Here is a 115,343-nt window from a genome sequence, read left to right as displayed (position 1 = left end):
AAGACGCGCTTCGTGATTTGGATACTATGTACCAACTGCTTATGGATATGTTGAAGCGTTCAACGAAAATATTTGAACGTGAGGATTTATCAGGATTTGAATCTCTATGTCGTGATGAAGAGTATATGGATCTTATTGAAGAGAAATACCGCGAGAAGCACTTTCAACGCATGGCAGAAGGAATCTGCGATGCAAAGGTTACGAGCTCAATCTATATTGATATCTTAGGTATTCTTGAACGTATTGGAGATCATGGCGTTAATATTGCACGGAATATGTTCTCGGCTGTGAAGTTGCATACTTCTGACGAACACTAAAAGGGGGATATTATGAAGAAAATTTATTTTGCAAGTCCATTGTTTACGCATATGGAGTTTCGTTATAATGCGGAAGTTGTTGCGCAAATTCGATCGGTTTACCCAAATGTGGAGGTCTACCTTCCTCAGGAACAGATGGAAATTAACGATAAGAATAGTTATGCGAATTCCATGATGATTGCACAGGCAGACACGGATGCACTTTTGAAATCAGATCTTATTGTTGCGGTATTGGATGGGCAAACCATTGATGCCGGTGTCGCATCAGAGGTGGGTGTTGCCTATCAAGCAAATATTCCGATGATCGGACTCTATACGGATAGTCGTCAACAAGGGGCTGACAACGCAGAAAAAATCAATGCTTTGCGTGAAGTTGCGGAATCACAATTTTCTTATGTGAATTTGTACACTGTGGGTCTTATCAAACTTAAGGGAACAGTCGTAACGGATGAACAAACACTTATTGAACTTATTGGTGAAATATTAGGTCAATAATTGACCTGTTTGACACCACCTTTGTTTTTGGGTATAGTATCAATAACAAGGCGGTGGGAACATGGACAGAATTTCTTTCTAAATCATTAATAATAAAATAGGAGGAAGTTTTGTCATGTTTAATTTTAGTCTTAATATTAAGACGGAAGCTGGGCGCGAGCTTATCGCGCCTTTTTCTATGTCTTTAAATCAAAATGATCGCGTCGCATTAATTGGTGAGGAAGGGAATGGAAAAAGTCTAACCCTTAAGGCACTCGTCCAAGATAATTCTTTAGATGAGCTTCATGTTTCAAGAACGCTAAACAGTCGTCATGTGGTATTTGGCTATCTGAGTCAAGAAATGCCTCGAACGTTGCTTGAACAGGATGCGCTTTCGTATATCATTAAAGAACAATGGAATCGATATGGTGATGTGTCTCGGAAAATGAAGGAAGTCTTACCTCATTTTGAAATGGAGGATTTAAATCGTCCCATGCACTCATACAGTGGTGGGGAGCGCGTGCGCTTGCAGTTATTACAGTTGATGGTGCATCCATGTGACTGTTATCTTCTGGATGAGCCCAGCAATGACTTAGATTTAGAAACGTTAATGTGGCTCGAAGGGTGGATGCTTGCGCAAACCAAACCCATTATCTTTGTATCGCATGACGTCATGTTCTTGCAAACGTGTGCGAATCGTATTGTTCATCTTGAACAAACACATCGTAAAACACGCTCACATGTTACAGTCTATGAAGGTGATTATCAAGGATATTGTGATGCCTTTCTCAGTCAGATTCAAAAACATAATCATGATGTTAAGTTGCGTCAAAAAGAAAAACAAAAACAAGAAGCGCGATGGCATCAGTTATACCAAAAAGTAGAGCATCGTCAACGGACACAAACCCGTCAAGATCCAGCAAAAGGACGTCTTTTGAAGAAAAAAATGCATACGATAAAATCGATGGAGCGACGTTTTGAGCGGGAAGTCGTGCCGGAAAAACGCGATTTTGAAGGTGCGATCAAGCTATCGTTTGAGGAACAAGCGAAAATCCATCAAAAAAAGATCTTAGATTTTCATCTTGATGAATTGGTGCGAGAAGGACGTATTCTGGCTTGTGATCTCGATCTTGTGGTGTATAGCCGTGATCGCATTGCCATTGTTGGGTCCAATGGTGTAGGGAAGACAACGTTACTGCATGAAATAATAAAAGAAATTGATGCTGAAGATGTCGGTGTGATGCATCAGTCCTACGATCTTAACTTGGATTATGATTTGTCACCGATTGAAAACTGTGTTCTTGAAGGGTCCCGCGATGAACGTGGTCTGATCACAAATCATCTAGGGAGTTTGAAATTTACAGAGGATGAGATGAACACGCCGATGGAACGGCTATCGGGTGGTCAAAAAGCTAAGGTATCACTGCTGAAATTAGTTCTTAAGAATCCGAAAATAATCATTCTCGATGAGCCAACACGAAACTTGAGTCCGCTCAGTGTTGGTGTGATCTATCACTTACTTAGTAACTATCAAGGGGCGATTATTTCTGTAACGCATGATCGTGCACTGATTCAAGAAGTGATGGATGATGTTTATTCATTTGATGCATCTGGACTTAAGAAAATATCTTAATATTTCCCGGGTGAATTTTTTGTGAAGAAAATTGTTTTCGAATCAATTTGAGACTTTGCGTGAAAACGAGTAGAATAAAAGATAAGGATGGTGGAACTATGAAAGAACACGTAATTCGTTTAATGCCGGGTGATGATTTATTGCAAGGAATTGATGCTTACTGTAAGAAATTTCAAATTACATCAGGCTATATTGGAACCTGTGTTGGCAGTTTATCCAGTGTAGTGTTTCGAAAAGGACATAATAAAAAAGAGATACAACTCAAAGGGCCATATGAAATTGTTTCGTGTGTGGGAACCGTTTCTCAAGGAGGACACCATATTCACGCTTCCATCAGTGATTTGGAATTTAAAGTAATGGGTGGTCACGTAGCGCTGGGATGTACGGTAAAGTCAACGGCAGAGATTGTTATTATTGAGCTGGAACATCATCAATTAACACGAACTAAAGGTGAATTATCTGGATTTAAGGAGCTTGAAATCGAAGTTACCGGTAGTGTATGTAAAGAGCGTTAAAAAAAGAACGGAGGCCTCCGTTCTTTTTATGTATTTGAATTATTAACAGTTTGTTTAGATTTCGCAAGTTCTGCGTCGATGGCAATGGCGATACAAAGACATATTAATGCATTGCGATCGTCATTAATATCAAGTTCATAACTATCACCCCAACGCAGCCATTTTTTTGAAATCGTCATGATGGTATTATCGCGGGACGTAACTTTATAATGGTGATCAAGATAATCACCACTTAGTTTCCAATCAAGGTGTTTAAGTGAAAATTTCATTTTTAAAAATGTGAAGTTCTTTTTTAAGTTGATCTTGTGATCAGGGGTGATCAGGGTATATTCAGATAAAAATCGAAATGGTCTTTGTTTTACGGTTGCAACTGATTTTTGTGTTGCATCTTGAATTGTAAATTTTCGACCGATGGTTAAGACTGAGCCTTTGACTGTGTATACGGTAGTTCCGTTTTCGTCCTTGACCTCAAAGCGATCACGAATTGAGAAGACGTGTTGTTTTATATATAATTTCATATTTTTTCTCCTTAGGTCTTGATTTGAAAGTCAATGAGATGTACAATTTAATCACGCCGGCTTAGCTCAATTGGTAGAGCAACTGAATCGTAATCAGTAGGTTGGGGGTTCAAGTCCTCTAGCCGGCACCATAACATTTACACCAGATGGTGTTTTTTTTTACAGTCTCAGTTTATCACAATCAATTCATGTCGTCGATGGATGTGTTTTGAAATATATAGAAAAAACATTTCATATAAGTATTTGAGTGTAAGGGGTTTATGTCCTTTATTTAAAGGAAATCTATGAAATATTATTTCAATACATTAGGCTACCATTTTGAAAATGAATTTGATATAATGACACTGTACATAAAGGAGAATATCATGGAAGGTTTAGAATTACTTAGTTTTCAAATGATTTCATTTAACGGGTCGGCTCGTTCATGTTTTGTGGAAGCAATTCAGGCAGCGAAAGAGGGCGACTTCGAACGTGCAGAACAGCTTATGGCTGAAGGTGAAGAACAATTTGTTGAGGGACATCGTGTTCATGCACAATTAATTCAACAAGAAGCTCAAAATGGTGCTACTCAAGTCAATTTATTGTTGATTCACGCAGAAGACCAAATGATGAGCGCAGAAGTATTAAAAATTATGGCTACAGAGCTTATTGACATTCACAAGAAAATTCAATAAGAGCTGTGGCTCTTTTTTTATTATTTAGCACATGGTACAATGCAATTAGTTAGATAGAAACATAAAATGAGGAGATCATCATGTTAAAAGAAAATAAAATATGGATTGCACAGGGCGAAACCCCAGTGTATATTTTACCGCAGATGTTAAATCGTCATGGACTTATTACTGGTGCTACGGGTACCGGAAAGACGGTTACATTGAAAGTTTTAACGGAAGCATTAAGTGATTTAGGTGTTCCTACGTTTTTAGCGGATATTAAAGGTGATGTGTCCGGTCTTGCTTCCGCAGGGATTGAAAATCCAAATGTTTCCAGCCGTGTTGAAAAATTTGGCGTGGACGGTTTTGAGTACAAAGGGTTCCCGGTAACGTTTTGGGATATTTACGGTAAGGGTGGTATTCCAGTTCGTACTACTATTTCAGAAATGGGCCCCATTATGCTCTCAAAACTTATGGATCTTAATGAAACACAGGCAAGTGTACTCTCGTTAGTTTTCAAAATTGTGGATGCTCAAGGGCTGTTACTGCTTGATATTAAAGATCTCAAAGCCATGTTAGATTATGTTTATCAAAACAATAAAGAGCTCACTGCCGAATATGGATTGATGTCTACACAAACCATTGGTGCGGTTGTTCGCAAGGTTGTGTTTTTAGAGGAACAAGGTGCAGACATCTTTTTTGGTGAGCCAGCTTTAGATATTCAAGATTGGATTTGTACAGATTCGAATGGCCGAGGTATGGTTAATATTCTTCATAGTGTGGAATTGTTCCGCCAACCAACACTGTATGCGACGTTTTTACTTTGGATGTTATCGGAACTCTTTGAAACCTTACCTGAAGTGGGTGATGTCGAAAAACCGAAGATGGTTTTCTTCTTTGACGAAGCCCATCTACTCTTCAAAGATGTACCTAAAGCATTGGTGGACCGTATTGAACTTGTTGTTAAGTTGATTCGATCAAAAGGTGTGGGCGTTTATTTTATTTCTCAAAGCCCATCGGATATCCCCGACCGTGTTTTAAGTCAATTGGGAAATCGTATCCAACATGCCCTTCGTGCCTATACCCCTGGCGAACAAAAACAAGTACGAGCAGCAGCTCAAAGTTTTAGAGCGAATCCAAATTTTAATACTGAAACTGCAATAATGGAGTTGGGTACAGGTGAAGCTATTATCTCAACACTCGATGAGAAGGGGACGCCACAAATTGCGGAACGTGCTTTTGTCTTGCCTCCACAAAGTCTTATGGCTGAAATTGATGCAAGCTTACGTACATCGATGATTCAAAGCAGTAGTTTTTATCAAAAATATATAGAATCTATTGATCGCTTTTCGGCCTATGAATCGTTAGCTGAAAAAATGACACAAGCAGGAATTGAAGAGGAACAAGATAAAATGAATTTAGAACTTGAAAAAGAACGTCTCGCTCTTGAAAAAGAAAAGCAAAAATTAGAAAAAGAAAAAGAAAAATTACAAAATCGTAAGAAGACAACAACACGTCATCGTCAAACACCGATTGAAAAAGGCATGAACCGAACGATGAGTACCATTGGGAATGAACTCGGTAAAGCGATTACAAGAAATATTATGGGAATTCTTACTGGAAAGAAATGATTGGAAATGTTAACGCTTTCTTATAGACACTATTTGCCTTTGTTGTTATAATAGTTTCATATCGAGGAGGATATTATGAGAAAAATTATTTTATTATGTTCAGCAGGTATGTCAACAAGTATCCTTGTTACAAAGATGCAAGAAGCCGCTGCTGCACAAGGATATGATGTAGAAATATCAGCTCACGCTGTAAGTGAAGCCGCACGCGTTGGTGCTGATGCAGACATTATCCTATTAGGACCCCAAGTTCGATTCAATTTAAGTACAGTTCAAAAACAATTACCAGAAAAACCAATTGAAGTTATCGATATGCGTGCATACGGTACGATGAATGGTGAAGCCGTGATTGCGGAAGTTAAAAAAGTACTTGGAGATGCTTAAATCTAAAAATGTTAGTGAAAACTAACATTTTTTATTTTATAATAGAAAGTAATTACGATGGAGGTTGTTATGAAAATAAATATCGTGTATTATTCAGCTTCAGGAAATACGCAAATGATTGCGGATTCAATTTATGAAGCGGTGGAAGATTTGGGAATTAATGGGAGTAATGATTTTGTGACAGACGTAACAGCGGATGCTGTTATTGATGCAGATATCCTATTTCTAGGATCACCAGCAATGAATGATGAGAATGTTGAGGAGTATGAGTTTAGACCGTTCTTTGATGATTTGCTTCCCATGCTGTCAGGGAAACGTGTGGTGTTGTTTGGTTCTTATGATTGGGGCGAAGGTGTTTGGATCGAAAATTGGGAACGTGAGATTGTTGATGCGGGTGGAATTGTGGAACGAAAATTTGCATATCAATGGGAACCGACCGAAGCACAATTAAAAGAAGCATATGAGGAAACGAAAACACTTCTCACAATGTAAATTGTTTCAATGAATGTATAATTTACATATTCTTTGTAAAAAGTGTTGACATTTTTCATTGTGTCGGTATAATTAGTTTATAGATAGTTCATCTATCTAAAAAAACTTGTCCTTTAGACCATCGCTCATAGATAATCTATTTCCTCAAAATTATATAAATTAAGTATTCCTCCAATAATACTGACGATGGATCTTAAAAAACACACATCACTCCCAGATGTGTGTTTTTTTGTAATTCATCACAACTATTAACATTAAAACGACCGATTCGCTTAAACCATTCTTTTTAAATCATAAAAGTCATAAGTACATCAAATTATGACTTTTTTAAAAAACACAAATACGTTATAATAAGTTCAAGTGAGGTAAGTCTATGAAAGTAATGTATCCAGGATCTTTTGATCCAATCACAACAGGTCACATTGATTTAATCGAACGTTGTGCAAATATGTTTGATCATGTAGTTGTGGCAATTATGGTTAATGAAAAGAAATCAGGAACGTTTACAATGTCAGAACGTTTAGAAATGGCTTGTGACTGTTTATCTCATCTGTCCAATGTTGAGGTTGTTATTGGCGAAGGTCTCACCATTGATTTTGCGGAAAAGCAATCATGCCCAATTCTTGTCAGAGGGATTCGCGCAGTTATGGATTATGAAAATGAATTGCAGTTAGCGACTTCCAATCGTGTTCTAAATGAATCCATTGAGACGCTTTTTTTGGTCGCATCACCCAAGTATTCATACATTTCTTCCAGTGTAGCGCGTGAGATTGCTCGTTACGGAGGTGACCTTACTGGATTTGTTCCTCAAAGTGTTGCAGTGCGACTGTATCAAAAATATGATGTTGTGGTTTAGGTCTATAACGCGGCTTTAGCTCAGTGGATAGAGCAAGTGCCTCCTAAGCGCTGTGTCACAAGTTCGATTCTTGTAAGTCGCACCAAATATTTTTACTCTTGAAGTTGTATCAAGAGTTTTTTTATTGATATTGGCTCGTTTCGTGAGCACATTAGTTTTATAGAAATCTATGATATAATAACAAGTACACATATAAAAAATAAAAACAAAAGTCAAAGGTCTCATTCTATGAGTATAAGAGAGGAATACATTTTATGAAAAAGAACGCAATAGTTTTAATATTGCTGATGGTATTTAATAAATTCTTTGGAATTTTTAGAGAATTGTTACTGGCCAAGTATTTTGGTGCGACGGCGATTACTGATGCATACATCATCGCATCGTCCATTCCTAATTCATTATTTAGTTTTATTGCAACAGGGATTACGACGTCATTTATCCCGATTTTTAGTAAGATTCATAAGCGTGAGGGAAGTGACAAAGCTGAAGGATTTACAAGTAATATCATTAATATCTTACTTGTAGTTTTCGTGGGTGTTATTCTTTTAGCGGAAATCTTTACTGAGCCGCTTGTACGTCTATTTGCTTCTGGATTTAACGCAGAAACGATGGCTTTGGCAGTTTCCTTTACAAGAATTACATTACTTGCTGTGTTTTTCCAAACCATTCTCGCTGTATTACAAGGCTACTTACAAATTAAGGAACGCTTTGCAGCTCATGGTATAAGCTATGTAATTATGAATATCGTAATTGTTATAAGTATTATTTTATCAAAAGGAAATTCTATATATCTTCTAGCCTATGGGGTAACCCTTGCGATTGCCAGCCAATCACTCTTTATCTATTTGATTGCGAAACGCTCGGGTTATAAACATCAATTCAAATTAAAAGTTCGCGATGAACACATTAAAATTATGCTTGTTATGGCAGTTCCTGTAATTATTGGTTCGTCGATTGATCAAGTTAACGCTATTTTTGATAAGACAATTGCTTCAGGGGTTATTGAAGGTGGGATTTCAATTGTAAATTATTCAAATAAAATTAGTGATTCAATTATCGGTCTCTTTGTGAGTTCGATCATTACAGTTTTATTTCCGGCTATGGCGAAGTTTGCTGCCAATGGTGATCATGATGGACTTAAAAAATCAATTTCCAATACGCTGATAGCGGTCAATCTGATTGTTGTTCCAGCAACATTGGGGATGATGGTGTTATCACAACCTCTGGTTCAGTTGTTCTTTGGTCGTGGGGCTTTTACACCGGAAGCGGTTGTTTTAACGTCGAATGTGTTAATTGCCTCGTGTTTGGGTCTTATTGTTAATGCGAATGCAATGATTTTACTCCGTGTCTTTTACTCATTAGGGGATACCCGTCGTCCGGTGGTATACGGAGCAATTTCTGTTGGCGCAAACATCGTCGCGAGCTTATTCTTTGTTCAGTTTATGGGATTACCGGGTCTGACCCTTGGTACAAGTATCTCAAAACTGGTTTATTTTATCCTAATCTATTATTTCTTGTATAAAATGATCGGAGATTTCAACAATCAATATATTTTTAAAACCGTTCTTAAACTGATCGTGTCAGGATCAATCATGGCGGCTGCGGTCTTCTTTGCCTATCCATTTATCAGTGCGAAATTGAGTTTGGTAACGGGTCTTGTTCTTGTAGTTTTACTGGGAATCGTTGTCTACTTTGTTGCGGTTAAATTAATGCGAATCGAAGAATTTGATCAAGCAATCGATAGTGTGAAAGCAAAATTTATCAGTAAACTTAAACATTAAAGTTCTCATTTGAGAACTTTTTTACTTGTAAGGGATAAAAAGCCATGTTATATTATAAATAACTAGAAAGGTAGCAGATTGCTATCCGGTGAGACTTATGGGAAATGCGCCTCGACTTAAAACATAATAACTAAAAAGGAGGCGTTTTTTCTATGTTTAACATAAGTCTTGATGTTAAGACAGAACAAGGACGTGATCTTATCACGTCTTTTTCTATGTCCGTAAATAAAGGGGATCGTGTGGGCGTGATTGGAGAAGAGGGAAATGGTAAAAGTGTATTTCTTAAATCACTTGTCAATCGTCCCGAAATTCAAAAACTCAGAATCCACCGTTCCTTGCATCCAGAATCCATCGTTTTTGGATATCTAGGTCAGGAGTTGGAACCGCGGGAGCGCGCTCTAACGCTCTTGGAATTTGTGTTAGGGAGTGCTTGGGATCGTTTTGGGGAGTTTGTCCCCTTGTTTTTAACGATGGTACCAACATTGGATGAAAATGACTATAATCGCACCATGGACTCATTAAGTGGTGGTGAATGTGTTCGTATTCAATTACTAAAGCTTCAGATGCAAGATGTTGACTGTTATGTTTTGGATGAGCCCACCAATAATTTAGATATAGAAGGCTTAATCTGGTTTGAACACTGGATGGAAATGCAAACCAAACCCGTTATCTTTGTATCACACGATCTTAATACGTTAAAACACGGTGCAAATCGCATTCTACACTTTGAACAATTACATCGTAAATCAATTTCAAAATTAACACTGTTTGAAGGATCCTATGATGCATATATTGAAAATCGTGAACGAGCCAGAGCGCACCATAATCAACAAGTTCGTTTTCAGAAACGATTTGAAGCGAAACAAGAGGCAACATGGCAAAAGCAGTATCAAAAAGTGGGTCATCAACTTCGAAATGTGAACCGGGCAGACCCTGGTCTTCAAAAGAAAATGAAAAATTTAAAAGCACAAAAGAAGCGACGTTCTAAACAAGTGACCTTGGAACACCAAGATCAAGAAGAAGCAATTAGAATGGAATTCGGCAAACAAAAACCAGTCCATTCGAATGTTGTTTTATCCATTGATATTCCATTTTTAGAGACCGATTGGGGTGTCCGAGGCCGAAACTATTACTACCGTTTACATGCAGGTGAAAAAGTTGCGCTTGTAGGTCTAAATGGTAGTGGTAAAACGACTCTTTTTCATCGGATGATTCAGGGTCTTGAAGGGAATGTAGGTGTGATGCATCAGGATTATCATCAAAATCTTGATGTGAGAAAAAATGCAATTGAAAATTGTATGCGGCTTGGGGAAGCGGAAATGGAAGTTCGAATTGAACTTGGCAGACTTAACTTTACTTCTGATGAGATGGAACTTCCGATTATCCATTTATCCGGTGGACAAAAGGCAAAATTATCGCTGTTAAAGATATTACGGACAAAACCGGATGTGTTGTTATTGGATGAACCGACGCGTAATTTAAGTCCATTTTCATTAAAGGTGATCTATGAGATGTTAGCGGATTATCACGGTGCGATTTGGTGTATTACGCATGACCGCCAACTTATCCAACATGTATTTAAAGATGTTTTAGAAATGACACCCAATGGTTTTACGAAACGTTAAGAAATGCTTGACAGCAAGGATATTCGTGCTATTATTGCATTAATAACAAACTTTATGATTGAGAGGAGTAGCTTTCAAGAAGTAAGTTCAGAGAGTCTGTGGTTGGTGTGAACAGATCTTACCTCGAAGGTGAATGGGCTCATGAAAGGCGGAATGAACACTTCGGTAAGTAGTTTACGACGGTTGCCCCCGTTAAATGGGCAGGAATATGATAGTATTCCTATTGAGCTACGTAGATTACGTAGAGTTTCAGGTGGTACCGCGAAGACTTCGCCCTGTATGGGTGAAGTTTTTTTTGTTCTTAGGGAGGTGATGACCGTGGTATGAAGTGATTGGTGTTTGTTGAATCATTTTGATAAAGGAGCGAAACATATGAAAATCAAAAATTTAACCCTTTCGACCTTGTTTTTAACACTGGGTCTTGTATTACATATCACGGTCCCGGGTACCGTAGGTTTTATGAAACCCGATTTTATGCTTGCGATGTTTTTCTTTGCACTTTTTGGACTGCAATCGTTTCGAGAGGTTATCGTTGTAAGTATAGTTTGTGGCTTTTTGACTGCCATGACCACGGCAATGCCTGGTGGGGAAGTTGCTAATGTCATCGATAAACTCATTACCGGTCCACTTGTCTTCTATGGATACCAATTCTTAGTTAGAAAATTGGATTTAAAGGTTTCGTCGTGTTTGATTACGTGTCTTGGAACTTGTATATCCGGCTTGATTTTTTTAAGCATCGTTCAAGTTCTGGGTGGGATTTCCCTCCCGCTACAATTTTTCCTATTGGGTATCATTCTTCCGGCGATGGTTGTAAATAGCATCCTTGTTTTGCTAATTTCAAAGGTGATGGAACGCATTCAACCGAAAAAAGAGCCTAATCTTCATTATTAAATATGAGATGGTTTCGTATCAAAAAATAATGTTTTGGATCAGATTATTTTCTGTGTTTTTAAAGATAAGTTTGATTAAGAAGATTAGAGTGGGTATACGTCCATGGAACACGATTGTATCAGTGTGTGTTTTGAGATTAAAAAGTCTTATACGTTGATAGTGCGCTTTGATTATGTGTATAAATCCGATAATTTCACACTAGCATTCACATAGTTTTTCGTTATAATAGGAACGAGGGATAAAATATATGAAACTGATCGATTTAACACAAACATTTAATGAAGCAACTGGGGTCTTCCCAGGCGATACGAAAACAAAATTTGACTTGGATGCATGTTTTGAAGATGACGGCTACACAAACTATTCGGTGACGGCATCCTTGCACACAGGAACTCATGTGGAAGTTCCCATGCACTTATCAAGTGATGAGCGATTTATCAGTAATTTCCCCATTGACCGGTTTATTGGTCGTGGCGTTATGATTGATGTTCGCAATCAAAAAGAAATTGGTTATAAACCGGATTACGAGCTCTTGGTGAATCAAGGGGATGTCGTCGTGTTTTATACTGGATTTGATGAGCGCCGTGGTGAGAAAGCGTATTTCGAAGATCATCCAGTCTTTACTGAGGAACTTGCAATGTTTCTTGTGGAAAAACAAATTAAGATGGTAGGGATGGATATTCCATCACCTGATTTGGAACCTTATTATGTCCATAATATTCTTATGGATGCGGATATTATGATCTTGGAGAATCTCAACAACTTAGATTCATTACGCTATCATAAAGATTTTATTATTTCGGCAGTGCCGCTCAAAATCGAAGCAGAAGCAAGTCCTGTTCGTGCTTATGCTGTTTTAAAATAATGAGGCGTAACGTATCGTATGTGTGTATTGTGATGCTTTTTGGACTTACAGGCTGTCAAACACATCAAAACTTCGTCTGCGAAAAAGACTATGTTGTCGATGGAAGTCTAATCCATGAAACGTATCGTGATACAATCTCGGATAATTATACAATTGAGCGTCTCCATACTTTTCAAATCAGTGATTTAAAGGAAAATATCGATGACTGGTTTTTAACGCAATTACCCCAAAAGGAAATCGTGATGTTCAAGGAAATTTTGAATCAAGAATCGTTGCGGTTTACCATGTTAAGTACAGACCAAGATTTTAATCAAGGAACGTTTTTAATTTCTCATCGTTATGTTTTTGATATGATGAGTTCGGATGAATTGCATCTTGTTTCCACAACATTTAATCAGTCCGTTCTAACTTTTGAAGCGTTAAAGACTTATCGCACACAACAAAATTTTAAATGCACGTATTAACGTGCATTTTTTATTGCTTCGATAAATGCGTTGTGGTATTGTATTGGTATAACGATACAGAGGTGGAACTATGAAATTAGAGATTAATAATCTTTCAAAATCGTTTGATCAACAAGTAGTTTTGAAGGACATTAATTTAACGCTTGAAAAGGGAAAGATTTATGCGTTATTGGGGCGCAATGGAGCAGGGAAAACAACATTTTTTAACTGTATTAGTCAAGAAATTCCCTATGACCAAGGGACGGTTTGTTTTGAGGATGGATCACCCTTAACCCAACAAGATGTCGGGTTTGTTTATACAAATCCGATGTTGCCTGAGTTTTTGACAGGACTTGAATTTCTGACATTTTTTATTGATATTCATAAGGATCAAGGATTTAAACGAGAAGATGTTCATTCTTATTTTGATACAATACAATTCAATCAAGATGACCGTTATAAACTTATCAAAGACTATTCACATGGAATGCGTAATAAGCTTCAGATGCTCTGCATTATGATGTTGAAGCCAAAAGTTCTCTTTCTTGATGAACCATTAACTTCATTTGATGTGGTTGCATCCATTGAAATGAAACGTCAACTCGTAGCGCTTAAAGAAGACTGTATTATGGTTTTATCAACCCATATGATGCAGATCGCTAAGGATATTTGTGATGAGGTGATTATCTTACATCACGGTGAAGCATCCATCTTAGATTTTGGGCGATTGCATGATCCTTCGTTTGAGGAAGATATCATTCATATCTTAAGTGATAATCATGAATCATAATGTTTTAAAGGATATTACAAGGGTAAATCGAACAAATCAATTTATTTACTACCTTCGTTCGATTAAACCACTACGTAAAGTCATCTATGCCAATATTTATGAAAAAACGGATCAAAAAAAGAAACTGGGGCGCGTTGTATCGGTTTTTCATTTTATACGAATCGTCGTGAATCAATTTGTTTATCTATTTATTGTTTTTGGTCTGATTGCGAAAATATTTCCATCCGTTCCGATTGCGTTTATTTGGTTGCTCTTGGTGTTGCTTGGGTGCTGTATCAACACCATATCGACGGATGACTCTAAAGAGAAGTGGACCTTAATACGTTCCTTCAAAGTGGATTATCAATCTTACTACATGTTTCGTATGCGAAATGACTTCACTGAACGGATGCTTTACGCAATCGTGATGATGTCTACCGTTTTAATGTATAACCAAAGTTTTTGGATTGCATTGATGATGGGACTGTTTGTGATGGCGTCCAAAATTATCGCGGAAGGCATTGATTTAACCTATTTCGATCGATACCACGAGAAAATTAAAGGAAGTTATAAAATAGGATTTATGCTGGTGCTTACTTTGAGTGTAGGTGGTCTATATTTATTGAACCTCTTATCGGATCATTTGTTCTTGATTGTGACATGCATCACTGTCGTCGGTGCAATTGGATTTATAATTCGCAATCCATTTAATGCATCGGATATACATGAAGCATATGGACTCACGATGCTTCAACGTACACGTCCTGATGAAAGCCTTGCAGAGATAAATCTTAAAACAACACAGGAATCGTTACGCATTGATGATGATTACAATCTTGAACGATCGAATCGTGTTTTGAATCATCAAGAAGGATACAGTCTTTTGAATCGACTTTTTCTTGAACGTCACCGGCGCCTATGGTTTAAACCCTTGCGTTTCCGATTTGTAATTATTTTGGCGGCAATGCTCCTAAGTATCGTGGTGTTATGGGGAATGCGAATTCTTTTCCCTAATGAATTTATTGATGTCTCGAAAACACTTTCTACGGAGATTTTTAAATCGATAGGACCTTATATTTTTGTCGTCTATTTGCTGAATATTGGCGAATCGATGACCCGTGCTTATTATCTAAACTGTGATTCGAAATTATTGAATTACGCTTTCTATCGTCGTCCTGAAATTATTTGGAAACAATTTCTTGGGCGGCTTGGAACGCTTGTAACACTGAATTTGATTCCACTTTTACCAATCATCTTGGGTGTGGTTTTTATGGTTTCAGTTGAATTCATTGTACCAGTACGTGGTGAAGTCATGATGTTTATACTTACCCTAATACTTTTAAGCATCTTCTTCAGTGTTCATAATCTACTGATGTATTATACGTTGCAACCTTACAATGAATCGATGCAAGAGAAGGGAATACTCTACAACCTCATGAAGATTCTTGTGGTGATGGTTGCTTATAATGGTAATCGTCTAAGTTCAGTACCGAATCTAAATATATGGCTGTCTATTATTACAACCGTCTATTTTGTATTGGGTGTGTTTTGTGTACGAATGTTTTCAGGGAAAACCTTCAAAATCAGGAAATAGTTTTATTCGGACAAATTTCGATAAACGAGTAAGAGACTTGAACCCCGAGGATATCTTCTCTATAATTAAGAAAATGCAGGGGAGCTGGATTGATGAAAAGAAGAAAAGGGTATTTAATGGTCATGACAGGTGTGTTTTTTATCGCCGCGGTGTCTCATTTGATTTTCCCAAGTTATATGATTGAAAATTCAATTTGGGGTTTTGATTTTGGATGGCAGCGTGAATTGGGAGCAATGTATCTCGCGATAACCTTTGTGAACTGCTATGCACTCTATACACATAATGATGATCAACAACATATTTTGGTCATGCTGGCGATGACGATGTGTATTGGAGTGGGGTTTAATAATTTAGGTGCATGGCTTTCATCGCCTTTAGACCATAATTCTGTTCATATCGTAGGTGTGATTAATTTTTTAATAATTGGTGGATTTGGTGGGGTTTATCAAGGCTATCGAATTATGGCAAAGGCAGTGGAACAACGACAATAAAAACGAGGCTTAGATGTCCTCGTTTTTATCTTTTATCAAATCTCAACCGCACCACTTTTACTTTTATTAAAGTCTATCTCATAGGCCGTTTTGAAGTCAAATATTTTTCGCGGCATTGAGTTAATTTTGAAGCAAATATCATCAAGATATTGTTGCGCTATATCATACATTGATTTTCCTTTTGGTATAAACCTTCTCACGATTGCATTCGCTCTTTCATTGGTTCCACGTTGAAAAGAACAGTATGGATCACACTTATATAGTTTCACACCCAACCGCTTGGCTGTAATCCCTAATGTTTTAAATTCAAGTCCATTATCTACTGTTATCGATTTCGTTGTTATATTATTCTCTTCAATAAATTTTCGAATTAAGTTTGATGTGTAATAGTCATATCGATATTCTGCTTTAATAAGCCAGGTCATTCTTGAGCAGCGGTCTACAATGGATATAATCGCTGCAGATTCATGTTTCTTACCGATTATAGAATCGATTTCGAGATGGCCAATCTCGTTACGTTTCTCAATGTATTTAGGTCTAAGGCTAATTGGAAGTACTGTTTTCTCTTCCAAGTTCCATCTCAAGTGATTCATCATTCCACTAATTCTCTTTTTACGTTTTCGACGTTTATAGCACATTTTATTTGGTTTTATATCAAGTTTACCTTGATTAATCCAGTTATAGACTTGCTGCGATGAAACACACGGTTTATATGGATGATATCGTTTATAGTTACTCAAGCATACTTCTACCGAATGAACTTTAGGATCATAGTGAGAATGCAGATATTCGATTAGGTGGGAATATTTTTCTCGAATATCAATCGTTCGTTTCTTATAGACATTATTTTTATATCTAGAAATCGTAGAATGAGATATATTGAGTTTACGTGCTGCCTTGCGCATAGAGTAGCCGATGCTTAATAGAATATCAATTTGGTCTTTCATTTTTTTATCTAATTGTTTATACTTCATATGGGAGCTCCTTTTAGTCGGGTGGGCTCCTTTTATTATACAAAAACAACCGCACCTTGGGTGGTGCGGTTGAGATTTGAATTTAGGAAAACGAGGCTTAGATGTCCTCGTTTTTATTATGTCAATTCTTGACTAAAACATAAAAAACCAACCGAAGTTGGTTTGAAGATATATTTGGTGCACCAGATAAGATTTGAACTTACACGACTTGCGTCACACGCCCCTCAAGCGTGCGCGTCTACCGATTCCGCCACTGGTGCATTGCACTTAACTGCTTTTGTATTATAGCATTGGAATAAACAATGTGCAAGATTAAAAGTGGCTAATTTAATGATTTACGTAAAATATCGTGTATAATATTTATGGTTAAGAAGGAAGGTTATAATGAAAATTCATAAAAAGACGTCAATGACAGAGGGCGTCATTTGGAAAGAAATGCTCTTGTTTTCAATTCCGCTTTTGATTGGGAATCTATTCCAACAACTTTATAATACCGTGGACTCCTTTGTGGTTGGAAACTATGTGGGTGAAGAAGCGCTTGCGGCAGTTGGTGCAAGTACGCCTCTAAGTAACGTTATTATTGGTTTGTTTATGGGGATTTCGACTGGTGCGGGTATTCTTATTTCTCGATATTTTGGGGCGAAGAAAGATGAAGAATTGCATGATTCGATTCATACCTTTATGGCGTTTTCGTTGATTGTAAGTGTTTTTCTTACATTTTTCGGTTCCGTAATGTCCCCAATATTTCTGGGGTGGCTCAAGACACCCGCAAATATTATGGAACCTGCAACACTTTACTTAAGAGTTTATTTTTGGGGTGTAACCGGTCTTGTTATTTATAACTCCGGAGCAGGTATTTTACGTGCAATCGGGGATTCACGCAATCCCTTAATTTATCTATGCATCTCAAGTCTTATAAATGTTTCATTAGACTTATTGTTTGTTATTGTTTTTGATATGGGAATTTTAGGTGTTGCGGTTGCAACACTAATTGCTCAGCTTACATCTGCAATTTTAGTCTGGATGCATTTACTACGCGTTGATGATATTTATCAACTCAAGATGACAGATATTCGTATTCATCGAGATAAACTGTATGAAATTATTCGATTGGGAATTCCTACTGGAATTCAACAGACTGTAGTTTCATTTTCTAATGTCTTGGTACAATCGTATATCAATGCCTTTGGTTCTGCAGCCGTTGCCGGATTTAGTGCGGCGGATAAATTTAATGCGTTTTTATCCATGCCAACTCAAAGTTTTTCGTTAACAATAACGACTTTTACCGGTCAAAACCTTGGAGCTGGACGTAAAGAACGTATTATGGAGGGGGTTCGTACTGCTCTAGTTTTAGCGGTCGGGATCGTTATTATTATCGGGATTCCAACGTTTATCTATGCAGATCAACTCATTGGTTTCTTTTCACCTGAACCGATGGTTATTGTATATGGTGCACGGATGTTACGGATTATGGTGCCATTCTATTTTGCACTCAGCACAACAAGTATTTTGAGTGGTGCATTACGTGGTGCAGGCCTCACAATGGTTCCGATGATTATCATGATTTCGTGTTTCACCATCCTAAGACAAATATTCTTATTTATCATGATGCGAATCAATCATTCCATTGATTGGGTATATTGGAGTTATTCTGTTACCTGGATCAGTTCAATGATTCTTACGCTTCTTTATTCAAAAGCTTCAAAATGGCTTGAAAAAGCATAGTCCTCCAACGAGGACTTTTTTATGTTACAATAAAATAAAAAGGGTGGACAATATGAAAAAATTAAACATTATCGTTGATGTTCAAAATGACTTTGTATCGGGGACACTTGGTTTTGAAGGTGCAAACCAAGTGGTTATGAATATAATCCAAAAATTAGAAAATGAGCAAGATTGTGATGTTGTGTTCACACGTGATACGCATGGTTCAAACTATCTTGAGACGCAAGAAGGACGTCGATTACCAATTGAACATTGTATTTTGGGGTCTCATGGATGGGCGTTGGATGCGCGGTTAGAGCCATTTATTAAGCCGGATTCAATTATTTTTAATAAACCGACGTTTGCATCGTTGGAGTTGGGGAATTATTTAGATCAAAAAAATTATGATGAAATTGAAGTGATGGGTCTTGTTTCGAATATCTGTGTTATTAGCACGTGTGTGATGGTTAAGGCTGCGTGTCCCGAATCCCGCATTCTTGTAGATGCATCATGTACAGACAGTTACGATCCTCTTTTAAATCAAAAGACCTTTGATGTCCTTGAAGGTTTACATGTGGATGTGATTCGATGAGTCGGGCGAGTATTAAGCGCGGACTTTTAGCTGTATTAGCTTTGGTTCTTTTAATTGTAGGTGGCGTTGCTGTTTACTTTATTGTGGATCCATCTCCTTCAGCATATCTTATTCGAAAAGTGTTTGAAGGCGGGTTAGCGGTAAAACCACATGGTTATGAATTGATTGAATCTGAAGTTGATGCTTACACCGATTTAACGTATGAATCCACTGCTGGAAGAAATACCTTTGATTTGTTTGGACCGAAAAATTCCCAGAAGTTGCCGACGATTATTTGGGTTCACGGTGGTGCATTTGTGGGTGGTGATAAGCACGATAATTATGAGTATGCGGTTCAATTAGCGCATCAAGGCTATCGTGTTATTAATCTTAATTATGACCTCGCTCCAGAGGCGGTTTATCCGTCCCCAGTTCACCAAGTTGGTGAAGCCATAACATATCTTCAAACCCATGCGGATCTCTTTGGTTTAGATATCAATAATATTATTCTCGCGGGCGACTCTGCGGGGGCACACATAATCTCGCAATTCATGATGGTTCAGGTGGACCCGGCGTATGCCCAAAAATTGAATCAAAATGTAACTTTAAATCCAAGTTCTGTCAAAGGGATGGCATTGTTTTGTGGTCCCTATGATTTAAATGGTCTTTTAAATATGCAGTCTTCATCTGGTATTTTAGATTTCTTTGTGAGCCGTTTAGCGTGGGCTTATATGGGTGAAAAGGCATGGATGGATACCGATTATGTTGAATCATTGTCCATTCTTAATCATGTAACGAGCGATTTTCCACCGACATTTATTACTGACGGTAATCAAATGAGTTTCATGGAAGATGGCTTAAAAATGCAGGCAAAATTGGAATCGCTCGATGTTCCAGTCACTTCTGTCTTTTATGAAGGTGTGGCAGATGTTTTAGGTCATGAGTATCAATTTAAAATGGATAATCCGTATTCGGTTCATACATTTGAAGAATTTGTTGGATTTCTAAATAATTATACAAAGAAGGTGTGAAGGCTCACATCTTTTTTGATGGGGTTTTATATATGCAATGAATATGCGATAATGTTATAATAAACACATGAAATGAGGAAGTTATGAAGAAACGTTTAGGATTATTAAGTGTCGTAATTATCGTGATCGATTTGCTATCTAAGACATGGATCGACAAAACAATTCCATTATGGGAATCGTTACACGTTATACCCGGATTTTTCTCACTTCGGTATGTACGTAATACAGGAGCAGCATGGAGCTTGTTGGATGGTCAAAAATGGCTGTTTATCGTTCTTGCATCAGCAGTATGCATTGTGCTCGCCTATTATTATGTAAAAGAAGATAAACCTGTCATTTTGACAGCGATTGCCTTAATGTTTGCAGGTACTTTTGGGAATTTGTTTGACCGCGCAGTTTATGGCTATGTACGTGATATGTTTGCGTTCAATATCTTTGGATATCAGTTTCCTGTATTTAACGTAGCAGATATGAGTTTGGTTGTAGGGGTTTGCATTCTAGCAATCGTACTCTATCTCGATGAAAGAGGTCAAAAATATGAATAAATTAATTGTAGAAGAAATGTTTGATGGAATGCGTATTGATCAGTATATGGCACTTGCTGTAACAGATTATTCACGCAGTGTTTTACAAACATGGATTAAAGATGGAAAAATAACAGTGAATGGGAATGCGGTTAAACCGAACCTTCGCTTAAAAGAAGATGACGTTGTTGAGTATGAAATTACGGAAGAACAAATTTCGATTGTTCCCGTCGCGATGGATTTGGATATCGTCTATGAAGATGACGCAATCCTTGTTGTGAATAAACCAAAAGGGTTAATTGTGCACCCATCACCATCAACCTTAAATCAACCTACGTTGGTTCATGGCTTGTTAGCACACACAACGCAGTTAAGTAATCTTAATGGCGAACTTCGCCCAGGTATTGTTCACAGAATTGATAAAGATACAACGGGTTTGTTAGTTGTAGCAAAAACAAACGAAGCGCATGAAATTTTAGTTGAAGACTTAAAACAACGACTTATTTCAAGAGAATATGTTGCAATTGTTCATCATCAATTTAAACATCAAAGTGCAACGGTTGATGCGCCAATTGGTCGTGACCCCAAAAACCGTCAACGCATGGCTGTCACAGATCAAAACAGTAAGCATGCAGTAACGCATTTTTATTTGACAGAACGGTTTAACGATTATAGCGTCTTGCGTTGTAAGTTAGATACAGGGCGTACGCATCAAATTCGTGTTCATGCTCAGTATATTAAACATCCAATTGTAGGTGACCAAACGTATAGTTATAAAAATACATGGGATACAAACGGTCAATGTTTGCACGCTCAAAAATTATCGTTAACGCATCCCATTACAAAAGAGGTTATGACGTTTGAAGCTGAATTACCTCAAACAATGAAAGATGTAATCGAGGACATCAGGAGGTTAGATTAATGTATACAAAGTCTCAATATGATGCATGGGTAATTGAAGTCGCAAACTATTTTATGAAGCATTTTCAATATCAAATGGTTTCAATGACTCAAGACAGTTCACAGGTATGGCTTGTGAATCAAAATGTTGAGGACAATTCGATAGTCATGGTTACTTCGACATCCCTTTCAAATATTGATCGTGCAATGATTTCAAAGCACCGTGAAAGCCTTGCACTCGTGTTTAAGACGAAGGCAGAGGGTCTTAATATCAGTGTGAATCAAGAAGACAAAGTTGGGGATGATTTGAATGTGGTTGTTGGACCGAATTATATTTCATCGTCGCAAATCTTAGATTCTTATGGTGAATTGAAGGGGTTACTAAAAGTAAGCCAAAATCCGGATCGTTCTTTGTCAAAAGCGGTTCTTAGTCTGAAAAAAACAATCGGAAAAATGCAAAAACAAGCACGTTATCGCTCATTTCCTGTAACCAATGTTATCTCAATTATTTGTGTTGTGGTGTTCTTAATTGCACAATACTTAATCTTAGTGCCTGGGTTAAACATCAATACGGTTGCGGTTATGTTGGGGGCATTTTATAAACCATTTATTGTTCATGCTCATGAGTGGTTCCGTTTTTTAACTGCAGGATTTCTTCATATTTCGTTCCTTCACCTGATTATGAATCTGATGTCTCTAAGAAATTTAGGTGTGGTGATGGAAACGGTGATGGAAGGTAAAAAGTACTTATTTACCTTGATTGCTGGAATTTTGATGGGGAATGCATTTGTTTTTATTCTCGATGAGGGTGTTATTGGACTTGGTATCAGTGGTGGTTTATTTGCCTTGCTGGGTGCAATGTGCGTTTATTTGGTTGAAACAAAAGCAATGCGTAATCCAAAGGTTATGTCTCAAGTTTTCCAAGTGTTATTTATTAACTTAATTATTAGTACTTTACCTGGTGTGAGTGCAACGGCTCACTTAGGTGGTTTAATTGCTGGAGTGTTGTGTGGACTTATTTTTTCAAAACGAAAAGATTGGGACTATTTACGTAAAGGAACCATGGTATTATCGTCAGTATTTGTCGTTGGGATTGGAATTGTAATGACTCAGCATGCTGGAACCTTATCCAGTCCAAGATTGGATATGTCTGTGATTAATAGTTGGTATGAACTTGGATTTAAAAATTATGCAAACCGCTTAAGCGGTTTTATGAAGTAGGGGAATCGTATGAGTAAACGAGATAATGTCATTTCTTGGGATGAATATTTTATGGGCTTGGCTCATTTGTCGGCGTTACGGTCAAAAGACCCTTCAACTCAAGTTGGTGCCGCAATTGTGGATCAGCAAAAAAAAATCGTTGGAATTGGCTATAATGGCCTTCCAACGGGATTGAGTGATGATGCGTTTCCTTGGGAGCGTGAGGGAGATTTTCAAACAACGAAATATGCTTATGTCGTTCATGCAGAGTTGAATGCAATTCTCAATGCGACCCAATCGTTACAGGGGTGTACAATTTACGTTTCTTTATTCCCATGTAATGAGTGCTCAAAAGCAATTATTCAAAGCGGTATTAAAGAAATTGTTTATGAAGATGATAAGTATGCAGAAACAGATGCTGTTTTAGTGTCAAAACGCATGCTTGATGCAGCAGGGGTTTCCTATCGTAAGATTGATAAACCCATCGCGGTTTCGCTTACACATCGTTAAGAATGCGTTGTGTATTGGCGAAGTGAACCTTAGCAACATTTTCGAGTTCCTCTTTGCCATAACGCTTTACAAATTCTTTACCAAATGCATCAACGTGAGGACCGGCGCCTTTGGGGAATGTACAGTCGTATTTGCTGGATAGTTTATCAAGGTAATCTAAAAAACCAAATCGCGCAATGATTGCACCGCATGCGACGGCAATATATTTGTTTTCGGCTTTAGTTTCAAAGATTAATCCCCTGAAGATTTCCGGTTCGCCTTTAAGGGCATTGTAGTAAGGTTTTTCAGCCATGAACTGATCAATGATTGCATAGGGAGGCATTACATAGCGTTTTTTTAAATTTAAAAAAGCTTGATTATGGAGCTTTGCCTTAATAACATTCATGTTCATAGTTGGATGGACACGGTTGTATTTCTTATTATCGAGAATAAGAAGACTGTATTGAAGCTCACGTTTCAGAATCGGTGCGATGTTTCGAATTTTATCATCCGTCATTTGCTTCGAATCCACAATCTCCGAAACGGGAATGCGTGATAAGTCGGATTCATTCACAATACAAGCACACACCGTGATGGGGCCGAAGTAATCTCCGGTACCGACTTCATCACTTCCTGCCATAGAACCTTTGAGCTTCGATGTTGAAGCAACACTAGATTGTGGTTTTGCAGGCTGTTCTGAATAGGATGAAGCGTGAAAAGATGCGCCTTCCCCGCTGAAAACAACCTTACCACTGGTATAGGCTGTAATGGTTACATCACTTCCCTTAATTTGGAAGTGAGTGTACTGAATATCGTAACGAATCGGAGATTTTGAGTATCGTGATTTTAATTCGTTAATTTGGTTATCTGTTAATTTTAATGTAATAGTTGTCATACTAATAATATAGACTATTTTTTATGAAATGAACAGTTGAACCCTTAAAATAAAAATACAAAAGGAGTGATTTTATGGTGATGTTTCCTAATGATTGGATGGGCTACTTAAATGGGGTTATTATAATATGGTTTGCGGTGACCCTATACATTGGATACAAGAAAGGTTTGTTGTTGCAACTTGTTGATGTTGTTGGAACATTTGTATCTCTTTTTGCAGCATGGATTTTTGCACCGGTTTTTGTGCAAGTTTTCCAATTCTTCAAAGCATCGGGAACGGGGTTTTTAACCATTAATCAACTCGTTGTACATCAAATGAATCAGTTGATTTGGTTTGTAATTCTATTTATTGTGATTCGTATCGTTTTAATGCTTGTAACACCACTTGCAACGGTAATCTCAAAAGTCCCTTTAGTAAAGCAAGTAAACTCAGCAATTGGAGGGGTCTTTAGTGTCGTGTTTTTTGCACTTAAACTTGTTTTGATCTGCGTTATATTGACGACACCAATCATCAAAAATGGCCAGGAAGTGATCGATAACACGTGGCTCGTTTATGTTGAGAAGGCTTCAAAACCAGTTTTAGGAGCTTTTGATGATTTCATGAATCAAAATACTGCAATTCAAAGCATTATTACAGATCAACAATTATCGCCAAGTCAACAAGAAGCCATGGTCAAGTGGCTTGAAAAACATGGTTTTAATGAAATACAGATTAGGGAGTATCTAGAAAAATATGAATAATACATCGTCTCGATTAGAGTTCGATAAAGTGCTTGAGCGCATCGCTCATTTCGCATCTTTTTCCTTGGGAAAGGAAGCGGTTTTGAATACGGTTCCTTCATTTTCTTCATTAATCGTAAAACGTGATTTGGCTCGTGCTAAAGATGCGTTGCAATTAGTGGTTGTGAATGGCTCAATGTCCTTTGGAGGGATTACCGATGTGTCCTATGCCTTAACCCTTGCTGAAAAGGGTGGTACTTTATCCGTAGAAGATATCGTAGATGTCGGACGCTTTATGCAAGGTCTTGAACGTCTAAAAAAACAATTTAGAAATTTAGAAGGGTCTTATCCTGCACTTGAGGATTTATTTGAAAGTCTTGAAGTGAAAGCATCAACTTTGAAACATATTGAGCATTGTTTTGGAGAACAAGGTGAAGTTTTAGATCGTGCAAGTACTCATTTGGGCGAACTAAGACGCCAAAGCAAAGCACTGGAACAAAATATTGAGAATAAAACACAAGAGTTTTTAACAAAAAATCGGGCAATGCTGAGCGAAGCCGTCGTTTCACTCCAACATGGTCGTCGTACATTTTTAGTCAAACCTTCAGATAAGTATAAGCTTGAAGGAACAATTTATGGTGAATCCGCAAGTGGGCAGTCGGTTTATTTTGAGCCTGCCTTTTTAGCGCGAATGCAAAATGAATATCAAAGTCTCATCCATCAAGAACATGATGAAATTGAACGTATTTGTCGTGAAACATCAAACTTAATTGCGGAAGATGCTCAACAGTTAACCGCAGATCTTGATACGGTCGCAATCATCGATTGTCTTTTTGCGAAAGCAGAATGGGGATCACACAATGATGCTGTGGTAGCGACCTTGACCCAAGATCGTTTAAACTTAAAAAATGCACGTCATCCTCTTATTAATCCGAAAGAAGTTGTCGCGAATACATATACCTTAACACCACCTCATAAAATGATCTTAATTAGTGGTCCCAATACAGGGGGGAAAAGTGTGAGTTTGAAAACAATGGGGTTATCGATTCTCATGACTTTAGCGGGTTGTCCAATTTGTGCGGAATCAGCAGAAGTGATGTTAGTGGACCAAGTGTTTGTGGATATTGGTGATCAACAGTCAATTGAAAAATCATTATCTTCTTTTTCTGCTCATATGGAAACAATGACGCAAGTGAATGCTCAAGCAACATCCAAATCCATTGTATTGCTTGATGAATTGGGATCGCAAACGGATCCTCTTGAAGGGGAAAGTTTGTCAATGGCTATTTTGGATCACTTTAGATCGGTTGGTTGTTGGGTTATTGCGACGACACACTTTTCAAGACTTAAAAAATACGGAACGCAATATGACGATATTCTGATTGCAAGTGTTGAGTTTGATTTGCAAAATCTTAAACCAACATACCGTTATCGTGAAAATGTAATGGGTGAATCCAATGCTTTTGCGATTGCGAAGCGTCTAGGGTTACAAGCGGACATTATTGACCGTGCTTTTAAATACAAACAAGAAGGTCAATATGAAGCGGATCATTTATTAGAAATTCTTGAAGCGAAAATTAATGAACAAGATAAGCTTGAACAAGAGCTTCTAAAAGAAAAAGAAGCGATTGAAACACTTAAGCACGAAGCATTGATGAAACAAAAAGCACTTGAAGCTGAGTTTGTTCGTAAAGAACAAGCCTTGCGTGAAGAGAATGAAGCATTATTGGAACAGATGGTTGAAGAGGCGGAACGCCAATTGGATGTATTAAATAAAACGAATCGTCCTGACCTTCGAAAAAAAGCAGTTAAGCAAATTCAATCATTGCAAGCAGAAACAGCTGTTGATGAGACCATTGGTAAGGGTGATCGTGTACAGTTAAAATCCACCAACCAAGTTGGTATTGTGGATTCAATTGAAAAAAACACAGCCTTTGTCTCGATTGGTGGTTTAAAAGTAAATGTTGATTTAAGCAAGCTCACTCGTATTGCTGGACCTGCGAAAAAGGTGAAAGCAAAACCAACACGAAGTCATAGTGTTAATGCGAGATCTTCATTTAAAACAGAATTGAATATTATCGGTCTTCGTGTTGTGGAGGCTATACCTCAAGTTGAGAAATATATTGATGAGTGTGTACTTCATAAAGTACCAACGTTTAGAATTATTCATGGACATGGGACGGGACAACTTCGTACTGCAGTTCATCAAACACTACGTCGTAATAAACATGTAGGCTCCTTTGAATTAGGTGGTGTTGGTGACGGTGGTATGGGTGCGACGATTGTGAAATTAAAACAATGACCCATACAACAATTGAAGAAAAACTGAAACGACTACCGATGGAGCCGGGTTGTTATCTTATGAAAAATAAAAATGGGGAAATCATCTATGTGGGAAAAGCGAAAAAATTAAAAAATCGCGTAAGCTCCTACTTTACAGGTGCCCATGATCATAAGACAACGCGCATGGTACGTCAGATTGCTGATTTTGAATTTATCATAACCAGTACGGAGAAAGAGTCCTTAATTCTAGAGATTAATTTAATTAAAGAACACCGTCCTCAATTCAATATTATCTTTATGGATGATAAATCATATCCATATCTTAAAGTACCACGTGAGGGTAAACCCGAGGTTTTGGTCGCTCGCGATCGAAAGCAATCAAAGCAATTTCATTACTTTGGACCGTATCCAGATGCTACTGCAGCCCGTGATATGGCGCGGCTTCTAAACGATTCTGTGCCTACAGGAGATACCTTATTACCCAACACATTAGCCATTTACAGTGCATTTAATCGAACGGGAAAACGTTATTCAAAAGAAGAATTAGATGTTTGGCGTCAAAATGTTATGAGTATTTTGAATGGCAATATAAAACCCTTTAAAGAAGAATTAGAGCGAAAAATGTTAGAGGCGAGTGAATCTTTAAATTTTGAGTTGGCTCAAGTCTATAAAGAAAAATTGCACGCTCTTGATTATATTGGTGATAAACAACAAGTTCAGTTTTCTTTAAACGAACGATTTGATTTGTTCCACTACGCCTACTATCAAGGTTACATTGCAATTGTCGGATTGTTTGTTCGTGGTGGTCGTTTATTAGAGCGCAGTATGGCGGTTGAAGCATGCATGGAGGAGCCCCTCGATGCGTTTGTCTCTTTTATTGCGCAATTCTATGAAAATCAACCGTTACCGAAAACAATTTATGTTCCAAACGTTGTCGATGCGGAAGAGTTGGGGGATGTTTTAGAGGCTGAAGTCAAAATTCCGATTCGAGGTAAGAAGAAAACCTTGTTGGAGATTACCCAAAAAAATGCACAACAACAGCTCGATGATCAATTCTCATTACTTCGTGAACGTCAACAATTCAAAGATGAAGCGTTGAAGGATTTAAGTGATGCTTTAGGTATGGAGACTTTGATTCATCGTATTGAAGTTTTTGATAACTCACATATTTCGGGTTCATTCGCAGTATCAGCGTGTGTTGTTTATGATGATGGGGAGCCAAATAAAAACTTATATCGACGGTATAAGTTGCATCAAGGTAATGATGACGTTGCATCCATGAAGGAAGTTTTGTATCGACGTTATTTCCGTTTGTTACGTGAAGAGAAGCCAATGCCAGATTTAGTGTTGGTTGATGGTGGTAAACCACAGCTTAATGCGGCTTTGGAGGTTTTAAGGGATCTCGAATTGAATTTAAGGGTGTGTTCTCTTGTTAAAGATGATCGTCACCGTACATATGCTTTAATGCGTGAAGATGGCAGCATGATTTCAATCAATAAAACCAGCTCCCTTTTTAATTTCCTTATGCAAATGCAAGATGAGGTGCACCGCTTTGTGATTACATATCATCGTAACCTAAGGAAAAAAGCAATGACTCGATCAATTCTTGATGAAGTAAGTGGATTAGGGAAGGTTCGACAAAAAGAACTATATAAGAAATTTGGATCACTTAAAAATATTCGTGCAGCATCCTTAGAAACTTTGAAGACGGTTTTACCGGAGGATGTTGCGATTGATTTGTATGATATACTACATATAGATTGGAATGATTATCATGAAAAAAATTAGTACATTGGGAATTTTTGATTCGGGACTGGGTGGTTACAGTGTCTATCAATACTTAAAACAAAATCTTGATCCAGTCTCTTTGGTGCTCTATGCAGATCAAAAGCATGCACCTTATGGGAATCAATCGGATGATGCAATCATTGGGTACACCATCAATGCAATGCAATGGTTCCATGATCGAGAGATTTTAGATGTCGTCATTGCATGCAATACAGTTTCGGCGGTTGCTCTGACAACCGTACGTAAACATTTTCCCGATATGAATCTTATTGGTATCATTGAACTTACCGTTGGTCAAATTGATTTGACAGATGATGTTTGTGTGGGAATTGTATCGACACTTGCCACATTTAATGCCCATGCATATCGTAATTTGATTCATGAAAAAGGATCAGGATCGGTTAAAGAACTTGCGCTCCCTGAATTGGTTAATATTATTGAAGGTCTAAATCAAAATTTAGATTTAGAAACATACCTTCGGAATGAATTAACGCCAATTCTTGAGGCAACCGATTTGATTCTTGGATGTACGCATTTTCCACTAGTAGAAGATGTCTTTAGAAAAATATATAAGGGAAATATTCATGATTCCAAACGACCGATTCGTGAATTTATTGAAATGAATTATTCGTTTAACTCATCAGTGTGTCAAACCTATACAACGGGTGACGCTCATAAAATGGAACGTCAAATAGAACGTCTCTTTAAATCAATAGAAAAGGTGGAAACAATATGACAGAAATTATCGTTTGCAGTGATAACCATGGTAAGAAAAAAGTTCTCGATGCGATTTTACAGAATTATCCTCATGCAGATGCCTACATTCATTGTGGCGATAATGAACTTGATCTTGAATCCATGAAACCCTTCCATGCAGTGACCGGTAATAATGATACATTCTATAAGTACCCTGAATCGTTAGTTGTTGAGGTTAAGGGAACCCGTATTTTTGTAGCGCACGGTCATTTAATGCGTTACCGTCATATCGAAGAGGATATTATTGCCTTGGCCAAGGAACACCGTTGTACCATTGCGTGTTACGGTCATACGCATGTTCCGGTTGTGAAAGATGTCGATGGGATACTACTCATCAATCCCGGTTCACTCTATTATAATCGTGACGGATCGCCGACATGTTTCGCAAAAATCACGATTACAGATGATAAAGTGACCGTCGAAGAATTATTTGAAAGAGATTTATAAAAAGCATTGTATTCTATGCGTCTTAATGATATTATTGTAGACGCATAGAGCACAATTTGTCTCCGTAGCTCAGTGGATAGAGCACGCGCCTTCTAAGCGTGTGGTCGGGAGTTCGAATCTCTCCGGGGACGCCAATGTTAAACGATAACACCTAAATTAGGGTGTTTTTTTTATGTTTTCCAAAAAAGTTCACATATAATAAAATCTACACGATAAAATGAGTTTAACAATAGGATTTTATGTGAAAATTTAGTACAATTATACAAGAACTTTATATGGAGGGGCATATGAAAGTAGAAAAGAAACACATTATTGGATTTTTTGGATTATTAGTTTTTTGCTTAGGTTGTGGTGTTGGATATTTTCAAGGTGTATCCAAGAAACCAGTGGAACAAGAGCCCCCAAAGATTATAAAAAAGAAGCCGGATCAATTTAAGGTTTCAAAGTTTGTAAAGCGTGAAAAACAAGATGATGTAGAGATTGAGGAAGGCGATCATTTTGTGGAGAATGTTCGTAGTGAAGAAACACCGATTCCCTTTGATACGATAGAAAAAAATGATGATGGACTTAATAAAGGCGAAACGGTAATTGAACAAGAGGGAGAACTGGGTCTTAAGCGTACTGTTTACAAAGAACTCTATAAAAATAATGATTTAATTGACTCAACAATGGAATATACCGAAGTGGTTTACCAACCCGTAGATGAAATTACACGGGTTGGCATTAAAGAGGTTGTTGTGAATCATGAGTACATTAATAAAGAGGAATCGCTCTTAATGTTTCAACGTGTGAATCAGATTCGAAGTGAACATCAGTTAGAACCTTTAACGTGGTCGGAATCCTTATTTGAATACGCTGGGATTCGTGCAGTGGATTTAGAACAAAGTTTTGAACATCGACGACCTGATGGAAGCTCATGGGATAGTTTAAATCCACAGTTGATTTTTGCTGAAAACTTGGCAAAACGGGCATTTTCAGTTGATAGTGCCATCAGTGGATTTATGGAATCACCAAGTCATCGTGCAAACATTTTAGATGATTTTAAATCGGGTGCTTGTGCTCTTTATAAAGCATCTGATGGAAATTGGTATTGGGTGCAATTGTTTGGATATTGAAACGGTCTTGTTTGAAATGGAAACAAAGGTTATTATAGATGAGGTATGTGGAGGTAAAGCATGGGACGTATAAAATATTATTTTAGAAGGTTAAAAGCATTGGATTATAAAAACATGTGGCGAATTGCAGGTATAATTCACCAGGAAACAGGAAAATTTAGACTTGTGATTCTTCTTGATATGATTGGTTGTTCGTTTATCTATCAATCGGGTTATCTTGATTATTTTGAGTTTGAGTTTTATTTATTGAATCGTGCTGAACGAAAAACGTTTATCACAGGGGGAATCGCAAACTCAATTATAGTAAAGTATAATCAAAAAGAGTTTAGACATAAATTTGCGGATAAGTCAGAATTTAATAAAGTGTTCCGAGAATATATCGGGCGTGATTTTGTGGACTTACGAGAATCATCTGATGAATTAATTAAGGCTTTTTTAGAGGGGCATGATGTTGTGATGGCTAAGGTTACTGATAGTTTGATGGGATATGGTGTCGAACGATTTGTAACTTCTGAAATTCAGGATTTTGACTCCTTTAAAAAAGAACGTATGGAACGCCGTCAATTTTTAATTGAAGAGTATTTTGTTCAGCATGAAGCCATGTCATCCCTTTATCCAGAAAGTGTTAATACACTTCGCATGATTACGTTCTTTGACGGTAAAGATGTTCATGTGTTGGAAGGGGTCTTGAAAATTGGGAATGGTGGACATTTGGACAATTTTGGTGCGGGTGGTATGTATACCGTTTTGGATGATGGTGGTAAGGTGCTGTATCCAGCATTTGATAAAGATGCCGTTGCCTTTGATAAACATCCAATTACCGGTACTGATATTGTTGGTTTCCAAGTACCTCTTTACGACGAAATTGTTGAGATGCTAGATCGCGCAGCGCGTGAGGTTCCTCAGATTCAATATGTTGGTTGGGATGTTGCTGTGGGTCAAAAACGACCTTCACTCATTGAAGGAAATTACAATACCGGTGTATTCCAAATGAAACCAAGTTTAACGGGTTCAAAGGAAGGGCTGTTGCCAAAGTTCCGAAAAGTAATCGATATTTAAACCTCGACATTGTCGAGGTTTTTTTTGATTTTGTACCCTTTTAAAAGATAACGAAAACAAATGCGTTACTTTTGTTTTTTATCAAACAAAAGTGTGTTAAAATGAAACAGTATGAAAGGAAAAGTATGAACAACTATTATGAAACGTGCATGAACTCAATTCAAAGCCTTCTTGATGAAGGAAAAACACGTGAAGCACTTGTGCTTATCGATGAAGAATTGAGAATGCCTTATGTACCCGAACCATATTTTACGCAGTTTCAATCCATTCGTGATTCGATACGAATCGATACAAGCCCATCAAGTAAATACTATGAAGATATTGAGGACTTAGAGGAAGCATTACGTGGAAATGAACTTTTACAACAAAAGGCCATTATTTCTTTGGAACGTATGAACCTACGTAATGAACTCCCTCATATAAAAAAATGGCTTGCAGATGAGTACATCGAAGATTGGATCAAAAAACAAATATTATTTTTCTTGATTGATCAGTCGATTGATTTGAAATTGAATTTAAAGTTAAAAATGACGGAGCAGGTGGTTGATACATCTCAATTGGAAAATCCATTTGAATCAGAAGCGTATCAAGCATGTGTATTACAGTTGGGTGATATGCTTGAGTCTGAAAACCCGAGTTTATTAATTCTTTGTCTTGGTGCTTTGGAACAACGCGTCCTCGATGCATTCCCAGTGTCAATTGATGAATTAAAAGCAGAGGAAATATTGGATACAGTGAACACTTATTTGTATAAAGTATAAAGAATGCAATCCCCACTCATTTCGGTTAAAATAGAGTGGTGGTAAGTTTTTAGCACTCGTGTGTTGACTGTGCTAAAAGTTATGTTATAATAGTGAAGTACTAGGAGGACAAACATGAAATCTACATGGACATTAAATGAAAACTCAACAGGATTATTAACTGTTGAAGTTGAAGAAAAAGCTTGGAAAAAAGCACAAGATAAAACTTTAGAAAATGCAATTAAAAACGTTGAAATTCAAGGGTTCCGAAAAGGACAAGCACCTAAAGAATTAGCTCGTAAACAAGTAAACGAACAAATGATTATGATGGATGCAGTTAATGCCATCGCTAATGAAGCATTTGTTGCAGGTATGGTTGAACAAAAAATTGAACCTGTTGCAACACCTGAATTAGACATCGAAGCAATGACTGAAGATGCATTAACATTGAAATTTATCGTTACTGTTAAACCAGAAGTTGAATTAGGTGAGTATAAAGGTCTTGATATCAAACGTAAACGAATTACTGTTTCTGCAAAAGATATCGAAGCTGAGCTTGAAAAATTACAAGCAGAACAAGCAGAATTACAACTTAAAGACGGTGCAGTTGAAAACGGCGATACAGTTGTAATGGATTTTGAAGGATTTAAAGACGGCGTTGCATTTGAGGGTGGAAAAGGTGAGAACTATACATTAGAAATTGGTTCAAACTCATTTATTCCAGGTTTCGAAGAAGCAATGATCGGTATGGTTTCAGAAGATGAAAAAGATTTAGATATCACTTTCCCAGAAGAATACCATGTAGAAGAACTTGCTGGTCAACCAGTTGTCTTCAAAGTTAAATTACACGAAGTAAAAACTAAAGTGTTACCAGAATTAAACGATGAGTTTGTTGAATTGTTAGATGATGAAGAAATTACATCATTAGATGCACTTAAAGATTCAATTAAGAAAAATCTAAAAGCACAACGTGAACAAGCAGAAGAAGATCGCGTAAATGAAGAACTTGTGGAAACAATTTCAAATAATGCAAAAATTGATATTCCTGCAGCAATGATTGAAGAAGAGTTAAACCAAATGTTTAATGAATTCAACCAACGTCTTGCACAACAAGGTATGAACTTCGATCTTTACTCACAAATTCTAGGACAATCAGAAGAAGATGTTAAAGAACAAATGCGTGAAGATGCAGAAAAACGTGTACGTACTCGCTTAACACTTGAAAAAATTGCTGAAGTTGAAGGATTAAAAGTAGAAGACGAAGAAATTGAAAAAGAATTTACAACAATTTCTGAAGTATACGGTATGGAACTTGACCAAGTTAAAAACTTAGTTTCACCTGATGCTATCGGATACGATATCTTATTACGAAAAGCGATGGAGCTAGTACAAGAAACTCTTGCTTAATTAAAAGACGCTTAGCGTCTTTTTTATCCTTAAAGGAGGGATTGCTATGAGCGAAAAAAATATAACAATAAGCGTTCCTGTTGTTGCAACGCGCGGTGTTATTGTGTTTCCAGAACAAGAAATTATGATTGAAGTTGGCCGTCACAAGAGCATGAATGCTATTGACGAAGCAGAAAAGTTCTTTAATGGACAAGTCGTGCTTGTAAGTCAAAAAGACATTCTTGTGGACGATCCGCGTCAAGACGAACTTTTTGAGTATGGTTCACTTGTTAATATTAAAGCCGTAAAACGTAAACAAGGATTTTTACGTGTTACATTTACAGGATTAAAACGTGTTAAAATCGACACATTAAACGATGATGGACGCATGCTTTTCGGTGCAGTAACATCTTTAGATGATATTATTGGCGAAGAAAACGAAGAAATGGCATTAGTTCGTCGTATTACGAATGAAATTGAACAGGTTTCTGTTCAAAATATAACAATCCCTACTGAGATTGTTAATCAATTAACGATGGGCGTGTCTGCCTCACAATTGAGTGATCAATTTGCTCAATACTTCCCACTTCAACTTGAACGCAAGCAGGAATTGCTGGAAGAATTAAGTGTAAACGAACGTCTTCTAATGATTATCGAAGAGATTCAACGCGAGCATACGCTTGCTCAGATTGAAAACACGATTAACGAAAAGGTTAAAGATCGTGTTGAAGAAAACCAACGTGAATATTACTTACGTGAAAAAATGCGCGCAATTCGTGAAGAATTGGGTGATGTCAGTGATATTGGCGAGGATAGCGATGAATTCCGTGAAATGATCGAGAACAATCCTTATCCAGAATATGTTAAAGAAAAAGCGATGGAGGAATTGCGTCGTTATGAAATGTTACCACAAGCCTCAGGTGAGTCGGGTGTTGTTCGTTCATATCTAGAATGGCTATTAAAAACACCATGGTGGCAACAAACGGAAGATATTAAAGATTTAAATCTTGTGCGTGAAAAACTTGATGATGACCACTTCGGTTTGGATAAAGTTAAAGATCGTATTATGGAGTATCTTGCGGTTAAAGAAATGACCGGGAATTTAGAAGCTCCAATCATCTGTTTAGTGGGGCCTCCAGGGGTTGGTAAAACGTCACTTGCGAAATCAATTGCGGATTCACTTGGTCGTGAATTTGTAAAAGCATCTGTAGGTGGTGTGCGTGATGAAGCGGAAATTCGTGGTCACCGTCGTACTTATCTTGGATCATTACCAGGACGTATTATTCAGGGAATGAAAAAAGCGGGTGTTGTGAATCCAGTGTTCTTAATTGATGAGATTGATAAAATGGCGTCAGATTATAAGGGCGATCCTTCAAGTGCGATGCTTGAAGTGTTGGATCCTGAACAAAACAAAATGTTTAGCGATAACTACTTAGAAGAACCTTATGATTTATCAAATGTTATGTTCGTAGCGACTGCAAACTACTTAGGGGATATTCCTGAAGCGTTACGCGATCGTTTAGAAATTATTCAACTTAGTTCATACACTGAAGAAGAAAAACTTAATATAGCGAAAGAACATTTAATACCAAAACAATTGGAATCAAACGGACTTAAAAAATCTCAATTCCGTATGAGTGATGCACAATTACGATATGTAATTCGTCACTACACACGCGAAGCAGGGGTTCGCCAATTAGAGCGTGTCATTGCGTCGTTATGTAGAAAAACGGTTCTTGCAATCCTCAAAGATGGTAAGAAAACAATCACAATCAATAAAGACCTAATTACAGAGTGGTTAGGACAAATTATTTTCGAATATGGCCAAAAAGAGAAGAAAGATCAAGTTGGTGTTGTAACAGGTCTTGCTTATACTCAATTTGGTGGTGATGTACTTCCAATTGAAGTAACAACGTACGAAGGTAAGGGTCGACTTGTGGTTACGGGACAATTGGGTGATGTAATGAAGGAGTCGGCAGAAATTGCAATGGGATATGTTAAGAGTCATGCTCGCAGTTTGAATATTGCTCCGGATTTCTTTGAAAAACATGATGTCCAAGTTCACGTACCAGAAGGTGCTGTTCCAAAAGATGGTCCTTCGGCAGGTGTAACCTTTACGACGGCATTAATCAGTGCTTTAACTGAAAATAAAGTGCGTGCAAACCTTGCGATGACTGGTGAAATTACATTGCGCGGTAATGTCTTGCCAATTGGTGGTTTAAAAGAGAAATCCCTAGCGGCACATCGTGTAGGCATTAACCGAATTGTCATTCCAAAACTCAATGAAAAAGACTTAGCGGAAGTTCCAGATGTTGTTAAGGAAAGTGTAACATTTATTCCATGCGAAACCATTGATGAAGTGTTGAAAGAAGCGCTTATTTAATGGCGTGGAAGACAAATGATGCGCAGTTGATTATCTCAGCTGCGCATTCGTCTCAATTTCCTGAGACGGGACAAAAAGAAATTGTTATGGTAGGTAAATCAAATGTAGGGAAATCTTCGTTGATAAATGCGATAACAAACCGTAAGAAGTTAGCTTATGTTGGACAAACACCTGGGAAAACCCGTTTAATAAACTTCTATCATATTAACGATGAAGTTATTTTAACGGACGTACCAGGTTATGGTTTCGCAAATCGTTCCAAACAAGAGCAAATCCATTATGGGACGTTGATGGATAGTTACTTTGAATTACGTCATCCATCCGTCATGCTTGTCCTTGTGGATGTTCGTCGTGGTGTAAGCCAAGATGACCTAATGATGATTGAGTTTGCGATTCATTACGGAATTCGTTATGCTCTTGTTTTATCAAAAGTCGATAAATTATCAAGGAACAAGATCAATAACATAAAGCGTGATGTCTTTAAGGAATTCCCGGATGTTACGGTACTTGAGTTTTCATCATTAAAAAATGAAACGCGTGAACCGATCATTAAATTTATTGAACAAAATATTTAACAATATTAACTGCAATGCGATGTCAATGACATCGCGATGGAACACATGAGAGGGACGAAAATGAAAAAACTATTTTGGAAAATTAAGTATTATTTTAAACGTCTTTTTAGTATGGATTTTTCTGGATTTAAAAATGCTATCCAATATGCACATGAAAAGAGTGGGCGTTCTCGTATCGTGTTATTTTTTGATATGGTTTGGTGTTCATTTAAATATACTGCGGGCTATGTTGATTACAATGAGTTTGAATTCTATGATTTGAACAGTAAGCAACGGGAAACCTTTATTACACTCGGTCATTCTGCAAGGATTGCTAAGTACTATAATGATCCTGAATATCTCGATATTTTTGATGATAAATCAATTTTTGTGAAGCGTTTTAGTGATTTTGTTCACCGTGATACCTTTGATATTCGTGAAAGCGACGCAAAAGGGCTTGAAGCCTTTGTTCGTAAACACGGAAAAGTCATGGCAAAACGTACAACGGATTACGTTGGTCGTGGTATTGAGGTTGTTGATGTGAATGAAAATCCGGATCTTGATTTTGAAGAACTTTATGTAGCATTGATGGATAACCGTCAATATCTTATTGAAGAGTTCTTTAAACAACATCCTAAAATGAATGAATTATCACCTACGAGTGTTAATACGCTGCGCGTCATTACATTTTTAGATGATGAGAATGTTCCTCGAATTTTAGTATCGGTATTAAAATCGGGATTAGGAAGCCACGTTGATAATATCGGTCAGGGCGGTATGTATACCATTCTTGATGATACGGGAACCGTTGTTTACCCATTTATCGACAAAAACTGTAATCAACATACAAAGCATCCAATTACTGGAACTGATTTGATTGGTTTTCAAGTGCCCCATTATGAACAACTGATTTCGAGCATTAAAGAAGCGTGTCTTGTGATTCCACAAGTTCGCTATATGGGTTGGGATGTTGCGGTTGGTGTTGATGGTCCTGAAATTATTGAAGGCAATTCATCGACTGGTCCATTCCAAGTGATTCCAAGTATGTCTGATGAAAAAGTCGGTGTTAAGCCGATCTATGATCAATACATTAAAACGTATTAAAGAGCGAAAGCTCTTTTTTTTATCTGCTCAGGTCTAATTGACGGGTAAGTTTCTATGTGATAAAATAAGATAAATCGTTGAACAAGAAGAGTAACTTATGGATTGAGCTAAGAGAGTTGTTGGTTGGTGCGAAACAATCTGATGCATGAGTGAAGGTAGCTTGGGAGATTAATGTCTGAACGTTAAGTAAGATGTTACGTAGCCCGCGTTAACGGCAAGAAGGCATACGCATGTATGTAAATTAAGGTGGTACCACGATTCATCGTCCTTTGGATGGTGTTTTTTTTATTTTTTAAGGAGGAATTATGAAGGCTAAGACAGATTTAGTACTTGAAACGGAGCGGTTAATTCTTCGTTCGGTCGTTCTTGAAGATGCCGATGATATGTATCTCTATGCACGGACGTATCAAGTAACACGTATGACACGATTTAAGCCTCATCAAAATGTCGAGGATACGAAGCAGGTAATTAAGAATGTCTTTTTATCCAGACCTCAAAAGGGTTGGCCGGAAGCGTTTGCGATTACTTTAAAAAATAATGGCCGAATGATTGGTACGTGTGATTTTTGGCCAATCAGTGAATCGGAAGGTGTGTACGAGATGGGTTATGCATTAAATCCGCGTTTTTGGGGATTAGGTCTGATCACTGAAGCGGCAACTGCGGTTTTAGATTTCGCATTTAACACATATGATGTACGTCGTATGGAATTGAAACATTTAAAGTGTAATCCCGCGTCGGGTGCTGTCGCACGAAAAATAGGTTTTATTGAAGAAGGAATCAAACGTCAAGCGGCGAAGTTCGAAGACGGCTATGATGATATTGTATGTTATGGACTACTCAAGGAGGAATATGATGACCGAGAAACTGGCGAAGAAGTATGCTCACAACGAAGTTGAATTAAATAAATACAATGAATGGATTGAAAAGGGTTATTTTACCGCAGGAGATACCTCAAAGGCGCCTTATTCATTGGTAATTCCACCCCCAAATGTTACAGGTAAATTACATTTAGGGCACGCATGGGATAATACATTACAAGATATTATTATTCGTTATCAGCGATTGCTGGGTAAGGACACACTTTATTTACCTGGTATGGATCATGCAGGGATTGCGACTCAGGCTAAAGTTGAGCAAAAAATGCGTGAACAAGGCATTTCACGATATGATCTTGGGCGCGAGGCTTTTTTAGATAAATCGTGGGAATGGAAAGAAGAATATGCGGGTCATATTCGCGAACAATGGTCTAAACTGGGGATTTCAGTTGATTATTCGCGTGAACGATTTACACTTGATGAAGGTTTAAACCAAGCAGTTAATAAAGTTTTTGTGGATTTATATCGTGATGGTCTAATTTTTCAAGGTTATCGCATTATAAACTGGGATGTTGAAGCACAAACTGCGCTTTCAAATATTGAAGTGATTCATAAAGAAGTCGAAGGGAATTTCTACACATTTGACTATACTGTTGTTGAAACAGGGGAACAATTGAAAGTTTCCACAACACGTCCTGAGACGATGTTTGGGGATGTTTGTATTGTTGTCCATCCGGATGATTCTCGTTACACTCATGTTGTCGGTATGCATGCGATTAACCCTGCCAATGGGGAATCTTTACCGATTATTACCGATGATTACATCGATATCGAATTTGGTACGGGTGTCATGAAATGTACACCTGCTCATGATCCTAATGACTTTGTTATTGGTGAAAAATATGGTCTTGAAATGCCAATTTGTATGAATCCTGATGGCACGATGAATGATCTTGCAGGGAAATACCAAGGTATGGAACGTTTTGAATGTCGTAAGGCTTTAGTAGCGGATATTGAAGCAGCTGGTAAACTTGTTTCAATCGAGAAGCATGTACACCAAGTTGGGCACTCAGAACGTACGGATGTTATTGTGGAACCATATCTTTCAAAACAATGGTTTGTTAAGATGAAGCCCTTAGCGGATGAAGTTCTTGCACACCAACAAAGTGATGATAAAATTAATTTTTACCCGGAACGCTTTGAAAATACGTTCACACGCTGGTTGGATAATATTGAAGATTGGTGTATATCGCGTCAATTATGGTGGGGTCACCGTATACCCGCATGGTTCCACAATGAAACTGAAGAGATTTATGTAGGACTTGAAGCACCGGAAGATATTGAAAATTGGCATCAAGATGAAGATGTTTTAGATACATGGTTCTCGAGTGCATTATGGCCGTTTTCAACGCTTGGATGGCCAGAGAACACAGAAGATTTGGAACGTTATTATCCAACGAATGTCTTAGTAACCGGATATGATATTATCTTCTTCTGGGTCGCACGTATGGCTTTCCAAGCCCGTTATTTTACAAATTCAAGACCATTCGAAGATGTCTTAATTCATGGTTTAATTCGTGATCAAGATGGCCGTAAGATGAGTAAGTCATTGGGTAATGGTGTTGATCCAATGGACGTGATTGAAACGTATGGTGTTGATGCCTTGCGTTATTTCCTCACGACAAATTCAACACCGGGTCAAGATATGCGCTATATGCCAGAAAAAGTAGAATCTTCTTGGAATTTTATTAATAAAATTTGGAATGCATCCCGTTTTGTATTAATGCATATAGAAGACGGCGTTTATGAACTCGAGAAAGCTACATTATCACAAGTTGATCGTCATATTATCGATAAGTTTAATCAAACACTTGAAGAAGTATCACGAAATATGGATAAATATGAATTTGCGCTCGTAGGAAATACTTTAACACGTTTTGTTTGGGATGATTTCTGCAGCTGGTATATTGAATTGAGTAAGAGCGGATTACAAAGTGATGTGGCTGATGTTGTGTACGCAACCAAGGCAACGCTCTCACACATGCTTAAAAACATTGTCATCCTCTTACATCCTTTTATGCCATTTGTTACTGAAGAAATATATTGTGCATTACCGAATCATCTAGATTCGATTAACTTGGAATCATGGCCAGTTGCACTGGACATTGAATCAACAGATCTTGAAGAAGTTGACTTTATGATTGAAGCAATTCAAGCAGTTCGTGAGGTTCGTGTAAGCTATGATGTGAAACCTTCGAAACCACTAAACGTTGCGGTTCTCGATGCAAATAATGGCGTGTACGCTTTTAATCCAGTACTTACACGTATGTTTGAATCGATGGCTAAGGTTACTATAACCTCATTACCTGAAGGCAGTATTACCCAACCAATTCATGGTGGTGCAATCTGTTTCGTACAAGAAGAGCTTGTTGATCGTGAAGCGTTGGTTGCGAAACTTCAAAAAGAGCAACAAAAACTTGAAAGTGAAATTACTCGTGCAGAGAAAATGCTTTCAAATGAAAAATTTATTGCGAAAGCGCCAGAATCAAAAGTATTAGAAGAACGCGCTAAACTTGATGAATATCGTCGTCAACTATCATTGGTTTTAGAACAATTACAATAATTAAAAGGACCCTCGAGGTCCTTTTAATTTGCTTAAATTACGAATGTACGTGTATAATCGAACTTAGAAGGATAGGTTATGAATATGAAATTAGATAAAACAACATTCTCAATTATTGAATTTAACGAAGAGGTGGGCTACCTTGAAACGAAAGCTGAAGAAGGATTGATGCTTGAAAGCTATGATGGAATTGGCTACCATTTCAAGGAAAGTGAGCCAGCCAAATTAAACTTCGAAGTGGCGTATACAATAGAACCGATGCACGACAACCTTATGGACTTGTATCTGAATCAAGGATTTATTTTAATTTGCGATTACAGGAGTGAAAAAGGAGGAACTTATTATTATTTCGCAAGACCACGTTCAAACCAACCCATAGAATCGTTTAATGAGGACCGCGTTGAGGTCATAAAAATGATGATCCACCGCATTGAACGGTTTACAGGGATTGTAATTGGGGCGTTGCTTGTATTTTTCATCTATTTGTATTTAAATTATCGCAATAATCTTTATTTCATTATTATTGGTGCTGGTGGCGTTTTGGGTATCTATACGTACCAACTTCGTCGTAAAGCGAAAGCGGTACTTGAAGAAATTAGTAAATAATACTGGTAAATCAAGTAAAAATTTACTAAAATCTAGATAGAGGTACAAACTAAAAAAAAGGAGGAAATTATGGCTACCATTAAAGATATCGCATTGAAGGCACACGTCAGTCAGGCAACCGTTTCTCGGATCTTAAATGAGGATCCAACATTAAGTGTCAAAGATGAAACCCGTGACGAAGTGTTTCGTGTTGCGAAAGAATTGAATTACCGGATTAAGAAAAAGAATAAAAAAGCAGATGTATTGATGGTTGGTATTGTTCAATGGATTTCAAGTAATGAAGAGGAAGAGGATCCCTACTACTACTCACTCCGTATGAGTGTTGAGAATTTCTGTATAAGTCATAAAATTCAAATAAAGCGTTATTATAAAGAGAATATGGTTGATGTGTTTTTGGAAGATGATCTGGATGGATTAGTCTGTGTTGGTAAGTTCTCACACCAACAGGCAAATGATTTGGAACGGCATTGTCCTGCGATTGTATTTGTGGATTCAAATCCTGATTCGCACAAATATTCTGCTGTTGTACATGATCTTGAAGGGGCTACTGCAGCTGCAATCAACCATCTTAAAGCGATGGGACACACACGTATTGGCTATATTGGAGGTCGTGAGTATTTAGGGGCTACGAAGATTGAATATGTTGATCGACGCGAAAGTACATTTAATGAGTTGATGCAAAAGGATCCTGAATTGGATTTTAATAAAGCGAATGTTTACTTGGGGAAATATACAGCTCAAACGGGATATGCAAGTGTGATTGAAGCATTAAAGCATGAAGTTGTACCTACAGCTTTTGTTTGTGCAAGCGACACGATTGCAATGGGTGCATTACGAGCTTTAGGGGAAATGAAAGAATCAATCCCGCACCAAATATCCATCGTCGGGTATAACGATATTGCCAGTGCTAAGTTCTTTAATCCGCCCCTTACAACGGTTGCGTTGGATACAAAATACATGGGTGAGTTGGCAGCGCAATTGTTGACATTGATGATTAGCTCTAAGAGTTTTATCCCGGTTAAGGTTGTCTGTTCCACGAAGCTGGTGGTTAGAGAAACTGTATTTTCAGTAAAAACTTTACTGTAAGCGTTGACATAAGCGCTTACATGGGTTATTATGACCTTGCTAGTGGTAAAACATTTACTAGAATTTAGTACAGGAGGAAGTACAGATGAAGAAATTGAGTAAATTGATTTTAGTATCATTGTTAGCACTTACTTTATTCGGATGCTCATCCAAGGGTGGAGCAGAAGGAAATGCTAATGAAGGTGGAAAGACTTACAACATCGGAGTTGCAATCTATAAATTCGATGATAACTTCATGACACTATATCGTGAAGAACTTGCATCATACTTTAAAGAAGTAGGGGAAAAAGACGGAAACACTTACAAACTTGACATTCAAGATGGTAAGCAAGACCAAGCAAACCAAACAGAGCAAATTAATAACTTTATTGCTCAAGGTAAAGATTTAATCATCGCAAACATGGTTGACCCTACAGCAGCAGGATCAATTATCAATTCGGCAAAAGCAAAAGACATTCCAGTTGTATTCATTAACCGTGAACCAGAAACACAAGAATTAGAAATCTGGCCAGGAAAAACAACATATGTTGGTGCTGATGCAACACAATCCGGAACAATCCAAGGATATATGATCGCAAACCTTGAAAATAAAGGTGATATCGATGGTGATGGCGTTGTAAGTTACATTACTTTAATGGGTGACCCTGCAAACGTTGATGCAAAACAACGTACTGAGTTCTCAGTTAAAGGTCTTGAAGAAAAAGGCGTTAAAACAAGTGCTTTAGCTCAACCTTACCAAGCGAACTGGGATACAGCTAAAGGTCAAGAATTTACAGCAAACGCATTAGAACAATTTGGAAATAAATTAGAAGTTGTATTTGCAAATAATGACGGTATGGCAGTTGGTGCTGTTACAGCAATCGAAGCAGCTGGACGTAAAGTTGGTGAAGATATCTTCGTAGTTGGAGTTGATGCAATTCCAGATGCGATCGAACTTCTAAAAGGTGGTAAGTTAACAGGTACAGTTCTTAATGACCACTTTAACCAATCACACACAGCAGTTGATGTAGCACTTGAATTATTGCAAGGAAAAGATGTTTCAGCTTACTACTGGCATGATTATGTTGGAGTAACAAAACCTGAAGAAGCAGAACTTAAACGTGCAGAAGCTCGTAAAGAAACTGTAGAAGAAGCAGTAAAACGTTACGCAGAACGTGACGCTCAATAATTTAAAAATACGTTAATGTTTAATCTCAAGTGTGCTTAACGGCACACTTGAATATTTATAAGGATAGGAAGGTGACCGACATGAGCGAATACATCCTAGAAATGAAAGATATTAATAAAACATTCCCTGGGGTTAAAGCATTAGACCATGTCAATTTACGATTAAAACCGGGTACAGTTCATGCACTTATGGGTGAAAATGGAGCTGGGAAATCAACGTTGATGAAATGTTTATATGGAATCTATCATAGAGATTCAGGGTCCGTAATCTTTAATGGTAATGAGGTTGAATTTAAAGATGCAAAGGAAGCCATTGATTCAGGAATTTCAATGATTCATCAAGAATTACAACCAATTCGTATGATGACTGTTGGGGAAAATATTTTCTTAGGAAATTACCCAATGACCAAATTTAATACGGTCGATCATAAGAAAATGTATCATGAAACGAAACGTTTATTAGAAGAAGTTGGATTGGATGTGGAGCCAACAACGTTACTTAATGAATTAACCGTTTCACAAATGCAGTCAATTGAAATTGCAAAGGCAATTTCGCATAACGCTAAGGTTGTAATTATGGATGAGCCAACATCATCACTAACTGCTACAGAAGTGGAGAAACTGTTTGCAATTATTGATAAACTCACCAAAAAAGGCATCGCAATTGTTTATATTTCCCACAAAATGGATGAAATATTAAGAATTTCGGATGAAATAACAATCATGCGGGATGGTTGTTATGTTGGCACATGGCCAGCAAGTGAAATGACGAATGATTCAATTATTAAAAATATGGTTGGTCGTGAGTTGAAAAGTTTATTCCCTCCAAAGACAAACAAACCGACTGATGAAGTTGTCTTACGTGTTGAGAATTTAACGTCACCAAATCCATTGTCATTTAAAGAGTGTTATTTTGAATTAAAACGTGGTGAAATCTTGGGGGTAGGGGGCCTTGTAGGCGCTCAACGTACCGAACTTATGGAAGCGATCTATGGTATGCGCGCAATTGATCATGGGATTGTAAAATTAGGGGATAAACAACTTGTTGTGAATCGTCCTCAAGATGCAATCCGTAATGGAATCGCGCTGGTTACGGAAGACCGACGCGGGAATGGTATCTTTGGTGTTTTATCCGTATCGGATAACGTTGCCATCGCATCGATTGATCAGTATATTCATAAAGGTCTTTTGGATGATAAAAAAATAAGCGAAGTTGTTGATCGCAGTATTGATCGCCTAAACATTAAAACTGCAAGCAAGAAAACGCATATTGAAAATCTATCTGGAGGAAACCAACAAAAAGTAATTCTATCGCGTTGGTTAGCCAATAATCCTGACATTCTAATTTTAGATGAACCAACACGTGGTATTGATGTTGGTGCGAAGTTTGAGATTTACCAAATCATTAATGAGTTAGCTGCTGAAGGTAAGAGCATCATCATGATTTCTTCAGAGATGGCGGAACTTTTAGGGGTCTCAGATCGTATTATGGTAATGTGTGAGGGTCGTGTTTCAGGCTTTTTAGATAAAGAAGAAGCAACACAAGAAAGTGTTATGACGCTTGCAACGAAGTTTATGGAATAAGGGAGAAAAATTATGACAACGCATTTATTTGAAAAAAAAGATAAAAAATTCGATCTTAAAGATTTTTTAACAAATTACTCTATGTATATCGTGGTTGCGGTTATGATTCTATTTACAGGTATTACACAAGATAACTTCTTTACCGTCGGAAACGTTTCCAACATTCTTGCGAATACATCAGTACGCTTTATTATCGCTTTAGGGGTTTCAGGTACATTAATTATTCGAGGAACTGATTTATCGGCAGGACGTATCGTGGGATTATCCGCATTGATTACCGGAACACTTGTTCAAAAGCCGGACTTTATCGGTAAATTCTTTCCAAATGTTCCAGATATGCCTTTAATTGTACCATTACTGATTGTATTGGTTGTATGTACGGTATTTGGGATTATCAATGGTCTCATTGTTGCTTATCTTAATGTTCCACCGTTCCTAGCAACATTGGGTACACAAATTATGATTTATGGGATCAATATGCTTTACGGTCAAAATAAACCGATTGGTACGTTTAAAGATGAGTTTATCCAAATTGGTCAAGGTAAAATTTTTGGTGCCATTCCATACTTAACGATTATCGCAATTTTTGTTGGAATCTTAATGTGGATCTTATTTAATAAGACAAAACATGGTAAATATATGTATGCGATCGGTGGTAATGAAAATGCAGCTGAAGTATCAGGTGTGAACGTTCGCCGTTCTAAAGTACGTATCTTTGCACTCGCAGGGTTCTTATATGGATTAGCTGGCTACTTACTCTCTGCTAAAACTGGATCTGTTGGACCATCAGCAGGACAAGGTTATGAACTTGAAGCGATTGCATCAGCAACAATCGGGGGTGTTTCAACAGCTGGGGGACAAGGTACAGTACCGGGAATCTTACTTGGGGTATTTGTATTTGAACTCTTAAAAGTTTGTCTTTCATACTTAGGTGTATCACCTGATATGACAAACGTAATTCAAGGTATTGTTATTATTATTGCCGTTGCACTTGATATCCGTAAAACGACACGTAAAAAATAATTATGGAAAAACAACTTGCACAACAATTTGAGACCGTATTTGGTGTAAATCATGAATTTGAATTTTTTGCACCAGGTCGTATTAATTTAATTGGGGAACATATTGACTACAGCGGCGGTTCAGTATTTCCTTGCGCGATTACATACGGTACTTATGCGCTTGTTCGTAAGCGCAACGATAAACAACTCAATCTTTATTCAGCCAATTTTGAGAATTTAGGCATTATCACTTCGGAAGTCGATCAACTTGTTTATGATGAAAAAGATGATTGGGCCAACTATCCCAAAGGTGTGATCAAAATGTTTGAGTTGGAAGGTCATGTATGTGACTTTGGCCTCGATATTCTCTATTATGGAAATATTCCAAATGGAGCGGGTCTTTCAAGCTCAGCTTCGATTGAAGTTCTAACAGCTTGGATTGTCAATAAACTGTTTCATTTCAATGAAGATATGATTACATGTGTTAAATTATCGCAGAAAGCAGAAAATCAATTTATTGGTGTAAACTGCGGTATTATGGATCAATTTGCTGTGGGGATGGGCCAGAAAGATCATGCAATTTTATTAAATACGAATACGCTTGCTTATGAATATGTTCCTGTTGAACTGGGGAATGCATCCATCGTCATTGCGAATACAAATAAACGTCGTGGATTAGCGGATTCTGCTTATAATGAACGCAGAGCTCAATGCGAAAAAGCGCTTGCTATTCTTAAAGAGGAATATAATATTGAACACCTCTGTGATCTCTCCTTGGATCAATTGATAGCAAAAGAATCTCTATTTGAAGACAAACTTGTATATCGTCGTGCTTATCATGCTGTAAGTGAAAATGAACGAACTCAGCGTGCTTCAGAAGTTCTTAAATCAGGGGATATTCATGCTTTCGGAATGCTCATGAACGAAAGTCATCAATCGCTTCGTGATGATTATGAGGTTACTGGAATTGAACTTGATACCCTTGTGGAAAGTGCATGGGGTCAAACAGGTACCATTGGTGCACGCGTCACAGGAGCTGGTTTTGGAGGCTGTGCGATTGCGATTGTTGAGAATCAACACGTTGATGCATTCATTCAAAATGTCGGCACAGAATATGCTGAAAAAATTGGTTATGACGCAACATTCTACGTTGCGTCCGTTGGTGAAGGCACACATCAAATTAAATAATTGAAAAGGATGTGGCCTCACATCCTTTTCAACATTCATAAAGGGGAAACAGTATGTTAAGTGTGAAACAGGTGATGACACACCAAGAAAACGTCAAAGAAATTACATTAAAAACTGAAGAAGCCGAGGTAAAAATTTTAACTTTGGGTGGAACCATTACATCATTTAAATTGACGGATGATCTTAATGTAGTAACGTCATTTATGAATTATGAAGATTATCTCAATAATTCTGTTTACTTAGGGTCGTGTATTGGTCCTTTAGCAGGAAGAACACGTGATGGAGTGATTCATTCAGATGAAACCACTTTGAATCTAAGTCAAAATAATGGTAAAGCGCATTTACATGGTGGTTATGAAGGCTTATCTACTCGTAATTTAACCATTAAAAGTCTTTATGATGATGACGAACCGATTGTAGTACTTGAAGGGGATTTTAATCATGAACGTGATGGTTATCCAGGTAATGTACGTTATGAGATTATTTATCGTTTAGATGGTTCATCATTGTCGGTCAGCTATACTGCAACGCCTTCATGTTCAATGCCTTTAAATCTTACGAATCATATGTATTTTGATTTATTGGGCCATGGTGATTTATCACAGCATCATCTTCTTGTTGACGCGGATTGCGTTGCTTATCTTGATGAGGATTTATGTACGGATGGTACATTGATTGATGTAACGGATACAGTCTTTGATTTACGAGATAACCCATCGCTTGAATCTGTTTTACAAGGCTACCATCCACAATTTCAAAATACACGACATCTAGACCACAATTATCAATTAATCGGTGATAAACGCGTTATATTGTCCGCTATGAACAAATCATTACTTATTGAAACATCGTGCCCGGCGGTTCAAATTTATTTTGCGAATTATTTCGATGAAAGTTTTAAGAACGGTCACGGTCAATTTGCCTTGAATCACTCAGCCATCGCCATTGAACCGGAATATTTACCAGGAAGTTGTGTTCCTTGGTTTTCAGAAGAAAATCCATATCAAGAAATCACGACGTATACCCTTAAGAAATAAGAGAAGACGAAAGTCTTCTCTTTTCATTGATGGGTGACATTTACATAAAGGAATTACCCTTACATTTGTAGATGTAAAAATTGTCATCAAAAGGTGTTCCATTATTAATCATGGAGATACAATCATACACTAGATTCTAAGCGAGATATGATAAGATAAAGGAAGAAAAGAGTGATAGTGTGAAAATAGTTCATTTAGCAGATTTACATATTGGAAGAAGGCTTAATGATTTGAGTCTTCTTGATGATCAACGGTATGTTTTAAATCAAATTATTGAGGCATTCGATACCATCAAACCGCATGTTTTGATTATTGCGGGGGATGTTTACGATAAAGCAAATCCTAGTTCAGAAGCATTTGAAGTTTGGAATGATTTTTTGACGCAGTTAGCGCAACAAAGTATTCATGTTTTAATTATTTCAGGGAATCATGATTCTCAAGAACGGCTGGGTGTGGGGCGTGCTCTTTTTGAAGAACACGATATTTATTTAGCGTCTCATTATACAGGTGCGATTTCGTCGGTAACACTCCACGACGATTTCGGACCCGTTCATTTTTATCTGTTTCCTTATATAAAACCGTCCATGGTGCGCAATTACCATCCGGAGTTTACGGGGAATACATTCCAGGAGGCATTTGAATTTATTTTCCAAGATTTAAAGATAAATCAAGATGAGCGAAACGTCGCGATTGCGCATCAATTTGTAATTGGAAATGGTATGACGCCAATCTTATCCGACTCTGAAATTGGACCCTCTGTAGGCGGGTTGGATGCAATAGATGCATCTTTATTTAAAGCATTTGATTATGTAGCGTTAGGTCATATTCATCGACCTCAGGCAATTGGTCGTGAAACCATTCGATACGCCGGCTCACCGCTAAAGTATTCATTCTCAGAATGCATGCATTCGAAACAATTACCCATCATTGACCTTAATAACGATGTATCCCTTTCGTTTATAGATATTAAACCCCTTCGGGATGTACGTTTGATAAAGGGGCCTTTAGAAAAACTTTATGAAATCGGAAAGGTTGAAGGAAGTGAAGATTATATTCATGCGGTGTTGACGGATGATATTATTCAAGGTGATGCGCTTCATAAATTAAGAAGTGTTTATCCAAACCTTGTGAGTTTGGATTTTGATAATACACGTACATCGACGGAAACTTCACTAGAACGTGCGACAACAATCTTAGAACAAAAACCTTTTGATCTTTTTAATACCTTTTTCACTGCACTCAATGGTCGTGATTTTAATCAGGAAGAATCAGATCTTGTGAAAGCAGTTATCGATGAAATTCAGGAGGAAATCTTATGAAACCGATACTTCTTTCGATGCGAGCATTCGGTCCGTATTTTGAAGAAACGACCGTAGACTTTACACAGTTTCACGAAGGTTTATTTTTAGTGACTGGCGATACAGGTGCAGGAAAAACCACTATTTTTGATGCCATATCTTTCGCGCTTTATGATGTAGCCAGTGGGAGCCAACGTCAATCAGAATCACTTCGAAGTGATTTCGCGGATCCCTCTGTTGAAACGTACGTTTCGTTAACCTTTAGTCATAGAAATGAGACTTATCGCATTATTCGAAAACCTCGCTATGAGCGTTTAAAAGCGCGTGGAGAAGGCACAACCGTGCAGAAAGCAACGGTACAACTTTATCTTCCAAATGGTCAAGAAATGGACGACATGAAAGCGGTGAATGCGAAGATTGTTGAAATTATTGGTTTGGATGCACAACAATTCAAACAAGTAGTCATGATTGCGCAAGGAGAGTTTTTAGAACTTCTAAATGCATCAAGTACGAAACGTTCCGAAATTTTTCGGACACTTTTTGATACGGAATTCTATCTTAAACTTCAAGAAAAATTAAAACAGAAAAATCTCAATCTTAAACGGGAATTGGAACATACAAAACATGAAGTGCAAAGTGTGTTAGATGGACTTCCAGATTCCATCGAAACGATTGAATATACCGGATTTAATCTTGACGATGTTAAGGATGATTTGGAACACAAACAGGCGATAATGATAAAGCGACGCGCATCACAACTTGAAACACAACAAAATTTCTCGATTAAACGGGATGTCCTTCTGGAATCAATTAAATCGTGGCAGTCGCATCAGCAAATCTTGAATTCTATTAAAGATAAAGAAATCGAAGCAGCTCAGTTGTATAAGCAAAAATCGGACTTTGAGGTCTTACGAAAAAATTTTGAAACTGAAACACTCATTGTGAACCACTTGATGCCGGTACATCACGCGCTTAAAGCTAATGAGGCAAAAATAGCGGCGCTAAATCTTCGTTACCAAGAAATTTGTGCCAAACTAAATACAGTTCAAAAAGAGTTCCAAGAAATTGAAGAACGTTATCTTCAACGAAATATACGTTTGGAACAGCTCGAACTCTTAAAACAACAAAAAACGATGTACACGAAAATGCTACCTCAATATAAGGCCTTGCAGACAGCTAACGATGCATACAAACAGGTAACAAGTGACCTTGATGCATTGAGTCAAAAAGAAAAGACGATGCTTAAACAGATTGAAAATAAAGAAACGTTGAACTCATCGATTTCATTGCTTATTGAACAAAAAAATGAACTTGAAAAACTCATTTTAATCCGATTGCATGAACTTGATACAGATTGCCAGCAATTAGAACTTAAACAAAAACACATTCATGACTTTGATCAAAAAAATATTCTTACAAGTCAATGGGAAAAGGCGTCTGCTGAATACCGTGAAAAAGAACATGTTTATTTGCAAGCAAGAGATCAACTTGTGAAACAAGAACTGCGCTATTACCAGGAACAAGCGGGTATGCTAGCACAAAATCTTGAAGAAGGATCCCCTTGTCCGGTCTGTGGTTCCTATGATCATCCAAACCCAGCCCAGGTTGTGGAATCGGTTCTAACTTATGATGAACTTCAAGTATTAAAAAACGAGGTTCAAAAGAAGCAAGAAGGGTGCCAAAAGCAGGCGTTGGTTTGTAATAATCTCAAATCAAAAATTGAAAACATATCAAAAGAAATTGGACCTATTGATGAGATAGCGCTACGCGAGGATTATCAATTGCATCGAGAACGGATTGATGCGAAGCGAGCCCTAATTGATGAACACAAACGTAACCTTGAAACCCAAACTTCACAACTAAATGCACTCCAACAACAACATCAAAATTTAGATAGTCTCAACAATGACTTAGAGAAACTGAAAGAGACCCAACATCAAATTCAAATGCGTAAAGTTTCGCTTGAAGCACAAATAAATATGATTCAAGCTGAATTAGAGTTCGAAAGTATCACGATATTGTCAGAGAAAATCGATCATTTAGATGTGCAAATTATAAGCGCGGAAGCCAAGGAACGTCACGAGTTGGAACGATATCAAGCGACCGCTCGTCTTCTTGAACAGATCGGAACTCAACGAATTGAGACGTCAAATCAACTTGAAACAGAACGTGATGAATGTTCGGAAAAACAACATCAGTTAGAAAAACTCAGTAAAAAATATGCCATTAACCTTGAAGCGGTTGACTGGAGTACGCTCAACGAAACACGTCTTAATGAGCAGGCGCAACAACTGAAAGATTATGACCATCGAATCATTCAGCTGAGTTCTGAGATTAATCAGTTAAAAGCTCAATCGAAGGAAACACCGAAACAGAGCTTGGAACACTTAAGCGAAGAAAAGGATGACGTTGAGAAAACATTGGCCAATCTTAATACATCGATACAAGAGGTTTCAACCCATACTGCGAGCTTGGCAATGGTATTGAAGCGATTGGAAGTCATTCAAAAAAACAGTGCAACGCTGGAACGACAAGGTGCATTATTGGATGGCCTTTCGAAAACTGCGAACGGTGATTTAAGTGGTAAACAAAAAATCGCACTTGAACATTATGTTCAATCAGCATATTTTGATTACATTGTGGAAGAAGCAAACAAACGGTTTACACCAATGACTTCAAATCGATATGTTCTTTTAAGACAAGAAAAAGCTGAAAGACTTAACACAAAGTCGGGCTTAGATTTGGATGTTTATGATCAATACACGGGTAAGATACGCTCGGTTAAGTCTTTATCGGGAGGAGAGTCCTTTAAAGCATCGTTATCACTTGCTTTAGGATTATCAGATGTAGTACAACGGTTTTCAGGTTCAGTTCGTGTCGATGCTCTCTTTATTGATGAAGGGTTTGGAACATTGGATGATACCTCACTCCAACAAGCCATGAAATCATTAACGGACCTTGCAGGCACTGCGGAATATGTCGGTATCATTTCTCATGTACCGGAGTTGAAAACACTAATAGAACAACAAATTATGATCACGAAGACAGAAAAAGGCAGCACAATTAAGACACGTGTGCTTTAAGCCACCTGTCTTTTTTATTGACAAAGTCTAGAGATTAGGATAATATCTAAATGCGAAACATTTGCAACAACAGGAGGTAAACCATGAAACAAGATCGGTCAACTGCGCATCGGAATTTAAAATCACCCAACATTAAAACACGAAAACGCGCACTAAAAATAATCAAACAATTACGTAAAAAGGGGAAATAAACATGAAAAAGGAAATTCATCCAGAATATCGAAAAGTTGTCTTTATGGATATCAATACACAAGCTCAATTTATCATTGGTTCTACGATTCAAACAGATAAAACGATAACACTTGAAGATGGGCGTGTGATGCCACTTGTAAATCTTGATATATCGTCAACATCGCATCCATTTTATACCGGAAAACAACGAGAAACGCGTGTTGAAGGTCAAATTGCGAAATTTAATCGTAAGTTTAAATCACAACAATAAAAAAAGCCCTTTATCTAGATAAAGGGCTTTTCGTTTAATCTAAAGGTGTCCAAACAAATTTCTTAACAATTGCTGTTGTTACAAGATAGAGACCGACGATTCCAAGAACGTATGCTAGATGATTTAAACTTAAAACTTGAAGTTCAATTGACTGAGCAAGCGGAGTTAGAACGAAGATTAATGTAATAAGTACAGCAAGTGCTGAGACGCCTACTAAGATCGAAGCAGGTTTGTTCTTGAATGAGAACGGTTTTTTAGCACGAATTACAAAGATAATGAGTGCTTGCGATAAGATTCCAAATGTAAACCAGAATGTTTGGAATAAGGTCGCTTGTTCGGCAGTATTTACGCCGAGCACATACCATAGTGTGATAAAGCACAGGATATCAAATACTGAACTTAAAGGTCCAAATACGGACATAAAGTGTACCAATCGATCCGATTCAAGTTTGCGTGGTTTATCGAGATCTGATTCGTCGCAATTATCAAATGGAATCCCTGTTTGAGCAAGATCACTGAGTAAGTTTTGAACAAGAATATGAACGGGTAACAGCGGTAAGAAAGGCAAGAAGATACTTGCAACGATTACGGAAATCATATTTCCGACATTACCACTAACAGCCATTTCTAAGTACTTAATCATATTAACAATTGTCTTTCGGCCTTCCATGATTCCCTTTTCTAAAACCGTTAGGTCTTTTTTAAGAAGAATAATGTCGGCACTTTCTTTGGCAATGTCAACCGCAGTATCAACTGAGATTCCAACATCAGCTTGTTTTAATGCAAGGGCATCGTTGATACCGTCGCCTAAGAAACCAACTGTATGATTGTTTGCCTGGAATGCTTCCACAATACGTTGTTTTTGAACGGGTGATATTTTAGCGAAGAGATGACATGTACCTACAACGGCTTGAAGTTGTTCATCACTCATTTCTTCAATATCTTTACCCATATATGTTACTTCTGTATCAATCCCAACTTTACTACATACTTTCTTAGCTACACCTAAACTATCTCCGGTGATAACAACAACATCGACACCATGACGATTTAAACTCTCGATCGTTGGTTTTGCGCTTTCTTTAGGTGGATCAAGGAATCCAATAAAACCAATGAGTACGAGATCTTTTTCATCTTCGACACTGAATTCATGATCTGTTGGTAGTTCATTTTTTTGTGCAACGGCAATCATACGCAAACCATCATTATTATGTTGCATATAGACATCCATTGCTTCTTCACGTGTTTCATCATCGAGTGGGTATACTTTTCCATCACGATCGATATAGGAACACAATTTCATGATTTCTTCAACAGCACCCTTTGTAATAAGTTGTTTTTTATCGTTACTGTCTTCCAAAATAACACTCATTCGACGACGTGCAAAATCAAATGGAATTTCATCAACAATTGTATAATAGTTAACTAAGTCATCCATGTTGTAACTTGTTGCACGTTCAATAATTGCAAGGTCAATTAAGTTTTTTAGTCCACTTTGGAAATACGAGTTAAGATAAGCATGTCGCAATACACGCATGTCATCTTCACCGGTTGTATCCATATATCGTTCTAAAATAATATCATCCTGAGTAATCGTACCGGTTTTATCGGTACACAAGACATCCATTTCACCAAATGATGAAATTGAACTTTGTGATTTCACAATGGTTTGATGTTTAGACATGTTTATCGCACCACGTGCCAAGCCACTGCTAAGGACTACAGGGAGCATTTCAGGTGTTAATCCGACTGCTACGGTGAGGGCAAAAACAAATGATTCAATAGGATTTGCCTTAAAGATCCAATTTAGGATGAAAATTGCGGGTAGCATAATGAGCATTAATTTCATAAGCAAGCGACTTACTGTTGAAATACTGCTTTCGAAACTATTTGGACGTTTTGAATTTTTTAATGATCGGTTCATTTGTCCAAGATAAGTATCGCTACCTGTTCGAATTACAACCGCACGAGCGGAACCGGAAACAACGTTTGTTCCCATTAAACATAAATTCGTAAAGTCACTGTCTGCATCCATTTGGGATTCGTCAAATTTAACAAATTTCTCAATAGGTTGAGATTCACCGGTTAGTGTGGCTTGTGAAATAAATAAATCTTTTGCGGAAATTACTCGCATATCTGCAGGAATAATATCTCCAGCAGATAGACGGACAACATCCCCTAAGACAAGATCATCAATTGGAATTTCTATAAATTGACCATCGCGAAGCGCTGCCGTTGTATTAGAAACCATATTTAAAAGTTTCTCGCTGGCTGCACTGGATCGCTCATCTTGAATAAATGAAATCAGTGTAGAAATAATAATAATAATTGCTAAAATTGAAATGGTTAAATAATCTTTTTCCTGTGTTAATAAAATATCCGTAATAAATGTAATTACGATAACGACCATTAAGACTAAATTAAATGGATTAATTAAAACGTTAACAAATCCAATAAGAGGGTTTTTCTTTTTTTGAGGCTTGATCTCATTAGGACCATATTCTTCGAGCTTTTCCTCTGCTCGATTGGATGTATAACCCTCTGGAGATGCATCCAATTGTTCAAACAATTCCTCTTGGTTAAGTTGGAGTGTTTGAATTAGCTCTTTGTTTGTTACTGACATAGTTATAAACTCCCTTCATACTGTCATGTATGAACAAAATTTATCGATGACTTTCTTGAGGTGTACCCAAGGGGTCATCATCCAAAGATCGTTCACTAATACTGTCGTTCATGCAACTCTGACCTTCCATTGGTTTTCACCTCCTCGCTTTAAAACTATAACAAATTGAGGTTCATTAAGCAATAAAATCGAGGAGACATTGAAACTTAATGGTAAGAATATTTAACAGTTATGATATAATTCAAAAAAGTGTGAGGTAACATATGAAAAATGTAAACTTGAGCAATGAACTCGGAATTGATACAGTACTCTTTGATTTGGACGGTACAATTCTACCGCTTGATGGGGATGACTTTGAACGAACATATTTAACATCGATTACACAAAAAGTCGCGCATATTATTGAACCGGAAGCAATGGCAAAAGCGTTGTGGAAATCAAGTGCGGCAATGATTCAAAATACTGATATTTTTAAAACGAACGAACAGGTGTTTTATGATTGTTTTGAAACACTGGTTGGTACAGAAATTAAAACTCAAATTGATGCGATATTAGATGATTATTACGAACATGAATATGACATCGTGGAGACGGTTACATCGATTTCAAAACCGATGGTTGATGCGGTTTATTATTTAAGAGAAAAAGGATACAAAGTAATTCTAGCAACCAATCCGCTTTTCCCAAAACTTGCCACGGATAAACGAATTTGGTGGTCGGGTCTCGAATTAGATGATTTTGATGATATTACTCGATTTGAGAAAAATCATCATTGTAAACCCAACCCAATGTACTATGAAGAAATAATAAGTGATAATAAGTTGGATCCGAATGCGTGTCTAATGATTGGGAATGATGTTGAAGAAGACATGATGGCATCACAATTTGGGATGAAGACGTGGTTATTAACGGATAATTTAATTCATCGTGGCTCAGATTATCATTGTGACTGGATGGGTTCACGAGAGGAATTAATTAAGAAAATAAAGGAGTTGTTTTAATGCGTATAGGATCAGTAAAAGAACGAAAAGATTTTGAACAACGTGTAGGGATTATGCCTTCTCATGTTATTGAATATATTAAAAACGGTCATGAAGTCTATGTGGAGTCTGGGTTAGGCCTTGGGAGTGGCTTTACCGATGAAGAATACCAACATAACGGTGCCATTCTTTGTGATGATGCTGCTTCTGTTTGGAAACAATCAGAAATGATCATTAAAGTAAAAGAACCCATCGCAGAAGAATATGATTTAATGCAACCCAATCAAATTCTTTTCACTTACTTGCATCTAGCCGATAATTTACCCTTAGCTAAAGCATTAATGGAACGGAATGTAATTGCCGTGGCCTATGAGACTGTGACAGATGAATTAGGGCGCTTACCGCTATTAAAACCAATGTCTGAAGTAGCAGGGCGACTCTCGATTCAAGAGGGTGCGAAATATTTAGAAAAAACCTATGGTGGAAAGGGAATTTTATTATCTGGGGTTCCTGGTGTCCGTGGGGGTCATGTTGTCATTATTGGTGGTGGTGTTGTTGGTATGAGTGCATGTAAAACGGCGTTAGGAACGGGAGCAACCGTGAGTGTAATGGATCGGAATTTAGATCGATTGGCTTATATTGAAGATGTTTTCGGAACTGCTGTCAATACAATATATAGTGACTCAAAAAATATTGAAGATGAGCTCCGCCGTGCTGATGTTGTGATTGGAAGTGTCTTACTTCCTGGTGCTCGTGCCCCAAAATTGGTAACGCGTGACCATTTAAAAATTATGGAACCTGGAACCGTGTTAGTTGATGTAGCGATTGATCAAGGAGGATGCTTTGAGTCCAGTCACCCAACAACTCACAGCAATCCGGTATTTGTTGACCAGGGAATTGTTCATTACTGTGTTACCAACATGCCAGGGGCGGTTCCAAAAACTTCAACCTATGCGTTGGGGAATGCGACTTTACCATATGGTTTAAAGATTGCTAACAGTGGTATTCATGAAGCGGTAACCAATGATCCAGGGATTAAAAATGGTTTAAATATTTATCACGGACAGGTTGTGAATGACGCGGTTGCGGCTGCACTTGATTTAGAATATATTGAATATGAAAACTGTGTTAAAGTGGTGCAACTTTAGTGGTTATTTGTTAGAATGTAGTAAAGGAGGTGGCCGTCATACCAAATGTTATTACACATGGGCTGATGGCACTCGATGTTTATAATGAACTTGACGTGTCTACAGTCCAAAAAGCGATAAAAAAACATCCGCGAGCATATTTGCTTGGGAGCAATGGACCCGATATTTTGTTTTATTACAAAGTATTTCCATGGCAAGATCAAGAACTGAATAAAATTGTCGCTGATTATGGTGGGATTGTGCACCGAACTCATGTTAATGATTTTTATAATCAAGCGGTGAGTTTTATAAAGGAAATGAAAGATGAACGAAGAAAAACCATTCTAATTGCGTTTATTGCCGGACATTTTCAACATTGGTCTTTGGATACCTTAGCGCATCCATTTGTATTTTATCGCGGAGGCGAAATTGCTGGATCAACACGTTACTGGCATTTTCGATATGAGTCAATGCTAGACTCACTCATGGTTACATATGTAAAACGACGGGATATGGCATCGTTAAAACCAAAACGATTTGTCGATGTCAATGAAGAAGAACGACGTGTTATTGCTTCGTTTTATCAAACAATGCTCGTTCAAGTTTTTGGAATCTATTTGGAACCCTTAGTAATTGAAGAAGCAATTAGTTCCTTTAAAAAGATTTTGAATTATTTATACGATCCGCACAATATTATGACTCCAGTGATTCAAAAACTGGAACGTAAAATGGCTTATCCGTGGGCGTTTTCAAGTCATATCGTAAATTCGAATATCGATGCGCGATACGACGTTCTTAACTTAAAGCGTGAAACATGGTCAAACCCAACAAATATCGATGATACATCGAACGAGACATTTATGGAACTCTATGAGTCATCCATTGTGCTAGGAAATGAATGCATCGGGGCTTTAAACGATGCATTAGAACACAATGAACCTGTAAATTTTGACGCACTTCTAGGAGATCGTCGCTATGATACAGGGCGTCCACCCGGACGTGAGATGAAATACTATGATAGTATTTATCAAAAGTAAAAAACAATAACAATAATAGGGAGGGTTTTATATGTTAGTTTATATTCATGGAAAAAATGTGGAAATCACAGATGCAATGCAAGAAAAGGTGGAAGAAAAATTAGAATTCTTACACAAATATTTCGAGGTAGATGACTCATGGCGTGCAAATGTGGTTGTGAATGTTTATCCTCAAGGTTCAAAAGTTGAAGTGACGATTACATCAAAAATTGGACCACTACGTGCCGAAGTTTTACATGAAGATTTCTATGCAGCACTCGATCGAGTTGTTGATAAATTAGAAGATCAAATTCGCCGTCATAAAACAAAAATTTCACGTAAAAACCGTGAGGGCTTATCACAAGCATTCTTAAATATGATTGCGGAATCTGAGGCAAAAGAAGAATCTAAACTTGTTAAGACAAAATCCATTGTGGCTGAAAAAATGAATCTTAATGATGCGATTGTAGATATGGAAATGTTGGGTCACTCATTCTTTATTTATACGGATGATGAAACATCAGATGTTGCAGTTGTCTATAAACGTCTTGATGGCGATTATGGTTTACTCGAAGTCGATCGCGATAACGATTAATTTTCAACGATTAATATGATATGATATACTTATCAAAACGGAGGTTTGAACAATGAGCTTTAAAGATAAACTTAAAAATATTCTTACACCGGTTGAAGATGAATATCTTGAACTAACTGACGAGGAGGCTGAGAGCTTGAGCGAATATGAAACACCACGCGCATCTTCGGAAGCGCCTAAACTACCATCAGATACAAAAATGGTTTTATTTGAACCGCGATCTTTTGAAGAATCTGAGGAGGTTGCGCGTTATCTAAAAGAGAAACGTGCAGCAGTTGTAAACTTACATCGATTACAACGTGACTATGCACAACGTACGATTGATTTCTTAACCGGAGTTGTGTTTGCACTTGATGGATCAATTCAAAAAATTGGCCACAATGTAATTCTTTGTACACCACGTACAATAGGAGTTCAAGGGGAAATTAGTATGAACCTTGAAGATTTAGATCAATAGTAATTGAGTATGTCTCATAAACCCAAATTTAGAGTGATGCGCCAAGGGTATGATCGCTTTGAAGTTGATCAAATGATTGCGAATTTGGAACATGATAAAACGATATTAACAAAACAAATTGAACTTTATCAAAAACAAGTGGAGTCATTACAGGAACAACGTGATATAATCAAAAAGCGATATCAACAATTGGTAAGCGAAAGTGGTGTTCGTGAGAAAGCTGCAGAAGAAATGTCGCGGCTTGCCTTACGGGAAGCAAATTCAATTATCGATACAGCCTATATGAATGCGGACATGATTGTTCGTGAGGCGATGTCTACATCGCGTCAAGTACTCGTTGAAATAGCTCGTATTTCAAATGAATCAAACGAACTCCGTGACGAATTAAAAGAAAAATTAATGGAATTAGAGGTGGCAATTGACGATTTAACCTTGCCAGATGCGCCCAATTCCAAACTTATTGGTGAAGATCAAGACACATTAAAACGATAAATTGTTTCAGAGAGCTTGTGGCTGGTGAAAACAAGTAACAATCCGTTTTAGTATCACTTGTGAACCTTACTTTTGAAATTATAGTAGGAAGTACGTACTACGGCGTTAACGTATTGAGATTACAGATTACTCTGTAAATTAAGGTGGTACCGCGTTGAAGACGCCCTTATGAGGGCGTCTTTTTTATATGTTAGGAGCAAAAATATGAACTACAAAGACACACTGTTATTACCCAAAACAGATTTTGAAATGAGAGGAAATCTTAATAAAAAAGAACCTGGAATTCAAGCAGATTGGGATAAAATGAACTTGTATGAACGAATGCAAGAAGTGCGCGAGGGCGCACCACTTTTTACCGTGCATGATGGTCCTCCTTATGCAAATGGAAACATCCATATTGGTCATGCTTTGAATGGTATTCAAAAAGATTTAATTATTCGTACCAAATTTATGGCAGGTTATCAAACACCATTTAGACCAGGTTGGGATACACACGGGTTGCCTATTGAAAACGCAATTCAAAAATTAGGTGTCAATCGCAAAGAAATGCCGATTTATGAATTCAGAGCACTTTGTGAGAAGTATGCTCATGAGCAAGTGGCGATTCAAATGGCTGATTTTAAATCGTTGGGTAAAATTGGTGATTATAAGAACCCTTATTTGACCCTTAATAAGGATTTCGAAGCAACACAAATTCGTGTATTTGCGGAAATGGCGATGAAAGGGATGATTTATAAAGGATTAAAACCGGTATATTGGTCACCATCCAGTGAATCAGCACTCGCTGAAGCGGAAATTGAATACCGTGAACGTCGTGACCCTGCAATTTTTGTCGCATTTGACGTTGTTGATGGTAAAGGCGTATTGGACGCAGGCGATAAGATGGTTATTTGGACAACGACGCCTTGGACCATTCCAGCAAACCTTGCAATCTCTGTTAATGCAAACATGGATTATGTTCTAGTTAAAACTGAGAAGGGTAATATGGTGTTTATGGAAACACTTATGGAATCCGCACTTAAAGAATTAGAACTTGAACAGGGCGAAATTTTAAAACGTTTTAAAGGACGCGATATTGAAGGTGTAACAACACAGCATCCGCTTTATGACCGTTTGTCACCTGTATTAAATGGTGATCATGTAACGGATGAAGCGGGTACCGGTTGTGTTCATACAGCGCCTGACCATGGGGTTGATGACTTTAATGTTTGTGCACTTTACGGTATTAAACCAATCAGTCCTGTCAACGAACAAGGTGTTTTAACTGAAGTTACTGGTGAATTTGCGGGATTGTTCTTTGAAGATGCAAATAAAGCCGTAACCATGAAACTTGAATCCTTGGGTGCTTTATTAAAAATGGGATGGATTAAACATAGTTATGCACATGATTGGAGAACAAAAAAACCAATTATCTATCGTGCAACAACACAATGGTTTGCATCCATTGACTCCGTACGTCAAAATGTATTGGATGAAATTGAAAAGGTGGAATGGACACCTAAATGGGGTCAAAAACGCATGCATAATATGATTGCAGACCGTGGTGACTGGTGTATTTCACGTCAACGTGTTTGGGGCGTTCCAATTCCAATTTTCTACGCTGAAGATGGAACACCAATTATTGAACAAGATGTTTTTGATCATGTAGCAGACTTAGTTGAACAATTTGGTACCAATGTATGGTTTGAGCGTGAAGCAATTGATTTACTGCCAGAAGGTTATACTCATCCAAATTCACCTAATGGTACATTTAAGAAAGAAACGGATATCATGGATGTTTGGTTTGATTCTGGATCTTCACATACGGCAGCACTAAATCACTGTAAAACACCACTTCCTGTTGATGTTTATGCAGAAGGTTCTGATCAATACCGAGGTTGGTTTAATTCATCACTTATTATTTCAGTGGCCCTCTATGGTTTTGCCCCATACAAACAAGTTGTAAGTCATGGATTTATTATGCATGATGACGGTGAAAAAATGAGTAAATCAAAAGGGAATGCTTTAAGTCCTCAAGCAATTACAGAGACTTTAGGAGCAGATATTTTACGCCTTTGGGTTGCAAGTGTAGATTACCATTCTGATATCAAAATGTCCCAAGACTTATTGAAACAAGTATCTGAATCTTACCGTAAGATTCGAAATACATTTAGATTTATGCACGGAAACCTTGCGAACTTTGATATTGAGACAGATGGTATTGCCATCGAAGAATTGTCATTGTTAAACCGTTATGTTCTAAACGAAGTAATTCGTGTTAATAAAGAAGCACAAGAGGCATATAAAGCCTTTGACTATCAAAAAGTTACAACAGCAGTTGTTAGTTCATTAACAAATATGATGTCATCCTATTATCTAGACTATACCAAAGATATTCTTTATATTGAAAAAGAAGACGACCGTGCTCGCCGTGAAATCCAAACTGTTATTTACCACGCATTGATGATTTATTCACGAATTATGGCACCGATTCTTGTTCATACAACTGAAGAATTGAATCGTGTCTTTAGACCTGAGGATGAGAGTATTCACCTTCAAGCGTTTAGTCAATTGGTTGATCCAGTTCTTTCAAGTGAAGAGGTTGTGGAAATGGATTCGCTCTTAAAATTACGTGAAGCTGTTTTCAAAGCACTTGAAGAAAAACGGGCAGAGAAGATTATTGGTAAATCCTTGGAAGCCCATGTGCGTCTTCATCTTGATGATGAAAACGCAGGTCGTGTGCGAGATATTCTCGGCAAACATGATGCACAATGGTTTATCGTGTCAAAACTAGAACTTGTAGAAGATGCATTAACAGACGTTATGGGATTTGAAATCGCTGTTGATAAAGTGGAAGGTCATACATGTCCACGCTGTTGGAATATTGTTGATGTTGTGGGTGAAGATGAACTTTGTCTTCGTTGTCATAATGTTGTCAAGGCGTAGATATGATCATTACATCACTTCAAAATGATTTCATCAAACACTGTGCTAAATTGAATAAGAAGAAGTATCGGGATGAATATAATGAAGTATTGATCGAGGGAGAGCATCTTATACAAGAGGCTGAAACGGCTGGAATTGTAAAGAAAACAGTAGGATTATCTGAAAATAATGATATTCAAATTACGGAACACATCGCTCATAAGCTCTCCAATACGGTATCGGGATCTTCGCAATTTGCGGTGATTTCGAAACCTCATTATGAATTAAAAAAATCTGAACGCTATTTAATTTGTGATGGCATTCAAGATCCGGGGAATCTTGGTACGATTATTCGCACAGCGCACAGTTTTGGGTTCGACGCAGTTATTGTGTCTGAAACCTGCGTCGATGAATTTAATCATAAAGTGATTCGTTCAACTCAAGGATCGATATTTCATATTCCAGTCATTCGAATGTCCTTGGCAATGGCAATCACTCAAATAAAATCGTGGGAGGTACCTGTATTTGCAAGTTATCTCGGCGAGAATACGCACAATTTACAAGATATCCAAACCCATCCAATTGCGGTTGTGATGGGTTCCGAAGGAAGCGGTGTATCTGATTCAATCGTGGACTTGTGTGATGGTACGGTTAAGATTGAAACATCACAGTTTGAATCACTAAACGTTGCGATTGCAACAGCAATAATCTGTTACACGCTTCGAAAATAGGGAGGAACCATGGAATTAAGATCGTTTACGGATTCTGATTTACCATTATATGTAGAACTTGCAACCAAATTTCTTACAAGTCCCGCATGTTTTGGAGAACCAGATTTTGAATTGTTTACGCGAAACTTTAAGCACATCATTAAAGAAAACGACTGCTTTGGCTGGTTTTTAGTCGAAGATGGTAAAGTCTGTGGATACCTCTTAAGCTCAATTATGTTCTCAACTGAAGTTGGGGGCTTGCAGTTGTGGGTGGAAGAGTTGTCTGTTGAAGATGCATATCGGGGTCAAGGTCTTGGAACTGAGGCGTTATCCATTTTGATGGATGCGTTTCCCGATGTAGTGCGCTTTAGACTTGAGGTAACGCCAAGCAATAAAGGCGCGAAAAAATTATATGAACGTTTAGGATTTGAGTTTTTGGGATACGAACAAATGATTCTAGACCGATAAAAAAAACTGCAGGAACGGAGATCTTATTGATTCTCTCAATTCCTGCAGTTTTTTATAAAAGCACCACACATTGAGTCGTTTGTGTGGTGCTTTTAGTAAGCTTATTTATTGTCTGTGTACAATTGATTTACTTTTTCCCAATTAATAATTTCAAAGAAACTATTGATATAATCAGGACGACGGTTTTGATAATTAAGATAATATGCATGTTCCCAAACATCAAGACCTAAAATAGGTGTTAACCCTTCTGAAATAGGGTTATCTTGATTTGCCGTTGAAACGACTTTAAGTGATTTGGTTTCATCCAACACTAACCAAGCCCATCCACTACCGAAGCGTGTTTTTGCCGCATTTGAAAATGATTCTTTAAATGCTTCAAACGAACCAAAATCTTTATTAATTGCATTCATGAGCGCTTCACCAGGTTCTTGACCTTTTTGAGGGGATAAGAATTCCCAAAACATTGTATGGTTTAAATGACCACCACCATTGTTTTGAACCGCTGTACGAATGTCTGCTGGGACATTGTTTAAGTTCTCAATTAGGTTTGTTAATGATTCTTGCTCCAATTCTGGGTGCTTCTCAAGTGCTGTATTTAAGTTTGTAATATATGTTTGATGATGCTTTGTGTAATGAATTTCCATTGTTTTTGCATCGATTTGTGGTTCTAATGCATTAAATTCATATGAAAGTTCGGGTAATTTATAAGTCATCGTAAGTCCTCCTCTATTTATAAGTAAATTGTAACAAAGATGAAGGGGATGGTCTAACTAAATGCCTAGAAGTGCAGAATACTTTTCGATGAGATAATCAATGTAGTAATCAGGGTTGAAGGGTTCGTTGGTTACGTTCTTGATTATTGTTTGTGTATCGTACATACCGCCGTATTGATGAATGTGGTCACGTAGCCATTGGAATATAAGGTCCATTCTACCGTCTAACAGTGCCTCATCAACATTTACGTCCTCTTGCATTTTCTTCATGAATTGAGCAGCGTATGCTGTACCAAGTGCGTAGGTTGGGAAATACCCAAATGAGGCATCGCTCCAATGTACATCTTGAAGAATTCCATTGCTTGGATTTTCAGGGGTAATTCCAAGTAATTGTGTCATTTGATCTGCGAAATATTGATCAAGTCCCTCAGCGCTGTGATTATGATTGAAAATCTCTTTTTCGGTATTATAGCGAACCATGATGTGAAGCGGGTAAGTGAGTTCATCAGCTTCTACTCGGATAAAGCCTTTTTCTACATAATTAATTCCTTTTATAAATGTATCGAGGTCCACATCATTTAATATATGGGGAATAATTGCTTGAAGCTTTGGATACAGTGGTGTCCAAAACGATTTGCTTCTTCCAATCATATTTTCCATTAAACGTGATTGTGATTCGTGAAGACTCATACTCATACTATCCGCAATCGGATAGCCTTCAAATTCAATATTGACTTGGTGATTATACATTGAATGACCGATTTCATGGATGATTGAAAAAATATTTGAGGTGAAATCATTTTCGTAATAATGTGTTGTGATACGAGAGTCGTTAATTGAGAACGTACTGCTGAAGGGATGCGCAGCATGTCCCATGTAACCAAAGGATGCATCATATCCCATATGATCTTTGATTAGATTTGAAATGAGATCTTGCTCATGGGTTGTTACCGTTGCGGTTAAAAACGCAGGTTTTGGACCTTGGGCTTTAATGACTCTATCGATAAATGGGACAAGTTTTTGCTCTAGTTTATTGAAAAAACCTTCAACATGCGCTTCACGCAACCCGTCTTCATAATCATCTAAGCATGATTCATAGATGCTTAAACTTGATTCGCGATGACGAATGGCGCTTTTTTGACCGGCAATGAGTGCATCAAGATCGTTTTTAAAAAGACTGTAGTCGCCTTTTTCACGAGCATCTTGCCATGATTGTTGTGAGTCATATTTTAATTTATCAAATGCAATATACTCAGCAGATGGAATGTTTTTAATTTTATCGAGCTGACGTAATTGTGTTTTTGCACTTTCAGCGATAATTGGGTTATCATGATTTTCATTTTCCTTCAAAATCTGATAGGTTGTTGGATCGGTAAGTAGCTCAAAATATTCGCCTGAGAGAATCGATAGGGCCTTATTTCGAAAAGCTGCACCATTTCTTGGAGCAATGGTGAGTGCGTCAAAACTCATTGTTGTTATTGCAAGGTTTAAACTATTCAATTTATCGAGTAATACTTCATATGTCATATAGTGACCTCCTAATTATTCCTTATATTGTACCGCAAGCAGTGATAAAATGAAATAAATAACAAAGCTTGCATCCATTTCTGTTTTTTTATGACAAAAGTCATGTATAATAAATCTATATATGGGAGGGTTCATTATGTATGATAAATGCGTTGAAATGTTAAACAGTCGTGGCGTTGAAATTTCAGATATTATCGAATGTGTTGTTTTTCTCCAAAAGGACTATTTCGAAGATATCGATTCGGTTGACATCCACTCGATAGTGAACAGTGTTTTGAATAAGCGAGAAGTTCAGCATGCGTTAATAACAGGTATTAATATTGATATTTCCGTCGAAAATAAAAACTTCGGTGGTGAAACGATTGAGGACATCATACATCGTGATGAAGGTCTCTACGGCATCGATGAAGTACTCGCCTATGGAATTTGTAACCTTTATGGATCAATTGCACTCACGAATTATGGCTATATTGATAAAGTAAAACCTGGAATAATTGGTGCACTCAATGATCATAACAATGGGCAGTGTAATACATTTTTAGATGATATTGTAGGAGCAATTGCTGCATCAGCTGCGAGCAAATTAGCTCACAGTCAACATCAAGAAAGTAATACAAAGCAATAACGTAATAACTCATAAAAGAAAAGGTGGTGTTATCTGTGTATTCTTCAAATGACGTTGCTCTAACTGTAGAAAAACTTTTAAAACGCTTGGAAGTAGAGAAAGATGGGCTGGTTCTTGTTCATGAAAGCGATGGATTTGACCCGTTTTACTCAAAAATTATTCTGGATAGAATCCAAAGTCATATGAAAGATGGAACTGTTTGTGTATTTGGTGATTGCGAGTTCAATTCGGATGTACTTGTTAAGGATATGGTTCCCTACATCTCAAATCAAGAACGTCTTGTTCTCTCAAGTGGTAAAATGATGCAACTCATGACACTTCAACAAGAATGCATTTATGCAACACACCCGAGTTTGATGATAGCGACTGCCGGTAAATTTAGTCGTTATTTCGGAAGACCGACGGATTTAGATTTTCCTTATGGAACCCATTCTGTATTCACCGATTTTTATGATCTAAATGCTACCTTAATTTTAGTCGGCGATGTCTTAGAATTATTTGAGGCCAAGTTTGCGTATGCTACACTTGACCATCATGTTATTCGAAAGACTGCCTGTCTAAAGGATAAGTCGGTGATGACGTATCTGGATATTGTCCCCAATTATACTCGTATTTATGATTTGGTATTTAATTCTAAACTGCTTCTTTATGAGCAATTGGATGGGCAGACACTTTACGGGGTCAAATACCGAGATTTTATTGATTATTTAAGAGAGGTACTTTAACCTCTTTTTTATTTTGCTTGTAAAATATATAATAAGAAAGGATGTTTTAATTCAACGATTCTAAAGTATTGAGGTGACTTAAATGAAAACTAAAGATCTTGTAACAATATCAATGTATGCAGCACTTTTCTCAGTTTTGGAGTATATTACGGTTACGTTTGATGTTTTGAAATTGCCACAAGGTGGCTCTATTTCTCTAAGTATCATTGTTTTAATAATCGCAAGTTATCAATTAGGGTTTAAAAAATCGCTCTGTGTAGCAATTTTATCCTTTGTCGTAAAATTTATGATCAAAACGCCCATGGTGGTTCACTGGATTCAATTTCTATTTGATTACATTTTTGCGTATTCTGCCTACTCAATCGCCGGTCTCATTCCGAATCTCAAAGTCCACGATCTATCCCTACCGTTTGGTGTCATCGTTTCAAATATATTAAGATTCATAATCCATACAATTTCAGGGCTTTTATTCTATGCTGAGTTTTATCGTGGGAATGTCCTACTCGGAGTTGTTTCATATAACGCAACTTATATGGTTCCAACTACAATCATATCATTCGCATTCATTTTAGCGATTCTACCTAAAATGAATGCTTTGTTAACGCCACGAACTTCAATTAAGAATAGAAATTAGGATAATATTGTGTATAATGTTAAAGGATGGGAAGTGTAGTTATGTTACCAAAAATTGGAGAAGTAATTTATATTCAAAGTTATAAACACGATGGATCACTCCATCGAACATGGTCAAGTGGAACGGTGCTCGATGTCGATTCAGAAAAAATTGTGCTAATAACATACAAAACCTGGGTTGTTGAGTCTGATGGAAGAAGATGGTTTACCCGTGAACCAGCAATTTGTTTCTATTACTTAAATCGTTGGTATAATGTTATTTCGATGATTCGTAATAAGGGTGTATATTATTATTGTAATCTTGCTTCACCAAGTGTGTTCGATGAAGAGGGTCTTAAGAATATAGACTACGATCTGGATGTTAAGGTTTTTCCAGATGGAAAATATATTGTTCTAGATGAAGATGAGTTTGAAGAGCATCAAGTATTAATGAATTATTCGCAAGAAATTATTGATGTTGTAGTCGAAGAGAAAGACCGTTTGGTCGAACAGGTAAAGAACAAAAGTTATCCATTTAACGAAGAAGAAATCTATAGATATTTCGATAAATATTTAACGGTAAAAGAATTTAAATAAAAATCCATAAAACATTTGACAAATCTATAGATGTGGGATATTATATACAAGCGCTAAGGGAAACCGAGTGCAGAAAATGGTCTTTGAAAACTAAACAGGAAACGTCAATTTCAAAAAGAAATACGGATAAATAAATAAACAAAACTCGTCAGAGTTAAAAAGAGAAAGAATCAAATGGAGAGTTTGATCCTGGCTCAGGATGAACGCTGGCGGCGTGCCTAATACATGCAAGTCGAACGAAGTGAAGAGGAGCTTGCTCCTTGGAACTTAGTGGCGAACGGGTGAGTAATACATAAGCAACCTGCCTCGATGCCTGGGATAACAGAGGGAAACTTCTGCTAATACCGGATACGTTAATCTAAGACATCTTAGATTAATTAAAGATGGGATACATCACAACGAGATGGGCTTATGGCGCATTAGTTAGTTGGTAAGGTAACGGCTTACCAAGACGATGATGCGTAGCCGACCTGAGAGGGTGACCGGCCACACTGGGACTGAGACACGGCCCAGACTCCTACGGGAGGCAGCAGTAGGGAATTTTCGGCAATGGGGGAAACCCTGACCGAGCAACGCCGCGTGAGTGAAGACGGCCTTCGGGTTGTAAAGCTCTGTTGTAAGGGAAGAACGATAGGAAGAGGGAATGCTTCTTATATGACGGTACCTTACCAGAAAGCCACGGCTAACTACGTGCCAGCAGCCGCGGTAATACGTAGGTGGCAAGCGTTATCCGGAATTATTGGGCGTAAAGGGAGCGCAGGCGGTTTATCAAGTTTATGGTTAAAGTTCGGGGCTTAACCCCGTGATGCCATAGAAACTGGTAGACTAGAGTGCAGGAGAGGTTAGTGGAATTCCATGTGTAGCGGTAAAATGCGTAGATATATGGAGGAACACCAGTGGCGAAGGCGGCTAACTGGCCTGTAACTGACGCTGAGGCTCGAAAGCGTGGGGAGCAAATAGGATTAGATACCCTAGTAGTCCACGCCGTAAACGATGGATACTAAGTGTTGGAGAAATTCAGTGCTGTAGTTAACGCAATAAGTATCCCGCCTGGGGAGTATGCGCGCAAGCGTAAAACTCAAAGGAATTGACGGGGGCCCGCACAAGCGGTGGAGTATGTGGTTTAATTCGAAGCAACGCGAAGAACCTTACCAGGTCTTGACATACCGCGCAAAAGCACAGAGATGTGTAATAGTTATGGCGGATACAGGTGGTGCATGGTTGTCGTCAGCTCGTGTCGTGAGATGTTGGGTTAAGTCCCGCAACGAGCGCAACCCTTGTCTTTAGTTACCAGCATTAAGTTGGGGACTCTAAAGAGACTGCCGGTGATAAACCGGAGGAAGGTGGGGATGACGTCAAATCATCATGCCCCTTATGATCTGGGCTACACACGTACTACAATGGCGTATACAGAGGGCAGCGAAGCAGCGATGCGGAGCGAATCTCAGAAAGTACGTCTCAGTTCGGATTGGAGTCTGCAACTCGACTCCATGAAGTCGGAATCGCTAGTAATCGCGGATCAGAATGCCGCGGTGAATACGTTCTCGGGCCTTGTACACACCGCCCGTCAAACCATGAGAGTTGGTAATACCCGAAGCCGGTGGCCTAACCTAGTTTACTAGGAGGGAGCCGTCGAAGGTAGGATCGATGATTGGGGTTAAGTCGTAACAAGGTATCCCTACCGGAAGGTGGGGATGGATCACCTCCTTTCTAAGGAGTAATTAGAAAGACGTGAAGTTGACACCTAAAGTTTCCTGTTTAGTTTTGAGAGTCCGTTGGAATCTCAAGAAAAATGATCTTTGAAAACTGAATAACAGAAAAGAAAAAGAGATAGACAAAGAAATAAATGTTATCAACATGATCTTTTCGAATAGTTGTATAAAACTAGATTTACATCAAGTTAAACAAAAACAGTAACTTAAGCAATTAAGTAAGCAATCAAAGCAAACACACAGCTTATCAAGCGATAAGCGTAAAAAAAACCTGATTTTAAGAATTAGGGCGCGAAATTACATGTGATTAAATATGTAAGGGCGTACGGTGGATGCCTAGGCACTAAGAGCTGATGAAGGACGCGACTAACAGCGAAATGCCTCGGGGAGTGGTACGTACACAACGATCCGGGGGTATCCGAATGGGGAAACCCAATACTGGTTATGCAGTATTACACATAAATGAATACATAGTTTATGATGAGGCAACCTTGCGAACTGAAACATCTTAGTAGCAAGAGGAAAAGAAAACAAAAGTGATTCCCTGAGTAGTGGCGAGCGAAACGGGAAAAGCCCAAACCATCTTCGTGATGGGGTAGTAGGACCACAACGTGGGATATCGAAGCTAGTCGAATGGCATTGAAAGGCCAGTCAAAGAAGGTGCAAACCCTGTAGACGAAAGCGTAAGATACTCTAGTGGTATCCTGAGTACGGCGAGGCACGTGAAACCTTGTCGGAATCAACCGGGACCACCCGGTAAGGCTAAATACTCCTTAGTGACCGATAGTGAACCAGTACCGTGAGGGAAAGGTGAAAAGAACCGCGGAAGCGGAGTGAAATAGATCCTGAAACCGTATGCTTACAAGAAGTCAGAGCCCGTTAATGGGTGATGGCGTGCCTTTTGTAGAATGAACCGGCGAGTTACTCATAATGTGCGAGGTTAAGTTGAAGAGACGGAGCCGAAGCGAAAGCGAGTCTTAATAGGGCGATATAGTACATTGTGGTAGACCCGAAACTGAGTGATCTAGCCATGACCAGGTTGAAGTTTGGGTGAAACCAAATGGAGGACCGAACCGACCATCGTTGAAAAGCTGGCGGATGAGTTGTGGCTAGCGGAGAAATTCCAATCGAACTCAGATATAGCTGGTTCTCCCCGAAATAGCTTTAGGGCTAGCGTCAATGTAAGGCCACTGGAGGTAGAGCACTGAATGTATGATGGCCCCATCTCGGGGTACTGAATATAATCAAACTCCGAATGCCAGTGGATAGTAGTTGGCAGTCAGACTATGGGTGATAAGGTCCGTAGTCGAAAGGGAAACAGCCCAGACCATCAGTTAAGGTCCCAAAATTCATGCTAAGTGGAAAAGGATGTGGGGATGCACAGACAACTAGGAGGTTGGCTCAGAAGCAGCCATCCTTTAAAGAGTGCGTAACAGCTCACTAGTCGAGTGACCCTGCGCCGAAAATGTACCGGGGCTAAGTATGATACCGAAACTATGGATTTATTGTTTCAATAAATGGTAGGGGAGCGTTCTATACTGCGTTGAAGCTGTACCGTAAGGAGCAGTGGAGTGTATAGAAGTGAGAATGCCGGTGTGAGTAGCGAGATGTCAGTGAGAATCTGACACACCGATTGCCTAAGGTTTCCAGGGGAAGGCTCGTCCTCCCTGGGTAAGTCGGGACCTAAGATGAGGCTGAAAAGCGTAGTCGATGGACAACAGGTTGATATTCCTGTACCCGATACATAAGTGAAGGAATGACAGAGAAGGCTAGGTTAAGCCAGCGACTGGAAGTGCTGGTTTAAGCGAAGGAGCTGTATGGTAGGCAAATCCGCCATGCAAAGCAAAGGCGTTATGAGGAGTGAACCCGTGAGGAAGTAGCGAAGTAACTGATGCCAGCTCTCAAGAAAAGTTTCTAGCGTTAATTATGTATTGGCCCGTACCAAAACCGACACAGGTAGGCAAGGAGAGAATCCTAAGGTGAGCGAGAGAACTGTTGCCAAGGAACTCGGCAAAATGACCCCGTAACTTCGGGAGAAGGGGTGCTCGTAAGAGCCGCAGTGAAGAGGCCCAAGCGACTGTTTAACTAAAACACAGCTCTCTGCAAAGTCGCAAGACGAAGTATAGGGGGTGACACCTGCCCGGTGCTGGAAGGTTAAGGGAATATGTTAGAATTCGTTCGAAGCATTGAACTGAAGCCCCAGTGAACGGCGGCCGTAACTATAACGGTCCTAAGGTAGCGAAATTCCTTGTCGGGTAAGTTCCGACCCGCACGAAAGGTGTAACGATTTGGGCGCTGTCTCGGCAGCAGACTCGGTGAAATCTTAGTACCGGTAAAGATGCCGGTTACCCGCAACTAGACGGAAAGACCCCATGGAGCTTTACTGTAGCTTGATATTGAACTTTGAGCCTACATGTACAGGATAGGTGGGAGACTATGAAGCATGTACGCTAGTATATGTGGAGTCGCCATTGGGATACCACTCTTGTATGTTTGAAGTTCTAACCGCGTACCGTGATCCGGTACCGGGAGAGTGTCAGGTGGGCAGTTTGACTGGGGCGGTCGCCTCCTAAAGAGTAACGGAGGCGCCCAAAGGTACCCTCAGATTGGTTGGAAATCAATCGACGAGCGTAAAGGCAGAAGGGTGCTTGACTGCGAGACCTACAAGTCGAGCAGGGACGAAAGTCGGGCTTAGTGATCCGGCGGTTCCGCGTGGAAGGGCCGTCGCTTAACGGATAAAAGCTACCCTGGGGATAACAGGCTAATCTCGCCCAAGAGTTCACATCGACGGCGAGGTTTGGCACCTCGATGTCGGCTCATCGCATCCTGGAGCTGAATTAGGTTCCAAGGGTTGGGCTGTCCGCCCATTAAAGCGGTACGCGAGCTGGGTTCAGAACGTCGTGAGACAGTTCGGTCCCTATCTGTTGTGGGCGTAGGAAATTTGAGGAGCGCTGTCCCTAGTACGAGAGGACCGGGATGGACATACCGCTGGTGTACCAGTTGTTCTGCCAAGGGCATCGCTGGGTAGCTAAGTATGGACTGGATAAGCGCTGAAAGCATCTAAGCACGAAGCCAACTCCAAGATGAGATTTCCCATACGTAAGTAGTAAGACCCCTGAGAGACGATCAGGTTGATAGGTCAGAGGTGGAAGCATAGTGATATGTGGAGCTGACTGATACTAATAGGTCGAGGTTTTAATCACAAAAGATACAACGATTCGAAAAAGATCAAATTTCTGTTATTCAGTTTTGAGAGTTCATCTCTCTAAAGCACTAAGATCTGGTGGTTTTAGCGAAGTGGTCACACCTGTTCCCATCTCGAACACAGAAGTTAAGCACTTTAGCGGCGACAATATCTAGCCAAGCGCTAGTGAAGATAGTTCATCGCCAGGTAATTTGACACTCTATTTAGAGTGTCTTTTTTTTATATATCTCCATGCAACACGCGATGCATTTACGATGAAATCTATTAAACGTTGCTTCTTTAAAATAAGGATGAAAATAAATGCGTAGAAAGTCGGTCTGTTTTCGATGAACTAAAGCCTCGAAAGTATGGATCCACGAAAGAAACATCACGAAATTATCGATTAAAATGCAGATAAAAGGGCTGAGGAATGAATCAAAAACGGGGTAAAAACGGGTGGAATGAACCGTGAAAATCACGAAAAGGCGGAAAAGACCTAAAAAAAGAAGAAATGTCAAAATAAAGTGAAAATAGTGTTGACGGTGGATAAAGAGGGTGGTATTATATACAAGCGCTAAGGGAAACCGAGTGCAGAAAATGGTCTTTGAAAACTAAACAGGAAACGTCAATTTCAAAAAGAAATACGGATAAATAAATAAACAAAACTCGTCAGAGTTAAAAAGAGAAAGAATCAAATGGAGAGTTTGATCCTGGCTCAGGATGAACGCTGGCGGCGTGCCTAATACATGCAAGTCGAACGAAGTGAAGAGGAGCTTGCTCCTTGGAACTTAGTGGCGAACGGGTGAGTAATACATAAGCAACCTGCCTCGATGCCTGGGATAACAGAGGGAAACTTCTGCTAATACCGGATACGTTAATCTAAGACATCTTAGATTAATTAAAGATGGGATACATCACAACGAGATGGGCTTATGGCGCATTAGTTAGTTGGTAAGGTAACGGCTTACCAAGACGATGATGCGTAGCCGACCTGAGAGGGTGACCGGCCACACTGGGACTGAGACACGGCCCAGACTCCTACGGGAGGCAGCAGTAGGGAATTTTCGGCAATGGGGGAAACCCTGACCGAGCAACGCCGCGTGAGTGAAGACGGCCTTCGGGTTGTAAAGCTCTGTTGTAAGGGAAGAACGATAGGAAGAGGGAATGCTTCTTATATGACGGTACCTTACCAGAAAGCCACGGCTAACTACGTGCCAGCAGCCGCGGTAATACGTAGGTGGCAAGCGTTATCCGGAATTATTGGGCGTAAAGGGAGCGCAGGCGGTTTATCAAGTTTATGGTTAAAGTTCGGGGCTTAACCCCGTGATGCCATAGAAACTGGTAGACTAGAGTGCAGGAGAGGTTAGTGGAATTCCATGTGTAGCGGTAAAATGCGTAGATATATGGAGGAACACCAGTGGCGAAGGCGGCTAACTGGCCTGTAACTGACGCTGAGGCTCGAAAGCGTGGGGAGCAAATAGGATTAGATACCCTAGTAGTCCACGCCGTAAACGATGGATACTAAGTGTTGGAGAAATTCAGTGCTGTAGTTAACGCAATAAGTATCCCGCCTGGGGAGTATGCGCGCAAGCGTAAAACTCAAAGGAATTGACGGGGGCCCGCACAAGCGGTGGAGTATGTGGTTTAATTCGAAGCAACGCGAAGAACCTTACCAGGTCTTGACATACCGCGCAAAAGCACAGAGATGTGTAATAGTTATGGCGGATACAGGTGGTGCATGGTTGTCGTCAGCTCGTGTCGTGAGATGTTGGGTTAAGTCCCGCAACGAGCGCAACCCTTGTCTTTAGTTACCAGCATTAAGTTGGGGACTCTAAAGAGACTGCCGGTGATAAACCGGAGGAAGGTGGGGATGACGTCAAATCATCATGCCCCTTATGATCTGGGCTACACACGTACTACAATGGCGTATACAGAGGGCAGCGAAGCAGCGATGCGGAGCGAATCTCAGAAAGTACGTCTCAGTTCGGATTGGAGTCTGCAACTCGACTCCATGAAGTCGGAATCGCTAGTAATCGCGGATCAGAATGCCGCGGTGAATACGTTCTCGGGCCTTGTACACACCGCCCGTCAAACCATGAGAGTTGGTAATACCCGAAGCCGGTGGCCTAACCTAGTTTACTAGGAGGGAGCCGTCGAAGGTAGGATCGATGATTGGGGTTAAGTCGTAACAAGGTATCCCTACCGGAAGGTGGGGATGGATCACCTCCTTTCTAAGGAGTAATTAGAAAGACGTGAAGTTGACACCTAAAGTTTCCTGTTTAGTTTTGAGAGTCCGTTGGAATCTCAAGAAAAATGATCTTTGAAAACTGAATAACAGAAAAGAAAAAGAGATAGACAAAGAAATAAATGTTATCAACATGATCTTTTCGAATAGTTGTATAAAACTAGATTTACATCAAGTTAAACAAAAACAGTAACTTAAGCAATTAAGTAAGCAATCAAAGCAAACACACAGCTTATCAAGCGATAAGCGTAAAAAAACCTGATTTTAAGAATTAGGGCGCGAAATTACATGTGATTAAATATGTAAGGGCGTACGGTGGATGCCTAGGCACTAAGAGCTGATGAAGGACGCGACTAACAGCGAAATGCCTCGGGGAGTGGTACGTACACAACGATCCGGGGGTATCCGAATGGGGAAACCCAATACTGGTTATGCAGTATTACACATAAATGAATACATAGTTTATGATGAGGCAACCTTGCGAACTGAAACATCTTAGTAGCAAGAGGAAAAGAAAACAAAAGTGATTCCCTGAGTAGTGGCGAGCGAAACGGGAAAAGCCCAAACCATCTTCGTGATGGGGTAGTAGGACCACAACGTGGGATATCGAAGCTAGTCGAATGGCATTGAAAGGCCAGTCAAAGAAGGTGCAAACCCTGTAGACGAAAGCGTAAGATACTCTAGTGGTATCCTGAGTACGGCGAGGCACGTGAAACCTTGTCGGAATCAACCGGGACCACCCGGTAAGGCTAAATACTCCTTAGTGACCGATAGTGAACCAGTACCGTGAGGGAAAGGTGAAAAGAACCGCGGAAGCGGAGTGAAATAGATCCTGAAACCGTATGCTTACAAGAAGTCAGAGCCCGTTAATGGGTGATGGCGTGCCTTTTGTAGAATGAACCGGCGAGTTACTCATAATGTGCGAGGTTAAGTTGAAGAGACGGAGCCGAAGCGAAAGCGAGTCTTAATAGGGCGATATAGTACATTGTGGTAGACCCGAAACTGAGTGATCTAGCCATGACCAGGTTGAAGTTTGGGTGAAACCAAATGGAGGACCGAACCGACCATCGTTGAAAAGCTGGCGGATGAGTTGTGGCTAGCGGAGAAATTCCAATCGAACTCAGATATAGCTGGTTCTCCCCGAAATAGCTTTAGGGCTAGCGTCAATGTAAGGCCACTGGAGGTAGAGCACTGAATGTATGATGGCCCCATCTCGGGGTACTGAATATAATCAAACTCCGAATGCCAGTGGATAGTAGTTGGCAGTCAGACTATGGGTGATAAGGTCCGTAGTCGAAAGGGAAACAGCCCAGACCATCAGTTAAGGTCCCAAAATTCATGCTAAGTGGAAAAGGATGTGGGGATGCACAGACAACTAGGAGGTTGGCTCAGAAGCAGCCATCCTTTAAAGAGTGCGTAACAGCTCACTAGTCGAGTGACCCTGCGCCGAAAATGTACCGGGGCTAAGTATGATACCGAAACTATGGATTTATTGTTTCAATAAATGGTAGGGGAGCGTTCTATACTGCGTTGAAGCTGTACCGTAAGGAGCAGTGGAGTGTATAGAAGTGAGAATGCCGGTGTGAGTAGCGAGATGTCAGTGAGAATCTGACACACCGATTGCCTAAGGTTTCCAGGGGAAGGCTCGTCCTCCCTGGGTAAGTCGGGACCTAAGATGAGGCTGAAAAGCGTAGTCGATGGACAACAGGTTGATATTCCTGTACCCGATACATAAGTGAAGGAATGACAGAGAAGGCTAGGTTAAGCCAGCGACTGGAAGTGCTGGTTTAAGCGAAGGAGCTGTATGGTAGGCAAATCCGCCATGCAAAGCAAAGGCGTTATGAGGAGTGAACCCGTGAGGAAGTAGCGAAGTAACTGATGCCAGCTCTCAAGAAAAGTTTCTAGCGTTAATTATGTATTGGCCCGTACCAAAACCGACACAGGTAGGCAAGGAGAGAATCCTAAGGTGAGCGAGAGAACTGTTGCCAAGGAACTCGGCAAAATGACCCCGTAACTTCGGGAGAAGGGGTGCTCGTAAGAGCCGCAGTGAAGAGGCCCAAGCGACTGTTTAACTAAAACACAGCTCTCTGCAAAGTCGCAAGACGAAGTATAGGGGGTGACACCTGCCCGGTGCTGGAAGGTTAAGGGAATATGTTAGAATTCGTTCGAAGCATTGAACTGAAGCCCCAGTGAACGGCGGCCGTAACTATAACGGTCCTAAGGTAGCGAAATTCCTTGTCGGGTAAGTTCCGACCCGCACGAAAGGTGTAACGATTTGGGCGCTGTCTCGGCAGCAGACTCGGTGAAATCTTAGTACCGGTAAAGATGCCGGTTACCCGCAACTAGACGGAAAGACCCCATGGAGCTTTACTGTAGCTTGATATTGAACTTTGAGCCTACATGTACAGGATAGGTGGGAGACTATGAAGCATGTACGCTAGTATATGTGGAGTCGCCATTGGGATACCACTCTTGTATGTTTGAAGTTCTAACCGCGTACCGTGATCCGGTACCGGGAGAGTGTCAGGTGGGCAGTTTGACTGGGGCGGTCGCCTCCTAAAGAGTAACGGAGGCGCCCAAAGGTACCCTCAGATTGGTTGGAAATCAATCGACGAGCGTAAAGGCAGAAGGGTGCTTGACTGCGAGACCTACAAGTCGAGCAGGGACGAAAGTCGGGCTTAGTGATCCGGCGGTTCCGCGTGGAAGGGCCGTCGCTTAACGGATAAAAGCTACCCTGGGGATAACAGGCTAATCTCGCCCAAGAGTTCACATCGACGGCGAGGTTTGGCACCTCGATGTCGGCTCATCGCATCCTGGAGCTGAATTAGGTTCCAAGGGTTGGGCTGTCCGCCCATTAAAGCGGTACGCGAGCTGGGTTCAGAACGTCGTGAGACAGTTCGGTCCCTATCTGTTGTGGGCGTAGGAAATTTGAGGAGCGCTGTCCCTAGTACGAGAGGACCGGGATGGACATACCGCTGGTGTACCAGTTGTTCTGCCAAGGGCATCGCTGGGTAGCTAAGTATGGACTGGATAAGCGCTGAAAGCATCTAAGCACGAAGCCAACTCCAAGATGAGATTTCCCATACGTAAGTAGTAAGACCCCTGAGAGACGATCAGGTTGATAGGTCAGAGGTGGAAGCATAGTGATATGTGGAGCTGACTGATACTAATAGGTCGAGGTTTTAATCACAAAAGATACAACGATTCGAAAAAGATCAAATTTCTGTTATTCAGTTTTGAGAGTTCATCTCTCTAAAGCACTAAGATCTGGTGGTTTTAGCGAAGTGGTCACACCTGTTCCCATCTCGAACACAGAAGTTAAGCACTTTAGCGGCGACAATATCTAGCCAAGCGCTAGTGAAGATAGTTCATCGCCAGGTAATTTGACACTCTATTTAGAGTGTCTTTTTTTTATGCATCTCCATGCAACACGCGATGCATTTACGATGAAATCTATTAAACGTTGCTTCTTTAAAATAAGGATGAAAATAAATGCGTAGAAAGTCGGTCTGTTTTCGATGAACTAAAGCCTCGAAAGTATGGATCCACGAAAGAAACATCACGAAATTATCGATTAAAATGCAGATAAAAGGGCTGAGGAATGAATCAAAAACGGGGTAAAAACGGGTGGAATGAACCGTGAAAATCACGAAAAGGCGGAAAAGACCTAAAAAAAGAAGAAATGTCAAAATAAAGTGAAAATAGTGTTGACGGTGGATAAAGAGGGTGGTATTATATACAAGCGCTAAGGGAAACCGAGTGCAGAAAATGGTCTTTGAAAACTAAACAGGAAACGTCAATTTCAAAAAGAAATACGGATAAATAAATAAACAAAACTCGTCAGAGTTAAAAAGAGAAAGAATCAAATGGAGAGTTTGATCCTGGCTCAGGATGAACGCTGGCGGCGTGCCTAATACATGCAAGTCGAACGAAGTGAAGAGGAGCTTGCTCCTTGGAACTTAGTGGCGAACGGGTGAGTAATACATAAGCAACCTGCCTCGATGCCTGGGATAACAGAGGGAAACTTCTGCTAATACCGGATACGTTAATCTAAGACATCTTAGATTAATTAAAGATGGGATACATCACAACGAGATGGGCTTATGGCGCATTAGTTAGTTGGTAAGGTAACGGCTTACCAAGACGATGATGCGTAGCCGACCTGAGAGGGTGACCGGCCACACTGGGACTGAGACACGGCCCAGACTCCTACGGGAGGCAGCAGTAGGGAATTTTCGGCAATGGGGGAAACCCTGACCGAGCAACGCCGCGTGAGTGAAGACGGCCTTCGGGTTGTAAAGCTCTGTTGTAAGGGAAGAACGATAGGAAGAGGGAATGCTTCTTATATGACGGTACCTTACCAGAAAGCCACGGCTAACTACGTGCCAGCAGCCGCGGTAATACGTAGGTGGCAAGCGTTATCCGGAATTATTGGGCGTAAAGGGAGCGCAGGCGGTTTATCAAGTTTATGGTTAAAGTTCGGGGCTTAACCCCGTGATGCCATAGAAACTGGTAGACTAGAGTGCAGGAGAGGTTAGTGGAATTCCATGTGTAGCGGTAAAATGCGTAGATATATGGAGGAACACCAGTGGCGAAGGCGGCTAACTGGCCTGTAACTGACGCTGAGGCTCGAAAGCGTGGGGAGCAAATAGGATTAGATACCCTAGTAGTCCACGCCGTAAACGATGGATACTAAGTGTTGGAGAAATTCAGTGCTGTAGTTAACGCAATAAGTATCCCGCCTGGGGAGTATGCGCGCAAGCGTAAAACTCAAAGGAATTGACGGGGGCCCGCACAAGCGGTGGAGTATGTGGTTTAATTCGAAGCAACGCGAAGAACCTTACCAGGTCTTGACATACCGCGCAAAAGCACAGAGATGTGTAATAGTTATGGCGGATACAGGTGGTGCATGGTTGTCGTCAGCTCGTGTCGTGAGATGTTGGGTTAAGTCCCGCAACGAGCGCAACCCTTGTCTTTAGTTACCAGCATTAAGTTGGGGACTCTAAAGAGACTGCCGGTGATAAACCGGAGGAAGGTGGGGATGACGTCAAATCATCATGCCCCTTATGATCTGGGCTACACACGTACTACAATGGCGTATACAGAGGGCAGCGAAGCAGCGATGCGGAGCGAATCTCAGAAAGTACGTCTCAGTTCGGATTGGAGTCTGCAACTCGACTCCATGAAGTCGGAATCGCTAGTAATCGCGGATCAGAATGCCGCGGTGAATACGTTCTCGGGCCTTGTACACACCGCCCGTCAAACCATGAGAGTTGGTAATACCCGAAGCCGGTGGCCTAACCTAGTTTACTAGGAGGGAGCCGTCGAAGGTAGGATCGATGATTGGGGTTAAGTCGTAACAAGGTATCCCTACCGGAAGGTGGGGATGGATCACCTCCTTTCTAAGGAGTAATTAGAAAGACGTGAAGTTGACACCTAAAGTTTCCTGTTTAGTTTTGAGAGTCCGTTGGAATCTCAAGAAAAATGATCTTTGAAAACTGAATAACAGAAAAGAAAAAGAGATAGACAAAGAAATAAATGTTATCAACATGATCTTTTCGAATAGTTGTATAAAACTAGATTTACATCAAGTTAAACAAAAACAGTAACTTAAGCAATTAAGTAAGCAATCAAAGCAAACACACAGCTTATCAAGCGATAAGCGTAAAAAAAACCTGATTTTAAGAATTAGGGCGCGAAATTACATGTGATTAAATATGTAAGGGCGTACGGTGGATGCCTAGGCACTAAGAGCTGATGAAGGACGCGACTAACAGCGAAATGCCTCGGGGAGTGGTACGTACACAACGATCCGGGGGTATCCGAATGGGGAAACCCAATACTGGTTATGCAGTATTACACATAAATGAATACATAGTTTATGATGAGGCAACCTTGCGAACTGAAACATCTTAGTAGCAAGAGGAAAAGAAAACAAAAGTGATTCCCTGAGTAGTGGCGAGCGAAACGGGAAAAGCCCAAACCATCTTCGTGATGGGGTAGTAGGACCACAACGTGGGATATCGAAGCTAGTCGAATGGCATTGAAAGGCCAGTCAAAGAAGGTGCAAACCCTGTAGACGAAAGCGTAAGATACTCTAGTGGTATCCTGAGTACGGCGAGGCACGTGAAACCTTGTCGGAATCAACCGGGACCACCCGGTAAGGCTAAATACTCCTTAGTGACCGATAGTGAACCAGTACCGTGAGGGAAAGGTGAAAAGAACCGCGGAAGCGGAGTGAAATAGATCCTGAAACCGTATGCTTACAAGAAGTCAGAGCCCGTTAATGGGTGATGGCGTGCCTTTTGTAGAATGAACCGGCGAGTTACTCATAATGTGCGAGGTTAAGTTGAAGAGACGGAGCCGAAGCGAAAGCGAGTCTTAATAGGGCGATATAGTACATTGTGGTAGACCCGAAACTGAGTGATCTAGCCATGACCAGGTTGAAGTTTGGGTGAAACCAAATGGAGGACCGAACCGACCATCGTTGAAAAGCTGGCGGATGAGTTGTGGCTAGCGGAGAAATTCCAATCGAACTCAGATATAGCTGGTTCTCCCCGAAATAGCTTTAGGGCTAGCGTCAATGTAAGGCCACTGGAGGTAGAGCACTGAATGTATGATGGCCCCATCTCGGGGTACTGAATATAATCAAACTCCGAATGCCAGTGGATAGTAGTTGGCAGTCAGACTATGGGTGATAAGGTCCGTAGTCGAAAGGGAAACAGCCCAGACCATCAGTTAAGGTCCCAAAATTTATGCTAAGTGGAAAAGGATGTGGGGATGCACAGACAACTAGGAGGTTGGCTCAGAAGCAGCCATCCTTTAAAGAGTGCGTAACAGCTCACTAGTCGAGTGACCCTGCGCCGAAAATGTACCGGGGCTAAGTATGATACCGAAACTATGGATTTATTGTTTCAATAAATGGTAGGGGAGCGTTCTATACTGCGTTGAAGCTGTACCGTAAGGAGCAGTGGAGTGTATAGAAGTGAGAATGCCGGTGTGAGTAGCGAGATGTCAGTGAGAATCTGACACACCGATTGCCTAAGGTTTCCAGGGGAAGGCTCGTCCTCCCTGGGTAAGTCGGGACCTAAGATGAGGCTGAAAAGCGTAGTCGATGGACAACAGGTTGATATTCCTGTACCCGATACATAAGTGAAGGAATGACAGAGAAGGCTAGGTTAAGCCAGCGACTGGAAGTGCTGGTTTAAGCGAAGGAGCTGTATGGTAGGCAAATCCGCCATGCAAAGCAAAGGCGTTATGAGGAGTGAACCCGTGAGGAAGTAGCGAAGTAACTGATGCCAGCTCTCAAGAAAAGTTTCTAGCGTTAATTATGTATTGGCCCGTACCAAAACCGACACAGGTAGGCAAGGAGAGAATCCTAAGGTGAGCGAGAGAACTGTTGCCAAGGAACTCGGCAAAATGACCCCGTAACTTCGGGAGAAGGGGTGCTCGTAAGAGCCGCAGTGAAGAGGCCCAAGCGACTGTTTAACTAAAACACAGCTCTCTGCAAAGTCGCAAGACGAAGTATAGGGGGTGACACCTGCCCGGTGCTGGAAGGTTAAGGGAATATGTTAGAATTCGTTCGAAGCATTGAACTGAAGCCCCAGTGAACGGCGGCCGTAACTATAACGGTCCTAAGGTAGCGAAATTCCTTGTCGGGTAAGTTCCGACCCGCACGAAAGGTGTAACGATTTGGGCGCTGTCTCGGCAGCAGACTCGGTGAAATCTTAGTACCGGTAAAGATGCCGGTTACCCGCAACTAGACGGAAAGACCCCATGGAGCTTTACTGTAGCTTGATATTGAACTTTGAGCCTACATGTACAGGATAGGTGGGAGACTATGAAGCATGTACGCTAGTATATGTGGAGTCGCCATTGGGATACCACTCTTGTATGTTTGAAGTTCTAACCGCGTACCGTGATCCGGTACCGGGAGAGTGTCAGGTGGGCAGTTTGACTGGGGCGGTCGCCTCCTAAAGAGTAACGGAGGCGCCCAAAGGTACCCTCAGATTGGTTGGAAATCAATCGACGAGCGTAAAGGCAGAAGGGTGCTTGACTGCGAGACCTACAAGTCGAGCAGGGACGAAAGTCGGGCTTAGTGATCCGGCGGTTCCGCGTGGAAGGGCCGTCGCTTAACGGATAAAAGCTACCCTGGGGATAACAGGCTAATCTCGCCCAAGAGTTCACATCGACGGCGAGGTTTGGCACCTCGATGTCGGCTCATCGCATCCTGGAGCTGAATTAGGTTCCAAGGGTTGGGCTGTCCGCCCATTAAAGCGGTACGCGAGCTGGGTTCAGAACGTCGTGAGACAGTTCGGTCCCTATCTGTTGTGGGCGTAGGAAATTTGAGGAGCGCTGTCCCTAGTACGAGAGGACCGGGATGGACATACCGCTGGTGTACCAGTTGTTCTGCCAAGGGCATCGCTGGGTAGCTAAGTATGGACTGGATAAGCGCTGAAAGCATCTAAGCACGAAGCCAACTCCAAGATGAGATTTCCCATACGTAAGTAGTAAGACCCCTGAGAGACGATCAGGTTGATAGGTCAGAGGTGGAAGCATAGTGATATGTGGAGCTGACTGATACTAATAGGTCGAGGTTTTAATCACAAAAGATACAACGATTCGAAAAAGATCAAATTTCTGTTATTCAGTTTTGAGAGTTCATCTCTCTAAAGCACTAAGATCTGGTGGTTTTAGCGAAGTGGTCACACCTGTTCCCATCTCGAACACAGAAGTTAAGCACTTTAGCGGCGACAATATCTAGCCAAGCGCTAGTGAAGATAGTTCATCGCCAGGTAATTTGACACTCTATTTAGAGTGTCTTTTTTTTATATTTGTGTAAGAAGTGTGATATAATTATTCGGATGGTGATGAAAATGAAAAAACAAATAAAAACATACTCAGTAACTGAGACAATGCAATTAGGAGAGCAATTTGGACAAAGTCTGTCAAAGGGTTGCCTTATATCTTTAGCAGGTGATCTAGGCGTTGGAAAAACTGCGTTTACAAAAGGCCTTGCGAAGGGTTTAAATATTTCTGAGACAATTAGTAGTCCGACATTTACGATTCTAAAGGAATACGACGGTCGACTGAATTTAAAACATATTGATGCATATCGATTAGAAGGTGTTTCTTCGGATGCGATTGGTTTATTTGATTTGTTAGACGATGAAAATGTTGTCGTACTCGAATGGGGAAAATATCTGGATGACTTGGATTTCAAAATAGACTATCTAATAACTCTTGATTATGATGATGAAAATGAGAGAACAATTACAATTGAGGAGCTGAATTAATGAATACACTAATTATTGATACATCGCATAAATTTCTTGCTGTTGGCTTGGAGGTTGATGGGACCTTGAAAGTAAATAAACAATCTCTTATGGATAAAAAGCAATCTGAATTTTTATTAACTTATGTGGATGAAGCAATTCGAGAAGCTAAATTGGTTCCTATGGATATCGACCAAGTCGTAATTACAAGTGGACCAGGAAGTTACACTGGTTTAAGAATTGGGATGACTTTCGCTAAAACATTTGCACTGACTAATCATAAACTAAAGGTTTATAAAGTTAATACATTGCTTTCTTTATCTGGAAATAATAATGGTTTCTCATTCATTGATGCGCGATCAGGTCGTGTGTTCGGTGCTTATGTATCAAATGGTATAGTTAATGATGAGCGTATATATATGATGGATGAATTAAAGGATATTGATCTTGATTTATTTGGTGATCTGGATTTGTTGGATCAAAAATCAGAAAACCCACGCATTATACAGAATATTCTTGATGTAAAGGACTCTTGGGAAGTAGAAACAAATATTGATTTACTTGTTCCGAATTACATCAAATAATGATTCGTAACGCAACAATTGATGATGTTCAAGCAATTATTCAAATTGATCAACTTACACTTGCTTCGCATTGGACTGAAAAACAATATTTGGATGAACTATCAAACATAAATTCCGTGGTGGATGTCATTGAAACGAATCATAGCGTGATTGGTTTTTATAGTCTTAGGTTGATTGGAGATACATGTGATATACTCCAAATTGCAATTCATCCAGATTATCAATCCCAAGGTTATGGAAAGAAACTTATGAATCATCTATGTAGTATTTCCATAAATTACAAGGTAAAAGAAATCTTCTTAGAAGTTGAAGAAAATAATACAAATGCACTCCAATTCTATCTAAAATTTAATTTTGAAATGATATCAATTCGTCAAAATTATTATGGTACAAACAGAAATGCAGTTGTGATGAGAAAGGTGTTATAAATGTTAATATTAGCTATAGAGTCAAGTTGTGATGAAACATCTTGCGCAATAATTAAAGACGGTATTGAGGTTTTAAGTAACTCGGTATCAACTCAAATTGAAATTCATAAACAATATGGTGGTGTTTTTCCAGAAGTCGCTTCAAGACTTCATGTAGAGAACATCAACATCGTAATTAAGGATGCTTTAAACAAAGCAGATATAAAAATTGAAGACGTGGATGCGATTGCTGTTACACAAGGACCCGGTTTAATTGGGTCTTTACACGTAGGTGTTATGGCAGCCAAAACAATTGCCTGGAGTTTAGGAAAACCTTTGGTACCAGTACACCATATTGCGGGTCATATTTATGCCAATAAATTGGTTGGAGATTTGAAATTTCCATTACTTGCTCTTGTTATTTCGGGAGGTCATACTGAGCTCGTCTCAATGATCGATGAATATCAATTCGAAGTAATTGGTAAGACTCAGGATGATGCGGTAGGAGAGGCATTTGATAAGGTTTCGCGTCTACTTGGATTAGGCTATCCCGGTGGACCGGTAATTGACAAACTCGCACAGACAGGAAAAACGAATTATCAATTACCAAAAGTAAAAACAGAAAATCCACTGGATTTCTCTTTTAGCGGACTAAAATCTGCAGTGAGACAATTAACGCTTCGTGAGGAGCGCAATGGTCGTGAGGTTATTGTAGAAGATGTTGCATATGCATTCCAGCATGCAGCGGTTAGAGAGCTCATGTCACGTGTTGAATACGCTCTTGAGAACTCAACAATTCAATATAAATCGCTTGTGTTGGCAGGCGGGGTCGCTGCTAACTCAGAGGTTCGTAAACAAATTGTAGATTTAAATATAAAATATCCAAACTTAAATATTTTAGTTCCGCCACTTTGGGCATGTATGGATCAAGCGGCCATGATCGGATTAGCTGGTCAAATCGCTTATGATAAAGGTGTGCGCGGAGATTGTGAAATATCGGCTCTTTCTAACAAACAACTAATTTCTTATTAAAGTTTTCACATTTAATATAGGAAGACTTTGTGATATGATTTACACGGTGGTGATATCATGAGTAATATATCTAATGTACCAAAGGCAACTATGCAAAGGTACCCTATATATTTAAAGGCATTAAGAAAACTCTATAATATGGGAGTTGAACGTATTTTATCGCGAGAATTATCTTTATTTGTAGATATTGAATCTACTACAATTCGTCGTGATTTTTCGTTTATTGGTTCTCTCGGTAAGCAAGGATATGGTTATGATGTGAAAACGTTAATTGAAACGTTTGATAATCTTTTAGGTGTGAGTTTTGAAGAAGAGTTGATTTTAGTGGGTGCCGGTAATTTAGGGCGTGCTATTCTAAATTATAATCGTTGGAATCACGTAGTTGGAGAAATTGCGTGTGCATTTGATATTGATCCTAATAAATTAGGGGAGGCATCGGACATTCCGATTTACCATATGAGTGAGTTGGAAGAGCGAATGCCTAAAGGATGTCGCATTGCTATCGTAACGGTTTCAAAAAATGTGCAAGAAACAATCGATAAACTTGTGGATTTAGGAATTGTAGGAATTGTTGACTTTTCGAGTGAACATATTCAAGTTCCAAAACATGTAATCGTAAAAACTGTAGATGTCGTATCTACGGTTCAGGAATTAATTTTCCAAACTAATAATATTCGTTAAAAATAGTTGAGGTGTAAAGATGATTTCATATTTAACAATACGAGAGTGCTATGACTTATTAGCATATGGATCGGAAATTGAAGTAGATGCAATTGAGTTTGTTCAATTGCAAGGTTGGGTTCGAACCAACCGCAAAGGGAAAAATGTTGGGTTTATAGAACTGAACGACGGAACCTATTTTAGAAGTGCTCAATGTGTATATGCAGCAAATCTTGAAAATTATGATGAAATTGGTAAATATAATACAGGAACAGCCATTACCGTAACAGGTTTGTTTAAAGTAACACCTGATGGTAAACAACCTTTTGAAATTGAAGTTAAAGAAGTCAAGTTGGAAGGTGAATGCAGTTCAGACTATCCGTTACAGAAAAAACGCCATAGCTACGAGTATTTACGTGAGATTGCTCATTTACGCGTTCGTACCAACTCATTCATGGCAGTTTTCCGTGTTCGATCGGTGCTTTCAATGGCAATTCATGAATTTTTCCAAAACCAAGGATTTGTTTACGTTCATACCCCAGTTATTACTGGAAATGATGCTGAAGGCGCAGGAGAAGCGTTTGTTGTTACAACACGTGATGATGCAAAATATGAAAAGGATTTCTTCGGAAAAAAGGCAAGCCTTACGGTATCTGGACAATTGCATGCAGAAGCTTTCGCACTTGCATTTAGGGATGTGTATACATTTGGTCCAACTTTCCGTGCAGAAAACTCAAATACAGCCCGCCATGCAAGTGAATTTTGGATGGTTGAGCCAGAGATTGCGTTTGCAGATCTCGAAGACAATATGAATTTAATCGAAGACCTTGTAAAATATTGTATTGAATATGTCCTTGAAAATGCACCTGAGGAAATGAAATTCTTCAATGAACGTATTGATACATCATTGTTAGAGCGACTCAATCAATTACTCTCAAGTGAATTCAAGCGAATGACTTATACTGAAGCAGTCGAGTTACTTCAAAAAGAGAATGACCGCTTTGAATATAAAGTTGAATGGGGAACGGACTTGCAGTCAGAACACGAACGTTTTATTAGTGAAGAAGTTGTTAAAGGACCTGTATTCATTACGGACTACCCTAAAGAAATTAAGTCATTCTATATGCGTCTCAACGATGATGGTAAAACCGTAGCAGCTTGTGATTTACTCGTTCCGCACGTTGGTGAACTCGTAGGTGGATCACAGCGTGAAGAGCGTCTTGATGTCCTTGAAAAACGTATGGAAGAACTTGATATACCAAAAGAGAGTCTTGAATGGTATCTTGATTTAAGACGTTATGGCGGTGTCAAGCATGCAGGATTTGGAATTGGATTCGAGCGTTTCTTAATGTATATTACTTCAATGACTAATATTCGTGATGTGCTTCCATTTGCACGTACACCACGTCATTTAGATTACTAGGAGTAGGACATGGATTTTAAATCAAATTATGTTCCAAAAGAAAGAAAAAGAGCGAACTACAAAATTGTAGTTCCTTTTATTCTATTAGTAGGGCTGCTAGTTTATGCTGTTTATGACCTTTATAAGCCTGCAAATCAAGAAATGGATTCTCATTTTTCGATATGTAAGACGGATTTTGTTCAAACACAAGAAATCCTTGCACATTTAGAACATCAACCGCCCATTGATTTGAATGATTATGGTATCTATGGACAAACGTTAGGATTGTATAATAAATCATACACAGTTCATGAACAAGATCCTTTTGATGGCAAAACTGTGTTTTTGAATAACCTTTGTAAAAATGAAGAAAGTGTCTATATGATGAACGTTGATTTGGACAATAAAATTCCAATGGAGATGCTTGAAGATGGTTTTTATCAAATTAAAATACTAGAAGGGCTCAAGCAGTTGTCACTTCGATCAGACAATAAAATTGATGACGTCTTTTATTCCGTATCCAAGGATGGCTATTCTAAAAAAATTCGAATTATCGCGGATAAGGATTTGTTTAATGACGATCAAGAAGTTATGAATGATAATTATGTATTTTTAGAGGTTTCATCAGTAGAAACACCGAAAGAAAATATTGATATCGTTATTGATCCAGCAGCATTTATTGAAGATGAGAATGGAAATATTGATTATGGTGGTCAACGCTCGGATCTAATCGAAAGTCAAGAAATGTATCGTACCGCTGAAGGAATCAAAACTCAGTTAGAGGCTAAGGGACTGACGGTAATGATTGCACGTGATGATAAGCTTCCGAAGTCATTAAATGGTCCGGATGGACGTCTAAAGACTGCTTACGATGTTGGTGCGAAGTATTATATTCAATTGCGTTTTCCGAACAGTCCATATGAAGGTGATAAGGGTGCAACGATTATGTACTCTAACTTTACCTCTAATAAGCTCGCTACAAATATTATGAAAAACATTATGAATACAACGTCCTTAAAACCATCGATCTGGTCTTCAGGTAGAAGTATGGATGGTGTGTATCATCCAGAACAAGTTGATGGGTATGATTCCATTGATTCTATACGTGAAGCAGGTGGTCGTTTTACTGGGGCGGGAAGTATGAATGAAACATATCTCGAATTAAATCAATTTGCGTCGTCAAGTAACAAGGGTATGCAATCGATTGTAATTGAATATGGGTTCATGAATGATGATGAAACATTTAAGACATGGAAACAAGAACATTCGAAAATTGTTGATGCAACGGTAGCAGGAATTCTTGCAGAATTAGGGTACTCAAAATAATTAGGTGAAAGTATATGTTAGTTCAAGTTAAAAGTGCATTTAAATCTTTTGGAAGTCAGGAGCTTTTTAGAGATTTAAATTTAATTATACAAGAGAATGAAAAAGTTGCGCTTATTGGAGCCAACGGTGTTGGGAAAACAACATTATTAAATGTTCTCTCAGGTAATGAAATTTTAGATAAAGGGAATGTGTTTTGGAAGTCAGGTATCCGGACTGGATTTCTAGAGCAAATCCATATAACGCAAGATCAAGTGATCCTCAAAGATTTTTTCGCAGAGGCATACAGTGACATAACTCAACTTCAGACTCAACTTCATGATTTAGAGCAAATTATGAAGACGGATCATAGTGAAAAGGTTCTAAAATCATATGACCGTATTCAAACTGAATTTTTAAGACGTGGTGGATACTCGATTGAGACAGAAGTTCATACGCTTCTTACAAAATTTAATTTTTCTGTAGAAGATTTGAATCGACCATTGAATACATTTTCCGGAGGTCAAATCACACGTTTAGCGTTCGTAAGACTCTTATTAAGCAAGCCAGATATTCTATTTCTTGATGAACCGACAAACCACCTCGATATTTCTACGATTGAATGGCTTGAAGGGTATCTTAATGCATACGATGGTTCTGTCGTTGTGGTATCGCACGACCGATTATTTTTAGATCGTGTATGTAATGTTGTTGTGGAGATTGAAGATTACATTGCGACACGATATTCGAGTAATTACTCAGGATATCAAGTTCTAAAAGAAAAAGATATTGAGCGTCATAATATTAAAGTTCGAAATCAACAAAAAGAAATTGAACGTATTGAAGGTCTAATTGAAAAATTTAGATATAAAAAAAATAAAGCAGCTTTTGCTCAATCAAAGATTAAGTATCTCGAGCGTATTGATCGACTTGAGACAAAGGATTCGAAAACAAAAGAGTTTAAAGCAGAATTTAAATCCCAAGTAAGAGGTGGAAAGGATGTTTTAACCTTAAGTGATTTTGTTATTGGTTATGATAAACCTTTAACAACCGTGACACAAACCTTTACGAGGGGGCGTCGTTATGCAATTGTCGGTGATAATGGTACGGGAAAATCAACGCTTCTAAAATCTTTAGCGGGACGTTTAGAACCGCTCAGTGGTGAGATTTTACTCGGACATCAAATTGAAATGGGATATTTTGACCAAAATCTACTAGACTTTTCTATGGAAAAAACTGTTTTAGAAGAAGTATGGGATGACTTCCCTCAGTTAGATCATACAGAAATTAGAACTGCTTTAGGCCAATTTCTTTTTAAGGGTGAAGAGGTTTTTAAATCTGTTTCGGTTCTTTCTGGGGGTGAACGTGTTCGTTTGTCTTTAATTAAATTAATGCTCAGTCACGATAATCTTCTAGTTCTTGATGAACCAACCAATCATCTTGATATCCAAGGTAAAGAAGCACTGGAAAAATCATTAAGTCATTATGATGGTACTATGATTTTTGTTTCGCATGATCGGTATTTTATTGAAAAACTTGCGACGGATATATTGCTCTTAAAAGATGGTGTTCTTGAACACACAGAAAAGAGTATGAATGAGATTGTAAGTGAAAACAAACAAAAGTCCATGGAGCAAAAGGAATCGAACAAAAAAGAATATGTTAATCTAAAAAAATATAAAAATAGACAAAAGAAACTTGAAGAAGAACTGATTGAGTATTATGAAGATTTAGAAATCCATCGTGAACTTCGGTTCAATCCCGATTATTATCATGATTATGAAAAGATGAATGAATTAAATCAAACGATAGATGAAATTCATAATGAAATTAAGAACCGAGAAAATGAATGGGCTGAGGTTTCTGAAATCTTAGAAGAAAACGCTTAGAAATTGCTTTCTTATTTGGCTATTTTGATATTATTGTGTATAATAGGAATTGGTAAAAAATAAAGGAGTAGATTACTATATGGCTAAATGTTTAGTGGCTCAATCAGGTGGGCCAACATCAGTAATTAACGCTACTGTTGCAGGTATCGTTAAAGCAAACCAACTGAACCCAATTTATGATGTGGTTTTAGGTGGTCTTCACGGAATTGAGGGAATTCTTGAAGAAAAATTTGTGGATTTAACACACATGAGTGAAGACGAAAACAATGTTTTACGTCAAACACCTTCAAGTGCTTTAGGTTCATGTCGTTATAAGTTAAAACGCGAGAACGTTGCAGATTTCGAAAAATTGTTTACAATTTTAGAAAAACATGATATCCGTACAATGTTCTACGTTGGTGGAAACGACTCCATGGATACAGTGTATGCATTGTCACAATATGCAGAAGCAAATGGACATACAGAATTCCAGTTTGTTGGTTGTCCAAAAACTGTTGATAATGACCTTATGGTTATCGATCACTGTCCAGGATTTGCAAGTGCAGCGAAATTTATTGCTACAACTGCTTACCAAACATGGTTGGATAGTACAGTTTATACACGTCAAGATGTATTCATTCTTGAAACAATGGGACGCGATGCTGGTTGGTTAGCAGCAAGTGCATGTGTTTCAGGTGTTGTTGATATGGTAGTTCTTCCTGAACTAGCGTTCGATAAAGAAGCATTCTTGAAAACAGTTCAAAAACACATTGATGAAAAAAATAAATGCTATATCGTTGTAAGTGAAGGTGTTCGTTATGAAGATGGAACTTACTTAGCTGCTGGTGAATCAAAAAATGATACATTTGGCCATGCAGTTCTTGGTGGAGCAGGAAATGCTTTACGTGAAATGATTCTTGAAGCAGGTATTTCAGAACGAGCTAAAGTTCAAGATTTAAGTAACGCTCAACGTTCACACGCTACAGAACAATCAAAAGTAGATGTTGATGAGTCATTCAAACTTGGTATGTCAGCACACATGCGTTCAATGGAACCATCATTTACAGGTAAAATGGTAGCTCTTAAACGTGTTGAAGGTGTAGAAGAATACGATGTTGAATTCTTTGCAACAGATGCAAGCAATGTCGCAAACCATGTTAAGAACTTCCCAGTTGAGTGGATCTTACCAGAATTTGCAGGTATCACTCAAGAAGCACATGACTACATCGCACCTCTATTAGTAGGACGTCCAGTAGTTATGTTTGACGAAAAAGGTTTACCTCGTCAAGTAAAACCATTCTACATGCGTTAATTCAAAAGACTCCAAACGGAGTCTTTTTTCTTTATAATCAAGAACACATCGCGTAAGTTGTTGATTTAAAATCAATAAAGTGGTTAAATGTGGATATACATGCTAATAAAAAAAACAATCACTACAAAGTGATTGTTGAAATTTTATTATGGCGGAGAAAGAGGGATTTGAACCCTCGCGAGCTTTCACTCCTATCGGTTTTCGAGACCGACCCCTTCAGCCTCTTGGGTATTTCTCCAACAATGTGTATTATACCAAGTTTTAATAAAAAAAGGAATATTTTATTGAAATTTATTTTTGATAGGAGTATTATAGGTTTTGTCTTTTTAAGGAGGGCAAATTATGGATGAACATATTCTTCGAATATTGAAAGCAAATCAAAGTGCAAAGCAGTTGGTTCATGAACATGAGTTGACGAATGAATTTGATCAAGAACACTTTGAAGAATTAAAAAAATCGATAGATAATGCGTTATCAGAAGTATTTGAACACGAATCTGCAAAGATTCGAGAAGAGTCTAATGCACGCTACGAACGCCTTAAGCCTATGTCAGATCATGAATATAACGAACGTGTCAAGGACTTGGACGAGCGGTTTAATGTAGCCAAAAAAGAATGGGAGCAAATTCTTTTTAAAAGAATTACTACATTAGATGGCAAGTGATTATGCAATGTCTACAAAGGCACGTTCGTTTTATAGTCAACATTTGACGGCTGCACACTATCGATCGATGCTAGAAATGCCTGATATTCCGGGAATTGCAAGTTTCTTGAAGAATGAAACACGATACGAGGATGTATTAGAAGGCATTAATGAAAAAGGGATTCACCGTGGTTTTTTTGAACAGCGTATTCGTTTAAAATCACATTTAGAGTTCTTAAGTCTTATGCGGTTTATTCAAACTAGTAAGCATCATTTTTATGAGTTCTATGTTCGCGAAGTCGAAATCTCGCAAATAATATTTATCCTGCATGCGATTGATGCAGGAACAAGTCATTTTGTGGAGGACTTTGTTGAAGATCTTAATCATCTTATGTCATTTGATGTATATGGTTTAGCGCAATGCACAACATTTGAAGCGGTTTATAAGTATTTAGAACATACGTCTTATAATAAACCACTCGCGTTCCTTACAGATAGTGTTGTTGATATTTCAAAGTGCGAAGATAGCTTAAAAATATTCTATAACCAACGTATGTTGGATCTAATTCGCCATGAACCAAACAACAAAGAATTACTCGAAGTTTTTCGAATTAATATTGAACTTGAAAATATTTCGAACGTTTACCGAATGAAAAAGTATTTTAATATGACATCGAATGAGATTCTAAAACGCGTTCATTATGAACCATACTATATCTCAGAAAATAGACTTCAAGATTGGATTTTTAACTGCGACGCAGACAGTTTTTTAGAAGCATTTAAAGAGACACCTTATGGTAAGTATGAGGATTTTGAAGGAGACCGTCACATCGAATATTACTTTGATATGATTCGATATAGTATCATGAAACGAAAAATTCGTTTTTCAACAAATTCAGATGTGATTTTGTTCTCTTATATGTTTCTACTGAAAATAGAAATCGAGAATATTATTGATGTTGTTGAGGGAGTTCGATACCAGATGAGCCCCGAAGAAATTGTTAAGTTGCTGATTATTTAGGAGGTGGTTTAGTGGCAATAGAAAAAATGAGACTTGTTATGGTATCAACGGAACCTAAAAATGTGTTATCGATGATTGACAATATTATGACTTGTCCAAACTTTCATCCTGAACTTGCGACGGAAGTTGTAAAGGATGGAGACGGTGGGTTGTTATATCCCAACGATCGAATTTATGACAGTTATCTTTCACGATGTGAGCGTATTATTACAGATTTACATTTAACGCTAAGTGATAACCATGATCGCAGTTATTCAGTGGAACAAATTGAAAATGCTCTACAAGAAGCTGAGCAACGATATAATACACTTCACCGACAAGAATCGTCTTTATCAAGTTTAAATGATGACGACAAAATAGCATTAAGTAAGTTGCGAGAGTATCCTTTAGATCAAGTAGAGGAGGGCTTTATCCGTGTACATTTCGGAAGAATTCCTACTAATTCATTATCTAAAATTACACTGCACAATGATGAACGATTTGTATTCACAGAATTGCATCGAACGAAGCAGTATGGTTGGATTGTTTGGATTTGTTTGGAAGAAGATGAAAATCATCTTGTCCCAATGTTTGAGACGTTATTTTTTGAACCGCTCGCGATACCGATTGGTGCGGATGATAGTTTAAGAAAAGAATGTGCCGATTTGTTAGAGAATATGTATGGATATATTAAAGAACAATCGATGAAAGAGGCATACTATAAATATATAACAATCTACAATCAAGAAGCGGTAATTGTTGGATTTATTCCAGAAACAAGACTTTCGGTTTTTGAGTCGTTATTTCCAAAAGAAATGAAGGTTTTAAACTTTGATGCATCAACGCAAGAAGGTTTATTACCGCCAACACGATTGAGGAATGGTTGGTTCTCTCGACCGTTTGAGACTTTTGTTGAAATGTACAGTTTGCCTAAATATGGCGAATTTGATCCAACTACATTTTTTGCAATAACATATTGCTTGCTGTTTGGGATTATGTTTGGCGATTTAGGTCAAGGGTTTGTAATCGCATTAGGCGGGTATTATTTATCTAAGAAAAAAGGGATTAAGCTTGGAGATGTTGCGGTCCGAATTGGAATGTTCTCCATGTTCTTTGGATTAATTTATGGTTCGTTTTTTGGAAACGAAGAAATTTTGAAACCAATTCTAGCGCCATTTGGATTACCGATTCATGTTACAAGTCCTGATTTCACGATGACGTTGCTCTTAACAACAGTCACACTTGGAGTTTTCTTGATTTTAATGTCAATAGTGCTCAATATCTTTTTATCGTTAAAGAAAAAAGATTTCACGAACGCAATTTACAGTCAAAACGGTATTGCGGGCTTGATGTTTTACGGGTTTATTATGGGGGCCGTCGCATTAAATTTTCAAGGAATCAATGCTGTCAATCCACTAACAATTTTCCTGTTTATTGTTTTACCGTTAGTCATGATTTTATTTAAAGAACCGTTATCGAATCTTATGAATAAAATGAGTGCCTCTCCCCATGAAGGTTGGGGTGGTTACTTAGTCGAAAGTTTCTTCGAATTATTTGAAGTTTTATTAAGTTTTATCGCCAACACGATGTCATTTCTTCGTGTTGGAGGGTTTGTCCTTTCACATGCTGGAATGATGAGTGTTGTTATGACTCTCAATGAGATGGCGGGAAATGCGGGTATTTTAATCTTAATATTCGGTAATATTTTCGTTATCGGTTTAGAAGGACTTATTGTGGGTATTCAAACATTACGTTTGGAATATTATGAAATGTTTAGTCGTTATTACGACGGTGGTGGAAAGCCATTTAAATCAGTTTACTAAGGAGGAAATATTTATGTCATTATCATTATTTGAAATTTTCGGACCAATGCTTTTAATTGGTCTTATCACGTTACCACTTATACCGGTATATAAGAAAAAAGTGGATCCACAAAATGCGAAGTTCCGAGTTTGGTTCCAAGTATCATGTTTCTTTGCAGCATTAATTGGTGTTGTTTTGATTAGTGGTTATACACATGCTGATGAAGCTGTCTCAAATGCGTTTCAAGGAAGTAATGCACAGGGAATGGCTTATTTAGCTGCTTCGATTGCTGTAGGCTGTTCTGTACTTGGTGCTGGATATGCTGTTGGTCAAGCGGCACCTGCTGCAATTGGTGCTATTTCTGAGAAGGGTGAAAACTTTGGTAAAGCAATGATTTTCGTTGCACTTGCTGAAGGGGTTGCGATTTATGGGCTCTTAATCGCTATTCTTATTATTAATAAATTATGAAAATGTATCTTATCAGTGACAACATCGATACCCAAATGGGACTACGTTTAGCTGGTATTGAGGGTGTGGTTGTTCACGAAAAAGAGGAACTTAACAAAGAACTTGAAACTGCAATTCACAGTGCTGATATTGGAATTATTTTACTTACAACTAAAATTTTCGATTTAGATCGTGAGTATATTCAAGATTTAAAATTAAATCTGTCGAGTCCTTTAATTGTTGAAATATCAGACCGACATAAATCTCATGAAGTTCAATCGATGATTGATGAAACAATTTCTAAAATTATCGGAGAGGTGGTATAAATGGCTGGAGAAAAAGCTAAGGTTTCAAAAGAAATCGTTAATATTATTGATGAAGAAGCACGAAATTATACAGAAATGAGTCAACGTGCTCAAAAAGAAAAAGTAGATTCAGAACTTTCAGCATATAAAATTCAAGTTGAACATTCAATTAAATCACGTATTCGAAGTATTAAAGATCGCGAAGAAAAAAAACGCAGTCGCGTCGAATCGGAATTAAGATTCAGTGTGCAAAAGCGTCTTAGAATGCGTCGTCAAGAATTGCTTGATTCATTTGGAAATGAAATTAAGGAGAAAGTAGTTCATTTTCGAAAATCGGAGGACTATAAAAATTATCTCGATCAATGTCTTGATGATTTAAATCTTGATCCAACACTGCCGGTAGTGATTTCGATTTGCAGAGAAGATCAGTTATTATTTGATGTAAAAAATGCAACAATCGAGTTTATTGAACTTGAACTTGGCGGGTTTTTATGTGAAGTTGGCAATGTTGTTTATGATTACACATTGGATTCTCGATTTAATGATGCAATGAAATATTTTGTTCAGGAAAGTCAATTATGGATATAGAGGTGATCAATATGAGTACAATTTATTGGATTAATGGTCCAATTATTAAGAGTCAAGATGTTGATAACTTCACAATGTCTGAGATGGTGTATGTTGGACATCAAAAATTATTAGGAGAAGTTATTGGAATCGATGATGATTTCGTGACCATTCAGGTTTATGAATCAACATCTTCTATGAAAGTTGGAGAACCCATTGAACATACGGGCCAACCCTTAAGTATTGAGTTAGGACCTGGACTTTTGGGTAATATTTATGATGGTATTGGGCGTCCTCTCCAAGGATTGTCTGAAAAATATGGTTCCTATCTCGATGTGGGTCAAAGTATGCGTACATTGTCCGAAGATCGTGAGTGGCACGTGAATTTTTCCGTTTCAAAAGGTGATTTTGTTGAGTTAGGTCAGATTTACGCAACATTTGAAGAAACAGGTTCAATCGAGCATCGTTTGATGGCTACGACGGCTGGAATTATTGTATCGGAGTGTCAAGATGGACTTTATAAACTTGATGATACGCTATTAACATTAGAAGATGGAACCGTGTTTACACTTTCTGTAATGTGGCCAATTCGCCATGAACGCCCTGTCGCGCGTCGTATTGATGCGAAGCAACCATTGATTACGGGACAACGAGTTATTGACACGTTGTTTCCAATTGTAAAGGGCGGTAGTGCCGCAATTCCAGGTGGTTTTGGCGCAGGTAAAACAATGCTTCAACATCAACTTGCAAAATGGTGTGATGCCGATATTATTGTCTATATTGGATGTGGCGAACGTGGGAATGAAATGGCTCAGGTTCTTGAAGAATTTTCAGAATTAATTGATCCAAAAACGGGACGTACGCTAATGGAACGAACCATTTTAATTGCAAATACATCTAACATGCCTGTAGCAGCGCGTGAGGCCTCTATCTATACGGGAATTACCTTTGCAGAGTATTACCGTGATATGGGCTATCATGTAGCCCTTATGGCTGATTCGACGTCACGCTGGGCAGAAGCATTGCGAGAGTTATCAGGACGCCTTGAAGAAATGCCAGCAGAAGAAGGATTTCCAGCTTATCTTGCATCAAGGTTAGCGGCCTTTTATGAAAGAAGTTCGTTTGTTGATACGCTCAATGGTGATGTGGGTTCAATTAGTATTATTGGTGCGATATCACCTCAAGGTGCTGATTTTTCGGAGCCTGTAACACAAAATACGCAACGTTTTATTGGTTGTTTCTGGGCTTTAGATAAAGCTTTAGCGTACATTCGTCATTTCCCATCTATAAACTATAATTTATCCTATAGTGAGTATCTTGTTCAATTAGATGGATGGTATGATCAACATATTGCACCTGAGTTTTTGGAGTATCGACAAATGATTCTATCTATTCTTAATGAAGAAACAAGTCTGATGGAGATTGTGAAATTAATTGGTCAGGATGTCTTGGCAGATAGACAAAAATTAACGCTTGAAATGGGACGTGTGATTCGTGTCGGATACCTACAACAAAATGCATTTCACGAGTACGACAGTTCTGTTTCGCTCCAAAAGCAATTTGAAATGTTGAAGCTCATTAACTATACATATCAACAATGCCAATTGGTGCTACATGATAAAAAACCTATGAACGCAATCACAAACACCCATATTTTTGATGAAATTGTGGGAATTAAATATGCCATTGATGAAGATTTATCAAAGTTTGATGCATACTATAAAAAAGTAGACGACGCACTTGCGTCCATTCAATAGGAGGAGATCGATATGAGTATATTATTTAAAGGATTATCGAGTATTAATGGTCCTCTAGTAGCAATTGAAGGTGTTAAAAACGCATCCTTTGATGAACTCGTGGAACTTGTAGATGATGACAATCATAGACGTCTTGGACGCATTATTGAATTGCAAGGTGAGCGAGCATTAATTCAAGTTTTTGAAAATACTGAGGGCATGTCGAAGAAAAACATGTTAACACGATTAACTGGAAAGCCTATTGAGATTGGTCTTTCTGAAGAAATATTAGGTCGAAGTTTTAGTGGCTCTGGAGTTCCAATCGACGGATTAGGACCCGTGTTTACTGAGAAATTCTCGGATATTAATGGACGAGTTATTAATCCTGTATCTAGAATTTATCCTCGAGATTATATTAATACAGGCGTTTCCGCTATTGACGGGTTAAACACACTTATTCGTGGACAAAAATTACCGATTTTCTCAGGGAGTGGGTTATCCCATAATGAGCTTGCTGCACAGATTGTTCGTCAAGCGAAGTTGCATGGAGATAGTAATGAAGATTTTGCTATTGTCTTTGCTGCGATGGGAGTAAAACATGATGTTGCGGCATTCTTTAAACAGACATTTATGGAACACGGTGTAATGGATCACGTAACCATGTTCTTAAACCTTGCCAATGATCCAATCATTGAGCGAATTTTAACACCACGATTTGCACTTACTGCGGCTGAATATCTTGCGTTTGAAAAAAATATGCATATTCTTGTTGTGATGACAGACATTACATCATATTGCGAAGCATTGCGTGAATATAGTTCTTCCAAAGAAGAAGTTCCAGGTCGAAAGGGATATCCAGGGTATCTCTATTCAGATCTTGCAAGCATGTATGAGCGAGCAGGATGTGTTGAAGGAAGTACTGGATCATTAACTCAAATTCCAATTTTAACAATGCCTAATGATGATATATCACACCCGATTGCGGACTGTACAGGTTATATTACAGAAGGTCAAATTGTACTGGATCGAGGCATGACGCAAAAAGGAATCTATCCACCCATAAACGTTTTACCGTCCCTCTCACGTCTAATGAAAGACGGGATTGGAGAGGGTTTAACTCGGGGCGATCATTCAAGTGTTTCGTCACAACTCTTTGCTGCCTATGCAAAAGTAATTGATGTTCGAAATTTAGCCTCAGTTATCGGGTTGGATGAACTTTCGAAAGCGGATCAAAAATACCTATCTTTCGGTAAGATTTTTGAAAACTATTTTGTTGGTCAAGGCGATGGAACAAACCGCGGTGTCGCTGAAACCTTAGATATTGGTTGGCATTTGTTATCATTGCTACCAATTCATGATCTTGACCGCCTTGATTCAAAATTACTTGAAGCACATTATGATCATGCTGCTGCAGTGGTATATTTTAAAGAAAATAGCCCCGAACTTGTGGATGCAGTCTTGTTAGAAGGAATGCACTAACGTGTTAATTACTAAAGGAAATTTACTTGCATGTAAAGAGTCGTTACGATTAGCAAAGTTGGGCTACGAGCTAATGGATCGAAAACGAGTTATTCTCATGCAAGAGTTATCCAAAATGATGGATGACGTTAAAGAATTGCGTGATGTGATCGACGAAACTTACGATAAAGCATATCTTTCTTTACAACGTGCAAATGTTTCATTAGGTGTAATTGATCGCATTGCAAAATTAATGCCTGTTGAAGAAGACATTAAAATAGTCTATCGATCTGTTATGGGGATTGAAATACCTAAAGTAACCATCGAGGAAAAGGAAGTTAAAATTCCATATGCGCTTAGTGTAAGTAATTCGAGACTTGATGAAGTTTTTTTGCAAATGCGTCAGGTTAAGCTCTATACAGCAAAACTAGCTGAACTGGACAACGGTATGTACCGACTTGCAAAAGCAATTGAGAAAAGTCGAAAACGAGCTAATGCACTTGAACAAATTGTTATTCCAGATCTTGAGATTAAAATCAAAACAATTTCAGATGCGCTCGAAGAAAAAGAGCGTGAAGAATTTATTCGAATGAAATTAGTAAAAAAAATGTAATTGAGAAATGACAGATGAACTGCCCCCAATATCTTGGACGGTTTAATTAAGAGTTAAACTAAAGGATTGATTTCTGTACTGTGCAGGAGTCAGTCCTTTTAGTTTGCTCTTAATTCTTTTGTTATTATAATAGTCGATATATTCTTCGATTGCTATTGTTAATTCTTTAATGCTTTTGTACGTCTTTTCTAAACCGTAATACATTTCTGATTTCATTATGCCAAAGAAACTTTCCATTAACCCATTATCAATGCTATTCCCTTTTCTTGACATACTTTGAATTATGTCTTTTTCTTTGAGAGTTTCTACAAAAAATGCATGTTGATATTGCCACCCTTGGTCAGAATGAAATATCAGATCTTTAACGAATGTGTTTTGTCGAAATGCTTTTTCAAGCATGTCTTTGATTTGATCTAAATTAGGACTTGTAGAAACATTGTACGAAATAATGTATCGTCCACATGCATCTAGAATTGGAGAAAGATATAACTTCTTGTCACCGACTCTAAATTCAGTCACGTCAGTGAACCACTTTTCATTAGGGATGAGCGATTCGAAGTCCCGCTTTATATGGTTTTCTGCTACAGAACCTACCGTTCCCTTATACGATGAATATTTCCGTTTCTTGCGTATCAACGAGTGTATTCCTAGTTTCCCCATTAAGCGCAGCACTTTCTTTTGATTCACTACATGACCACGATTCTTAAGCTCCAAGGCTATTCTTCTATACCCATATAGTTCTCTATTTTCGTAGTAGATTTCAATAATTAAATTCATTAATTCATCATTCTTAAAATCTGTATCAACTTTTGAAACATAAAAATAGTAAGTTGATCGCGATAAACCAGCGATTTCAAGTAAGAGCTGTAAGGGATACTTCTGTCGTAGTGAGGAGACTGCCTTTACTTTGTCTTCTTTTCTCGCTCCACCCTTTGTTTCACTACGGCATTCAATTTTTTTAGATATTCATTCTCTGCTTCAACGTATTGAAGTTTTTTCTTGAGTTCTTTGATCTCTTCTTCAGTAGTTAAATTATCTTTATCGTTTGTTTTCTGTTTTGTCATGGAAGGTCTTCCTCGTTTCTTCTCAATGACATTATAACCGTTTTTCTTATAGGCTTGTATCCAATTATAAAGTATTCCTACAGAACTCAGCCCAATTTCTACAGCAGTTGCCGACATCGATTCGTGGTGGATCAAGACACGGGTGATTACCTCGAGTTTGAATTCAGGAGAATAATAACGGTTTCTATCCTTTCTTAAAATCTCAATACCATGAGTATCAATAAGACGCACTAGGTGATTGATAACACTCGCTCTAATACCATAGGATTTTGAAAGTGATGGAATTGTTTTTCCGTTCTTTCTTAACGTATATATTTCTATTTTCTCTTCTCTTGTTAACTTTGACATATAAAAACCGAACCTCCTCATCTTTGTTCAAGATTTGGGGTTCGGTTCAAGACGGTTATCGTCTGTTTTTTTTATAACTAAGATAAAGCAGATGGCTGAAAAAGATATAATAAAAATTGGAAATTGCGTATAAGAGCAACTCTGTAATAGAGATGGAATGTTTGGAATGTGATTATTCCAATATTGAGCATCAAAGTTTCATACTAACTTTTACTAAAAACTTTGATTACGCTAGTAAAAAGTGCTAAAATGACAATGATGAATTAGGGAAAAAGGAGATTATTCTATGATTAAAGGTATTGCTGCTTCAGCAGGTGTTTCAGTATCAAAGGTTTTTAAACTTCAACATCCAGTTTTAGAAATTGAAAAACGTGATGCAAACGCCGAAGAGGAAATCAAAAAATTACAAGATGCTGTTCTTGCTACTCAAAAGGATATTACAGCGATTAAAGAAAATGCAGTTGGACGTCTTGCTGATGAAGAACTCGCAATTTTCGATGCTCACTTAATGGTTACTCAAGATCCAGAATTTGTGGGTCAGATTGAAGAGATGATCAAAAATGATGCTGTTAATGCAGAATTTGCAATTAACGAAATTGGTAATATGTTTATTGGTATGTTTGAAAGTATGGATGATCCTTACTTCCGTGAACGTGCTGCAGATATTAAAGATGTGACGTATCGTATGAAATGTCATGCTTGTGGCTTAAACATTCCTGATTTAACAACAATTAGTGAAGAAGTTGTAATAGTTGCAGAAGATTTAACACCATCCGATACAGCACAATTGGACCGTAATTTTGTTAAAGGTTTTGCTACCGAAATCGGTGGACGTACATCTCACTCAGCAATTATGGCTCGTAGTTTAGAGATTCCAGCAGTTGTGGGTGCAGGAAGTCTTTTAGACCAATGTGAACATGGTGATGAAGTGATTCTTGATGCTTTAGAAGGGGTTATCATTTTTAAACCATCTGAAGAAGAAAAAGCTTCGTACTCTAAAAAAGCTGCAGAATATGCAGAACACCGTAAGAGTCTTCTAGCGTTAAAAGATGCTGAATCTGTATCAAAAGATGGACGTCACGTTGAACTTGCCGGAAATATTGGTACACCTAATGATGTAGAGGGTGTCGTTAATAATGGTGGAGAAGCTGTTGGACTTTATCGAACAGAATTCCTTTACATGGATGCTTCTGAATTACCAAATGAAGAAGAACAATTTGAAGCATACAAGACTGTTCTTGAAAACATGGCACCTGGTCGTGTAGTCGTTCGAACACTTGATATTGGTGGAGATAAGGAATTATCATACCTTAAATTTCCACATGAGATGAATCCATTCTTAGGTTATCGAGCAATTCGTTTATGCCTTGACCGATTAGATATTTTCCGTGTTCAAATTCGGGCACTTCTTCGTGCAAGTGTTTATGGAAAATTAGCAATCATGTTCCCAATGATTGCAACAATTCAAGAATTCCGTGATGCTAAAGCGATTGTGGAAGAAGAAAAGAAAAACCTATCAAAAGAAGGTATTGCATATAGTGATGAGATTGAACTTGGAATGATGGTAGAAATTCCTGCAGCAGCGATGCTTGCAGATCAATTTGCTAAAGAAGCAGACTTCTTCAGTATCGGAACAAATGATTTAATCCAATACTCAATGGCTGCTGACCGTATGAATGAAAAAGTATCATACCTCTACCAACCATATAATCCTTCCATTTTACGTCTTGTAAAAATGACGATTGATGGTGCCCATAAAGAAGGTAAATGGTGTGGAATGTGTGGTGAAATGGCAGGGGATGAGAAGGCAATTCCTTTATTATTAGGACTTGGTCTTGATGAATTCTCGATGTCAGCCTCATCAATTTTAGAAGCACGTCGTATTATCCGTGATTTAAGTTACGAAGATATGAAAGAATTAACAGATAAAGCGCTAAACTGTGCAACAACAGAAGAAGTGCTTGAACTCTTGGATAATGCTATCCAATAATCAAATTTCTATTTTAAATAATCTTGATCAAAATATTTTTGAGATGATGTCTGCGGACAAATCAGGTCATGATTATTATCATATTAAGCGTGTTGTGAATCTCACTTCACGCTTAATTTCTGAAACGGATAATGAGTTCGTAATAAAATCAATTGCTTATTTACATGATGTGTTTGATGATAAAATATTGAAAACAGACAATCTCGAGTTATCACTACAAAATCTTTTTAAGAAATGGAATCTTGATTTTGAGGGCTTTGAGGATGAAATTATTCTCGGTGTATCTCAAATTGGATATAAAGGTGGATTTGGAGTTCAAAATAAAATTCGATCTGCACAAATCGTATCGGATGCGGATTATCTCGATGCAATGGGTGCTATTGGGATCGCGCGAACATTTTATTATGCTGGAAGTAAGGGGACACCGCTCTATGATCCGACACTAAAAAGTGTTGAGATCGACTCCTTATCAGCTTATCGCACATCAAAACGAAACGCGATTGAACATTTCGATGAAAAATTAGTCAAGCTCTATGATTTACTCGAGACAGAAAAAGCCAAACGTATAGGTAAAGCAAGGCATCAGCGTTTATTAGATTTTTACCAAGATTTTTACGATGAAATGAACGAATCGGAAATGTAAAAAAAGACAGGAATCTGTCTTTTTTTAGAGTGCAAGAAAGAATCCAATACTAATAATTGGTATAAACGGGTAATGTTCTTCTAGGGATTGACGTCTCAGTATGAATGAACATAAGAAAAAAAACGCAACGAATCCCATATAATAGATGCCCATTATACTTTTTTGTATTCCAGAGTAGAAACAAAGGGCCTCGATGAGTAGGACATCTCCGTATCCTATACTAGCTCTAAATCGAAAGCAAAGATAAAAAGGGAGTCCAAAAACAATCGAACTTATAAAGTTATCGATTGTGATGGGTATTGGACAGATGATTCGTAAAATGTAGATTAGGTAAATAAAACATTTTGGTATTTTAAGTAATTTAAAGTCAAAATAAGATAAGAGCACCAGGATGACGACTAATAATGTGTTCGTGGTTTCAATAACAATCCCCCCTTATTAGATAATCTTCATATCAAGGTAACCATAAAAAAAAGAGCTTACGCTCTTATTTTGAAAAGACTGTGATTGAAGCAATAAAAGGAAGTTCACCGTGTTTGCATTGGCCATCTGCTTTCCAATTTCGATAATGACCACCGGTAATCTTTCCACGGATATGATAGATTGAATTGAAAGATTTGTGGACTTCTACGAGATGTTTTGTGGGGATGTAACCAATAAGAACAAGATCATCATCAGAAACACCAGCCATAACTTTAATATGAGTAAGTGTTTCTTTACGATTACGCTCCTTAACAAGACTGATTGAAGGAATGTCGTTGAAGATGGTTTCAAAGATATACTTATCCAGTAATTTATGATTTTTTATTTGATCATAGTTCATTTTGTATGCAACGGATTCTTTGAGGAGTCCTCGTGCATTCATTTTGTGTAATAATTGATAGATATTCTCTTGGTTTTCATCACTTCGCACAAGCGTTAAGGTAATTCTTGATGATTCGTCCGTTGGTTTTGTGCTTTCCAGTGCTGGGTTAGACGCTTCTTTTGGTACGAAAGGCGTAGCATTCTTCAGCGGATCATCAAAATTTGAAGGGTTGAAGATACGTGTTGAATTTGTTTCTTCAAATGCTTGCGAATTAGAATCGCTTGATTTATTTTTTTGATTGGTTAGAGCAATATCGAAATCTTCTTCATCTTGATTGTCGAATACGGGCTCTAAGGGATCATCTTCTTCCTCATCATCGGTTAAGTCTTCATAATCCTGTCCCTTATGAATGGAGATTACAATAATACTCATGATTACGAAAAATAATGATGTACCACAAGCTAAAGCTGCATAGAGACGGTAACCTTCTTGATTCAGAATGTAAGCACCACCAAGACATCCGAGTCCAATTAAAATTAATAACGTTGGTAATATATTTCGTTTTTTCATCTAAACACCCTCTCTTTACGACTACATTAAGTGTAACCTATCCCTCTGTCAGAAGGCAAGTAAATAACCAATGTGTTTTCAAATAAAAACAGTAGATTATCTACTGTTTTTATTTATCTTCAAGCGATTTAATATCTTTTCGTAACTTCAAATATTGTAGTGAAAAGTATCCACTCATAAGAACTAATAATACAATTCCAATATACATAATCCATAAGTCAAACTCTGATGGATTAAAGCGTCCGTCTGCATTTCGTGTAACAAGGATAATAATTACAAGCAAAGGCACGATTACATAGGATCCAGTATCGGTTTTTTTGGATTTTAAAGCACTGAGAGAATTGAGTTTCGCATAGTCTTCATCTGATATCTTAATTATGTTGCGATCTTTTAAAAAGATGTATTTTTCATAAAGATAAAAACCGATAAACACTACGACTGACACGATAACTGAAACGAGAAGGGATTGTCTTAATAATCCATAAGACAATACGAATCCAAGCAGAACCCAAAGATTTCGTCCTGTAATAATGTTCATAATCTTCATTTCACGTTCAAGGATATGGTAACCTTCTTGTTTTCCCTTGATGACATAAAGTAAACGACGACGTTTATCTTTTAGCATGTCCATCTTAAATAATTCTTCATCTGTAAAATTCATAATTCGCTCCTACCTACAGTACACCATGATATTTTAAAGCATACATAATGCCGTCTTGATCAACGTCATGTGTAATAAAATCAGCGACTTCTTTTGCGGTATCACACGCATTTCCCAGTGCAACTGAATAATTCGCATTTTTTAAGAAATCCACATCATTGTCACCGTCTCCAAAACCTACATAACGTGTTACATTGAGGTGTTGGTTTAAGGTTCTTAATCCGTTGTATTTCCCACCCTGAGATGGGATTACTTCGAGATTTCCAAGTTGATCAAAAGCGGTGTTTTTATCACCGATAAGTCTATTATAATCATCTTTTGAGAGTGTGTCGATATCATAACTAATTAAATTATAGATTTTTTCATTTTGATAGGGCACAACAGGATACTCAGCAGGGATTCCAAAATGCTTCAAAGAATCCAATAAACGTTTATTGGCCTCACTTGTAAGCGTGTTTCGCGCTCCTTCTAAAAGCAAGGGTCCTTTATTAACTGCAATAAGATCATGTATAAATTCTGGTTCAAAATATATTTCAGAAATAACACGTTGCTCCGAATCTAAAATAAGCGAACCATTTGAAAGAACATAGCCATCCCAAGGAAAGATATTATCGACTCCAGCCTCATGAATACCTAATAAACTCCGACCCGTACATAAAGCAACTAAGTATCCTTTTTCTTTTAACAGGTACAATGCATCAAGTGTACTTTGTGGAACTGTATGAGTGGTATTATCCAATAACGTTCCATCAACATCAAAATAGAATATTTCATTGTTTTTCATTTTATCACCTTAGATAGTATAGCATGAATGTGCTATGATACCCTTATGAATATTGAAATCAGTAGAAGTAAACGCAAGACGATGGCAATTTTAGTTCGAGATGGACGCGTTATCGTGAAGGCTCCCTATGGGACATCTGATACCGTAATCGAGTCGTTTGTTGCGCAAAAGACATCGTGGATTGAAAAACATTTACAAGCCTATGAACCCCTTGGATACCATCATAAGAGCATGGATCGGCTTCGTGTTTTTGGTGTGTACAAACACATAATATCGCTTGAAGGAAGCCCCTTTAAGATTGTGGAGTCAGCAGATAGCATAGAAATTACGATTCCGCCTTCGCTGTCTGAATCCCGTATCAATCAAAGGGTGGATGATTATTTCAAAGAACAACTTGAATTACGATTAGATGCACTTGTGTGTTTGTATGCATGGCGATTGAAATTAAAAACGCCTCCCTATAAGGTGAGACGTTATAAACGCTTATATGGTCGCTGCAATCAAAATCACGAACTAGCGTTTAATACATATTTATATCATGAGAGCCTTCCATTTATTCATTACGTAGTCCTTCATGAATGTGCTCACATTATTGAATTTAATCATAGTGATCGATTTTATAACGTCATATCATCTATTATGCCAACTTATAAGGCGGTCATTCGTTCAAATAAGATAAGACCAACGTCTCATCTGGATCAATAAATATGCTCTTTTGTGTCGAAATACTTACCAATCCAGGGTTTGCACCCGGGATTTTTTTTATATTTTTTGCTTGTGTGTAGTATACCTCAACACTGCTCCCATGTCGGGCCTTGGAATAATATGCTGCAAGATGTGCACAGAGACGAATCTTGGATTCATCCAATTCAGATGATTTAATGATGACATGAGCGCCAAATGTATTGGCAGCATGAAACCACATATCATCTTTTCGTGCGAGTTTAAAGGTTAAATAGTCGTTTTGAAGATTGTTTTTACCAATGAAGATTGTTGTTTCATCATCATAAACAATTGTTGAATAGTTCGGCTTTTTTTTTTTCTTTATGGTTTGTTTCCGGATTCGCTTTTGATTAATAATTCCAAGAGAAATTAGCTCGTCACTAATTTCTTGAGCATCCTCAACAGTGGCTTGCTCAGCTTGGGTTTGAAGTTGTTCAAAATAATGGATTCGTGCCTCTGTTTTATGAATTTGCTCCTCAAGATAGAACAAACTGGTCTTTGCCTTTTGATAACGTTTAAAATAGCGCTTCGCATTGTCTTTGCCATTAAATCGTGGATCCAGTTCAATGGTCACATCATTGCCCTCGAAATCTTTTACGGTAATCTCACGGTGCCCGCTAGGTAAGGTGCTTGCGAAAGCAAAGAGGAGGTCACCTTTTTCTCTCAAATAATCACTGTCTTGTGCTTGATCATAATCATCATACAATTTAGGAAGTTTAATGCGACTACGTTTTAACTCGCGTTTGATTAGTTTTAAAAGATCTCCGGTATGGGCTTTAATGCGATCTTTCTGCTGTAAATCCTTAAAGTATAAGTCAAGACCTTCCATGATTGGCTCTTTTTTAAAATCCTGTTTTAGGTGGGTTAACTCAAGAATATGAAAATCACGTTCATACAAATAGATGTTTTGGGACTCAGATAAGCATCGAATGATTGCTTCTGGAGTTTGAGTTTTTAAACGGAATGTAATTTCACGTTCTAAAAGGGGAGAAATCCCATTAAATTGATTTTTTAATGCGTCTTCAGGATTATAAGAGGCAAGTTCCAAAAATGATTTCTTATCAAATTGAGGGGGATATTCATAGAGACCTCCGCTCACGATTGCTCGCGAAGCATTTTCAAAAGGCGCGATGCGCTTGAGTGCATCAATAATCACACCATCCTCATCGACAATGATAATGTTTGCATATTTCCCGAGAAGTTCGACTACGAGACGGTAAGGTCTTATCACTCCCATGTTGTCACGGTGCTCAATATGGATCTCGAGAACTCGATCAAAACCATATTGGGTAATTTGTGTAATAATACCGCCTTCGAGATGTTTTCGCATGAGGGTTAACAAATGTGTCTGATCGAGATTTGCAGTCGGTTTTTCTTTTGTCCATTGAACTCGACTAAACACAGGGTGTGTTGAGATAAACATATTCAATTTTTTACCTGCAAAACAATGAAGCATAAATTCATGATTCGAAGGTTGAGTAATTTTATTAATTTTAACAGGACAATCTTCATTCATCATCCTCACAATTCGATTTAACAGTACGCCATCTATAGCCATTTAATCTACCTCTCAATACTAATATTTAATATTATACCATTAAGTCTGCATGGTTTATAAAATTGTTTGACTTGTTATGGTATAATAAGTAAAATTATTAAAAGGGATGGTGTTTATGAGACGAGGATTATTAATTATTTTTTCAGGTCCTAGTGGGGTAGGAAAAGGAACAGTTCGTAAATTGTTTTTTGATCGTGAAGAGTTGAACCTAGCGTTTTCTATTTCAATGACAACACGCAAACCACGAAATGGTGAAGTAGATGGACAAGACTACTATTTTGTTACTCAGGAGCGTTTTGATGAAGCACTCGCAAATAATGAGTTGCTTGAGCATGCTGAGTTTGTTGGGAATCATTATGGAACGTTGTTAGCGGAAGTGGACCGATTACGAGATTTAGGTAAAAATGTATTACTTGAAATTGAAGTTCAAGGTGCACTCCAAGTGATTGATCGAGTTCCAGATTCACTCAGTATTTTTTTAGTTCCGCCAAGTATGGAAGAACTCAAACGTCGCATTGAGGGAAGACAAACGGAATCCCAAGATGTCATTAATGAACGACTTGAAAAAGCAGCAAAGGAAATGGAATTAATGAATCATTACCGCTATGTAATTTGTAATGAGGATCCACAGAAAGCTGCAGACTCTGTTGCTTTAATTATTAAACGAAACATTGAAACAACTCTATAAGAGTTGTTTTCAGTCTATAGGAGGTGAAGTCATTGAAATACTTAGAGGTTTATATTGAAGAGAGTTTCTTAAATAATCAAACACTTACATACTCAAATAATGGTTTTAATGTCTCACCCGGTGTTCGGGTTATGGTTCGCGTACGAAATCGCTTAATGGTTGCCTTTGTGCACTCTGTAAAAGAACCGTATGAAACATCATATAGAGTCGCGCCCATTGATTCAGTTTTGGATGATGTTCCGATTTTAAGTGAGGAGCTCTACGATCTTGCATCATGGATGAGTTATGAGTACATGACACCCATGATACGCTGCTTACAAACGATACTACCCAATAAATTAAAACCAAAGCGTTCTGCAGGTACGATTAAAACAGAACGTATTTTGAGCGTTAAGTCTCAAAAAGATTGGTCAGTACTCACACCGAAACAACGTGCTTTTCTAAAGTACCTGCAAGAACATTCAACGCTCACATTAAAAGATGCGCGAGCATATTATTCCGACTATCGAAAACTCATTGATCGAGGTTTTGTGGAGGAATTTGAACGTGAAGTCGCTTATCAGCCTCAATTTGTGAATGCAAATTATCAAAAACCTATTCTGACACAAGACCAAAGGAGTGCACTCCAAAAAATTGAATTTGGTGTGTCCCATACCTACTTATTACACGGTGTAACAGGAAGTGGCAAAACAGAAATATATCTTAATGCTGCTGCAAAGGTATTGAAAGATGATAAGCAAGTATTAATTATGGTGCCGGAAATTTCGCTCACACCTCAAATGATTGAAAGGGTTTCGAAACGATTTGGTGAAGATGTTGCGATTTACCATTCTGCATTAAACGATCAAGAAAAATATGAACAATATGTTAGGGTGCAAAAACAAGAAGTTAAGATTGTTGTCGGGACACGCTCTTCGATTTTTATGCCTTTTGATCATTTAGGGTTAATTGTCATGGATGAGGAACATGATTCAAGTTATAAACAAGATCAAATCCCGATGTATCATACTCGAGACATCGCCATCAAACGCAGTCAATATCATCAGTGCCCCTTAGTTTTAGGGAGTGCGTCCCCAGCTTTGGAAAGTTATGCACGCGCCCTTAGGGGAAAGTATCAACTGTTAGAACTCAATGATCGCATCAATCATATGTTTCCCAGCGTTACGCTTGTTGATACGCGAACAGCGCTTTATGATAAACAGTCGCCTTATCTCACTCAAACACTTATAAATGGCATTCATAAACGGCTAAGTCAGGGCGAGCAAGTGATTTTGCTGCTTAATCGAAGAGGGTATAATACCCT

The 115,343-nt window shown here is 38.5% G+C and carries 95 protein-coding genes, 5 tRNA genes, 9 rRNA genes, 1 pseudogene and 3 other annotated features (2 of these 113 cut by a window edge); of the genes and pseudogenes, 97 read left to right on the top strand and 13 right to left on the bottom strand.

What is annotated here, in order from left to right; genetic code table 11:
• The 4 genes from AAG186_RS05865 to AAG186_RS05850 form a co-directional block, all read left to right on the top strand.
• On the top strand, positions 1-317 hold the end of the coding sequence (locus tag AAG186_RS05865; protein WP_161637336.1) for a Na/Pi cotransporter family protein. Its footprint begins 1,372 nt before the window's first position; only the last 317 of its 1,689 coding nucleotides appear in the window; its start codon lies beyond the left edge, outside the window; the stop codon is at positions 315-317.
• A 12-nt stretch (positions 318-329) separates the two neighbouring features.
• Complete coding sequence (locus AAG186_RS05860) at positions 330-812, top strand: nucleoside 2-deoxyribosyltransferase (RefSeq protein WP_125164292.1); 483 nt, start codon at positions 330-332, stop codon at positions 810-812.
• 115 nt (positions 813-927) lie between these two features.
• Positions 928-2,424 (top strand): ATP-binding cassette domain-containing protein, encoded by a 1,497-nt coding sequence (locus AAG186_RS05855; RefSeq protein ID WP_342621395.1) that lies wholly within the window; start codon positions 928-930, stop codon positions 2,422-2,424.
• A gap of 98 nt (positions 2,425-2,522) precedes the next feature.
• Positions 2,523-2,939, top strand: coding sequence for a PPC domain-containing DNA-binding protein (locus tag AAG186_RS05850; RefSeq protein WP_125164294.1), 417 nt, complete (start codon positions 2,523-2,525; stop codon positions 2,937-2,939).
• Between the two features lie 26 nt (positions 2,940-2,965).
• Here the strand turns inward: AAG186_RS05850 and AAG186_RS05845 are convergent.
• Positions 2,966-3,472 (bottom strand): annotated as a pseudogene (locus tag AAG186_RS05845) (LURP-one-related family protein); the annotation flags it as partial.
• A gap of 40 nt (positions 3,473-3,512) precedes the next feature.
• On the opposite strand from AAG186_RS05845, the gene AAG186_RS05840 reads away from it, so the two are divergent.
• From AAG186_RS05840 to AAG186_RS05770, 15 genes are all read left to right on the top strand, one after another.
• Positions 3,513-3,588: transfer RNA gene (locus tag AAG186_RS05840), tRNA-Thr, on the top strand.
• Positions 3,589-3,822: 234 nt separating this feature from the next.
• A complete protein-coding gene (locus AAG186_RS05835) occupies positions 3,823-4,131 on the top strand; it encodes a PTS lactose/cellobiose transporter subunit IIA (protein WP_013853133.1) in 309 nt (102 codons plus the stop codon).
• An 80-nt stretch (positions 4,132-4,211) separates the two neighbouring features.
• Positions 4,212-5,741, top strand: a complete 1,530-nt coding sequence (locus tag AAG186_RS05830; protein WP_342621394.1) for a helicase HerA-like domain-containing protein — start codon at positions 4,212-4,214, stop codon at positions 5,739-5,741.
• 75 nt (positions 5,742-5,816) lie between these two features.
• A complete protein-coding gene (locus tag AAG186_RS05825; RefSeq protein ID WP_003775282.1) occupies positions 5,817-6,122 on the top strand; it encodes a PTS sugar transporter subunit IIB in 306 nt (101 codons plus the stop codon).
• 69 nt (positions 6,123-6,191) lie between these two features.
• Complete coding sequence (locus tag AAG186_RS05820; protein WP_161637340.1) at positions 6,192-6,614, top strand: flavodoxin domain-containing protein; 423 nt, start codon at positions 6,192-6,194, stop codon at positions 6,612-6,614.
• Positions 6,615-6,987: 373 nt separating this feature from the next.
• The gene (coaD, locus tag AAG186_RS05815; RefSeq protein WP_161637341.1) at positions 6,988-7,470 is read left to right on the top strand and encodes a pantetheine-phosphate adenylyltransferase; all 483 of its coding nucleotides are present in this window, start codon (positions 6,988-6,990) and stop codon (positions 7,468-7,470) included.
• 9 nt (positions 7,471-7,479) lie between these two features.
• Positions 7,480-7,555: transfer RNA gene (locus tag AAG186_RS05810), tRNA-Arg, on the top strand.
• Between the two features lie 169 nt (positions 7,556-7,724).
• Complete coding sequence (gene murJ, locus AAG186_RS05805) at positions 7,725-9,251, top strand: murein biosynthesis integral membrane protein MurJ (protein ID WP_161637342.1); 1,527 nt, start codon at positions 7,725-7,727, stop codon at positions 9,249-9,251.
• A 152-nt stretch (positions 9,252-9,403) separates the two neighbouring features.
• The gene (locus AAG186_RS05800; protein WP_342621393.1) at positions 9,404-10,876 is read left to right on the top strand and encodes an ATP-binding cassette domain-containing protein; all 1,473 of its coding nucleotides are present in this window, start codon (positions 9,404-9,406) and stop codon (positions 10,874-10,876) included.
• 45 nt (positions 10,877-10,921) lie between these two features.
• Positions 10,922-11,157 (top strand) — a binding site (T-box leader).
• Between the two features lie 91 nt (positions 11,158-11,248).
• Complete coding sequence (locus AAG186_RS05795) at positions 11,249-11,767, top strand: tryptophan transporter (protein WP_125164301.1); 519 nt, start codon at positions 11,249-11,251, stop codon at positions 11,765-11,767.
• 247 nt (positions 11,768-12,014) lie between these two features.
• Positions 12,015-12,632 carry a cyclase family protein gene (locus tag AAG186_RS05790; RefSeq protein WP_161637452.1) on the top strand — a complete coding sequence of 206 codons (618 nt, stop codon included), beginning with the start codon at positions 12,015-12,017 and terminating at the stop codon, positions 12,630-12,632.
• Positions 12,633-12,664: 32 nt separating this feature from the next.
• Complete coding sequence (locus tag AAG186_RS05785) at positions 12,665-13,096, top strand: hypothetical protein (protein ID WP_342621392.1); 432 nt, start codon at positions 12,665-12,667, stop codon at positions 13,094-13,096.
• A 70-nt stretch (positions 13,097-13,166) separates the two neighbouring features.
• Positions 13,167-13,865, top strand: coding sequence for an ABC transporter ATP-binding protein (locus AAG186_RS05780; RefSeq protein ID WP_161637454.1), 699 nt, complete (start codon positions 13,167-13,169; stop codon positions 13,863-13,865).
• Entirely contained in the window at positions 13,855-15,438 is a 1,584-nt protein-coding gene (locus AAG186_RS05775; RefSeq protein ID WP_342621391.1) for a hypothetical protein, read from the top strand. Before AAG186_RS05780 ends, AAG186_RS05775 begins: the two co-directional genes overlap by 11 nt.
• Before the next feature lie 92 nt (positions 15,439-15,530).
• Entirely contained in the window at positions 15,531-15,929 is a 399-nt protein-coding gene (locus AAG186_RS05770) for a hypothetical protein (RefSeq protein ID WP_161637456.1), read from the top strand.
• Between the two features lie 35 nt (positions 15,930-15,964).
• Here the strand turns inward: AAG186_RS05770 and AAG186_RS05765 are convergent, their stop codons facing one another.
• Positions 15,965-16,903, bottom strand: a complete 939-nt coding sequence (locus AAG186_RS05765) for an IS30 family transposase (protein WP_342621390.1) — start codon at positions 16,901-16,903, stop codon at positions 15,965-15,967.
• Between the two features lie 175 nt (positions 16,904-17,078).
• Positions 17,079-17,163: transfer RNA gene (locus AAG186_RS05760), tRNA-Leu, on the bottom strand.
• 124 nt (positions 17,164-17,287) lie between these two features.
• Between AAG186_RS05760 and AAG186_RS05755 the strand changes: the two genes are divergently transcribed.
• The 7 genes from AAG186_RS05755 (at position 17,288) to AAG186_RS05725 (ending at position 23,343) form a co-directional block, all read left to right on the top strand.
• Complete coding sequence (locus tag AAG186_RS05755) at positions 17,288-18,628, top strand: MATE family efflux transporter (RefSeq protein WP_161637457.1); 1,341 nt, start codon at positions 17,288-17,290, stop codon at positions 18,626-18,628.
• Between the two features lie 52 nt (positions 18,629-18,680).
• Positions 18,681-19,199 (top strand): isochorismatase family cysteine hydrolase, encoded by a 519-nt coding sequence (locus AAG186_RS05750; RefSeq protein WP_161637458.1) that lies wholly within the window; start codon positions 18,681-18,683, stop codon positions 19,197-19,199.
• Complete coding sequence (locus AAG186_RS05745) at positions 19,196-20,209, top strand: alpha/beta hydrolase (RefSeq protein ID WP_342621389.1); 1,014 nt, start codon at positions 19,196-19,198, stop codon at positions 20,207-20,209. The genes AAG186_RS05750 and AAG186_RS05745 overlap by 4 nt, the downstream gene beginning before the upstream one ends.
• Before the next feature lie 83 nt (positions 20,210-20,292).
• Positions 20,293-20,754, top strand: a complete 462-nt coding sequence (lspA, locus tag AAG186_RS05740) for a signal peptidase II (RefSeq protein WP_161637460.1) — start codon at positions 20,293-20,295, stop codon at positions 20,752-20,754.
• Positions 20,747-21,655 carry an RluA family pseudouridine synthase gene (locus tag AAG186_RS05735; protein WP_161637461.1) on the top strand — a complete coding sequence of 303 codons (909 nt, stop codon included), beginning with the start codon at positions 20,747-20,749 and terminating at the stop codon, positions 21,653-21,655. Before lspA ends, AAG186_RS05735 begins: the two co-directional genes overlap by 8 nt.
• Positions 21,655-22,854, top strand: coding sequence for a rhomboid family intramembrane serine protease (locus tag AAG186_RS05730; RefSeq protein ID WP_342621388.1), 1,200 nt, complete (start codon positions 21,655-21,657; stop codon positions 22,852-22,854). Before AAG186_RS05735 ends, AAG186_RS05730 begins: the two co-directional genes overlap by 1 nt.
• A 9-nt stretch (positions 22,855-22,863) precedes the next feature.
• Positions 22,864-23,343 carry a dCMP deaminase family protein gene (locus AAG186_RS05725; protein ID WP_161637463.1) on the top strand — a complete coding sequence of 160 codons (480 nt, stop codon included), beginning with the start codon at positions 22,864-22,866 and terminating at the stop codon, positions 23,341-23,343.
• Here the strand turns inward: AAG186_RS05725 and rnhC are convergent.
• Positions 23,330-24,217 (bottom strand): ribonuclease HIII, encoded by an 888-nt coding sequence (gene rnhC, locus AAG186_RS05720; RefSeq protein ID WP_342621387.1) that lies wholly within the window; start codon positions 24,215-24,217, stop codon positions 23,330-23,332. The two genes, AAG186_RS05725 and rnhC, sit on opposite strands and share 14 nt — an antisense overlap.
• Positions 24,218-24,297: 80 nt before the next feature.
• On the opposite strand from rnhC, the gene AAG186_RS05715 reads away from it, so the two are divergent.
• From AAG186_RS05715 to AAG186_RS05590, 26 genes are all read left to right on the top strand, one after another.
• On the top strand, positions 24,298-24,957 hold the full coding sequence (locus tag AAG186_RS05715) for a CvpA family protein (protein ID WP_331835829.1): 660 nt from the start codon (positions 24,298-24,300) through the stop codon (positions 24,955-24,957).
• On the top strand, positions 24,950-27,238 hold the full coding sequence (locus AAG186_RS05710) for a Smr/MutS family protein (RefSeq protein ID WP_342621386.1): 2,289 nt from the start codon (positions 24,950-24,952) through the stop codon (positions 27,236-27,238). The genes AAG186_RS05715 and AAG186_RS05710 overlap by 8 nt, the downstream gene beginning before the upstream one ends.
• A complete protein-coding gene (uvrC, locus tag AAG186_RS05705) occupies positions 27,235-29,007 on the top strand; it encodes an excinuclease ABC subunit UvrC (RefSeq protein WP_342621385.1) in 1,773 nt (590 codons plus the stop codon). The genes AAG186_RS05710 and uvrC overlap by 4 nt, the downstream gene beginning before the upstream one ends.
• Positions 28,994-29,743 carry a glutamate racemase gene (murI, locus tag AAG186_RS05700; protein ID WP_228410210.1) on the top strand — a complete coding sequence of 250 codons (750 nt, stop codon included), beginning with the start codon at positions 28,994-28,996 and terminating at the stop codon, positions 29,741-29,743. The genes uvrC and murI overlap by 14 nt, the downstream gene beginning before the upstream one ends.
• Positions 29,740-30,210 (top strand): metallophosphoesterase, encoded by a 471-nt coding sequence (locus tag AAG186_RS05695; protein ID WP_161637468.1) that lies wholly within the window; start codon positions 29,740-29,742, stop codon positions 30,208-30,210. The genes murI and AAG186_RS05695 overlap by 4 nt, the downstream gene beginning before the upstream one ends.
• A 58-nt stretch (positions 30,211-30,268) precedes the next feature.
• Positions 30,269-30,344, top strand: a tRNA-Arg gene (locus AAG186_RS05690).
• A 153-nt stretch (positions 30,345-30,497) separates the two neighbouring features.
• Positions 30,498-31,325, top strand: coding sequence for a G5 domain-containing protein (locus AAG186_RS05685; RefSeq protein ID WP_342621384.1), 828 nt, complete (start codon positions 30,498-30,500; stop codon positions 31,323-31,325).
• 60 nt (positions 31,326-31,385) lie between these two features.
• Positions 31,386-32,384, top strand: coding sequence for a sugar-transfer associated ATP-grasp domain-containing protein (locus tag AAG186_RS05680; RefSeq protein WP_161637470.1), 999 nt, complete (start codon positions 31,386-31,388; stop codon positions 32,382-32,384).
• A gap of 71 nt (positions 32,385-32,455) precedes the next feature.
• Positions 32,456-33,145 carry a DUF3196 family protein gene (locus AAG186_RS05675; protein WP_331835837.1) on the top strand — a complete coding sequence of 230 codons (690 nt, stop codon included), beginning with the start codon at positions 32,456-32,458 and terminating at the stop codon, positions 33,143-33,145.
• A 114-nt stretch (positions 33,146-33,259) separates the two neighbouring features.
• On the top strand, positions 33,260-34,531 hold the full coding sequence (gene tig, locus AAG186_RS05670) for a trigger factor (RefSeq protein ID WP_125164321.1): 1,272 nt from the start codon (positions 33,260-33,262) through the stop codon (positions 34,529-34,531).
• A gap of 46 nt (positions 34,532-34,577) precedes the next feature.
• On the top strand, positions 34,578-36,893 hold the full coding sequence (gene lon / locus AAG186_RS05665; RefSeq protein ID WP_161637472.1) for an endopeptidase La: 2,316 nt from the start codon (positions 34,578-34,580) through the stop codon (positions 36,891-36,893).
• Positions 36,893-37,468 carry a ribosome biogenesis GTP-binding protein YihA/YsxC gene (gene yihA / locus AAG186_RS05660; protein WP_161637473.1) on the top strand — a complete coding sequence of 192 codons (576 nt, stop codon included), beginning with the start codon at positions 36,893-36,895 and terminating at the stop codon, positions 37,466-37,468. Before lon ends, yihA begins: the two co-directional genes overlap by 1 nt.
• 60 nt (positions 37,469-37,528) lie before the next feature.
• Positions 37,529-38,551, top strand: coding sequence for a sugar-transfer associated ATP-grasp domain-containing protein (locus tag AAG186_RS05655; protein ID WP_125164324.1), 1,023 nt, complete (start codon positions 37,529-37,531; stop codon positions 38,549-38,551).
• A gap of 68 nt (positions 38,552-38,619) precedes the next feature.
• Positions 38,620-38,824: a binding site (T-box leader), on the top strand.
• Between the two features lie 32 nt (positions 38,825-38,856).
• Positions 38,857-39,447 carry a GNAT family protein gene (locus tag AAG186_RS05650; RefSeq protein ID WP_200549357.1) on the top strand — a complete coding sequence of 197 codons (591 nt, stop codon included), beginning with the start codon at positions 38,857-38,859 and terminating at the stop codon, positions 39,445-39,447.
• Positions 39,404-41,989 carry a valine--tRNA ligase gene (locus AAG186_RS05645; protein ID WP_342622101.1) on the top strand — a complete coding sequence of 862 codons (2,586 nt, stop codon included), beginning with the start codon at positions 39,404-39,406 and terminating at the stop codon, positions 41,987-41,989. The genes AAG186_RS05650 and AAG186_RS05645 overlap by 44 nt, the downstream gene beginning before the upstream one ends.
• Positions 41,990-42,067: 78 nt before the next feature.
• Positions 42,068-42,595: a DUF2812 domain-containing protein gene (locus AAG186_RS05640; RefSeq protein WP_237558317.1), complete on the top strand. Its 528-nt coding sequence runs from the start codon at positions 42,068-42,070 to the stop codon at positions 42,593-42,595.
• A 69-nt stretch (positions 42,596-42,664) separates the two neighbouring features.
• Positions 42,665-43,681 carry a LacI family DNA-binding transcriptional regulator gene (locus tag AAG186_RS05635; protein ID WP_161637476.1) on the top strand — a complete coding sequence of 339 codons (1,017 nt, stop codon included), beginning with the start codon at positions 42,665-42,667 and terminating at the stop codon, positions 43,679-43,681.
• A gap of 85 nt (positions 43,682-43,766) precedes the next feature.
• Entirely contained in the window at positions 43,767-44,849 is a 1,083-nt protein-coding gene (locus AAG186_RS05630) for a galactose ABC transporter substrate-binding protein (protein WP_161637477.1), read from the top strand.
• A gap of 80 nt (positions 44,850-44,929) precedes the next feature.
• Positions 44,930-46,432 carry a sugar ABC transporter ATP-binding protein gene (locus AAG186_RS05625; RefSeq protein ID WP_161637478.1) on the top strand — a complete coding sequence of 501 codons (1,503 nt, stop codon included), beginning with the start codon at positions 44,930-44,932 and terminating at the stop codon, positions 46,430-46,432.
• Between the two features lie 12 nt (positions 46,433-46,444).
• Positions 46,445-47,455: a beta-methylgalactoside transporter gene (locus AAG186_RS05620; RefSeq protein ID WP_161637479.1), complete on the top strand. Its 1,011-nt coding sequence runs from the start codon at positions 46,445-46,447 to the stop codon at positions 47,453-47,455.
• Positions 47,456-47,457: 2 nt separating this feature from the next.
• Positions 47,458-48,621 (top strand): galactokinase, encoded by a 1,164-nt coding sequence (locus AAG186_RS05615; RefSeq protein ID WP_125164329.1) that lies wholly within the window; start codon positions 47,458-47,460, stop codon positions 48,619-48,621.
• A gap of 53 nt (positions 48,622-48,674) precedes the next feature.
• Complete coding sequence (locus AAG186_RS05610; protein WP_342621383.1) at positions 48,675-49,658, top strand: aldose epimerase; 984 nt, start codon at positions 48,675-48,677, stop codon at positions 49,656-49,658.
• Between the two features lie 179 nt (positions 49,659-49,837).
• Positions 49,838-50,977, top strand: coding sequence for an exonuclease SbcCD subunit D (locus AAG186_RS05605; protein ID WP_200542924.1), 1,140 nt, complete (start codon positions 49,838-49,840; stop codon positions 50,975-50,977).
• The gene (locus AAG186_RS05600; RefSeq protein ID WP_342621382.1) at positions 50,974-54,039 is read left to right on the top strand and encodes an SMC family ATPase; all 3,066 of its coding nucleotides are present in this window, start codon (positions 50,974-50,976) and stop codon (positions 54,037-54,039) included. Before AAG186_RS05605 ends, AAG186_RS05600 begins: the two co-directional genes overlap by 4 nt.
• An 83-nt stretch (positions 54,040-54,122) precedes the next feature.
• On the top strand, positions 54,123-54,230 hold the full coding sequence (locus tag AAG186_RS05595) for a putative metal homeostasis protein (protein WP_125164333.1): 108 nt from the start codon (positions 54,123-54,125) through the stop codon (positions 54,228-54,230).
• A 2-nt stretch (positions 54,231-54,232) separates the two neighbouring features.
• Positions 54,233-54,481, top strand: a complete 249-nt coding sequence (locus AAG186_RS05590; RefSeq protein ID WP_125164334.1) for a type B 50S ribosomal protein L31 — start codon at positions 54,233-54,235, stop codon at positions 54,479-54,481.
• A gap of 34 nt (positions 54,482-54,515) precedes the next feature.
• On the opposite strand, the gene mgtA is transcribed toward AAG186_RS05590, so the two are convergent.
• Entirely contained in the window at positions 54,516-57,104 is a 2,589-nt protein-coding gene (mgtA, locus tag AAG186_RS05585) for a magnesium-translocating P-type ATPase (protein WP_342621381.1), read from the bottom strand.
• Between the two features lie 263 nt (positions 57,105-57,367).
• Here mgtA and AAG186_RS05580 point away from each other — a divergent pair, with 263 nt between their 5' ends.
• The 9 genes from AAG186_RS05580 (at position 57,368) to AAG186_RS05540 (ending at position 65,853) form a co-directional block, all read left to right on the top strand.
• Complete coding sequence (locus AAG186_RS05580) at positions 57,368-58,105, top strand: HAD family hydrolase (protein ID WP_125164335.1); 738 nt, start codon at positions 57,368-57,370, stop codon at positions 58,103-58,105.
• Complete coding sequence (ald, locus tag AAG186_RS05575; RefSeq protein ID WP_161637484.1) at positions 58,105-59,232, top strand: alanine dehydrogenase; 1,128 nt, start codon at positions 58,105-58,107, stop codon at positions 59,230-59,232. Before AAG186_RS05580 ends, ald begins: the two co-directional genes overlap by 1 nt.
• 65 nt (positions 59,233-59,297) lie before the next feature.
• Positions 59,298-60,248: a zinc dependent phospholipase C family protein gene (locus AAG186_RS05570; protein WP_202606012.1), complete on the top strand. Its 951-nt coding sequence runs from the start codon at positions 59,298-59,300 to the stop codon at positions 60,246-60,248.
• 31 nt (positions 60,249-60,279) lie between these two features.
• On the top strand, positions 60,280-60,822 hold the full coding sequence (gene raiA / locus AAG186_RS05565; RefSeq protein WP_003775373.1) for a ribosome-associated translation inhibitor RaiA: 543 nt from the start codon (positions 60,280-60,282) through the stop codon (positions 60,820-60,822).
• Positions 60,823-60,874: 52 nt separating this feature from the next.
• Positions 60,875-61,279: a cell division protein SepF gene (gene sepF, locus AAG186_RS05560; RefSeq protein ID WP_003775374.1), complete on the top strand. Its 405-nt coding sequence runs from the start codon at positions 60,875-60,877 to the stop codon at positions 61,277-61,279.
• 9 nt (positions 61,280-61,288) lie between these two features.
• On the top strand, positions 61,289-61,771 hold the full coding sequence (locus AAG186_RS05555; protein WP_125164337.1) for a DivIVA domain-containing protein: 483 nt from the start codon (positions 61,289-61,291) through the stop codon (positions 61,769-61,771).
• Positions 61,737-61,942 (top strand) — a binding site (T-box leader). (Overlaps the previous gene by 35 nt.)
• 33 nt (positions 61,943-61,975) lie before the next feature.
• Complete coding sequence (ileS, locus tag AAG186_RS05550; protein WP_200542966.1) at positions 61,976-64,696, top strand: isoleucine--tRNA ligase; 2,721 nt, start codon at positions 61,976-61,978, stop codon at positions 64,694-64,696.
• Positions 64,697-64,698: 2 nt separating this feature from the next.
• Positions 64,699-65,406 carry an RNA methyltransferase gene (locus tag AAG186_RS05545; RefSeq protein ID WP_125164339.1) on the top strand — a complete coding sequence of 236 codons (708 nt, stop codon included), beginning with the start codon at positions 64,699-64,701 and terminating at the stop codon, positions 65,404-65,406.
• A gap of 9 nt (positions 65,407-65,415) precedes the next feature.
• A complete protein-coding gene (locus AAG186_RS05540) occupies positions 65,416-65,853 on the top strand; it encodes a GNAT family N-acetyltransferase (protein ID WP_161637487.1) in 438 nt (145 codons plus the stop codon).
• 101 nt (positions 65,854-65,954) lie between these two features.
• On the opposite strand, the gene AAG186_RS05535 is transcribed toward AAG186_RS05540, so the two are convergent.
• Both AAG186_RS05535 and AAG186_RS05530 read right to left on the bottom strand, forming a co-directional pair.
• On the bottom strand, positions 65,955-66,566 hold the full coding sequence (locus AAG186_RS05535) for a superoxide dismutase (protein ID WP_161637488.1): 612 nt from the start codon (positions 66,564-66,566) through the stop codon (positions 65,955-65,957).
• Between the two features lie 57 nt (positions 66,567-66,623).
• On the bottom strand, positions 66,624-68,093 hold the full coding sequence (locus AAG186_RS05530) for a carboxypeptidase M32 (protein ID WP_342621376.1): 1,470 nt from the start codon (positions 68,091-68,093) through the stop codon (positions 66,624-66,626).
• Positions 68,094-68,229: 136 nt separating this feature from the next.
• Between AAG186_RS05530 and AAG186_RS05525 the strand changes: the two genes are divergently transcribed.
• The 22 genes from AAG186_RS05525 to AAG186_RS05420 all read left to right on the top strand — a co-directional run bounded on the left by AAG186_RS05525 (position 68,230) and on the right by AAG186_RS05420 (position 95,635).
• Positions 68,230-68,718: a phosphatidylglycerophosphatase A gene (locus tag AAG186_RS05525; protein ID WP_342621375.1), complete on the top strand. Its 489-nt coding sequence runs from the start codon at positions 68,230-68,232 to the stop codon at positions 68,716-68,718.
• A gap of 35 nt (positions 68,719-68,753) precedes the next feature.
• Entirely contained in the window at positions 68,754-69,443 is a 690-nt protein-coding gene (locus AAG186_RS05520; RefSeq protein ID WP_161637491.1) for a hypothetical protein, read from the top strand.
• Between the two features lie 82 nt (positions 69,444-69,525).
• Positions 69,526-70,077 (top strand): energy-coupled thiamine transporter ThiT, encoded by a 552-nt coding sequence (locus tag AAG186_RS05515; RefSeq protein ID WP_125164344.1) that lies wholly within the window; start codon positions 69,526-69,528, stop codon positions 70,075-70,077.
• Between the two features lie 41 nt (positions 70,078-70,118).
• The gene (locus AAG186_RS05510) at positions 70,119-70,652 is read left to right on the top strand and encodes a DUF402 domain-containing protein (protein ID WP_342621374.1); all 534 of its coding nucleotides are present in this window, start codon (positions 70,119-70,121) and stop codon (positions 70,650-70,652) included.
• 171 nt (positions 70,653-70,823) lie between these two features.
• Positions 70,824-72,362, top strand: a 16S ribosomal RNA gene (locus AAG186_RS05505).
• A 307-nt stretch (positions 72,363-72,669) separates the two neighbouring features.
• Positions 72,670-75,567 (top strand): 23S ribosomal RNA (locus AAG186_RS05500).
• A 76-nt stretch (positions 75,568-75,643) separates the two neighbouring features.
• Positions 75,644-75,757: ribosomal RNA gene (rrf, locus tag AAG186_RS05495) — 5S ribosomal RNA — on the top strand.
• 483 nt (positions 75,758-76,240) lie between these two features.
• Positions 76,241-77,779: ribosomal RNA gene (locus AAG186_RS05490) — 16S ribosomal RNA — on the top strand.
• A gap of 306 nt (positions 77,780-78,085) precedes the next feature.
• Positions 78,086-80,983, top strand: a 23S ribosomal RNA gene (locus tag AAG186_RS05485).
• Positions 80,984-81,059: 76 nt separating this feature from the next.
• Positions 81,060-81,173: ribosomal RNA gene (rrf, locus tag AAG186_RS05480) — 5S ribosomal RNA — on the top strand.
• 483 nt (positions 81,174-81,656) lie between these two features.
• Positions 81,657-83,195 (top strand): 16S ribosomal RNA (locus AAG186_RS05475).
• Positions 83,196-83,502: 307 nt separating this feature from the next.
• A 23S ribosomal RNA gene (locus AAG186_RS05470) occupies positions 83,503-86,400 on the top strand.
• A 76-nt stretch (positions 86,401-86,476) separates the two neighbouring features.
• Positions 86,477-86,590: ribosomal RNA gene (gene rrf, locus AAG186_RS05465) — 5S ribosomal RNA — on the top strand.
• The 16S, 23S and 5S rRNA genes sit together here, the layout of an rRNA operon.
• Before the next feature lie 79 nt (positions 86,591-86,669).
• Positions 86,670-87,089: a tRNA (adenosine(37)-N6)-threonylcarbamoyltransferase complex ATPase subunit type 1 TsaE gene (tsaE, locus tag AAG186_RS05460; protein ID WP_125164346.1), complete on the top strand. Its 420-nt coding sequence runs from the start codon at positions 86,670-86,672 to the stop codon at positions 87,087-87,089.
• Entirely contained in the window at positions 87,089-87,652 is a 564-nt protein-coding gene (tsaB, locus tag AAG186_RS05455) for a tRNA (adenosine(37)-N6)-threonylcarbamoyltransferase complex dimerization subunit type 1 TsaB (RefSeq protein ID WP_125164347.1), read from the top strand. The genes tsaE and tsaB overlap by 1 nt, the downstream gene beginning before the upstream one ends.
• Complete coding sequence (rimI, locus tag AAG186_RS05450; protein ID WP_342621372.1) at positions 87,652-88,080, top strand: ribosomal protein S18-alanine N-acetyltransferase; 429 nt, start codon at positions 87,652-87,654, stop codon at positions 88,078-88,080. The genes tsaB and rimI overlap by 1 nt, the downstream gene beginning before the upstream one ends.
• A complete protein-coding gene (gene tsaD / locus AAG186_RS05445) occupies positions 88,081-89,091 on the top strand; it encodes a tRNA (adenosine(37)-N6)-threonylcarbamoyltransferase complex transferase subunit TsaD (protein WP_161637495.1) in 1,011 nt (336 codons plus the stop codon).
• 57 nt (positions 89,092-89,148) lie between these two features.
• Positions 89,149-89,772, top strand: a complete 624-nt coding sequence (locus AAG186_RS05440; protein WP_003774010.1) for a redox-sensing transcriptional repressor Rex — start codon at positions 89,149-89,151, stop codon at positions 89,770-89,772.
• A gap of 19 nt (positions 89,773-89,791) precedes the next feature.
• Positions 89,792-91,174, top strand: a complete 1,383-nt coding sequence (gene asnS, locus AAG186_RS05435; RefSeq protein ID WP_161637496.1) for an asparagine--tRNA ligase — start codon at positions 89,792-89,794, stop codon at positions 91,172-91,174.
• A gap of 9 nt (positions 91,175-91,183) precedes the next feature.
• Positions 91,184-92,479 (top strand): N-acetylmuramoyl-L-alanine amidase, encoded by a 1,296-nt coding sequence (locus AAG186_RS05430; RefSeq protein WP_342621370.1) that lies wholly within the window; start codon positions 91,184-91,186, stop codon positions 92,477-92,479.
• 14 nt (positions 92,480-92,493) lie between these two features.
• Positions 92,494-94,344, top strand: a complete 1,851-nt coding sequence (locus AAG186_RS05425) for an ABC-F family ATP-binding cassette domain-containing protein (RefSeq protein ID WP_342621368.1) — start codon at positions 92,494-92,496, stop codon at positions 94,342-94,344.
• Positions 94,345-94,423: 79 nt separating this feature from the next.
• A complete protein-coding gene (locus AAG186_RS05420; RefSeq protein WP_125164353.1) occupies positions 94,424-95,635 on the top strand; it encodes a diphosphate--fructose-6-phosphate 1-phosphotransferase in 1,212 nt (403 codons plus the stop codon).
• Between the two features lie 149 nt (positions 95,636-95,784).
• Here the strand turns inward: AAG186_RS05420 and AAG186_RS05415 are convergent.
• Positions 95,785-95,873: transfer RNA gene (locus AAG186_RS05415), tRNA-Ser, on the bottom strand.
• Positions 95,874-95,977: 104 nt separating this feature from the next.
• Here AAG186_RS05415 and AAG186_RS05410 point away from each other — a divergent pair.
• From AAG186_RS05410 to AAG186_RS05370, 9 genes are read left to right on the top strand one after another with little or no spacing between them, the layout of a single operon-like run.
• The gene (locus tag AAG186_RS05410; RefSeq protein ID WP_125164354.1) at positions 95,978-96,298 is read left to right on the top strand and encodes a hypothetical protein; all 321 of its coding nucleotides are present in this window, start codon (positions 95,978-95,980) and stop codon (positions 96,296-96,298) included.
• 7 nt (positions 96,299-96,305) lie between these two features.
• Positions 96,306-97,298 (top strand): V-type ATPase subunit, encoded by a 993-nt coding sequence (locus AAG186_RS05405; protein WP_237558319.1) that lies wholly within the window; start codon positions 96,306-96,308, stop codon positions 97,296-97,298.
• 11 nt (positions 97,299-97,309) lie between these two features.
• Entirely contained in the window at positions 97,310-99,100 is a 1,791-nt protein-coding gene (locus AAG186_RS05400; protein WP_342621367.1) for a V-type ATPase 116kDa subunit family protein, read from the top strand.
• A 13-nt stretch (positions 99,101-99,113) separates the two neighbouring features.
• Complete coding sequence (locus tag AAG186_RS05395; protein ID WP_342621366.1) at positions 99,114-99,548, top strand: ATP synthase subunit C; 435 nt, start codon at positions 99,114-99,116, stop codon at positions 99,546-99,548.
• Positions 99,545-99,853, top strand: coding sequence for a V-type ATP synthase subunit F (locus tag AAG186_RS05390; protein ID WP_342621364.1), 309 nt, complete (start codon positions 99,545-99,547; stop codon positions 99,851-99,853). Before AAG186_RS05395 ends, AAG186_RS05390 begins: the two co-directional genes overlap by 4 nt.
• Positions 99,854-100,420 carry a V-type ATP synthase subunit E gene (locus AAG186_RS05385; protein WP_161637502.1) on the top strand — a complete coding sequence of 189 codons (567 nt, stop codon included), beginning with the start codon at positions 99,854-99,856 and terminating at the stop codon, positions 100,418-100,420.
• A gap of 11 nt (positions 100,421-100,431) precedes the next feature.
• A complete protein-coding gene (locus tag AAG186_RS05380; protein ID WP_342621363.1) occupies positions 100,432-102,156 on the top strand; it encodes a V-type ATP synthase subunit A in 1,725 nt (574 codons plus the stop codon).
• A 12-nt stretch (positions 102,157-102,168) separates the two neighbouring features.
• Complete coding sequence (locus AAG186_RS05375) at positions 102,169-103,614, top strand: V-type ATP synthase subunit B (protein WP_161637504.1); 1,446 nt, start codon at positions 102,169-102,171, stop codon at positions 103,612-103,614.
• Between the two features lies 1 nt (position 103,615).
• Positions 103,616-104,206: a V-type ATP synthase subunit D gene (locus tag AAG186_RS05370; protein WP_161637505.1), complete on the top strand. Its 591-nt coding sequence runs from the start codon at positions 103,616-103,618 to the stop codon at positions 104,204-104,206.
• Between the two features lie 42 nt (positions 104,207-104,248).
• On the opposite strand, the gene AAG186_RS05365 is transcribed toward AAG186_RS05370, so the two are convergent.
• Positions 104,249-105,618, bottom strand: a protein-coding gene (locus AAG186_RS05365; RefSeq protein WP_342621362.1) for an IS3 family transposase whose coding sequence is annotated in 2 segments (ribosomal slippage) — positions 104,249-105,151 and positions 105,154-105,618 — 1,368 coding nt in all. Because the reading frame shifts where the segments join, the coding sequence is not laid out codon by codon here.
• 286 nt (positions 105,619-105,904) lie between these two features.
• Between AAG186_RS05365 and ptsP the strand changes: the two genes are divergently transcribed.
• Both ptsP and AAG186_RS05355 read left to right on the top strand, forming a co-directional pair.
• Positions 105,905-107,608, top strand: a complete 1,704-nt coding sequence (ptsP, locus tag AAG186_RS05360; RefSeq protein ID WP_161637506.1) for a phosphoenolpyruvate--protein phosphotransferase — start codon at positions 105,905-105,907, stop codon at positions 107,606-107,608.
• Positions 107,595-108,251 (top strand): phosphohydrolase, encoded by a 657-nt coding sequence (locus tag AAG186_RS05355; RefSeq protein ID WP_342621361.1) that lies wholly within the window; start codon positions 107,595-107,597, stop codon positions 108,249-108,251. The genes ptsP and AAG186_RS05355 overlap by 14 nt, the downstream gene beginning before the upstream one ends.
• 487 nt (positions 108,252-108,738) lie before the next feature.
• Here the strand turns inward: AAG186_RS05355 and AAG186_RS05350 are convergent, their stop codons facing one another.
• The 3 genes from AAG186_RS05350 to AAG186_RS05340 all read right to left on the bottom strand — a co-directional run bounded on the left by AAG186_RS05350 (position 108,739) and on the right by AAG186_RS05340 (position 111,071).
• Positions 108,739-109,626, bottom strand: a complete 888-nt coding sequence (locus tag AAG186_RS05350) for a hypothetical protein (RefSeq protein WP_342621360.1) — start codon at positions 109,624-109,626, stop codon at positions 108,739-108,741.
• Positions 109,627-109,735: 109 nt separating this feature from the next.
• The gene (locus AAG186_RS05345) at positions 109,736-110,287 is read right to left on the bottom strand and encodes a hypothetical protein (RefSeq protein WP_125164365.1); all 552 of its coding nucleotides are present in this window, start codon (positions 110,285-110,287) and stop codon (positions 109,736-109,738) included.
• A 13-nt stretch (positions 110,288-110,300) separates the two neighbouring features.
• Complete coding sequence (locus AAG186_RS05340; RefSeq protein WP_342621359.1) at positions 110,301-111,071, bottom strand: HAD-IIB family hydrolase; 771 nt, start codon at positions 111,069-111,071, stop codon at positions 110,301-110,303.
• A gap of 45 nt (positions 111,072-111,116) precedes the next feature.
• On the opposite strand from AAG186_RS05340, the gene AAG186_RS05335 reads away from it, so the two are divergent.
• On the top strand, positions 111,117-111,776 hold the full coding sequence (locus AAG186_RS05335) for a YgjP-like metallopeptidase domain-containing protein (RefSeq protein WP_342621358.1): 660 nt from the start codon (positions 111,117-111,119) through the stop codon (positions 111,774-111,776).
• Here the strand turns inward: AAG186_RS05335 and AAG186_RS05330 are convergent.
• The gene (locus tag AAG186_RS05330) at positions 111,730-113,352 is read right to left on the bottom strand and encodes an NFACT family protein (RefSeq protein WP_161637511.1); all 1,623 of its coding nucleotides are present in this window, start codon (positions 113,350-113,352) and stop codon (positions 111,730-111,732) included. The two genes, AAG186_RS05335 and AAG186_RS05330, sit on opposite strands and share 47 nt — an antisense overlap.
• Positions 113,353-113,467: 115 nt before the next feature.
• Here AAG186_RS05330 and gmk point away from each other — a divergent pair, with 115 nt between their 5' ends.
• Positions 113,468-114,040 (top strand): guanylate kinase, encoded by a 573-nt coding sequence (gene gmk / locus AAG186_RS05325; protein ID WP_125164369.1) that lies wholly within the window; start codon positions 113,468-113,470, stop codon positions 114,038-114,040.
• A 23-nt stretch (positions 114,041-114,063) separates the two neighbouring features.
• Positions 114,064-115,343: the 5' portion of a primosomal protein N' gene (priA, locus tag AAG186_RS05320; protein ID WP_342621357.1), read on the top strand. 871 nt of this gene lie beyond the right edge of the window; 1,280 of the gene's 2,151 nt are visible here — the first part of the coding sequence; its start codon is at positions 114,064-114,066; its stop codon lies off the right edge, out of view.

Origin of the sequence: Erysipelothrix sp. P66, from assembly GCF_038682365.1 — a bacterium.
Classification (GTDB): domain Bacteria; phylum Bacillota_I; class Bacilli_A; order Erysipelotrichales; family Erysipelotrichaceae; genus Erysipelothrix; species Erysipelothrix piscisicarius.
Note: the sequence above shows the minus strand (reverse complement) of the source record. Positions and strands in the feature narration are given on the sequence as shown.

What these genes read in the sequence shown, in the direction of transcription:
- AAG186_RS05860 (WP_125164292.1), top strand. Translation starts at nt 330, where the DNA reads ATGAAGAAAATTTATTTTGCAAGTCCATTGTTTACGCATATGGAGTTT.
- AAG186_RS05855 (WP_342621395.1), top strand. Translation starts at nt 928, where the DNA reads ATGTTTAATTTTAGTCTTAATATTAAGACGGAAGCTGGGCGCGAGCTT.
- AAG186_RS05850 (WP_125164294.1), top strand. Translation starts at nt 2,523, where the DNA reads ATGAAAGAACACGTAATTCGTTTAATGCCGGGTGATGATTTATTGCAA.
- AAG186_RS05835 (WP_013853133.1), top strand. Translation starts at nt 3,823, where the DNA reads ATGGAAGGTTTAGAATTACTTAGTTTTCAAATGATTTCATTTAACGGG.
- AAG186_RS05830 (WP_342621394.1), top strand. Translation starts at nt 4,212, where the DNA reads ATGTTAAAAGAAAATAAAATATGGATTGCACAGGGCGAAACCCCAGTG.
- AAG186_RS05825 (WP_003775282.1), top strand. Translation starts at nt 5,817, where the DNA reads ATGAGAAAAATTATTTTATTATGTTCAGCAGGTATGTCAACAAGTATC.
- AAG186_RS05820 (WP_161637340.1), top strand. Translation starts at nt 6,192, where the DNA reads ATGAAAATAAATATCGTGTATTATTCAGCTTCAGGAAATACGCAAATG.
- coaD (WP_161637341.1), top strand. Translation starts at nt 6,988, where the DNA reads ATGAAAGTAATGTATCCAGGATCTTTTGATCCAATCACAACAGGTCAC.
- murJ (WP_161637342.1), top strand. Translation starts at nt 7,725, where the DNA reads ATGAAAAAGAACGCAATAGTTTTAATATTGCTGATGGTATTTAATAAA.
- AAG186_RS05800 (WP_342621393.1), top strand. Translation starts at nt 9,404, where the DNA reads ATGTTTAACATAAGTCTTGATGTTAAGACAGAACAAGGACGTGATCTT.
- AAG186_RS05795 (WP_125164301.1), top strand. Translation starts at nt 11,249, where the DNA reads ATGAAAATCAAAAATTTAACCCTTTCGACCTTGTTTTTAACACTGGGT.
- AAG186_RS05790 (WP_161637452.1), top strand. Translation starts at nt 12,015, where the DNA reads ATGAAACTGATCGATTTAACACAAACATTTAATGAAGCAACTGGGGTC.
- AAG186_RS05785 (WP_342621392.1), top strand. Translation starts at nt 12,665, where the DNA reads ATGCTTTTTGGACTTACAGGCTGTCAAACACATCAAAACTTCGTCTGC.
- AAG186_RS05780 (WP_161637454.1), top strand. Translation starts at nt 13,167, where the DNA reads ATGAAATTAGAGATTAATAATCTTTCAAAATCGTTTGATCAACAAGTA.
- AAG186_RS05775 (WP_342621391.1), top strand. Translation starts at nt 13,855, where the DNA reads ATGAATCATAATGTTTTAAAGGATATTACAAGGGTAAATCGAACAAAT.
- AAG186_RS05770 (WP_161637456.1), top strand. Translation starts at nt 15,531, where the DNA reads ATGAAAAGAAGAAAAGGGTATTTAATGGTCATGACAGGTGTGTTTTTT.
- AAG186_RS05765 (WP_342621390.1), bottom strand. Translation starts at nt 16,903, where the DNA reads ATGAAGTATAAACAATTAGATAAAAAAATGAAAGACCAAATTGATATT.
- AAG186_RS05755 (WP_161637457.1), top strand. Translation starts at nt 17,288, where the DNA reads ATGAAAATTCATAAAAAGACGTCAATGACAGAGGGCGTCATTTGGAAA.
- AAG186_RS05750 (WP_161637458.1), top strand. Translation starts at nt 18,681, where the DNA reads ATGAAAAAATTAAACATTATCGTTGATGTTCAAAATGACTTTGTATCG.
- AAG186_RS05745 (WP_342621389.1), top strand. Translation starts at nt 19,196, where the DNA reads ATGAGTCGGGCGAGTATTAAGCGCGGACTTTTAGCTGTATTAGCTTTG.
- lspA (WP_161637460.1), top strand. Translation starts at nt 20,293, where the DNA reads ATGAAGAAACGTTTAGGATTATTAAGTGTCGTAATTATCGTGATCGAT.
- AAG186_RS05735 (WP_161637461.1), top strand. Translation starts at nt 20,747, where the DNA reads ATGAATAAATTAATTGTAGAAGAAATGTTTGATGGAATGCGTATTGAT.
- AAG186_RS05730 (WP_342621388.1), top strand. Translation starts at nt 21,655, where the DNA reads ATGTATACAAAGTCTCAATATGATGCATGGGTAATTGAAGTCGCAAAC.
- AAG186_RS05725 (WP_161637463.1), top strand. Translation starts at nt 22,864, where the DNA reads ATGAGTAAACGAGATAATGTCATTTCTTGGGATGAATATTTTATGGGC.
- rnhC (WP_342621387.1), bottom strand. Translation starts at nt 24,217, where the DNA reads ATGACAACTATTACATTAAAATTAACAGATAACCAAATTAACGAATTA.
- AAG186_RS05715 (WP_331835829.1), top strand. Translation starts at nt 24,298, where the DNA reads ATGTTTCCTAATGATTGGATGGGCTACTTAAATGGGGTTATTATAATA.
- AAG186_RS05710 (WP_342621386.1), top strand. Translation starts at nt 24,950, where the DNA reads ATGAATAATACATCGTCTCGATTAGAGTTCGATAAAGTGCTTGAGCGC.
- uvrC (WP_342621385.1), top strand. Translation starts at nt 27,235, where the DNA reads ATGACCCATACAACAATTGAAGAAAAACTGAAACGACTACCGATGGAG.
- murI (WP_228410210.1), top strand. Translation starts at nt 28,994, where the DNA reads ATGAAAAAAATTAGTACATTGGGAATTTTTGATTCGGGACTGGGTGGT.
- AAG186_RS05695 (WP_161637468.1), top strand. Translation starts at nt 29,740, where the DNA reads ATGACAGAAATTATCGTTTGCAGTGATAACCATGGTAAGAAAAAAGTT.
- AAG186_RS05685 (WP_342621384.1), top strand. Translation starts at nt 30,498, where the DNA reads ATGAAAGTAGAAAAGAAACACATTATTGGATTTTTTGGATTATTAGTT.
- AAG186_RS05680 (WP_161637470.1), top strand. Translation starts at nt 31,386, where the DNA reads ATGGGACGTATAAAATATTATTTTAGAAGGTTAAAAGCATTGGATTAT.
- tig (WP_125164321.1), top strand. Translation starts at nt 33,260, where the DNA reads ATGAAATCTACATGGACATTAAATGAAAACTCAACAGGATTATTAACT.
- lon (WP_161637472.1), top strand. Translation starts at nt 34,578, where the DNA reads ATGAGCGAAAAAAATATAACAATAAGCGTTCCTGTTGTTGCAACGCGC.
- yihA (WP_161637473.1), top strand. Translation starts at nt 36,893, where the DNA reads ATGGCGTGGAAGACAAATGATGCGCAGTTGATTATCTCAGCTGCGCAT.
- AAG186_RS05655 (WP_125164324.1), top strand. Translation starts at nt 37,529, where the DNA reads ATGAAAAAACTATTTTGGAAAATTAAGTATTATTTTAAACGTCTTTTT.
- AAG186_RS05650 (WP_200549357.1), top strand. Translation starts at nt 38,857, where the DNA reads ATGAAGGCTAAGACAGATTTAGTACTTGAAACGGAGCGGTTAATTCTT.
- AAG186_RS05645 (WP_342622101.1), top strand. Translation starts at nt 39,404, where the DNA reads ATGACCGAGAAACTGGCGAAGAAGTATGCTCACAACGAAGTTGAATTA.
- AAG186_RS05640 (WP_237558317.1), top strand. Translation starts at nt 42,068, where the DNA reads ATGAATATGAAATTAGATAAAACAACATTCTCAATTATTGAATTTAAC.
- AAG186_RS05635 (WP_161637476.1), top strand. Translation starts at nt 42,665, where the DNA reads ATGGCTACCATTAAAGATATCGCATTGAAGGCACACGTCAGTCAGGCA.
- AAG186_RS05630 (WP_161637477.1), top strand. Translation starts at nt 43,767, where the DNA reads ATGAAGAAATTGAGTAAATTGATTTTAGTATCATTGTTAGCACTTACT.
- AAG186_RS05625 (WP_161637478.1), top strand. Translation starts at nt 44,930, where the DNA reads ATGAGCGAATACATCCTAGAAATGAAAGATATTAATAAAACATTCCCT.
- AAG186_RS05620 (WP_161637479.1), top strand. Translation starts at nt 46,445, where the DNA reads ATGACAACGCATTTATTTGAAAAAAAAGATAAAAAATTCGATCTTAAA.
- AAG186_RS05615 (WP_125164329.1), top strand. Translation starts at nt 47,458, where the DNA reads ATGGAAAAACAACTTGCACAACAATTTGAGACCGTATTTGGTGTAAAT.
- AAG186_RS05610 (WP_342621383.1), top strand. Translation starts at nt 48,675, where the DNA reads ATGTTAAGTGTGAAACAGGTGATGACACACCAAGAAAACGTCAAAGAA.
- AAG186_RS05600 (WP_342621382.1), top strand. Translation starts at nt 50,974, where the DNA reads ATGAAACCGATACTTCTTTCGATGCGAGCATTCGGTCCGTATTTTGAA.
- AAG186_RS05595 (WP_125164333.1), top strand. Translation starts at nt 54,123, where the DNA reads ATGAAACAAGATCGGTCAACTGCGCATCGGAATTTAAAATCACCCAAC.
- AAG186_RS05590 (WP_125164334.1), top strand. Translation starts at nt 54,233, where the DNA reads ATGAAAAAGGAAATTCATCCAGAATATCGAAAAGTTGTCTTTATGGAT.
- mgtA (WP_342621381.1), bottom strand. Translation starts at nt 57,104, where the DNA reads ATGTCAGTAACAAACAAAGAGCTAATTCAAACACTCCAACTTAACCAA.
- AAG186_RS05580 (WP_125164335.1), top strand. Translation starts at nt 57,368, where the DNA reads ATGAAAAATGTAAACTTGAGCAATGAACTCGGAATTGATACAGTACTC.
- ald (WP_161637484.1), top strand. Translation starts at nt 58,105, where the DNA reads ATGCGTATAGGATCAGTAAAAGAACGAAAAGATTTTGAACAACGTGTA.
- AAG186_RS05570 (WP_202606012.1), top strand. Translation starts at nt 59,298, where the DNA reads ATGGCACTCGATGTTTATAATGAACTTGACGTGTCTACAGTCCAAAAA.
- raiA (WP_003775373.1), top strand. Translation starts at nt 60,280, where the DNA reads ATGTTAGTTTATATTCATGGAAAAAATGTGGAAATCACAGATGCAATG.
- sepF (WP_003775374.1), top strand. Translation starts at nt 60,875, where the DNA reads ATGAGCTTTAAAGATAAACTTAAAAATATTCTTACACCGGTTGAAGAT.
- AAG186_RS05555 (WP_125164337.1), top strand. Translation starts at nt 61,289, where the DNA reads ATGTCTCATAAACCCAAATTTAGAGTGATGCGCCAAGGGTATGATCGC.
- ileS (WP_200542966.1), top strand. Translation starts at nt 61,976, where the DNA reads ATGAACTACAAAGACACACTGTTATTACCCAAAACAGATTTTGAAATG.
- AAG186_RS05545 (WP_125164339.1), top strand. Translation starts at nt 64,699, where the DNA reads ATGATCATTACATCACTTCAAAATGATTTCATCAAACACTGTGCTAAA.
- AAG186_RS05540 (WP_161637487.1), top strand. Translation starts at nt 65,416, where the DNA reads ATGGAATTAAGATCGTTTACGGATTCTGATTTACCATTATATGTAGAA.
- AAG186_RS05535 (WP_161637488.1), bottom strand. Translation starts at nt 66,566, where the DNA reads ATGACTTATAAATTACCCGAACTTTCATATGAATTTAATGCATTAGAA.
- AAG186_RS05530 (WP_342621376.1), bottom strand. Translation starts at nt 68,093, where the DNA reads ATGACATATGAAGTATTACTCGATAAATTGAATAGTTTAAACCTTGCA.
- AAG186_RS05525 (WP_342621375.1), top strand. Translation starts at nt 68,230, where the DNA reads ATGTATGATAAATGCGTTGAAATGTTAAACAGTCGTGGCGTTGAAATT.
- AAG186_RS05515 (WP_125164344.1), top strand. Translation starts at nt 69,526, where the DNA reads ATGAAAACTAAAGATCTTGTAACAATATCAATGTATGCAGCACTTTTC.
- AAG186_RS05510 (WP_342621374.1), top strand. Translation starts at nt 70,119, where the DNA reads ATGTTACCAAAAATTGGAGAAGTAATTTATATTCAAAGTTATAAACAC.
- tsaE (WP_125164346.1), top strand. Translation starts at nt 86,670, where the DNA reads ATGAAAAAACAAATAAAAACATACTCAGTAACTGAGACAATGCAATTA.
- tsaB (WP_125164347.1), top strand. Translation starts at nt 87,089, where the DNA reads ATGAATACACTAATTATTGATACATCGCATAAATTTCTTGCTGTTGGC.
- rimI (WP_342621372.1), top strand. Translation starts at nt 87,652, where the DNA reads ATGATTCGTAACGCAACAATTGATGATGTTCAAGCAATTATTCAAATT.
- tsaD (WP_161637495.1), top strand. Translation starts at nt 88,081, where the DNA reads ATGTTAATATTAGCTATAGAGTCAAGTTGTGATGAAACATCTTGCGCA.
- AAG186_RS05440 (WP_003774010.1), top strand. Translation starts at nt 89,149, where the DNA reads ATGAGTAATATATCTAATGTACCAAAGGCAACTATGCAAAGGTACCCT.
- asnS (WP_161637496.1), top strand. Translation starts at nt 89,792, where the DNA reads ATGATTTCATATTTAACAATACGAGAGTGCTATGACTTATTAGCATAT.
- AAG186_RS05430 (WP_342621370.1), top strand. Translation starts at nt 91,184, where the DNA reads ATGGATTTTAAATCAAATTATGTTCCAAAAGAAAGAAAAAGAGCGAAC.
- AAG186_RS05425 (WP_342621368.1), top strand. Translation starts at nt 92,494, where the DNA reads ATGTTAGTTCAAGTTAAAAGTGCATTTAAATCTTTTGGAAGTCAGGAG.
- AAG186_RS05420 (WP_125164353.1), top strand. Translation starts at nt 94,424, where the DNA reads ATGGCTAAATGTTTAGTGGCTCAATCAGGTGGGCCAACATCAGTAATT.
- AAG186_RS05410 (WP_125164354.1), top strand. Translation starts at nt 95,978, where the DNA reads ATGGATGAACATATTCTTCGAATATTGAAAGCAAATCAAAGTGCAAAG.
- AAG186_RS05405 (WP_237558319.1), top strand. Translation starts at nt 96,306, where the DNA reads ATGTCTACAAAGGCACGTTCGTTTTATAGTCAACATTTGACGGCTGCA.
- AAG186_RS05395 (WP_342621366.1), top strand. Translation starts at nt 99,114, where the DNA reads ATGTCATTATCATTATTTGAAATTTTCGGACCAATGCTTTTAATTGGT.
- AAG186_RS05390 (WP_342621364.1), top strand. Translation starts at nt 99,545, where the DNA reads ATGAAAATGTATCTTATCAGTGACAACATCGATACCCAAATGGGACTA.
- AAG186_RS05385 (WP_161637502.1), top strand. Translation starts at nt 99,854, where the DNA reads ATGGCTGGAGAAAAAGCTAAGGTTTCAAAAGAAATCGTTAATATTATT.
- AAG186_RS05380 (WP_342621363.1), top strand. Translation starts at nt 100,432, where the DNA reads ATGAGTACAATTTATTGGATTAATGGTCCAATTATTAAGAGTCAAGAT.
- AAG186_RS05375 (WP_161637504.1), top strand. Translation starts at nt 102,169, where the DNA reads ATGAGTATATTATTTAAAGGATTATCGAGTATTAATGGTCCTCTAGTA.
- ptsP (WP_161637506.1), top strand. Translation starts at nt 105,905, where the DNA reads ATGATTAAAGGTATTGCTGCTTCAGCAGGTGTTTCAGTATCAAAGGTT.
- AAG186_RS05355 (WP_342621361.1), top strand. Translation starts at nt 107,595, where the DNA reads ATGCTATCCAATAATCAAATTTCTATTTTAAATAATCTTGATCAAAAT.
- AAG186_RS05350 (WP_342621360.1), bottom strand. Translation starts at nt 109,626, where the DNA reads ATGAAAAAACGAAATATATTACCAACGTTATTAATTTTAATTGGACTC.
- AAG186_RS05345 (WP_125164365.1), bottom strand. Translation starts at nt 110,287, where the DNA reads ATGAATTTTACAGATGAAGAATTATTTAAGATGGACATGCTAAAAGAT.
- AAG186_RS05340 (WP_342621359.1), bottom strand. Translation starts at nt 111,071, where the DNA reads ATGAAAAACAATGAAATATTCTATTTTGATGTTGATGGAACGTTATTG.
- AAG186_RS05335 (WP_342621358.1), top strand. Translation starts at nt 111,117, where the DNA reads ATGAATATTGAAATCAGTAGAAGTAAACGCAAGACGATGGCAATTTTA.
- AAG186_RS05330 (WP_161637511.1), bottom strand. Translation starts at nt 113,352, where the DNA reads ATGGCTATAGATGGCGTACTGTTAAATCGAATTGTGAGGATGATGAAT.
- gmk (WP_125164369.1), top strand. Translation starts at nt 113,468, where the DNA reads ATGAGACGAGGATTATTAATTATTTTTTCAGGTCCTAGTGGGGTAGGA.